Below are 85,150 nucleotides of genomic sequence, written 5' to 3'. Positions count from 1 at the left end.
GCGCGGCGGCCGGCGGCGGGGGGGGGGGGGGTCTTCTGGGGTCTTGTGTCCCGGGGGGGCGCGGGCCCCCCCCGCGGCGGGGGCCCGGGGGGCGGGGGGCCCCCCGCCTTCGGCGGCTGTGGGGGAGGGCGGCGTGGCTCAGTACCAGCCGTTGGCCTGCCAGAAGTTCCAGGCGCCGACCGGGCTGCCGTAGCGGGAGTTCATGTAGTCCAGACCCCACTTGATCTGGGTCTTGGCGTTGGTCTTCCAGTCGGAGCCGGCCGAGGCCATCTTGGAGCCGGGCAGGGCCTGGACGAGGCCGTAGGCACCGGAGGAGGCGTTGGTGGCGTCGACGTCCCAGCCGCTCTCGTGCTTCACGATGTTGGCGAAGGCGTTGTACTGAGCCGTGTTCGGGATCATCTTGTGCGCGATCGCCTGGGCCTGGGAGGCCGAGGCCACGGACGACGTCGCGGCCTGGGCGGGCGCGGCGGACAGCGCCATGCCGGCGGTGGCGGCGGCCACGGCGACGACGGTCAGGGCCTTCTTCGGGGAAGCGATGCGACGGATGACGGAGACGGACACGGAGAACCTTTTTCTTCGGGGACAGAGTCGGTCGCCGCATGCCGGAGTCACGCGGTGCGTGGCCGCGCCGCGTGGTGTGCGGTGGGTGGCTGCATGCGTCGGCGCCGAGGCCCGTGGGCTCGTCGGCACCGTGCGACGTCATCCAGAGAAGCAGGGTCGAGGGCCGTCCGCAAAGACCCCCTTTGCTAGTTGTGGTCGTATTCGGGGTGAAGGTCCCTTGTGTGACCTGGCTCTCAATGTGCAGGTCGGAGCCCCTAATGGCATGCGCATGGCGGCCGATTTATCCGACTAGGGTAGTTAGTAGGTGATGTGGGTCATGTGGGGCGGTTCACCGGTCAACGGCTTCCCGGGCCCCCTTCGTCGGCCCCTTCACCGGCCCCAGCGTCGGCCCCTGCGTCGGCCCCTGCGTCGGTCAGGTCCCGGACGGGCCGACCACGGCTACATAGGTCACCGGGTCGCTCCCCGTCACCGCCTCCGCCCGGCCCAGCTTCACCAGTCGTCGCAGATGCGCTTCCGCCTCCGAGACCGCGATGTTCCTCGACCCGTAGGGGATCTGCTCCCAGGGGCGGTTCCACTCCATCCGCTCCGCGAGCTGCCAGGGGGTGAGGGGGGTGGCGAGGAGGGTGAGCAGGCCGGTGAGGCGGTCCTCGTGGTGGGTGAGCAGCTCCCCGACCCGGGAGGGCGCGTCGGTGAAGCTGTACTGGTGGGCCGGGAGGATCTCGGCGGGGGCGAGGCGGCCCACGCGTTCTAGGGAGTCGAGGTAGTCGCCGAGCGGGTCGGTGACGGTGGCGTCGTCGGGGTCCTCGTACAGGCCGATGTGCGGGGTGATCTCCGGGAGCAGATGGTCGCCGGAGAACAGGCGGCCGTGGCCCGGCAGCTGGGCGGGATGCTCCTCCTCCAGGTGGAGGCAGACATGGCCGGGGGTGTGGCCCGGCGTCCAGATCGCGCGCAGCCGGCGGCCGGGGAGATCGAGGAACTCGCCGGGGACGATCTCGCGGTCGGGGAGGGCGGGCGCCAGGCCGGGGAGGGAGCGGCGGCGGGCGGCCGGGGGCGTGCGCAGCGGGGCGATGTGCTCCTCGGGGGCGCCGGCCGCGGTGAGCTTGTCCGCCATGTACGTGTACCAGCGTTCGGCGCGCGTCTCCCGGGTCCGCCGCACGATCGAGGCGTCCGCGGCGTGCATCGCCACCCACGCCCCGGACGCCTCCCGCACCTTGCCGGACAGGCCGTGGTGGTCGGGGTGGTGGTGGGTGACGACGACTCCGTGCAGGGCGTCGACCGAGGTGCCGCAGGCGATCAGCCCCGAGGCCAGGGCGTCCCAGGACGCCGGGTCGTCCCAGCCGGTGTCGATCAGCACGGGCCCGCGGTCGGTGTCGACGACGTACACCAGCGTGTGGCCGAGCGGGTTGTCCGGGATCGGCACCCGGAGAGACCTGACACCGCCGCCGTGATCGAACGTAGCCGTCATCTGCCCGCCCCCTCCTGTGGCCCCGCGCCCGCACGGCCATTGCTCACTATAACTAGAACTGGTATCAGTTCTGGGGACAGCTGAGACACCGTCAGTTGATACACACCGTTAAGTGATACACCGTCAGAAATGAAGGCAGCGGACATGACTGAGCTCGTGGAGCACGGAAAGCTGGTCATCGGCGGCGAGTTGACGGACCCGCTGGGCGATGCCGTCATCGAGGTGATCTCCCCGCACACCGAGGAGGTCATCGGGCGCGTGCCGCATGCGTCGACGGCCGATGTGGACCGGGCCGTCGCCGTGGCGCGGCAGGCCTTCGAGGAGGGGCCCTGGCCGCGGCTGTCGCTCGACGAGCGGCTCGCGGTGGTCACCCGCATCAAGGACGGGATCCTCACGCGTCACGAGGAGATCGCCCGGGTGATCTCCTCGGAGAACGGCTCCCCGTACTCCTGGAGCGTCCTCGCGCAGGCCCTCGGCGCGATGATGGTGTGGGACGCGGCGATCACCGTCGCCCGGGACTTCACCTACGAGGAGCGGCGCGCCGGCGTGCTCGGGAAGATCCTCGTCCGGCGCGAGCCGGTGGGCGTGGTCGCGGCCGTCGTCCCCTGGAACGTGCCGCAGTTCGTGGCCGCCGCCAAGCTCGCGCCCGCGCTGCTCACCGGCTGCACGGTGGTGCTCAAGCCGTCCCCGGAGACGCCGCTCGACGCGTACATCCTCGCGGACATCGCGCGGGAGGCCGGGCTGCCGGAGGGCGTGCTGTCGATCCTGCCGGCGGACCGCGAGGTGAGCGAGTACCTGGTCGGGCATCCCGGCGTCGACAAGGTCGCGTTCACCGGCTCGGTCGCGGCCGGCAGGCGGGTCATGGAGGTGGCGTCGCGGAACCTGACGCGGGTGACCCTGGAACTGGGCGGCAAGTCGGCGGCGGTCGTGCTGCCGGACGCGGACATCGCCACCGCCGTCCCCGGGATCGTCTCGGCCGCCTGGATGAACAACGGACAGGCCTGCGTCGCCCAGACCCGCATCCTGCTGCCGCGCTCGCGCTACGACGAGTTCGCGGACGCCTTCGTCACCGCGGCGAGCGCCCTTGTCGTCGGCGATCCGCTGGACCCGGCCACCCAGGTCGGCCCGCTGGTGGCCGAGCGGCAGCAGCGCCGCAACCTCGACTACATCCGCATCGGGCAGGAGGAGGGCGCGAAGATCCTCACCGGCGGCGGCCGTCCGCCCGGTCTGGACCGCGGCTGGTACGTCGAGCCGACGCTCTTCGGCGACGTCGACAACTCCATGCGGATCGCCCGCGAGGAGATCTTCGGACCGGTGATCTGCCTGCTGCCCTACAGTGACGAGTCCGAGGCGCTGAAGATCGCCAACGACTCCGAGTACGGGCTCAGCGGCAGCGTCTGGACGGCCGACGTCGAGCACGGCATCGAGATCGCGCGCCAGGTCCGTACCGGGACGTACTCGGTGAACACCTTCAGCCTGGACATGCTCGGGCCGTTCGGCGGCTACAAGAACTCCGGGCTGGGGCGGGAGTTCGGGCCCGAGGGCTTCGGCGCGTACCTGGAGCACAAGATGATCCACCTGCCGGCCGGGTTCGAGGGCTGAGGCCGTCATGGGGGATCGGTGGCACGTCGAGGTGGACCGTTCCCTGTGCATCGGGTCGGCCCAGTGCATCCATTACGCGCCCGACGGCTTCCGGCTCGACACCGCACGTCAGTCCCATCCGGCCGATCCGGACACGGACGCGAACGAGCGGGTGCTGGAAGCGGCGGAGAGCTGCCCGGTGGAGGCGATCGCGATCACGCTGCTGGGGAGCGGAGAGCCGGTGTTTCCTCCGGAAGAATGAAAAATGTCGCTATTGGGTGGTTCTAATCTGCCCTGAGCGTTCTATTCTGGTAGTCGCCTACGAGGCGAATGAGGGAGTTCGACCGGAGTAGCCGACTTTGGCGAGACGCCGAGTGGTACGGGCATCCGCTGGGGCCGACGTCGACGGACGGGCAGAGGGACCGGAAGGTCGCGAGGACCGGGCCTGACGGAAACCCTCTTCGTCTCGTAGGTTCATTGCGTGTTCGCCCGGGGGGCCGTCACGTCGATCAGGCGGCAGACCGTCTCGATGTCTATGCGGACCTGGGCGATCGACGCGCGGCCCGACAGCCAGGTGATGAGCGCCGAGTGCCAGGTGTGCTCGATGACGCGGACCGCGGAGAGCTGCTCGGGGGTGGGGTCGGTCAGACCCATCGCGTCCAGGATGATCGCCGTCGTCTGCCGGGAGACCTGGTCGACCTCCGGGGAGACGCTGCGGTCGGCGAAGGTCAGGGCGCGGACCATCGCGTCCGCCAGATGCGGCTCGCGCTGCAGGGCGCGGAAGGCGCGCATCAGGGTCTCCGCGACCCGGTCCGCCGCGTTCTCGCCCGTCGGGGGCTTCTTGCGCAGCGTGCCGTGCATGTGCTCCAACTGGTCCTGCATCGTGGCGACCAGCAGATGCACCTTGGAGGGGAAGTAGCGGTAGAGCGTGCCGAGGGCGACCTGCGAGGACTCCGCGACCTCCCGCATCTGCACCGCGTCGAAACCGCCCCGGCTGGCCAGCTGCGCGCTCGCGTGCAGGATGCGGCGGCGGCGCGCCTCCTGCCGCTCGGTGAGCGGGGAGTGCGCGGGGCGCTGGGGGGTGACTTCCGCAGGCATGGGTCCCGTTTCCGTTCCGTTCCGTCGGTCGTGCATCGGTGGTGCCGTCGGTTGTTCCGTCGGTCGTTCCGTCGGTCGTGCATCGGCCGTGCCGTCGCTCGTGCCGTCGGTCGTGGCGCGAATCACCTGATCCACCGGTTACAGCACAGCTACCTGCCGGTAGATTCAGAGCCTCCCGAACGATCAAGTCTGAAACTTGTTCTAGATTAGCGTCCCGTCGTAGTCTCGCGGGACAATGCAGGCAGAAGGGGGCCCGGAGTGACCGCTGAGGCCAGTCAGGCGGGATCCCGGACGGATCTTGCCGCTGACGGCGGGCGACCGCTCGACATCGCGCTCCTCACCTATAAGGGGAACCCGTTCTGCGGGGGCCAGGGCGTCTACGTACGGCATCTGTCGCGGGAGCTCGTCCGCCTCGGTCACCGCGTCGAGGTCATCGGCTCCCAGCCCTATCCGGTGCTGGACCCGGTGTCCGACCCGGAGCACGAGGGCCGCCTCTCCCTCACCGAGCTGCCCAGCCTCGACCTCTACCGCCAGCCGGATCCTTTCCGCACCCCCAAGCGCGGCGAGTACCGCGACTGGATCGACGCCCTCGAAGTGGCGACGATGTGGACCGGCGGCTTCCCCGAACCGCTGACCTTCTCGCTGCGCGCCCGCCGTCAGCTGCGCGCCAGGAGCGGTGAGTTCGACGTCGTGCACGACAACCAGACCCTGGGCTACGGGCTGTTGGGGGATGTCGGCGCGCCGCTGGTCACCACCATCCACCACCCCATCACCGTCGACCGGCAGTTGGAGCTGGACGCCGCCGACGGTTGGCGGCGGCGGTACTCCGTGCGCCGGTGGTACGGGTTCACCGCGATGCAGAAGCGCGTGGCGCGCCGGCTGCCGTCCGTGCTCACCGTCTCCGGTACGTCCCGCCAGGAGATCATCGACCACCTCGGCGTGCGCGACGACCGCATCCACGTCGTCCATATCGGCGCGGACACCGACCTGTTCCGGCCGGATCCGGCCGTGCCGCGGCTGCCGGGCCGGATCGTGACGACGTCCAGCGCGGACGTCCCGCTCAAGGGCCTGGTCTTCCTCGTCGAGGCGCTGGCGAAGGTGCGCACCGAGCATCCGAAGGCCCACCTCGTCGTCGTCGGCAAGCGCCCGCAGGAGGGGCCGGTCGCCCAGGCCATCGAGCGGTACGGCCTCGGAGGCGCCGTCGAGTTCGTCAAGGGCATCTCCGACGCCGAACTCGTCGACCTGGTGCGCTCGGCGGAGGTCGCCTGCGTGCCGTCGCTCTACGAGGGCTTCTCGCTGCCGGCCGCCGAGGCGATGGCCACCGGCACGCCGCTGCTCGCCACGACCGGCGGGGCGATCCCCGAGGTCGCCGGGCGCGACGGAGAGACCTGCCTGGCCGTGCCGACGGGCGACGCGGGCGCGCTCGCCGTGGGCCTGAGCCGGCTCCTGGGCGACCCCGAACTGCGGGCCCGGCTCGGCGCGGCCGGCCGGGAACGGGTGCTGGAACGGTTCACCTGGGCCCGAGCCGCCGAGGGAACCGTGGCCCGCTACCGCGAGGCGATAGCCGCCAGCGCCTGTCACCGGCGGGCGGACGGCCATGACGCGCGGGCCGAGGGCCGTGATGCGCGGGCCGCCGACCGTGACGCGCGGGCGGACGGTCGTGACGCGCGGGCGTCCGCGGCCCCGGCGACGACTCCGGGCTCGGCGCCGGCGACGACCCAGGCTCCGGCCTCGGCCCAGGCTGCGGCTCCGGCGACGACTCAGGCCTCGGCCTCAGCCTTGGCTCCGCCCCCGGCCTTGGCTTCGGCTTCGGCCTCAGCGCCAGCCTCGTCCCCGGCTCCGGCCCCGGCTCCGGCCTCGGTGCCAGCCTCGTCCCGGGCCCAGGCCCCGGCTCCGGCCTCGGCTCCGGCTCCGGCCTCGGTGCCAGCCTCGTCCCAGGCCCCGGCCCCGGCCCCGGCCCCTGCCCCGGCCCAGGCCCCGGCTCCGGCCTCGGCCCCGGCTCCGGCCTCGGTGCCAGCCTCGTCCCGGGCCCAGGCCCCGGCTCCGGCCCAGGCCTCGGCTCCGGCCTCGGTGCCAGCCTCGTCCCAGGCGCAGGCGCAGGCGCAGGCGCAGGCGCAGGCCCAGGCCCAGGCCCCGGCTCCGGCCTCGGCTCCGGCTTCAACCTCGGCCTCAGCCTCGTCCCAGGCCCAGGCCCAGGCCCAGGCCCCGCCCCCGGCCCCCACCCAGGCCCCGCCCCCGCCCCCGGCCCCCACCCAGGCCCCGCCCCCGGCCCCGGCCCCGGCCCCGGCCCCGGCCTCGGCTTCGGCCTTGGCCTCAGCCTCGGCGCCGGGTTCTCGAGTTGCCGGTCCTGGTGTCGGCGTCGGTGTTGACGTTGTGACCGAAGTATCCGATCGCGAAAGCAGGGCCTCGTGCTGACCGTCGACTTCTCCCGGTTCCCGCTCGCCCCGGGCGACCGAGTCCTGGACCTCGGCTGTGGTGCCGGTCGGCACGCCTTCGAGTGCTATCGGCGGGGCGCGCAGGTCGTGGCCCTGGACCAGAACGCGGAGGAAATCCGCGAGGTCGCCAAGTGGTTCGCGGCGATGAAGGAGGCCGGTGAGGCCCCGGAGGGCGCCACCGCCACGGCGATGGAGGGCGACGCCCTCGCGCTGCCCTTCCCCGACGAGTCCTTCGACGTCGTCATCATCTCCGAGGTCATGGAGCACATCCCGGACGACAAGGGCGTCCTCGCGGAGATGGTGCGGGTGCTCAAGCCTGGCGGCCGCATCGCGATCACCGTCCCGCGCTACGGGCCCGAGAAGGTCTGCTGGAGCCTCTCCGACGCCTACCACGAGGTCGAGGGCGGCCACATCCGCATCTACAGGGCCGACGAACTCCTCGCGAAAATCAAGGAAGCCGGGCTGCGGCCCTACGGCACCCATCACGCCCACGCGCTGCACTCGCCGTACTGGTGGCTGAAGTGCGCGTTCGGCGTGGACAACGACAAGGCGTTGCCGGTGCGGGCGTACCACAAGCTGCTGGTCTGGGACATCATGAAGAAACCGCTGGCCACCCGGGTCGCCGAACAGGCGCTGAACCCGCTGATCGGCAAGAGCTTCGTGGCCTACGCGACCAAGCCGCATCTTCCGCACGTCGCGCGCTCCCCGCGCGCCCCGCACCTTCCGACGCAGTCCGAGGCGGCCGCCAAGTGACCACCCCCCGGACAGAACACCTGGTCCTGCCCGGGGTCCTCACCGCCGAGCAGGCCGCCGCGACCGTCGCGGGCATCCTCGCCGTGCAGCGCGAGGACGGCGCGATCCCGTGGTTCCGGGGTCACCACCTCGACCCGTGGGACCACACCGAGGCCGCCATGGCGCTGGACGCGGCCGGCGAGCACGAGGCCGCCGACCGCGCCTACACCTGGCTGGCCCGGCACCAGAACGACGACGGATCCTGGTTCGCCGCCTACGCCGACGGGGACTTCGACGACGTCACCGACCGCGGCCGCGAGACGAACTTCGTCGCCTACATAGCCGTCGGCGTCTGGCACCACTACCTCTCCACCGGCGACGACACCTTCCTCGACCGCATGTGGCCGGCCGTCTACGCGGCGATCGAGTACGTGCTGCGGCTCCAGCAGCCGGGCGGCCAGATCGGCTGGCGGCGCGACGACGACGGCACGCCGACCGCCGACGCGCTGCTCACCGGCTCCTCCTCCATCCACCAGGCGCTGCGCTGCGCGCTGGCCATCGCCGAGCAGCGCGAAGAGGCGCAGCCGGACTGGGAGTTGGCGGCGGGCGCGCTGCGGCACGCCATACGACGGCATCCGGAGCGGTTCCTCGACAAGGACCGCTACTCGATGGACTGGTACTACCCGGTGCTGGGCGGCGCGTTGACCGGCGCCGAGGCCAAGTCCCGTATCGAGGCGGACTGGGCGCGGTTCGTGGTGCCCGGTCTCGGCGTGCGGTGCGTCGTCCCCAACGCGTGGGTGACGGGCGGCGAGTCGGCGGAACTCGCCCTCGCGCTCTGGGCGATGGGCGAGTCCGACCGGGCGCTGGAGATCCTTCAGGCGATCCAGCATCTGCGGGACGCGGAGTCGGGGCTGTACTGGACCGGGTTCGTGTTCGATGACGAGGCGATCTGGCCCCGTGAACTCACCACCTGGACCGCGGGCTCGCTGCTGCTCGCCGTCGCGGCCCTCGGCGGCCATGAGGCCACCTGCGCGGTGTTCGGCGGGGAGCAACTCCCCTCCGGGCTGGAGGCGGACTGCTGCGCCTGAGCGGACCGGCTGTGCCCGAGGGCGATCGCTCGGCGGCTGCTCAGTGGCGGTGGACGCGGCCGGCGATCGCGTGGCCCACGAACAGGTAGACGACGGCGGCCAGGCCGTACCCCGCCACCACCCTCGCCCACGCCTTGTCGAACGTGAACAGGTCGTAGGACCAGCCCGCGAGCCAGCGGGCCGTGTCGTGGACGAACTGCACGAAGTCGTTGCCGCGGTTGGCGTCGAGCAGGTACATCACGATCCACAGGCCCAGGATGAGGGCCATCACGTCTGCGACGACGGCGATGACCGTTCCGGCCTGGTTGGCGCCGTTGCGATATCGAGGGGACATGGTGTTCGGGTTGCCGTTCGCACCCGTATGAAACCTGGCCCGCGTGAAACCCGGTCCCTACGCGGTGAGTTCCGCCAGCACCCGCAGGGTGTGCGGGTCGGGCGCCACGACCAGGAGGTCCGTCACCGGGCCCTTGCGCCACAACTCCAGCCGCTCCGCGATGCGTTCGCGCGGGCCGACGAGCGAGATCTCGTCGGCGAACGCGTCCGGGACGGCGAGGACGGCCTCCTCGCGCCGCCCGGCCAGGAACAGCTCCTGGATGTGCCGGGCCTCCGTCTCGTAGCCCATGCGCGCCATCAGGTCGGCGTGGAAGTTGCGGGTGGCGTGGCCCATGCCGCCGATGTAGAAGCCGAGCATGACCTTCACGGGCAGCAGGCCCTCGGCGAGGTCGTCGCAGACCCGCGCCTGCGCCATGGGAGCCACCCGGAAGCCCTCGGGCAGCTCGGCCACCGCCGGGCCGTACGCGTCCGGCCGGTTCGGCGACCAGTACAGCGGCAGCCAGCCGTCGGCGATGCGGATCGTCTGGGCCACGTTCTTCGGCCCCTCCGCGCCCAGCAGCACCGGCAGATCGGGACGCAGGGGGTGGGTGATCGACTTGAGCGGCCGGCCGAGGCCTGTCGCGTCCGGCCCGCGGTAGGGGTGCGCGTGGAACCGTCCGGCCACCTCCACCGGCGCCTCGCGCCGCAGCACCTGCCGGACGACGTCCACGTACTCCCGGGTCGCGGTCAGCGGCGACTTCGGGAACGGGCGGCCGTACCAGCCCTCGACGACCTGGGGACCCGACAGGCCCAGCCCCAGCATCATGCGGCCGCCGGAGAGATGGTCCAGGGTCAGGGCGTGCATCGCGGTCGTGGTGGGGGAGCGGGCCGCCATCTGGGCGACCGCCGTGCCCAGTCGGATCGTCGACGTCCGGGCGGCGATCCAGGTCAGGGCGGTGAAGGCGTCCGAGCCCCAGGCCTCCGCCGTCCACACGGAGTCATAGCCGAGCCGTTCCGCCTCGCGTGCCAGCTCCACATGGTCGGGGGAGGGGCCGCGGCCCCAGTAGCCGAGCGCCAGACCGAGCCGCATGGCAGCCTCCTGACGGTTCGTCAGCTCGCGGATGTGGGCTGCGACTGTACGACAACGGCTCCCCGCCCGGAAGGGCGGGGAGCCGTTGTCGTGTATGCCGTTGCTGAGGGGTGCTGAGTGCTGCGGGGTGCGACTCAGCCGCGCTGGATGCCGGAGGTGTCCCGCAGAACGCCGCGACGGCCGTCCTGCGTCTGGGCGACCAGACCCTGGCCGCCCTGCTCGACCGCGAGATACCAGGTGCCCGGCGCCAGTTCGGCGATGGGCAGCGGCGCGCCGTCCTCCGCGTACAGCGGACGCGGCACCGGCACCGCGAACCAGAACGGCGAGAAGTCCCCGGCCGGCGGCTGCGCCGGAGCCGGCTGAGCGCCGCCGAACGACTGCGGGCCCGGCTGACCGGGCTGGCCCTGCTGCGGCGGAGCACCGAACGCCGACGGCTGCGGCGCACCCGGGTAGCCGTAACCGGCGGGCGGCTGCGCGCCGTACGGCTGGGGCGTCGGCGGCTTCGGCGCCGGGATGAGCCCGGCCTGGAGCGCGGGGACCAGCGGGGTGGCGATCGCGCCGCCGGCCATCACCAGCGTGGCGATCAGCGCGAGGATCAGACCGGTGCCGGCGGACGGGGCGTTGGAGTTGTCGCCGCCGAAGTTGTCCAGGCCGCCCACCGGGTCGATGACGTTGCCCAGAGCGCTCCACGCGGCGAAGACCACGAAGGCCACGCCGAACGGGCCGAGGTCCAGACCCGCGACCTTGCGGGGCTGCGGCAGCGCGCGGGCCACGACGATGAGCGCGGCGCCGATGAGACCTGCCAGGACGACGCTGAGCAGGACCGGTCCGCTCGACCAGAGGCTGGGGATGTCGAGACTGTCGGCGACGCCGTCGTACGAGTAGTTGTCCAGGAACGACGCGATGAACAGCAATACCGCTGCTCCGATCACCACGCCGTCGCCTCGAGTGAGGGAGCGGATATTCACTTCAGGTCCTTCGTCAGTCGTCTCGTCGTCGGTACACGCATGTACGCATACACGTAGCGGTTGGAGGCGTCGCTGTCACCATGTCGCCGTAAGGCCCCTGTGTGAAGCGCGGGGGTGGCCCCTCATCGTAGGGACGACACTATCGTCCGCACGATTGAGCTGTCCGCCCGGATCAGTTCGCTGATCACTACCCGCGCAGGAAACTCACGATTCCCTCAGAGATCCCCCGTGCCGCCTGCTGCCGCCAGGCGCTGCTGGTCAGCAGTGCCGCGTCCTTGGTATCGCGCATGTTGCCGCACTCGATGAACACCTTGGGAACCGTTGACAGATTGAGACCGCCCAGGTCCTCACGCGTGACGAGACCGGTTCCCTCCCCGACGTAGTCGGACGGCGAAGTGCCCGTCGTGCGGGCGAAGTCGCTCGCGATCAGCTTTCCGAGATCCTTCGACGGGGCGACGATCGCCCGGTTGTCGGCGATGCCCTCGTGCACCGCGCCCGGCAGGATCACATGGAAGCCGCGCTGCCCGGCCCCGGCGCCGTCCGCGTGGATCGAGACGACCGCGTCGGCGTGCGCCGCGTTCCCGATCCGGGCCCGCTCGTCGACACACGGGCCGAACGGCCGGTCCGCATCCTGCGTCAGCTTCACTGTGGCGCCCTGCTGTTGCAGCAGCGCGCGCAGCCGGTGGGCCACGTCCAGCGTGAACTTGGCCTCGCTGTAACCGGAGTTCGTCGACGTACCCGTCGTGTCGCACTCCTTCCGGTTGGTGCCGATGTCCACCTTGCGGTTGATCTCGGCGGTGTGCTCGAAGTTGGTCGGGTTGTGCCCGGGGTCGATGACGACGACCTTGCCCGCGAGGGAGGCGGCGGTTTCGCTCGGCGACGCGGTGAGCGTGCCCGGCTTCTCGTTGCCGCCGGCCGGGGTGGGGTCCAGGACGCCGGAGCCCGCCGAGGCGCCCGACCCCGCCCCGGCCACCCGGTCCGTTCCGCCGCCCCCGTCGCTCCCGCCGTTCCCGGTCCCGCCGAGCGTCTCGAACGCCAGCCAGCCCAGCAGCGCCCCGGGCACGAGCACGGCGAGCGCCACGGTCAGCGGGCGGCGCAGCCGCGAGCGGCGCGGCGGCGGGCCGAAGGGATCGGAAGCGCCGAAGGGATCACCGGGACCGGGGTTCGAGCCTGTGTACGACACACCCGCCACCCTAACCGGCACCTCTAACGCGTCACCTCCGCCGACTCGTACTCGGTGCCTTGTGGGGCCAGACAGGCGAACCAGGCGTACGGGGAGCCGTCGGCCGTGCGGAGGGCCGGGCCGGTCTCGCCGTTGCCGACCGCGTTCGAAGGAGCCCTGCCGACCTCGGTCTTCGTGCCGTCCTTCCAGACGCAGGTCACCTGCCGGGCGGTCTTGGCCACATGGCCGATCACCAGCCGGTCGGGCCCTTCGGCGGCCGGGTCGACCGGAACCGCGAAGGCGTCCATCGCCTTGCCCGACAAGGTGTCGCCCGCACCTGTCAGACCGTGCAGGGTCACATGCTCCCAGGCGACGCCGTTCGCCTCGGCGCCGCGCCGCACGAAGTACGCGCTCTTGCCCACCAGGTCGGCGGCCGTGGTCGCGGCCGTCGGGAACTCGCCGTACTCCGCCATCGCGTTCATCAAGGCCTGCGCGTCCGGCACGTCGACCGGCGCCGGCCAGACGTCCAGCGTGACCTTCCACTCCTTGCCGCCGTCGGTGCCGGACCAGAGGGTGACCCTGCTCGTCGGCTGCGACGACGACGTCCCGGTGACCGCCGGCTGTGTCGCCGACGGCGTCACCCGCTCCCCGCCGCCCCCTGGCAGACCGCCCGCCGCCAGCGCGCCCGTGGAGCCGGCGACCACCAGGGCCGTGGCCGTGGCGACCGCCCAGCGGCGGGCCCTGCGGCGGCGGCCGCCGCGGATCAGCGCCTGGGTGGGGGCTATGCCGATCTCGACCTCGTCCGCGGCCTCGGCCAGCAGGACGGCGATGTCGGGCTGTGTCATGTCGTGGCTCGTCTCCCGGTCCGGGTTCATCACTTCCGCCCTCCGTACGTCACCGTGTCCGCCAGTTCCGGTATGGCGCGCAGTTTCGCGATCCCCTTGGCCGCGTTGCTCTTCACCGTGCCGACCGAACAGCCCATCGCCTCGGCCGTCTGCGTCTCGGTCAGGTCCTCCCAGTAGCGCAGCACCACCGCCTCCCGCTGCCGTGGCGGCAGCGCGGCCAGCGCCTTCAGCAGGGTGTGCCGGTCGTCGGCCCGGGCGATCAGGTCGCCGGTGTCGGCGACCTCGTGCGCCGGGCCCGAGCCGTCGTCCCTCGGCGCGAGGAGCTCCCGGAGTTTCCTGCGGTACTTGCGGGCATGCGCGTTGATCATCACGCGCCGTACATACGCCTCCGGCTCGTCGGCCGCGCCGACCCGGCGCCAGGCGACGTAGACCTGCTCCAGCGTCGACTGGACCAGGTCCTCCGCGGCGTGCTGCTCCCCCGTGAGGAGAAATGCCGTGCGCATCAGCCGTGGCCAGCGGCCGACGACGAAGGCCTGGAACTCCGAGTCCCTGCCGTCCCTGTCCTGCTTCCGATCCCGATCCCGATCCCGATCCCGATCCCCCATGGGCACTGCACCTCCTAGATGTTCAAAGGAGGCCATGAGCGGCCCGGATCGTTGCCTCAGGACGGAGAAATTCTCCGCGCCCCTCCCCGCTCGCCTCTCCGCGCCGCTTTCCCAAGAGAACCTAAAGAAATCGTTAGTACGCCGAAGCATCGGAATAGTTGCCCATGCATACAGGTTCAGGTCCCATGTAATCCCCGAACCACCGCCCCGGAGGCACCCCCTCATGACGCACACGACCGACCGGCCCACCCGCCAAGCGAGCGGAGCCGTCGTCCCGGTGCTCGCCTTCGCGGGCATCGTGGTCGCGGTGATGCAGACCCTGCTCGTCCCGGTCATCAAGGACCTGCCGCAGTTGCTGGGCACCGAGCCCAGCAACGCCACCTGGGTCCTGACCTCCACCCTGCTCTCCGGCGCCGTGGCCACCCCGATCATGGGCCGCCTCGGGGACCTGTACGGCAAGCGGCGGCTGCTGGTCCTCAGCCTCTCGGTGATGGTCGTCGGCGCGCTGGTCAGCGCGCTCACCAGCGACCTGCTCACGATGATCGTCGGCCGTACCCTCCAGGGCTTCGCCATGGGCGCGATCCCGCTCGGCATCGGCCTGATGCGGGACATGCTGCCCCGCGAGAAGCTCGGCTCGGCCATGGCCCTGATGAGCTCCTCGATCGGCGTCGGCGGCGGCCTCGCCCTGCCCGCCGCGGCCCTGATCGCCCAGCACGCCGACTGGCACGCCCTCTTCTACGGCGCCGCCGGCCTCGGCGTCCTCGCCATCGGCCTCACCCTCCTCGTCGTCCCCGAGTCCCCGGCCCGCGCCGAGGGCACCTTCGACGTGCTCGGCGCGATCGGCCTCTCCACCGGGCTCGTCCTCTTCCTTCTGCCGATCACCAAGGGCAGCGACTGGGGCTGGACCTCCGGCACCACGCTCGGCCTGTTCGCCGCCGCGGCCGTCGTCCTCCTGCTGTGGGGCGTGATGGAGCTGCGGCTGAAGGCCCCGCTGGTCGACCTGCGCACCACGGCCCGCCCCGCCGTCCTCTTCACCAACCTCGCCTCGATCATGATCGGCGTCTCGTTCTACGTCGTCTCCCTGGTGCTCCCGCAGCTGCTCCAGCTGCCGAAGTCCACCGGCTACGGACTCGGCCAGTCGATGGTCACCGCCGGTCTGCTCGTCGCACCGCTCGGCCTGACGATGATGGTCACCGCGCCCGTCTACGCCAGGCTGTCCGCGAAGTACGGCCCCAAGGTGACCCTGATCCTCGGCATGCTGATCATCGCGATCGGCTACGGCGCCGGACTCGGCCTGATGAGCGCCGCCTGGCAGAGCCTCGTCATCGCCATCGTCCTGGGCGCCGGCATCGGCCTCGCCTACTCCTCCCTCCCCGCGCTGATCGTCGGCGCGGTCCCCGCCTCGGAGACCGGCGCGGCCAACGGCCTCAACACCCTGATGCGGTCCATCGGCACCTCGGTGTCCAGCGCCGTCATCGGCATGGTGCTGGCCAACACCGCGAACGACGTCGGCGGCGTCGCCGTCCCGACCATGCACGGCTTCCGCGTCTCCTTCCTGATCGCCACGGCCGCCGTCGCGATCGGGCTCGTCCTCGCGCTCTTCCTGCCCGGCCGCCCGCGTCCGTCGACGGCCACCCAGCTGCGCGCCAGCAGCGAGGGGGACGCCGGAGCGGAGCGCGCCGAGGCAGTGCTGCGGGGCTTCCACGGCACGGTCCTGGACGCCGCAGGCGCCCCGGTCGCCCGCGCCCAGGTCACCCTGATCGACCGCCGCGGCCGTCAGGCCGGAGCCACCCTGTCGTCCCAGGACGGCGGTTACGCCCTCGCCGTCCCGGCCCGGGGCGCGTACGTCCTCGCCGCCAAGGCCACCGGCCACGGCCCGCTGGCGAGCGCCGCGACCCACGCGGGCGACGAGCGGGCGGTGGCCCTGGACCTCACCCTGCCGCCGGCCGAGGAGACCGAGGAAACCGAGGCGACCGTCTCCGCCCACTGAGGGCACGGGCGCACCTATCCTTGGCCCCGGAGTTCCGGGGCCGAGGATCGGAGGGCGACGCATGCTCGGGACGGTGTTCCGCACCGACGACGTACCTGTGGAGGGCAGGCTCGACCTCTGGCGGGACCTGCTCACCACGACCCGCTCGCCCAGCGAGATCACCAGCCCGCACGCCGCCGACTTCTGGGCCGAGTACCACCTCATGGAGCTGGGACCGGTCACCGTGTGGCCGACGTCGTACCAGCCGTCCCGATTCCGCCGCAACCAGCGGCTGGTCCGCCGGTCCGACCCCGAGCGCTACCACCTGACGCTGCTGATCCAGGGCGGACTCGCGGTCGACCACGTCGGGCGGGCCAACACCTTCGGCCCGCGCGACCTGCTCATCACCGACAGCTCACGCCCCTACGACGTCCGTCCCCACGACGTCCGTCCCCACGACGTCCGCCCACACAGCCTCCGTCCCGACAGCCTCCGCCCCGACGACGTCCGCAGCGTCCGCTCCCACGACGACCGGCAGCGGCAGGTCGTCCAGGGCGTGGGCGTGGACTTCCCCAAGACGCTGCTGTCCGTGCCGCCGCACCTGGTCCGGGACCTGCTGTGCCGACCGCTGCCCGGGCAGGACGGCGTCGGCGCCCTGCTCACCGACTTCCTCGTCGGCCTGGACCGGCAGGCCCAGCACCTCGGGCCGTCCGACGCGCCCCGCCTGGGCCGGATCGTCCTCGATCTGGTGTCGGCCTGGCTCGCCCAGCTCCTGGAGACGGAGGACGCCCTGGACCCGGAGACCCGCCACCGGGTCACCGTGGCAGGCATCCGGGCGTTCATCCGGCAGAACCTGCACGATCCGGCGCTGACCCCGACCGTGATCGCCGCCGCCCACCACATCTCGCTCAGCTATCTGCACCGCATCTTCCAGCAGCGCACCCAGGGCGACACGGTCGCCGCCTGGATCCGCGACCAGCGGTTGGCTGGCGCGAGCCGCGACCTGGCCGACCCCGCGATGCGCGCCACCCCCATCCACACCGTCGCCGCCCGCTGGGGCATGCCCCGCGCCTCCGAATTCACCCGCGCCTTCCGCACCGCGTACGGCGTCTCGCCCAGCGAGTACCGGCTCCGGGCGGCGAGCGAGCGGCAGCAGAGGCTGGAGGAGGGGTTCGAGGAGCGGCCGGGGGCGGAACAGGGGCAGGGGCAGGGATTGGGGCAGGGATTGGGGCGGTAGTCCCACCCCTCGGTCGTCGGCCCGCGGCGGCGTACGGCAGCATGGCCGCCGACACCCTCGTACGCCGACACCCTCGTACGACCATCGGAAGGCAGGCCACCATGCCCGCGGCACCCGCGCCCAAGATCCTCGCCGCGTTCAAGGCGGCGAAGGGCTTCATGCCCGTCGACGAGGGCCTCGCGCTGTACGCGGCCGCCGTCGAGGCCGGTGCGCTCGGACTGCCGTTGCTGGAGGTCGGCACCTACTGCGGGCGTTCGACGATCCTGCTCGCCGACGCGGCCCGCGCCGCCGGGGTCACCGCGCTCACGCTCGACCACCACCGGGGCAGCGAGGAGCAGCAGCCGGGCTGGGACTACCACGACCCGGAGACCGTCGACCCCGAGATCGGCCTGATGGACACGCTGCCCATCTTCCGCCGCACCCTGCACCGGGCGCGCCTGGAGGAGCACGTCGTCGCCCTGGTCGGACGCTCGCCGCAGATCGCGTCGTTCTGGAACTCGCCCCTCGGCCTCGTCTTCGTCGACGGCGGCCACACCGACGAGCACGCCGCCTCCGACTACGAGGGCTGGGCCCCGCAGGTCGCCGAGGGCGGACTCCTCGTCATCCACGACGTGTTCCCCGACCCGGTCGACGAGTTCACCGGCCAGGCCCCCTACCGCGTCTACCTGCGCGCCCTTGCCTCCGGGGCCTTCACGGAGGTCTCCGACACCGGCTCACTGCGGGTGCTGCGGCGCACGGGCAAGGGGATCTAGGCCCGGTTCGGCCGACGGCGGTAGCGGTACAGGATCCCGGCAGCGACGACCAGCGCGGCGCCGCCGGCCGTCCACACGACGGGGTGCCGGGCCGGCAGGTAGGGCGGTGCCGGCGACGCCTCCAGTGCGATGACGGCAACGTCGTTGGCGGGGGTGCGGTCGAACGGGTTGTACGTGCGGATGCTGCCCTTCGCGCCCGGGACCTGCCGGTCGATGCGGATGTGGAAGTCGATGACGGTCGTCCCGCCCTCGTGCCGTGCGTCGTAGAACGAGTCGTGGCCGATCTCGCAGACGAACGCCCCGCCGGGCTTCTCCGGCCGGTCGCACGCCCACTTCCCGGCGTCCCCCTCGAACTCGTACGGGATCGAGGTGACGGTGGTGCCCTCCGGCGGGACCACCTCGAAGCGGCCCAGCTCCTCGGAGCCCTGGATCCGGCCGGGGCCGAGGTCCTTCAACCCGAGCCGCACTTTCACCGTGTTGCCGACCCGGCCCCGCACGGCCGCGGCGACCGGACGGTAGTCGGCCTGCACGGTGGTGGTGATCCCGACCGTGCCGTGGCTGTCGTCGAAGGGCCGGCTCGCGGTCGGGACGAGCGTGAGCGGGGCGCCCGTGCCGCGCACGGTGTGGTCGGCGGGCCGCTGCGGCGCCGACGACCATGTGTAGCTCACCTCGCCGGTCAGCCGTCCGGGCGGGGTGAGCGTGTAGACCAGCGGGGCGCTGGTGCGGTAGGCGGCGCCCGCCGCGGCCTTCGTGGGGAACGTGCACCACGCCGAGGTGGGCGCGGGGCCCGCGTAGAAGCAGTTGCTGTGCCGGGGCGTGAGCGTGAGCCCGTCCGACACGTTGACCTGGAGCGCCACGCCCTTCGTCGCGGGGAACCGGGTGTTGTTGGCGAGCCTCGGGGTGAGGTTCGTGGGTCTGCCCGGCGCCAGCCCGCTGACGCCTTTCTCCGACCCGGGCGCGGACAGCGTCGGACCGCCGACGGTCATCCGGGTGGCGCCGGTGATCGGGGCCGCGTTGTCGGCGGTCGCGGTGTACGTCACCGTCCCGGCGGCGTCCGGCGGGACGCCGTCCACCCCGAGGAGGGTGAGGGGCTGGTAGCTCTCGCCGTCGCCGTTCTGCAGATCGCCGTACTCGCAGGTGTAGACCGGGCCCTCGGCCTTACACGCGCGGTTCTCCCCGAGCCGTGCGACGCCGGTCAGCCCCGACGCGTCCACGACGACCCGGACGTTGCGCGCGGGCCCGCCCTTGCTCGCCTCCACGAAGACCGGCACGACGAAGTCGTCGTTCCTGGCCTTGGCCCCCTCGTCGGCGTTGTACATGACGTACGTCGCCGCGGTCTCGAAGCGCAGCACGACCTGTCCGGAGTCGTCGGCCGCGGCGGGCGCCGAGGCCACGGCGAGGACGCCGGCGGCGAGACTCGACACCAGGGCGGCCATGTGCCGGACCACACGCTTCCGTATCGGTATGAGCATGTGCATGCGGGCACTATGCCAGCGCCGGTCCGGACGGACCCACCTTTACGGCCGTCCCTCGGATCCCTACGGCCAAGCCTCAGGCCTCTGCGGCCGACCCTCAAGGCCCCCGCGGCTCGTCCGCTACAGCCAGCCCTGTTGTCGGGCCTCCCGCATCGCCTCCATTCGGTTGCGGGTGCCTGTCTTGCCGATCGCGGAGGAGAGATAGTTGCGGACCGTGGCCTCCGCGAGGTGCAGCGCGGCGGCGATGTCGGCGACCGTCGCGCCGTCCGCCGACGCGTTCAGCGCGTCGCGTTCGCGGGCGGTGAGGGGATTCGGGCCGGCGCTCAGCGCTGCGGCGGCGAGGGCCGGGTCCACGACCGTCTCGCCGGTGAGCACCCGGCGGATCGCCGCCGCGAGCTCCTCCACCGGGCCGTCCTTGACCAGGAAGCCCGCTGCCCCGGCCTCCATGGCCCGGCGCAGATAACCGGGCCGGCCGAACGTGGTGAGGATCAGCACCCGGCAGTCGGGCACCTGATCACGCAGCTCGGCGGCGGCCTCCAGGCCGCTCATGCCGGGGAGTTCGATGTCGAGGAGCGCGACGTCCGGGCGGTGGAGGAGGGCCGCGTCCACGATCGCGTCGCCCCGGCCCACCTGCGCGACCACTTCGAGGTCGGCCTCCAGCCCCAGCAGCAGAGCCAGCGCCCCGCGCATCATGCCCTGGTCCTCGGCGAGCAGCACTCTGACGGACTTGGCGGGACGGTGGTCGCGGGGCATCTCGGTCACGGGGCAAGGCTATGCGCGGTGGCCGCGGACGGCGCTCTCTCGACCCCGCCGCCACTCTCGCCCCTGTCGCCGTTCTCTCTGTTGTCGCCCCTGTCGCTGCCGTACCCGCTGGCGTCCGCGGTCGTCGGCAGTTGCGCGGTGACCGTGAAGCCGCTGTGTGGTTCCGGGCCCGCCGTCAGGGAGCCGCCCGCCGTCGCGAGGCGTTCACGCAGGCCGGTCAGGCCGGTGCCGCCGCCTTGCGCGCAGCGGTCGCCGCCGCCGGTGCCGGCACCTGGGCCCGTGCCCGTGCCGTTGTCCGTCACCGTCAGCCGGACCTGCTCCGGCTCGCCGGACACGGTGATCCGACACCGGGTCGCCCTGCTGTGCCGGACGACGTTGGTGACCGCCTCGCGCACCACCCAGCCCAGCAGCGCCGCCGTCTGCGGCTGCGGCGGCGGGCCCGACCTGCTCACCGACGGTTCCACGCCCGCCGCCGTCAGGGCCGAGCGGGCCCGGTCCAGCTCGGTGGCCAGGCTGCCCTCGCGGTAGCCGGTGACCGCCTCCCGTATCTCGGTCAGCGCCTGTCGGCCCACCGCCTCGATGTCCGTAACCTGGGTGAGAGCCGCGTCCATGTCACGCGGCGCCAGCCGTCTGGCCGCCTCCGACTTCACCACGATCACCGACAGGGTGTGGCCGAGCAGGTCGTGCAGATCGCGGGAGAAGCGCAGCCGCTCCTCCTCCACCGCGCGGCGGGCCAGTTCCTCGCGGGCGGCGCGCAGCTCCCGCACGGCCTCGGAGAGGGACAGGATCGCGGCCGTCACCATCGTCGAGATCCACGTGGCGTAGGCGATGGTGAGACCGCCCCAGCCGTCGTGGACGCAGGACACCGCGCCCGCCAGGACGGCGACGGCGGTCCCCAGAATGCGCAGCTGCGGGCCGCGCAGGACCGCGCCCGTCGCAAGGCCGAGCAGCGGGAAGAAGAGCAGCCAGTTGCCGCCGTAGCCGAGGGCGAGTCCGCAGGTCACGAGGCCCATCAGGACGAGGGCCACCCGCGTCGAGGTCGCCTCGCGGGCCACCTTCACGAAGGAGCGGAAGGCGATATAGACGTAGAGGGAGTTGAACGTCAGCAGGCCCAGGCCGCCGATCCACGGGTTCGGGGTGTCCCCCTGGAAGAGGTTGGAGAACGCGCCCATCCCCATCAGCAGCCACGGCAGCAGGGAGAAGCCGTTCGCCGGCGGACCGGGGTCCTCGGCGACCCCGGGGACCGCGTCGGCGTCGGCATCGGCGGTCTGCCCGTTCCTGCACCGGTCCCGCCGGGCCTTCCAGCGCCGCCGCTGTTCCCGCGCGGCGGTCCAGCGGCAGCTCACCGCAGTCCACATGGTCCTGTCCCTTCCCCCGATCCCGCTCCGGGCTCTCTGCCCGTCTTCGACGCTACGTTCCCGGGCCCGCGACCGGCAGGTCGGGATGTAACCGGTCGGGCAGTACAAATGTCATGGCCGCCCGCGACGGCGTCCGACAGCGGGTCTGACACCCCGTCAGGAGCCTTCACAACTGTGGAGCCCTCGGCTATACAGGGGACGCCGGACTGGAACGCGTTCTAGATCGGCCACCGTGACGACCTCGGTGCGGCCGATCGGTGCGGACGGCCGTGCCGAGGTCTTGCCGAGGTCTTGCCGCCGTCCCTGAAACGATCCGAACGATCCGAACGATCCGAGCGATCAGGAGTTCCATGCCCATCGACGCAGCCAAGGCGCTCGCCGCCGAGCCTCGGACCGGCGAGATCACCTGGGACCGCCGCGACGTCCAGCTGTACCACCTCGGCATCGGCGCCGGCGTCCCGGCCACCGACCCCGACGAACTGCGCTACACGCTGGAGTCCCGGCTGCACGTGCTGCCGAGCTTCGCCACCGTCGCCGGTTCCGGCTCGCCGGGCGTGATCAGCGGACTGTCCATGCCCGGCGTCGACGTCGACCTCGCCCGCGTCCTGCACGGCGGCCAGCGCCTGGAGATCCACCGCCCGCTTCCGGTGGAAGGCCGCGCCACCGCCACCGGGCGCATCGCCGGCGTGTACGACAAGGGCAAGGCCGCCGTCCTCGTCATGCGCACCGAGGTCGGCGACCAGGACGGGCCGCTGTGGACCAACGACGCCCAGATCTTCGTCCGGGGAGAGGGCGGCTGGGGCGGCGACCGGGGCCCGTCCGCCCGGCTCGACCCGCCCGTCGGCGAGCCCGACAAGGTCGTCGAGCGGGCCGTCCGCGAGGACCAGGCGCTGCTGTACCGCCTCTCCGGCGACTACAACCCGCTGCACGCCGACCCCGAGTTCGCCAAGCTCGCCGGGTTCGACCGGCCGATCCTGCACGGCCTGTGCACCTACGGCATCACGCTCAAGGCGGTCGTCGACACCCTGCTCGACGGCGATGTGACCCGGGTGCGGTCGTACACCACCCGTTTCGCCGGGGTCGTCTTCCCCGGCGAGACCCTGCGCATCCGCATGTGGCGCAGCGCCGGGGAGGGCGAGCGCGCGGGCGCGAACGCGGTACGTGTGGCGGTGAGCGCCCTCGACCGGGACGACGCGCCCGTCCTCGCCGACACGATCGTCGAACACTTTTGAACCCGTGAGCCCGTAGGCAGCTTTTGAGGGGAGCCGCACCATGCGCGCAGCCGTACTGCACGAGATCGGCCAGGACAAGCTGGAGGTCCTCGACGACGTCGAGGCGGTGGGCTTCGGCCCGGGGCGGGTCAGGATCCGGGTGCGCGCCACGGGGCTGTGCCACTCGGACCTCTCCGCGATGGGCGGGGTGCTGCCGCAGCCCGCGCCGTTCGTGCCCGGCCACGAGGGCGCGGGCGAGATCCTGGAGGTCGGCGAGGGCGTCACCAGCGTCAAGCCCGGTGACCGGGTCGTGGTCTGCTGGCTGCCCGCGTGCGGCGCCTGCCCGGCCTGCAAGCGGGGCCAGACCGAGCTGTGTCTGGCCGGGTTCATGAACGCCGGCACGCCCAACTTCCGCCGTCCGGGCGGGGATCTGTTCGGGATGGCCGGCACCGGTACCTTCGCCGAGGAGGTCGTGGTGGACGCCCGCTGCGCCGTCCCGATCCCCGACGACGTGCCCTTCGACATCGCCGCGCTGATCGGCTGCGGGGTGACCACCGGTCTGGGCGCCGCGCTCAACACCGCTGACCTGGAGGTCGGTTCGTCCGTCGCCGTGATCGGCTGCGGCGGGGTCGGCATCTCGGCGATCCAGGGCGCGCGGCTCAAGGGCGCCGGTGAGATCGTCGCCGTGGACCCGGTCGCCTCCCGTCGCGAGGCCGCCCTCAAGTTCGGTGCCACAAAGGCGGTTTCACCGGACGAGCTGGGCGAGGCGAAGCAACTCGTCACCGGGGGCGAGGGGTTCGACTACGTCTTCGAGGTCGTCGGCCGCTCCGCCACCGCCCGCACCGCCTACGAGACCACCCGGCGCGGCGGCACCCTGGTCGTCGTCGGCGCGGGCGCCCTCGACGACTTCCTCCAACTCAGCATGTTCGAGCTGTTCTTCGACGAGAAGCGCATTCTGCCCTCGATGTACGGCGGCGGGGACGTCCTGCGCTCCTACGAGCGGACCATCGCCCTGTGGCGGGCCGGCCGGATCGACCTGACCGACCTGATCACGCACCGGGTCCCGCTCGCCGAGATCAACGAGGCGCTGGACCAGATGCGTTCCGGGACCGCGCTGCGGACCTGCATAGAGATCTGACAGCAATCTGACAGCGATCTGATGGCGATCTGAGGGGCGGGGAGTTGCGGATGACACTGCCACTGGAGGGGCTGTCGGCGATCGTCACCGGCGCCGGACGCGGGCTCGGCCGGGCCGAAGCACTGGAACTGGCCCGGCTGGGCGCGGCCGTCGTCGTCAACGACTACGGGCAGCCGGGACGGGACGGCTCCGGCGAGTCCTCGGCCGGACCGGCGGAGCAGGTCGCGGCGGAGATCCGGGCGGCCGGCGGCACCGCGCTGGTCCACACCGGGGACGTCTCCGACTTCCAACAGGCCCGTGAACTCGTCGAGTTGGCCGTCGACACGTTCGGCAAGCTGGACGTCGTCGTCAACAACGCGGGCATCCTGCGCGACCGGATGGTCTTCTCCCTCACCGAGGGCGAGTGGGACGCGGTGATCCGGGTCCACCTCAAGGGGCACTTCAACACCACCCGGTTCGCCGCAGCGCACTGGCGCGAGCGCTCCAAGGCGGCGGGCGGGCCGGTCTACGGGCGGATCGTGAACACCTCCTCGGAGGCGTTCCTCGCCGGGTCCGCCGGACAGCCCAACTACGCGGCGGCGAAAGGCGGAATCGTCGGGCTGACGACCTCCAGCGCGCTGGCCCTCGCCAAGTACGGCGTCACCGTCAACGCGATCTGCCCGCGCGCCCGCACCCGGATGACCGAGGACGTCTTCGCCGGGTTCGAGCAGCCGGCTGACGGACTCGACCCGCTCGCGCCCGAGCATGTCGCCCCGCTGGTCGGCTACTTGGCCTCGCCGGCCGCCGCCCGGATCAACGGACAGCTGCTCGTGGTGCACGGCGGCATGGTCGCCGTCGTCGAACGGCCGCGCGTGCAGGCGAAGTTCGACAGCAAGGAGGACGTGTTCAGCCACGCGGAGCTGGACGCCGTCCTCGGCGCGCACTTCGCGGAGCGGCCGGCGGGGGAGACGTTCGCGGCGGCGGAGGTGCTGGGCCTGCGGAGGGGGCAGGCGTAGCGGCACGGGGGGATGCGAAGGGGCTCCGGTCGTCCACGGACGACCGGAGCCCCTTCGGTTCTTCGGTGTACCTGCGTTCCGTCAGGCAGCCACTGAATGCTGTCCTACGCGTTGTCCTCGGTCTTGCTCTCGGCCGGCTTGCGGTGCCGGCCGTGGGGGGCCGAGTCGCCGTCCTGGGACGAGATCTGGCCCCGGTGCCGGCCGTGACCGGCCGTCTCGTGGGAGTCGGCGGACAGCGGCTGCATCGTGCTTGCGTCGCTCATCGGAAGTGTTCACCCCGTCAACATGATCTTTCATACAGCCGGGCGATTTTATCCAACACACCGAGGGGCGAATCCAGGCGGCCACGCCAACCGCAGCTACTTCGTTACAAGTCTGCCGAGCGGGGCCTGCTGGAGGGGGACCGGACGGGGGGCGGCGATCGGCCGTTCCGCCGGCCCGGAGGGCTCCGCCGCCTCCTCGGAGAGCGCGGCCGCGACCGGCGCGGTCAGCAGTGCCACCGCGCACGGTTCCGTCGGCGCGGCGTACGGCAGCCGCAGCACGCCCTGCTCCGTCCACAGCCCGCTGCCCGTCAACCACCCCTCCGGGGCGGCGAGTTGATGCAGCCGGCGCTCCGCCGGGCGCCACACGCCGAGCCAGGCGCCGAAGGGGCCGTCGATCCGCAGCGCCACCGCGCAGGTCTCCGGCACGAGCAGCTGGCCCGGCTGGATCGCGAACGGCGTGAGGGTGAGGTCGGGCAGCCGCAGGGACTCCGGGAAGCGGACCGGCAGCGTGCTGCCGAGCACTCCCCAGCCCAGCCGGACCTCGCCCGGCGAGGGGGCGTCCGAGCCGATGAGCAGCAGGCCGCTGTCGGGGTCGGCGAGCAGCAGACGGTCGTCGCTGTCGGCGCTGATCTGCAGCAGGGGCGACACCTCGCCGCCGCGCTCCAGGTCCACGACGATGGCCTTGGTCCGGCCGGCGATCTCCCGGTCCAGGGCCAGCATGCGGCCCGTCCTGTCCAGCCAGACGCCGCCGGAGCAGCGGCCGGGGATCTCGGCGACGTGCTCGGGGCCGAAGCTGCCGCCCGCGACCAGCCACACGGCCGTCGTGTAGCGGCCGACGGCCAGGGCGTACGCGCGTTCGCCGCAGGGGGCCGGGGGGAGCAGGCGCAGCCGGGTGCCCCCGTCCGGGCACTCGACGCCGCCCAGCGGGAGTTCGCCCGTGCCGGGCCCGGTCGGATACAGCAGGGAGAAGACATGCCGTCCGTCGATCACCCGTCGGATCAGGACCCGGCCGTCGGCCATCGGCTGCACCTCCGTGCCGGGCTCCTCCGGCTGGTTGCCGGGCAGCGGCACGGCGTACGGCTCGGGGCCGTCCAGGGTCCAGCGCTCGGGGAACCAGGAGTCGCCGTCCCGGGCCAGGCGTGCGGCGTAGGCGCCGTTCGCCGTGATCACGCAGCCCGCGGTCGGGACGTCGGCGGTGGCGGTATTGGCGGGTGGGACGTCGGCGGGGTCGAGGATCGGGACGTCGAAGATCGGGACGTCGGCGATCGGGACGTAGGCCGGCAGGCCGTCCGCGAGCGTGCGGTCGGCGTGCGTGCGGTCCGCGAGCCCGCCGTACTCGATCACGCCGTGCTCGTGCACGGCGTCCGCGTGCGGTGTGCGCTCGGCGGTGCCCCTCTCGTCCTCGTCGGGGTCTCCGGCGGCTCCTGCGGCTCCTGCGTCTGCGGGGTCTCCGGCGTCTCCTGAGTACTCGGGGTACTCGGAGTACGCGGGGTACTCGGGGTTCCCGGAGACCTCCCCGTCCGCTGCGGTGGGCTCGATCGCACAGGTCGGCGTCGTCATCGTTCGGTCACCTCCGGCGACGAAGCTAGTTTTCGTACGCACGGACGTGGGACCGACGGGCGGTCTTCTTCCCTCGAAGGAGTGGCGCAGAAGCGATTCGCCTGAGGGGGGCGGAGGCGGTGTGCATGGGGAGCGGCGTCGGCGGCGGCAGCGGTACGGGCCCGTGGGGTGGCCAGGTAGCCTTTCACCCGTGCCCCGTCTGTCTGAAGTCATCGCCGCGCTGGAGAACCTGTGGCCCGCCGAGCGGGCCGAGTCCTGGGACGCGGTCGGCACCGTCGTGGGCGACCCTGACCTGGACGTTTCCCGGGTCCTGTTCGCCGTCGACCCCGTCCAGGAGATCGTCGAGGAGGCAGTGAAGCTCGGCGCCGGTCTGCTCGTCACGCACCATCCGCTCTATCTGCGCGGGACGACGACCGTCGCGGCGTCCGGCTTCAAGGGCCGTGTCGTGCACACGCTCATCAAGAACGACATCGCCCTGCACGTCGCCCACACCAACGCCGACACCGCCGATCCGGGCGTGAGCGACGCCCTCGCGGGCGCCCTCGACCTCCGTGTCGTAGGGCCCCTCGTGCCGGATCCGAGCGATCCCGAGGGGCGGCGCGGTCTCGGGCGCGTCTGCGAGCTGGACCACCCGCTCACCGTCCGCGAGTTCGCCGCCCGCGCCGCCGAGCGGCTGCCCGCCACCGCGCAGGGCATCCGGGTGGCGGGCGATCCGGAGGCGCTCGTGCGGACGGTCGCCGTCAGCGGCGGGTCCGGCGACAGCCTGTTCGACCACGTGCGGGCGGCCGGCGTCGACGCGTTCCTCACCTCGGACCTGCGCCACCACCCCGTCTCCGAGGCCCGCGCCCACAGTCCCCTCGCGCTGCTCGACGCGGCGCACTGGGCCACCGAGTGGCCCTGGTGCGAGCTGGCGGCCGCCCAGCTCGACGAGATCTCCGACCGGCGGGGCTGGGACCTCAGGGTCCATGTCTCCCGCACGGTCACCGACCCCTGGACGGCCCACGCGGCGTCCGACTTCAACTCCACCTCTAGCTCAATGGGAGCCCCCAACTGAACGCCGCGCCCGCCGACCAGATCCGACTCCTCGACGTCCAGGCCTTCGACGTCCGGCTCCAGCAGCTCGCGCACAAGCGGAGGTCGCTGCCCGAGCACGCGGAGATCGAGTCGCTGACCAAGGACCTCACCCAGCTGCGCGACCTGCTCGTGGCCGCGCAGACCGAGGAGAGCGACACCGCCCGCGAGCAGACCAAGGCCGAGCAGGACGTCGACCAGGTGCGCCAGCGTGCCGCCCGCGACCAGCAGCGGCTCGACTCCGGGGCCGTCACCTCCCCGAAGGACCTGGAGAACCTCCAGAAGGAGATCGTCTCCCTCGCCAAGCGCCAGGGCGACCTCGAGGACGTCGTCCTGGAGGTCATGGAGCGGCGCGAGAGCGCGCAGGAGCGGGTCGCCGAGCTGACCGAGCGGGTCGGCTCCGTCCAGGGCAGGATCGACGACGCGACCGCCCGCCGGGACGCGTCCTTCGAGGAGCTCGACGGCGAGGCCGCCACCGTGACCAAGGAGCGCGCGGTCGTGGCCGGCTCCGTCCCGGCCGACCTGCTGAAGCTCTACGAGAAGCTGCGCGAGCAGCAGGGCGGCGTCGGCGCGGCCAAGCTCTACCAGCGCACCTGCCAGGGCTGCCGCCAGGAGCTGTCGATCACCGACATCAACGACATCCGCAAGGCGCCGTCCGACACGGTCGTCCGGTGCGAGAACTGCCGTCGCATCCTGGTCCGTACGTCGGAGTCGGGCCTGTAAGAGGTCCGGTCTGTAAGGGTTCCGGTCTGTCGGTTTGACAGTCCGGTTTGTAGAGGAGCTGCGCGGTGCGGGAGTTCATCGTCGAGGCCGACGGCGGGTCGCGGGGCAACCCGGGGCCCGCGGGCTACGGCAGCGTGGTGATCGACGCGGGGACGGGGGAGACGCTCGTCGAGCGCGCCGAGTACATCGGCGTCGCCACGAACAACGTCGCCGAGTACCGGGGGCTGCTGGCGGGCCTGCGTGCCGCCCGTGAACTCGACCCGTCGGCCGCGGTGCGCGTGCGCATGGACTCCAAGCTGGTCGTCGAGCAGATGTCCGGCCGCTGGAAGATCAAGCACCCCGACATGAAGCCCCTCGCGGCGGAGGCGGCGCGGATCCTGCCGCGCGCGCAGGTCACCTACGAGTGGATCCCGCGCGAGCGGAACAAGCACGCCGACCGCCTGGCGAACGAGGCGATGGACGCGGGCAAGCGGGGCGAGCAGTGGGACGCCGAGGCGTCCCGGGCAGCGCTGACCCCCCGCGCTACGGCGTCCTCCGCGCCCTTCGTGCCCTCCGCCCCTGAGCCGTCCGGCCCACCCGGCGACGCGACCGCGGGCGCGGCGCGGGTCCGCGGGGCCTTGGCCTCGGCCCGTGTCGGCTCCGCCGTGAGCGGCGACTCGGCGACGGACGGCGACCCGGCGAAGGCGAGCGGCACCGGCCCGGCAGGCGATGGGCACGGCGGCGATGGGCCGGGCGGCGATGTGCAGGGCACCGAAGTGCAGGGCAGCGAAGTGCAAGGTGGCGAAGTGCAAGGTGGCGATGTGAAGCGCGATGCCGATCGGCGGGCCGCCCGCGCCGTTGCCGTCCCCGCGGCCTCCAGCCCCTCTGTCGGCTGGGGTGCCGCGCCTGACCTCGGGGCGCCGGCGACCTTCGTGCTGTTGCGGCACGGGGAGACCCCGCTCACCCCGCAGAAGCGGTTCTCCGGGAGCGGGGGCACCGATCCCTCCCTCTCCGACGTCGGCCGGGAGCAGGCCGAGCGGGTCGCTGCGGCGCTCGCCCGGCGGGGCACCGTCCAGCACATCCTCGCCTCCCCGCTGGCCCGGACCCGGCAGACCGCCGGCGCCGTCGCCGCCCGTCTCGGTCTGGACGTCACCGTCGACGAGGGGCTGATCGAGACGGACTTCGGGGCCTGGGAGGGGCTGACCTTCGGCGAGGTCCGCGAGCGTCACCCGGACGACCTGAACGCCTGGCTCGCCGACCCGGAGGCCGAGCCGACCGGCGGCGGTGAGAGCTTCGCGGCGACCGCCACCCGCATCGCGGCCACCCGCGACCGGCTGGTCGCGGAGTACGCGGGCCGCACGGTCCTGCTGGTCACCCACGTGACCCCGATCAAGACGTTCGTACGGCTCGCCCTGGGCGCCCCGCCCGAGTCGCTGTTCCGCATGGAGCTGTCGGCGGCCTCACTGTCGGCGGTGGCCTACTACGCGGACGGCAACGCCAGCGTCCGCCTGTTCAACGAGACGTCCCACCTGCGGCCCTGAGGGACGCGGCGGCCCGCGCGAGCTGCTCCACGCGCGACCAGTCCCGGGCCGCGAGGGCATCCGCCGGAACCATCCAACTCCCGCCCACACAGGCGACGTTGGGCAGGGCCAGGTACTCGGGCGCGTTGTCCGGGCCGATCCCGCCCGTCGGGCAGAAACGGGCCTGCGGGAGCGGTCCGGCGAGCGACCGCAGATAGGCCGTGCCGCCCGCCGCCTGCGCCGGGAAGAACTTCATCTCCCGGACCCCGCGCTCCAGCAGCGCCACGACCTCCGACGTGGTCGACACCCCGGGCAGGAACGGCAGCCCGGACGCCCGCATCGCCGTCAGCAGGACGTCCGTCCAGCCGGGGCTGACCAGGAATCGGGCCCCGGCTGCCGCACACGCCGTCACCTGCTCCGGTGCGATCACCGTCCCGGCCCCGACGACCGCCTCCGGGACCGCCCCGGAGATCTCCCGGATCACGTCGAGCGCGGCGGACGTCCGCAGCGTCACCTCGATCGCGGTCAATCCGCCCGCCACCAGCGCCCGCGCCAGCGGCACGGCGTCGACGGCGTCCTCGAGCACCACCACGGGCACGACGGGAGCCAGATCCAGTACCGAGCAGGCCGAGACATCCGGGGCAGCCGAAGGGGAGGGCAGAGGTGAGGTCATGCGCCTCATCCTGCCCCCGGGGTGCAACACGCGCAAAGGGCATTGCACATGCTGCAACGAACTGTGTGGGAGGGGACCGTCAGTGCACCTCGTCCACCAGCACATCCAGCGACCAGGCCGTCCCCGCCCGCGTCGGCGCCTGTTCCTCCACCACGTATCCGAGGTCGCGCAAGGCCTCCACCAGCTCCGCCGGGCCCTTAGGGGCGATCCCCGCCGTCAGCAGGCTCCGTACGATCCGCCCCTTCGTCGCCTTGTTGAAGTGGCTGACGACCTTCCGGGTCGGCGCGTGCAGCACCCGCACGCTCGCCGTCCGCCCCGCGACCTCGCCCTTCGGCTTCCACGCGGCCGCGTAGGCCGCCGACCGCAGGTCGAGCACGAGCCCGTCGCCGGCCACCTCGGGCAGCACGGACGCCATCGGCGCACGCCAGTGCGCGCCCAGCGCCCCCAGCCCCGGCAGCCGCACGCCCATCGAGCAGCGGTACGACGGGATCCGGTCCGTGACCCGGACAGCGCCCCACAGCCCCGAGAAGACGAGCAGCGACCTGGCCGCGCGCTTCTTCGCCGCCGCGTCGAGCGTGGCCAGGCCGAGGGCGTCGTACAGGACCCCCGTGTAGATCTCCCCGGCCGGCCGGGTGCCCGCCGTGCGCAACTCCGTGTTCTTCGCGATCTCGCCGCGCAGCCCCTCGCTCAGCCCGAGCACCTCGCGCGCCTTGTCCTCGTCGGCCGCGCACAGCTCGACCAGCTCGTCGAGGACCGCCTCGCGGGCGGCGCCGATCCCCGGCAGGGAGAGCGCCTCCGGCTTGAGCGGGGCACCACGTCCGGAGGACGCCTTGCCTTCGGAGGGCGGCAGCAGGACCAGCACGGAAAATCTCCTCGGGACTTCGGGACTTCGGGACTTCGGGACTTCGGCAGAACGTAAGGCTGTGTGGAACGTAAAACGGTGCTGCGACAGCGTACGGCGTGCCGCCGGGCCGCCCCGGTCCCACGGGTCGGCGGCGACGCGGTCAGGAGACGGGCGCGCCGAACCAGCGCTCCAGGGCCGCCTCCAGCGGGTCCTCCGGGCCGTCGGTCGTCGCCGCCCACGCCACGTATCCGTCCGGCCGCACGAGCAGCGCCGCCAGCTCCGGGCGGCCGGGGGCGACGGTCGTGCGGACGTCCACCCGGTCGCCGTAGCCCTCCGCGCGGGCCCGCAGCTTCGGGTCGCCGGCCAGGTCGAGCAGCAGGGCGCGCCCGCCGTGCAGCCGGTCGGCGAGCCGGGTGCCGTCGGCGAACTCCAGGTCGGGGGCGCTGCGGCCGACCAGGGGATGGTCGCCGGGCAGGTCGTAGTGCTGCCAGACGCCGGAGATCTTCTTGACGAGGTAGGTGGTGCCGTCGACGGTTCCCGCCAGGCCGGTCACCACCTCGCGCAGGGCGCGCGCGTGCGACTCGGTGCGCATCAGCGCGATCTGGGCCCGAGTCCACTCCAGCACCCACGCGCCGATCGGACGGCGTTCGCTCGTGTACGAGTCGAGCAGTCCCTCGGGGGCGTCCCCGCGTACCACCGCCGCGAGCTTCCAGCCGAGGTTCATCGCGTCCCCGATGCCGAGGTTGAGGCCCTGCCCGCCGAACGGCGAGTGCACATGCGCCGCGTCGCCCGCGAGGAACACCCGGCCCGCGCGATAGGTGCTCGCCTGGCGGCAGTTGTCGGTGAACCGGGTCAGCGAGCGCACCTCGCCCACCGTGACGTCCACCCCGGTCACGCGGCGCACGCTGGCCTGCAACTCCTCGGTGGTGACGGGCGTTTCACGGTCGGCGGGCGGTCCGTCGAACTCCACGGTCAGGATGCGGCCGGGCATCGGACCGTAGGCGTACGTCCCGTGCTCCGTCGTGTTCCAGCCGCCCCGCAGCCCCTCGACGCCGGTCAGGTCGGCGATCGCCTGGTAGCCGGTGATCTCCGGGGGCGTGCCCGGGAAGTCGAACCCGGCGAGCTTGCGCACGGTGCTGCGGCCGCCGTCGCATCCGACGAGCCAGCCCGCACGCACGTCCTGCGCACCGGCGAGACGCACGGTGACGCCGCTGCCGCCGCCGGCATCGTCGTCCTCGTCGGTGTCGAAGCCGGTCAGCTCGACCTGGCGGCGCACCTCCACGCCGAGCTCCCGGGCCCGCTCGCCGAGCAGCCGCTCCAGCGTCGCCTGCGGGATCAGACCGATGCCGTCGGCCGGACCGAGGTCCGCGAAGGCCGGGTCCGACTCGTCCAGCAGCGCGGCGCTGAGCATGATCCCGGCGAAGTGCCCGGCGAACCGGGGCGGAGGCACGGCCCCCGGGGCCGCAGGGGTCGTCGGGACCGCCGGGGTCGCAGGGGTCGCCGGGGTCGTCGGGACCGCCGGGGTCGCAGGGGCCGCCGGGATCGGCTCGTCGCCCCCGGACTTCCGGAACTCGTAGGACTCCCGGAACGCCCGGAACCGGCTCATCGCCGCCTCCTGCACCTCCGCGAGCGCGGGCAGCAGTCCGCGCCGGTACAGGGCGACGGCCGTCGGGGAGTTGATCCCGCCGGCCTTGATCGTCTCGTCCACCTCGGCCAGTCGCTCGACGACCAGCGTCCGCGCCCCGCCGAGCGCCAGCTCGCAGGCCAGCATCAGCCCGACCGGCCCGGCCCCGGCCACCACCACGTCATATTCCGCCATGCGATCATCCGTCATGCATTTCACTGTAGTGACTAAAAGTTTTTGCTCGCTATAGTTTTCCTCATGGCGGAGGAAAAGGAAGCGGAAGCGGAAGCGGAACCGTCCCTTCGGGAGCGCAAGAAGCGGGCGACGCGGCAACGGATCTCGAACGTGGCGACGGGCCTGTTCGTGGCGCGCGGCTTCGACGAGGTGACCGTCGCGGAGGTCGCGCGGGTGGCGGAGGTGTCCGCGATGACCGTCTTCAACTACTTCCCGCGCAAGGAGGACCTCTTCCTCGACCGCATCCCCGAGGCGGTCGAACTGTTCACGGAGGCGGTACGGCGACGCGGACCCGACGAGAGCCCGCTCGCCGCCCTCCGCGCCCTCGCGCTCCGGCTCCTGGGCCGCCGGCACCCGTTGGGCGGGCTCGACGACGACTTCGCGCACTTCTGGCGGATCGTCGTCGACTCGCCGGCCCTGCGGGCCCGGGCCCGCGAGGGGGTCGAGGAGGTGGAGGAGGCGCTGGCGCTAGCCCTCGCGGAGACCGCCCCCGAACTCCCCGACCCGCACCTGGCCGCCGCCATGACGGTCGCCGCGTACCGCGCGGTCTACGTCGCCACCGCACGCCGCATGCTGGCGGGGGAGCGGGCGGCGACGCTCGTGGACGGGCATCGGGCCCGCCTGGAGGCGGCCTTCGACGCGCTGGAGGGGGTGTTCGCGACGGGATCCTGAGGTCTGGACGGGAGCGTGATGTCCAGCGGCATGGAACCGCGACCTGAAAGCGTTGCACCCCTAGTGGCCGCCAGTGGCACGAAGGGTTCGGCGGGGAGCGGAGATATGAGGGGGACCGGCGGAGATATGAGGGGGACCGGGTCGTGAGCCGTGAACAGGCGTTGTGGACGAGAGCCCGGCTGGGCCGCTGCGGCCCGCCCCTCGACCTGCTCACCGCCCGCTTCGACAAGCACGTCTACGCCCCGCACGCCCACGAAGAGTTCACCGTCGGCGTCTGCGTCGGCGGCTCCGAGATCATCGACTACCGCGGCGAACACGTCCGCAGCGGCCCGGGTGCCATCGTCGTCCTGGCCCCGGGCGAGATGCACACCGGCGGCCCCGGCAACGACACCGACGGCTACGCCTACCGCGCGCTCTACGCCGCCGAGGGCCTGCTCGGCGACGGCACCGTCGGCCGGGGCGTCCCGCACTTCCGCGACGCCGTCTTGGACGACCCGGAACTGGCCGTCGCCCTGCGCCGCGCCCACACGGATCTGGCCGCCTGCCCCGACCCGCTGGAGGCCGAGTCCCGCTTTCCGTGGCTGCTGACGGCCCTGGCCCGTCGTCACTCCACGGCCCGCGCGGTCACCGACACGGTCCCCGGCGCCGACCACATCGCGCACACCGTGCGAGATCGGCTGGCCGACGAGCTGGCCGAGCCGCCCTCCCTGGCCGAAATGGCCGCCGACCTGGACCTGTCCCGCTACCAGCTCCTGCGGGCCTTCCGCACGACGATGGGGATACCGCCCTACGCCTGGCTGGCCCAGCACCGGGTGGCCCGCGCGCGAGGCCTGCTGGAAGCCGGACTGCGCCCGGCCGAGGTGGCGACCCTGGTCGGCTTCGCGGACCAGGCCCATCTGACCCGCTGGTTCCGCCGCGTGCTGGGCGTGACCCCGGCGGCGTACCGCAACAGCGTTCAAGACGGACGTCGCTGAAACGCCGAGCATGGCCGTATGACTGCACGCGGCTGGTTTCTGTTCTCCCTGTTGGGAGTGGTCTGGGGCATCCCCTATCTGCTGATCAAGGTGGCGGTGGAGGACCTCTCCCCGTCCCTGGTCGTGTTCACGCGCTGTGCGCTGGGCGCGCTGCTCCTGTTGCCCTTCGCGATCCGCCAGGGCGGCCTGATCCGCACCGTCCGCGCGCACTGGGCGCCCATGCTGGCCTTCGCGTGCATCGAGATCATGGGCCCCTGGTTCACGCTGACGGACGCCGAGCGGCACCTGTCGAGCTCGACCGCGGGCCTGCTGATCGCGGGCGTCCCGATCGTCGGCGTCCTGGCGGCCCGCTTCTTCGGCGACACGGAGGTACTGGGCGCCCGGCGGATCACCGGCCTGGCGCTCGGCCTGGCCGGCGTCGGCGTCCTCACCGTCCCGCACCTGACGGGAGGGGACGTGAAGTCGCTGGGCGAGGTGCTGCTGACGGTCGTCGGCTACGCCACGGCGCCCCTGATAGCCGCCCGCCGCCTCAAAGACGTCCCCACCCTCCAACTGATCACCCCCTGCCTGACCCTGACCGCTCTGGTCTACGCTCCCGCGGCGGCGGCGTCATGGCCGTCCGCACTCCCGTCGACGGAGGTCCTCGCCTCCCTCGCGGCCCTGGGCGCGATCTGCACGGCGGTCGCCTTCGTGGGCTTCCTCGAACTCATCAAGGAGATCGGCCCGACCCGGTCGACGGTCATCACGTACGTCAACCCGGCGGTGGCGGTGGCGGTAGGCGCACTCTTCCTGGACGAACGCCTCACCGCGGGCATCGTGGCCGCGTTCCTCCTGATCCTGGCGGGTTCGGTGCTGGCGACGGCGGGCGGTCCTGACAAACGCACCCGCCCGGTAACATGGTCGACACGGCAGACGAGCCGGGCGGACGGCCGCGTGGAGTCCCCTTAGGGGGCTTCCCGAGGAACGTCCGGGCTCCACAGGGCAGGGTGATGGCTAACGGCCACCCGGGGTGACCCGCGGGACAGTGCCACAGAAAACAAACCGCCGGAGACCTCGGTCCTCGGTAAGGGTGAAACGGTGGTGTAAGAGACCACCAGTGCCCAGGGCGACCTGGGCAGCTAGGTAAACCCCACCCGGAGCAAGGTCAAAAGGAAACACCCCGGTGTTTCTGCGTGGACGTCCGAGGGCTGCCCGCCCGAGTCCACGGGTAGACCGCACGAGGCCGGCGGCAACGCCGGCCCTAGATGGATGGCCGTCTCCCCGGCCGCCGCGAGGCAGCCGGGCGACAGAACCCGGCGTACAGCCCGACTCGTCTGCCAGTAGAGCTCCCTGACCAGTGAATATGCTGGTCAGGTGTCCCTTCTGTTGGTTCGGGAGGCTTGAACGGACCCCGTTCCATACTGGTTCAAACGTGGGTGCACGGCTGCGTACGTAGCCATGAGGGTAGCCATGGACTACAGGGGCGGAGGTAGGCGGCGGGCTTGACCTGCGGTTAGGCCGTTTTTGATGGCTCTTGGACGGTGTTGCGGAGCCAGATGACGATTGCGGTAACGGTCAGGGTGCCGTTGAAGACGTAGTCGCGCTTGTCGTACCGGGTGGCCACGGCGCGGAACTGCTTCCACTTGTTCACGCACCGCTCGACCGCGTTGCGGCGGCGGTACTGGGCCTTGTCGAAGGCCGGGGGCCGGCCGCCGGAGCGTCCGCGGCGCCTGCGGTGGGCCCGCTGGTCGTCAGGCTGGGCGATGGTGGCTTTGATACCGCGCCGTCGCAAGTAGGCGCGGTTGTCGCGGCTGGAGTACGCCTTGTCGCCGCGCACCCGTTCCGGCCGGCTGCGCGGGGGCCCGGATCGCGGCGCCGGATGCGTAAGCCGTCCAGCACCGGGGCGAACATCGGGCTGTCACCCCGCTGGCCGGGAGAGGTCAGCCAGTGCAGCGGGCGGGCCCGGTCGTCGGAGAGCAGATGGACCTTGCTGGTCAGCCCGCCCCGCGAGCGCCCCAACGCCTCGTGCCCATCTGCCTCCTCACGCGCCCCGCCCCCTTTTGCGGATAGCCGGCCGGAGGCTTGCGGGGCGCCCCGGCCGCGTGCTGATGCGCCCGGCAGGACGTCGAGTCGATGTTCACGGCCCACTCCCGCCGGTCCGCCCGGCGGACGAGCGCCCCGTCCGGGTCACCGGCATCCGCCTCGATCTGCAACTCCTGAAGGACGGTCTTCCCGGTGCCGTCGGCCGACCAGCGGCGATGACGTTCGTAGACGGTCTGCCAGGGGCCGTACCGTTCCGGCAGGTCAGGCCAGGGCACCCCGGTCCGGGCCCGGAACAGCACCCCGTTGATCACCCCGCGGTGATCCGCCCACTGCCCGCCCGGCCTGCCGTTGCCCGGCAGGAGCGGTTCGATCTTCCGCCACTGCGCGTCCGTGAGCTCGTGTCGCCGCACCATACGAACGTCCTGCCCGGCCGACCACGAGATCCACCCCAGCCCACCAAGAGCCATCAGAAACGGCCTAGCGGCCCCTGCCTGCGTGATCCGCGTGATTCGGCTGCGATGCTTGAGCGGCATCGGGAAGTCGCGCAAGAGTTCGACCTCCGCCATGCGAATTTCTGTCCAGAAGTAGCGGACTTGGATGTCAGCCGAGAAGGGACAGCGGTGTGGACGTGGCCGCAGCGACGAGTTTCCTTAGTTTCGCGCGAGTTTGAGGGTCCGTCGAGTAGATCACTGTGCCGATCATGCCGCGGGTCAGAAGTACCTTGTACGTGTTACGGATCAGCCGAGCGACGTCCGCGTCCGTCGTGGACTTCTTGAACGCAGGGTCCTTCGAGGCCGAGTGGTCGGCGATCCAGTGGTCGCCGCGCCACACCAGGTCCGGGCCAATGATGACCCCGCTCCAGTCGTACTCGAATCCCTGCGCCGTGTAGACGCAGCCGACCTGCCCGAAGCCTGCTGGGTCTGTGGCCCACAGTGCTGAGGGCGGAGCTCCCATGACCGACCGTTCTCCGTACACGTTCCATGGGCGTGCCCAATCGCCGATGACGACGTCAGCGGGGAGCGACTGCCCTTCAGGCACCTTCGTGGTCCACTTCCAGCAGTACCCGGCGGACATGCGGGCGCCGTAGCCTTCGGCGCGGCGTGCGTTGAGGAGGTCTTCCATTTCCTGGGGACTTTCCGCGACCAAGAGCCTCACCTTTCCGTCAGGCTCCCAAGGCACAGGCCCGTCACCCTCGATGCCCAGCAGGCGGAGCACCCAATGCAGATAGGCGTCGCTGCCGCCGCAACGGAACTGGCTGTCCAGGGCCACCACAGTGCACCGCAGCGACTTGGAATCGGCCGCTGCCTTGATCTCTTCCACCGTTCCCATCTCGCCGGGACGTACCACCTGATGCTGGTCGAGCAGGAAGACCGGGACACGGGCAGCGTCGATCAACTCGTCGATCTGTCGCTTGCCGGTACGGTGCTCGGCCCGGGTGTAACGGTTCGCAGAGGTCTCGCGGACGCGGTGTGCCTCGTCGCAGATCAGGACGTCGAGACCATTCCGCTCGGCTGTCATGAAGCTGTTGAAGTACTTGAAAAGGTCCTGGACTTCACGCTTGCGGGCGCCCGCTACCTTGCGCATGGTTTTGGTGAAGGACTGCGACCCGGTTGCGTGCAGTGCCGACACCCCACGCCGATACAGCTCGCCCAAGAGCGACAGAGCGATGACGCTCTTGCCCGTTCCGGGACCACCGGTCACGATCACGACTTCCTTGTGATCGGCCTGTTTCGCCTTGCGGACGGCTGCCAGAACGGTTTCGTATGCGACTCGTTGATCATCCAGAAGTACGAACTGCTCGCGCTCTCGTACCTCCTGCGCTGCCAGGGCGATCAGCTGCCTGGACGGCTTCACCTTGCCCGCGAGCAGGGCGTCTGCTGCAGCCGCTCCGGAGGCCGGAGCCAGTTTCGAGCGCAGGTGGTCGATGAAGGCGCCTCGTCGCTCCGCGGTGAAGAGCATGCCTCGTTCGCTCTGCTCGACCTCGTAGAGGCCGCTGATGCCGAACTCGGTCGCGTTGTGGAGGAAGACCGTGCCCGAGACCCGATCCGGGTTCTCGGCGAGTGCTCCATTGAACGCGACCAGGTAGTCGCAGTATCCGCGTACCTGCTCGATCGGATTCAGCACGGGCCGGGTGTACGCATCGACACGGCACCGCAGCGGGTCGTCATCTTCGGGCTGTGCCTGACTCCACTGCTTGAGCTCGACAACGACGTACGAAGGCTCGCTCGTCCGCGGATGCACCCCCGCGAGTATGACGTCGGCTCGTTTGCTGGTCAGCGGGAGGTCGTACTCCAGCAGCATCTCCACGTCGCCGAGGCCGGCATCATGCAGCGCGTTGGTGAGAGCGGGGATGCTGCGTTCCCAGGCCCGCGCTTCGGAGGGGCCCGGCCGGTAACCGTGGCGATGGGCGAATTGTTCGGTCATACGCAGAAACAGCGAACCGGCCAGAATTTCGGCAGCGACCGCGGTGGCGGAGTCGCGGAACAGCAAGGATGGCCCCCAGGCAGCACGAAGTCACTCGTGCGGGTGGGGGCATGTCCTTCGGACTCCGCGGATGCGGAGCGGAAGCCCGGCGGGCCGCAACGACACTCCGGTCAAGTTTACTGGCGGGGTCTCCGATATGAAGGGGGCACGGCGGCTCCCTCGGCTGTGAGCGGCCTCGTGGGAGAGCCGGGGATCTGCTGTCGGCTGATCGTGCCCGGGATGAGACGACGCAACGCGCTCTGGGTGCGGGTGTCCGGTGAGTACACCACGGTTCCGACCACCCCTCGAGTGAGCAGGACGTGGTAGGCGTTCAAGATGCACCGTTCGACGATGTCGTCGGGGGCGCCCCGAAAGGCGGGATCCTTCGAGGCCGACCGGTCCACGATGAAGCGGCCGTCACGCCACAGGAGATCGGGGCTGATGATGACCGCATTCCAGTCGTACTCGAATGTCTGGGCGGTGTAGACGCAGCCGATTTGGTCGATACCGCGACGGTCTGTCGCCCACAGGCTGGCCGACGGCGCGTCCGGCACATGGTGCTGTGGTTTGACATTCCACGGTCTGTGCCAGTCGTCGATCTGGACATCGGGTACCAGGGCGCCGTCTTTCGGATTGCTCCAGGGCCAGCAATACCCTGCGGTGATGCGCGCTGTAGCGCCCTCCAAGTGCCGTTCCTGAACGAACTCCTCCAAATCCTTCGGTGAGTCGGCCACCAGTAGCTGCATCCGGCCGTCTGGTTTCCATGCCACAGCATCCAGGTCGGTGAACCCCAGAAGCTGCTGCACCCATCCTTGATAACGCCTGCTGCCTCCCGCTCGGAAAGTCCTCTCGAGTTCCGTCACCGTGACCTCGCATCCCTGACTTTCGGCATATTCACGTAGATACGCGGCGTTTCCGACTTCGTCCGGGCGAATGGATTGGTGATCGTCGAGAAGGAAGATCGGGATCTTTGCTGCCGTGAGCAGTTCATCCACTTGAGGCCGGTCCTCCTCGCGGTTCTCCTGAGTCGTCCATCTGTCGGTGGAAGACCGGCGCATGCGATGTGCCTCGTCGCAGACGATGACTTCCTCACTGTCGGGCTCGGCGTCCTGGAAGCTGTTGAAGTAGCGGTACATCTTCAAGCCTGCTGCGCGCTTCCTGCTCACCTCGCGCTGACGAGCGGTGTTCAGAAGGGTCTCGCGCAGGGTCTCCGTGTACGCGTGTGAGCCGCTGGCCAGCACAGCGAGGATGCATTGCAGGCCGAGTTCCCGCTGCATCTCCAGCGCCACGGCGCTCTTTCCGCTTCCCGGACCGCCTCGGAAGATGAAGACGCGTTTGCGTCCCGAGTTCCCGTTCAGGACTGCACGCTCTACGTGACGGAGGATGAGGTCGAAGGCCACCTGCTGTTCGTCGAGCAGGGTCAGTCCGCCGCCTGTGACGGACCGTTGGCGTGCGATGTCGGTGACTTTTCGGAGTGGGTCCCGCTTTGCCTCGATCAGTACCCGAGCGGATTCGCCTCCCGAGCCTTGAGCGAAGCAGGAGGTGAGCATGCGGCGGAAGCGCTCAAGGTCGTCGAGGGTGTACAGGGTGCCATGTTGCGTCTCGGGCAGATCGAAGAGCGCCGAAACGTGCTCATCCCTGGCGTTGTGCAGAAACGCGGCGCCGGTGAGGCAGTCGTCATTCTCGCGGAGCGGAGGGAGATAGCGCGTCATGTACTCGCAGTAGCGCTGTATCTGCCGTACGGGATGTGGCTTGTATGTGCCGTAGCCGAGGTCGACGACGGTGGGGCACTCCGGGTGCAGGGTCGCGTGGCGTACCTGTTTGAGTTCCAGAGCGGCATAGGACGGTGTTCCTGTTCCCGGCCGTTGACCGCAGAGGACCAGATCAACCGCACTGTCGGTGTGCGGCAGACCGAACTCGACGAGTACCTGAACCTCGCCGCGACCGCACTTCAGGAGTTGGTCGATGACGACGGGAATGCTGTTGTTCCACGACGCAATGTCCCCGGGGCTTGGATCCGTTCCTTTGGCCTCACGGTGCTCGGAGATGAGCCGGTCGGTCAGTGGAAGGTTGGACGCGTCAGGCTGCGGCGAGAGTAAAAGACTGATTTCGGATGCCGAGCTGGCAAGAAGCACGGAGGGTCCCCCAGGGCACGAAGCGATTCGTGCGGGTGGGGGCGTGTCCGAAACCGGAAGCCCGTCGGGCCGCGACAACAGTGAGGAAGGGTAACCCAACGAACAACGGCGGGTCTCCCCGGGACCCGCCGCTTTCGCTCGTATCAGACGAGCAGGTGCGCCGTCGCCACCAAAGCCCTCAGCACAAGTTCGCAGACCACTCCGGTGGCGACACCGATGAGGACTTCACGGAACCAGGTGCGGCGCGGGGGCTTGTACTCGACAGGGGTCATGCTGAGCATCTCCTTGGAGGAGTCGGGATCCCGGATTTGGTGGGGAAGCCCACCGGGCGTCCGTCCTCACCGAAGAGGTGAGACCACTGTCATCCGTTCATCCCGCGACCCGCGGCTCGTACTCCCTCCGGGGAGGGGTATGCGGCGCGCCGCCACGCTATCGCACAGGTGCATGTTCATGCCGCTGAGTTGTCGCGCCGGGCAGCGATCGGAGTGGTTGTATCCGTGCAGCTTCGACGAGTCAGCGATGCCCTGACGATCGCCTGCTCGTCCAATGTGGGAGCAAGGCAAACGGATACTGCCTGTCAGAGGGGCGCGGTAAGGTCGACCAGGGATTTTGGCCCGAAAGGGCGTGAGGAGACAGTGGAGGTCGGACGGTGACGGCAGGAGACTCGCGTCCGGTGCCCAAACGCGGACCGCCACGTCCCGCGCATCAGTGGTTCCAGGACCGGCCCTCCCCGTACCCCTGGGAGCAGGACGCTCTCGACCATGTACGACGCCTGATGCCGGCCGCCGAGCCGTATCGCGCCTGGGCCACGTTCTCCTTCACCGCGCAGTCGGGCCGTATCAACGAGTGCGACCTGCTGATCGCGGTACCTGCGGGCCTCTACCTGGTCGAGATCAAGAGCCATCCGGGGCGGCTGGAGAACCACGGATCCACCTGGAACTTCCACGGCTCCGACCGCACCCGGACGATCAACAATCCGCTCCACTTCAACGATGCCAAGTCGAAGGACCTCAAGAGCAGGCTGCTGTGGGCAGCGCGCAAGCTGGGCATCCCCGAGCGCTCCGTGCCGCGCGTGGAACCGGCGATCTTCCTGTCGGCTCCGGACCTCGAGAGCCATCTCGACGACGTCCAGAAGGTCAAGGTCTACGGTCGCGACGACCGCCCCACCGGCCTCAAGCACATCTGGCAGGACTTCCTGGGGCTGCCGCCGGACCGCCCCGACCGCCGCATCACCGCCGACTTCTCCCGGAACACTCTGCCGCGACTGTTGAAGGCCATCGGCGTCCAGCAGTCCACGGCCCATCTCAGGTTCGGCGACGCCTGGAAGCTGCAGCCGCACCCCCTGGACCGTGGGCAGACCTGGGAGGACCGCCTCGCGACACGCGACGACGGACTCGTCCAGGAGGAGGGCCGCGTCCGCATCTACCTGGTCGGCCATATGGCGACCGAGGCGGCGAAGAAGTCGACCGATCGCGCGGCCCGCCGCGAGTACCAGGTCCTGCAGGGCATCACACACCGCGGCATCGTCGAGGCCGTCGAGATCCGCGAGCATCAGGGCGGACCCGCGATCCTCTTCCGCCACCGGCACACGGACCTGCGCCTCGACCAGTACCTGGCCACCTACGGTGGCAAGCTCACCCCCGAGATCCGCCTCGATCTCGTACGGCAGCTCGCCGAGGCCGTCCGCTACGCCCACAACCGCTCCCTGTACCACCGGGCCCTGGCGGCCGGTTCCGTCTACGTCTCCTTCCGGTCCGACGGGACGCGCCCCGAGCTGCGCATCACCGACTGGCAGACAGCGGCCCGCGACTTCGACAGCAACGCCACCTTCTTCCGGTCCATCGGCGGCTCGGCGCTCGACGCCGCTCTGATCGAGGACGCGGCCCGCCTCTATCTCGCTCCTGAGACCGACCAGCCGTACGCCGATCCGGCCGACCTGGACATGTTCGGGCTCGGTGCCGTCGCCTACCTGATCCTCACCGGCCAGCCTCCCGCCGCGCAGCGAAGCGCCCTGAGCGAGCGCCTGCGCACCGACTCGGGCCTGCATCTGTACGCCGTCGCCGACGGCTTCTCGGACGCGCTCGACGAGCTGGTCTTCAAGGCGACCCGCTCCGACGTGACCGAACGCCTCGGCTCCGCCGAGGAGTTCCTCGACCTGCTGGACCAGGCGGAGCGCGCCAGCGTGCTGCCCGAGGCACCCACTGCCTCTCGAACCCGCACTCGTCCACCACATCGTCAACACGCTCGGCTGGCCCGGACTGCGCCTCCTGCAGGAGGAGGCCATCGGGCCGCTGCTCGCGGGTGACGACGCGATCCTTCTGGCGCCCACTGCCGGAGGCAAGACAGAGGCCGCCTCGTTTCCGCTGTCGTCGAAGATGGTGCAGCAGAAGTGGTCGGGGACGTCCGTCATCTACGTGTGTCCGCTCAAGGCGCTGCTGAACAACCTGCTGCCCCGGCTGGAGACGTACACCGCGTGGCTCGGACGCACGGCCGCCCTCTGGCACGGGGACGTCACCTCCGGCGCGCGGAAGCGGATTCTGGCCGCGCGGCCCGACGTCCTGCTCACCACGCCGGAGTCCCTGGAGGCGATGCTGGTGAGCGCGAACGTCGATCACACGTCCTTCTTCTCCGGACTGCGTACCGTGGTCGTCGATGAGGCGCACGCCTTTGCCGGGGAGGACCGGGGGCTGGCATCTGCTCGCGGTCCTGGAGCGGCTCCAGTGCGTCGTCGGGCGTCCCGTCCAGCGCGTCGGGCTGTCCGCCACGGTCGGGAACCCTGAGGAGTTGCTGCTGTGGCTGCAGGGATCCGGAGCGGGAAGCAGCCGTCCGCGGTGGTGGCACCGCACCTGGCAGATCCGAAGCCGGAGACATCGGCAGCGGCGTCGCCGCCCCCGGCGGACATCCAGCTCGACTACGTGGGCTCCGTCGACAACGCCGCCACCATGATCGCGGCCTTGCACCACGGCGAGAAACGGCTCGTCTTCTGTGAGTCCCGCAGGATCGTCGAGGAACTGGGCGAGAAGCTGCGTGCCAACGGCGTGACCACCTTCCTCTCCCATGCCTCCCTCTCCGTCGACGAACGTCGTCGCGCGGAAGAGGCCTTCGCCGAGGCCCGCGACTGCGTCATCGTCTCCACGAGCACCCTCGAACTCGGCATCGACGTCGGGGATCTGGACCGGGTCATCCAGATCGATGCTCCGCTCACCGTCGCCTCCTTCCTGCAACGGCTGGGCCGCACCGGACACAGCCCCGGAACATCACGTAACTGCCTGTTCCTCGCGCTGGACCGCGGTGGACTCCTCGGCGCTGCGGCCCTTCTCACGCAGTGGTCGCGCGGCTGGGTGGAGCCCGTCATCCCCCCACCGGAGCCGCGGCACATCGTGGCCCAGCAGCTTCTCGCGCTGTGCCTACAGGAATCGCGGGTCGGGGACCGTCTCTGGCAGGAGTGGTGGAACGGCCTCGGCCCGTTCGGCCAGTCCGCCGAGCCGATCGTCCGGCACCAGTACGGATTCCGGTGAGTGTCCCGTCCCGGGCGGCCCTGGAGGTATGCCCAACCTCGTTCCGGAGGCTGCCACCAGCCGAGGCTGCGAGGTCCTTGCTGATGTCGGCGGAGCTGAACCGGACCACCGGTACATCGCGCCGGTTGAGTTCGGTGATCACCACGTCGACGGTGATGCCGTTCGCTTCGGTGGCCACCAGAACCCGCCTCTCCGAGAACGACGAAGCCCCCGTCCGGACCGCTGCGGCACGGGGCGCCTCCTCGCGTAGCCATCAAGGGAGCCGCGGTAACGTCCTCCCTGCACGTTTGTGCAGGTCATAGCGTTGCGGTGATTCTCCCCGGCGTGCAGCCCGACTCGTCTGCCGCTGCCTGCGGCTTTGCCGCCGAGGAGTCCCGGAGCCGGCAGGCCCCGCTGGATGTCCTAGTTGTCCCGCAGGAACGTCTGGGCCAGTTGGTCGCCCAGGGTCACCGCCGCGCTGTGGCTCTCGATGGGGGACACCTTGGAGTTCTTGAAGAGGATGTAGGTGACGCCGGAGTCGGTGCCGCCGTTCTCCGGGTCCGGGTCGATGCCGAGGGCCTTGGCCGTCGCGTACGAGGCCTCGCCGATGATTTTCGTGGGGCCGGTGTCGCCGACGACCGCGTACTCCACCTTGTTCTGGTAGATCACCGCGACGACCCCGCCGCCCTTGATGCCCGCGGAGCTGTAGTTCCAGATAGAGCTGGAGCTGGGCACGACGACGTAGGGCAGTGAGTCGGCGCGCAGCGGCTTGCCGTCCGACTGGTGGAAGGCCGTGTCGTCCTGGTACCAGGGGTCGGTGTCCTCGCTGCACTTGGAGGTGCGCTGGCCGTCGCAGTCGATGTCCATGTCGGCCTTCCAGAAGACGGCGCCGTTCTTGCCGCAGACCGGGATGGAGGCCGAGGTCTCGTCGTCGGTCTTGTACTTGCCGTTCGAGATCTGCGAGCAGGACGTCACCTTGGCGAGGAGGGCGGCCGCGCTGACCGACCCCTCCCGTAACGGGGTGGAGGCGGAGGCGTTCGCCGGGAGGACCGCGGCGGCGAGGAGGGCGGCACCGGTGGCCGCGCCGAGGGTCAGTGTCGAAGAGCGCACGGTGGGGGACCCTTCCGTCAGGTCTGTTAGGAAAGTTTCCTTACGTGAGTGCCGTACAACGTGGACCCGCCGCCCCGGTGCCGTCAACCCCCCTGTCGCGAACGGAGATTGGCCGGAAATGGTCCGATCTTATCGGTCCGGACCATTGACCCTGTTCGGTCCGGCCGGGACTCTGTTCACGCTTCGAAACTCGGTGCATGAACCTGGTGCATGCATGTGAACGATGGGCGGTCCGTTCGGGAGTATTTCGACATCCGGCCGGCCGCTCCTGACGCTCCAGGCGACCCCCACTCTCCAGGAAGGCGAGCCCGCCCATGAGCAACGTTCGGCAAACATCGGAGGACTGGGTCCTGAAGGTAGGAGAGTCATGAGGCGTCTCGGTGCCGTGCTGACGGCCGGAGCTCTCGCCGCCGTCGGTCTGCTGACGGTCTCCGCAGCCGCCCCGCCACCCGTCCGACAGCACGCGGCCGTCGCCCGTCCGGCCGCCGCCACCGACTGGTCCGTGGCCATGATCGACTCGACCACGGCCCGCTTCACACCGAGCACCATCGGCGGCTGGTCGTACCCCGTGGGCCTGTATCTCTACGGCCAGTACCTCACCTACCGGCGCACCCACGAGCCCCGGTACCTCTCCTACATCCAGGCCTACGTCGACCGCTTCGTGCACGCCGACGGAACCATCGACCAGAACTTCAACAGCCTCGACAGCATGCAGGCCGGCCGGCTGCTGGTGATCCTGCACCACGAGACCGGCCAGGACCGCTACCGCATCGCGGCCAAGAAGATCCGCGACCGGCTGAACAGCTACCCGCGCACCTCCGACGGCGGTTTCTGGCACGCCGACACCAGCAGCCGCGCCCACCAGCTCTGGTCGGACGGCGTCTACATGGTGAACCCCTTCCTCGTCGAGTACGGCAAGGAGTTCGGCGACTCGGCCTACGCCCATGACGAGGCGGCGAAGCAACTCGCTGTCTACGGCCGTCATCTCCAGGTGTCGAACGGCCTGCTGCGGCACGCCTACGACGAGTCGAAGACCGTGAGCTGGGCCGATCCGGAGACCGGGCTCGCCCCCGAGCACTGGTGCCGGGCGGTGGGCTGGTACTCGATGGCGATCGTCAACGTGCTCGACGCGCTCCCCGCCCGGCACCCCGGCCGGCACCGGCTCGTCGGCATCCTGCGGCAGTTGGCCGCCGGTCTCGAGCGGTACCAGGATCCGGCGACCGGACGCTGGTTCCAGGTGATCGACCAGGGCGGCCGGAGCGACAACTGGACCGAGACCTCCTGCTCCAGCATGTTCACCTACGCCCTCTCGCGCGGCGCCCAGCAGGGATACATCGACGCGCACTACCGGTCCGTCGCGCGGCGCGGCTACGAGGGCGTCCTCGCAAGGATCTCGGTCGGCCCCGACGGCCGCACCGACCTCACCGACATCTCCATCGGCACCAATGTCGGCGACTACGACTTCTACATCGCGCGGCCCCGGGAGACCAACGACTTCCACGGCCTCGGCGCCTTCCTGATCATGAACGAGCAGCTCAGGACGGACCAGCGCCCGGCAACAGTGAAGGGACACAAGGGACACTCATGAAACGCACCAGATCGCTCGTTCCGACAGTTCTGACTTTGGTCGCGTCGGTGATCGTCTCCGCGCTGCCGCTGCTCGGCGGCGCCCCGCCCGCCGCGGCCTCCGACAACGGTCTCTCCCTGCGCCCCGCGATGGGCTGGAGCAGCTGGAGCTTCGTGCGCCGCACGCCGACCGAGGCGAAGATCAAGGCACAGGCCGACGCCATGGTGTCGAGCGGACTCGACGACCACGGTTTCGTCTACGTCAACCTCGACGACTTCTGGCAGAAGTGCGACTCCAACGGCTTCGTCGTCGACTCCTACGGCCGTTGGACCGCCGACCCGGCCAAGTTCCCTTCCGGAATGAAGGCGCTCGCCGACTACATCCACGCCAAGGGACTGAAGTTCGGCTTCTACGTGACCCCGGGCATCGCCAAGAACGCGGTCACCGCGAACACGCCGATCGAGGGCACCTCGTACCACGCCAAGGACATCGCGGACACCTCGAAGACCGAGAAGAACTACAACTGCAAGAACATGTACTACATCGACTACGCGAAGCCGGGCGCGCAGGAGTTCGTCGACTCCTGGGCACGGCAGTTCGCCTCCTGGGGCGTCGACTACCTGAAGATCGACGGCGTGGGAAGCCAGGACATCCCCGACGTCCAGGCCTGGGACAAGGCACTGCGGGCCAGCGGCCGGCCCATCAACTTCGCGCTCTCCAACAACCTCCCGATCGCCGACGCCACCACCTGGCGTCAACTCGCCAACAGCTGGCGCACCCAGGGGGACGTGGAGTGCTACTGCGGCCCCGGCGACAACGGCAGCGGCTATCCGCTCACCGACTGGTCGCACGTCTCGGGCCGCTTCAACTCGGCGGCCTCCTGGCAGCCGTACGCCGGTCCCGGTGGCTGGAACGACCTCGACTCGCTGGAGATCGGCAACGGTGACCAGGTGGGCCTGACCGCCGACCAGCGCCGCTCGCACTTCACCCTGTGGGCGATGGCCGGGTCGCCGCTGCTCCTGGGCACCGACCTGACGAAGATCGACGCGGTCGACAAGGCGATGCTGACCAACGACCGGCTCATCGGAGTCGACCAGGACGGGGTGTCGGCCAAGCGCATCGTGAACAGCGGTGTCCAGCAGGTCTGGAGCAAGCGGGAGAGCGGTGGCGCGTATGTCGTGGCGCTCTTCAACACGGGGACGTCCGGGAACTCGACGGTCGCCGTGAACTGGTCGCAGGTCGGGTTCACCGGCTCCGGCGACGTCACGGACCTGTGGTCGGGCTCGCACAAGGGCGAGATCGCGAACTCGTACAGCGCGACCCTCCGGCCGGGGGAGACCCGCTTGATCCGCGTGAAGCCGGTGACGACATGAAACCCGGACGAACTCTCGGAAGAACTCTCGGACGATACCTCCGACGGCCCCTCCTCCACGCCCTCTCGCTGGCCCTCGCCGTGCCCCTGGTCGGCCTGAGCGCGACGGCCGCGCGTGCGGCCACCGACTACCAGGCCGAGAACGCCGCCATCTCCCAGGGCACCGTGGCCACCAACCACGCCGGGTACACGGGCACCGGCTTCGTCGACTACACCAACGTCAAGGGCTCGTATGTGGAGTTCACCGTGAGCGCGGCCGCAGCAGGCACCTCCTCGCTCACGTTCCGCTACGCCAACGGAACGGCGGTCGACCGGCCCATGGACATCTCCGTGGGCGGCACGGTCGTAGCCTCCGGCGTCTCCTTCCCGGCCACTGCCGACTGGGACACCTGGGTGACCAAGAGCGTCGACGTCCGGCTGGCCGCTGGCTCGAACAAGATCCGGGCCACCGCGACCACCGACAACGGCGGCCCCAACCTCGACCGGATCAGCGTCGGCGCGGCCCCCGACACCCAGGCCCCGAGCCGCCCCGGTCAGCCGGCCTGCTCCGCGATCACCGAGAACGGCCTCACTCTCACCTGGGGCGCCTCGACCGACAACGTGGGCGTCGCGGCGTACGACATCTACGAGCACGGCAACAAACTCACCGAGACGGACGGGAGTTCCACCTCCCGGGCCCTCACCGGGCTGAGCCCCGGCACCACTTACGACCTTACGGTCATCGGCCGGGACGCCGCCGGCAACGCCTCGCCGGCCAGCCCGGCCGTGGAGTGCACCACCGCGAAGAGCACCGACACCACCCCGCCCACCCGGCCCGGCACTCTCAAGGTCGGCGAAGTGACCGCGGACAGCGCCGAGTTGAGCTGGGGCGCCGCCGCGGACGACCGGGGTGTGGTCGCGTACGACATCCGCAGCGGCACCGCCGTCTACAAGACCGTCACCGGGACGACGGCGTCCCTGACCGGGCTCGCCTGCGACAGCCCGTACGCGCTGAACGTCGTGGCGCGGGACGCGGCGGGCAATGTGTCCGAGGCGAGCAACACCGTCGACCTGACGACGAAGGCCTGCGCGACGGACGGCGGTGTGCCCTCGTCGATCGCCACCGTCTCCAGCGGCTGGACCATTCCCTGGGGCGCCTACTGGATGCCCGACGGGCTCAGCGCCCTGGTGTCCGAACGGGACGACTTCCGGGTCTGGAAGGTGACCAAGGACGGCACGAAGACCCAGGTCGGGACGGTGCCCAACGCCGTCACCACCGATGGCGAGGGCGGTCTGATGGGTGTCGCCGTCGACCCCAAATGGGCCACCAACCACTACGTCTACTTCATGCACACGGCGTCCGAGGGCAACCGGGTCGTCCGCATGACGTACAACGGCAGTTCCCTGACCGGCTACACGGTCCTTCTCCAGGGCATCAAGAAGAACCGCTACCACAACGGCGGACGGCTGGCCTTCGGTCCCGACGGCTATCTGTACGTCTCCACCGGGGAGGCCCAGACGCCGGACCTCGCGCAGGACAAGAACTCGCTCAACGGCAAGATCCTGCGGATGACGACCGACGGCAAGGCGGCCCCCGGCAACCCGTTCGGCAACTACGTCTACAGCTACGGCCACCGCAATCCGCAGGGCCTCGCGTTCGACCGCAACGGACGGCTGTGGGAGGCGGAGTTCGGCAACAGCTCGAAGGACGAGCTGAACCTGATCAAGCCGGGCGGCAACTACGGCTGGCCGACCTGCGAGGGCACCTGCGACGTCTCCGGCATGACCAACCCGAAGAAGACCTGGAACGTCTCCGAGGCCTCACCGAGCGCGATCGCCATCGTCCGCAACGTCGTCTACATGGCGTCCCTGCGCGGCGAGCGGCTGTGGCGGATCCCGATCAACGGCGACACGGAGAACGTCGGCACGGCGACGGCGTACTACGTGGGTACCTACGGCCGTCTGCGGACGGTCGTCAAGGTTCCCGGAGCCGACCAGCTCTGGCTGTCGACCACCAACGCCGACAACAACGGAGGCGAGGCGGACGGCGCGGACAAGATCTTCCGGGTGAACATCGACTGAGTGGGCAGCCCGCGAAGGCGTTCACGCCGGCCGCGGGATGCAGATAAAAGTGCAGGTCAGAGCATGGTCACCGGGCCCATAGGGCTGATGTGCGCCACGTCTCATTGCGTGGGTTGTTACGGGGGGCGGGTGGGCGGTGTCTTGATGGCGAGGTCACAAACACGAGGAGAACATCATGAGCGGGAACGTTGAGGTAGTCGTCGTCGGCGGTGGTTACGGGGGCGTGACGGCGGCGAACCGGATGGCGCGGCGGGACGGGGTGTCGGTGACCGTGGTCAATCCGCGGTCCGAGTTCGTGTCGCGGATCCGGCTGCACCAGCTCGTGACCGGCTCCGACGACGCGATCGAGGGCTTCGACGAGGTGCTCGGCGCCAATGTGCGGCTCGTGGTGGACACCGCTACCGAGATCGACGCCCCCGGGCGCAAGGTGTCGCTGGCCGGCGGCGGCACCCTTTCCTACGACTACCTCGTCTACGCCGTGGGCAGCGGCGCCGCCGACCCCGGCGTGCCCGGAGCCGCGGAGTTCGCGCACTGGGTGTCGGACTTCGAGGGTGCGCAGCGGCTGCGGCTGGCGCTGGACACGACGTCGGCGTTGGACCCGGTCACCGTGGTCGGGTCCGGGCCGACCGGGCTGGAGACCGCCGCCGAGCTCGCCGAGGCGGGCCGCAAGGTCACCCTCATCTGTGGGCGGGTGCTTGGTCCTTCGCTGCATCCGCGGGTTCGGCGTCCGGTCGCCCGTCGGCTGGCCAAGCTCGGGGTGACCATGATCGAAGGGCCCGGCGCGCGGGTGACGCACGTCGCCGAGGACGCCGTCCAGCTGAGCGACGGGCGCTCGGTGCCCAGCGCGGTCACCATCTGGACCGCCGGATTCAAGGTGCCGGACCTCGCCGCCCGCAGCGGCCTGCGCACCGACGCCGACGGCCGGCTGATCACCGACACGACGCTGACCAGCGTGGACGACGACCGCATCATCGCCGCCGGCGACGCGGGCGTCATGCCCGACCACCCCTTCCGCATGAGCTGCCAGGCCGCCACCCAGCTCGGCCCCATCGCCGCCAACACCGTCCTGCGCCGCATCGACGGCAAGACGCCCTCCCCCGTGCGGATGTTCTTCGCCGGCCAGTGCCTCAGCCTCGGCCGCAAGGAAGGCGTCACCCAGTTCTCGTACCCCAATGACAAGGTCAACGCCGCCAGCATCAGCGGCCGCACCGGCGCCGGCGTCAAGGAGATCGCCTGCCGGTTCACCCTCAACAAGCTCCTCTCCGGTGCGCGCAAGGCCAGCTCCCGGCCCAACGCCGACCGCGTCGGGCGCGCCGCCTGACGACCGTCATCCCGTCGTCGGCCGGACCGATCGGTCCGGCCTGCGGGGACTGCGGCTCACGACACCGCCGCGTCCTTGTACTGGCCCAGGTAACGGAACCTGCCGTCGACGACCTGGAACACGAACATCGCGTCATGTGTGTAGCCGTACCCGGTCTCGAACTTGACCGTGCGGCTGACGCCCGCGTGCGCCACCTCGCGCAGTCTGCGGGCGATGGCGCCGCGCTCCGCCACCGCCGAGTCGCCCTTCGTGCAGACCTTCGCCAGGAACATCACCGCGTCGTAGGCCTCCGCCGCGTACCAGCCGGGGGCGGCGCCGAAGCGGGTGCGGTAGTCCGCGGTGAAGGCGCGGGTGGAGGGGGCGGCCGTCGGATCGATGAAGGACGCGGCGAAGACCCAGCCGGTCGCGGCGGCGCCGGCCGAGGCGAGGAACCGGGGGTCTAGTGCCTGTTCCGTCGCCATCCGGGTCCCGGTGAAGCCCGCCGACTTCAGTGCCGACGCCAGTCCCGCGGCCCGGGCCGCGTCGCCCGTGAACACGACCGCGTCCGCGTCGGCGGACAGCACCTCGGCGGCCAGCGCCGCATAGTCGATCCTGCCGGCGGCGACGCTCTTCAGCATGGCGTCCCGGCCGGCCTGCTGAAGCGCCCGCCGGGTCTGGTCGCACAGGGTCCAGGCGGAGTTGCCCTGCGCCTGGTCGGCCACGAGGAACGCCTTGCGCGCGTCGACGTGGTCGCTGAGGTAGCGGACGCAGGGCGCGGCGAGGAGGTCGTTCGTGACGCGCAGCAACGCATGGGAGGGGTACTGCAGCGTGCCGGCCGTCGTGGGCTCCGTGCTGACGCCGACCGAGACCGACAGGACGGGCAGCGTCGCCTTGGCGTAGGTGGGTTCGGCGGCGAGCAGACACGCGTCGGTCGTCGGCCCCAGTACTGCGACGACGTCCGTGTCCTTCGTCAGCTGCGCGGCCAGGGCCGTGGCACGCTTCGCGTCGCCGCCGTCGTCGTAGGTGCGCAGCTTCAGGCGGAAGGGGCGGCCGCTCTCCGCGTTGACGTGCTCCACCGCCAGCCGGGCCCCGTTGAGCTGGGCGTTCCCGTAGTCCTTCCGGGCCCCGGTCAGGTCGCCCTGGAAGGCGACGACCAGTTCGGGCCGTGGGCCTGTTCCGGACGACGACGGTGTCGTCCCGGGCTTCCGACGGGTGCTCCACCACCAGGCGCCGCCGCCACCGGCCGCCAGGACTCCGGCCGACGAGCCGAGGAGGCCGAGGCGGAGGAGCCTGCGGCGGTCTACTTCCGGCGCGGCGGGTGCCGGCGGAGTCGTCGTGACGGCCGTCAGCGTCATGGCGTCCGGCGACGCGGTGTCCGGTGACGCGGTGTCCGGGGGCAGCTCGGCCGCAGTCGGTGCGGGCACCTGCGTCGGTTCGATCGTGCCGATCGCCAGCACCGCGGCGGATCGTTCGTTGATCAGCCGGGTGACCCGCTCCGGCAGCCAACCCGACCGTTCGGGGTCGTTCCCCGTGCCTCCCTCCCCGAGGGCTGCGCGGAGTTGGGCGAGGGTGGGGCGGTGCGCCGGGTCCTTGTGCAGGCAGGAGCGCAGGAGGGGGGCCAGGGGGTCCGGGAGCGCGGTCGGGTCAGGGTCGTCGTAGACCGTGCGCAGCAGCATGCCGGCCGCCGCGCCGGTGCCGAACGGTCGTACCCCCGTCGCGGTGAACGCCAGCACGCAGCCCAGCGAGAACACGTCGCTGGGCGGGCCGATCTCCCCGCCGCGCGCCCGCGCCTGCTCGGGCGAGAGGAAGCCGGGCGAGCCGACGATCACGCCGCTGGAGGTGAGCGCGGTGGCGTCCGGGGCGCGGGCGATGCCGAAGTCGATGAGCCGGGGACCGTCCGGGGCCAGCAGGACGTTGCCCGGTTTCACATCGCGGTGGACCAGGCCGATGCCGTGCATCGCGTCGAGTGCGTCGGCCAGGCGCAGGCCCAGCGTCCGGACGGCGGGCAGCGGCAGCGGTCCGAAGCCGTCCACCGTCTCGGAGAGCGAGGGGCCCGGGACGTACGCGGTCGCCAGCCACGGGGTCTCCGCGTCCGCGTCGGCGTCCAGCAGGGGCACCACCCAGGGGCTGGCCACCCGGCGGGCGACCTCGATCTCACGGCGGAAGCGCGCCCGGAAGCCCGGCTCCTCGGCGTACGAGGCCCGGACCGCCTTGACCGCGGCGATCGCGCCGCCCGGCGCGCGGGCCAGGAAGACGACCCCCATGCCGCCGACGCCGAGTCGGCGCAGCAGCCGGTAGCGGCCGAGCCGGGACGGGTCGCCGGTGCGCAGCGGCTCCATCAGCCGGTGAGCGGCGCGGGGCCGCCGTACACGAAGTCGCCCTGCTCCACCCGCCAGAGGTAGCCGCCGCTGCCGTCGATGGCGATCTGGCCGGTTTTCTGGAAGGCGAACGGCTTGGTGATGCCCTTGTACTTCACCGCCCGCACGGCCGCCAGCAGCGCTTCCCTGGTGCGGCCCGTCGCCGGCAGCCCGGACAGCGACTTCAGCAGCATGCTTGTGACGTCGTAGGCCTCCGCCGCGTAGCGTGGCGGCGCCTCCAACCAGTGCTCGCGGTACGCGGCAGCGAACGCCTTCGCCTCCGGCTTGACGGTCGCGTCGATGACCGGGGCCACCATCACCCAGCCCTCGGCCGCGTCCTGGGCCTCGGCCAGGAACCGCCCGTCGAGCAGCGCGGGGCCGGACACACGGGCGCCCTGGAAGCCGCGCTTGCGCAGCGTCCCGGCGATCAGCGCGCCCCGGTCGTGCAGGCCGGCGAAGAACACGGAATCGGCGCCGGCGGCGAGCAGGCCGTCCACCGCGCTGCCGAAGTCGGGCCGCATCGCGCTGACCACCTCCGGCACGGACGGCTGCCCCGCGCTGGCGAGCGTGTTGCTGAGTGAACTGCCCAGTTCTGTACCGTAGTTACCGGCGGGGCGGTCGAGGACGATGCCGATCTTGCGTGAACGTGCGGTACCGGTCAGGTAGTTGCTCACGTACACGGGGAGCACCGAGTCGGGCAGGCGGGCCTGGAGGAACGAACGGAAGCCCTGGGTGGCGAGGTTGATCCCGCCGGGGGACACGCCGACGACCGGCAGGAGTCCGGCGTCGTACTTCGCGAGGGCCGTCTGCGCCGTGGCGTCGGTGGTCGTGCCGACCACGGCGAGGACCGCCGGGTCGTCCGTGAGCTCCGTCGCGAGCCGGGCCGCCGTCGCCGGATCGCCCGCGTCGTCCACGGACTTGACCTGCACGGTGAACGGGGAGTCGGCGCGCGCGTTGAACTCGGCGACCGCCAGGCGCAGTCCGCGCTCCTGCGCTCTGCCCGCATCCCGCTGCGGACCGCTGAGGTCGCCGTGCAGCGCGATGGTGTGCTCGGGGCGCCGCGACGACGCGGAGGCGGCGGGGTCGTCGCCGCCGGAGCCGCCGTCCCGGGCGACCGCCCACCAGGCCGCGCCACCGCTCGCCGCGAGCGCCACGGCTCCACCGGCGAGCAGGAGGAAACGCCGTCGGCCGGTCGATGGGGTGGCGTCCTCCGGTGCGGGTTCGAGTGCGGGTGCCGACGCCTTGTCGGGGGGCGTGTCCTGCACTTCGGACTCGGCGGGCGCGGTGCCGCTCGTGCCGTCCGGTTGTGGCGAGGCGCTGGACGACAGCTGCGTCTGCTCGATGTCCGGCAGCGCGAGCGCGGCGGCCGAGCGTTCCGCGATCAGCCGGGTGACCGGCTCGGGCAGCCACCCGGATGCCTCCGCCTCCGCCTCCGCGTCCTCAGCATCCGCATCCGCTGCCGACTCCTGTCCTAGCTCCTGTCCGAACTCCTGGGCCAGTTCCGCTGAGGTCGGCCGTTCGGCCGGGTCCTTCTTCAGGCAGCGTTCCACCACGGGGAGCAGCGTCGGCGGCACTCCGTCGAGGTCCGCCGGGTCGTGCACGGCCCGGTACAGCAGGGCGTCGACCGCTCCGCTGCCGAAGGGCGCCCGTCCGGTGGCGGCGAACGCCAGGACGCAGCCGAGGGCGAAGACGTCGCTCGCGGGACCGATGTCGTCGCCGCCGGGGCCTCCGGCCTGCTCGGGCGAGAGATAGCCGGGGGTGCCGACCACCATTCCGGTCGCGGTGAGGGCGGTGTCCTCCGGGGCCCGGGTGATGCCGAAGTCGATGAGCCGTGGGCCGTCGTGGGCGAGCAGTACGTTGCCCGGTTTGAGGTCCCGGTGGACCAGCCCGGCGCGGTGCACCTCGCTCAGCGCCTCCGCCAGCCGGGCGCCGAGGAGCCGCAGCCCGTGCTCGGTCAGCGGCCCGTGCGCGGACACGGCCTCGCCGAGCGACGGGCCGGGCACGAACGCCGTTGCCAGCCACGGCGCTTCGGCGTCCGCGTCGGCGTCCACCAGCGGCACCGCCCACGGACTGACGACCCGTCGGGCGACCTCGACCTCGCGGCGGAACCGCTCCTTGAAGCCCTGGTCCTCGGCGTACTCGGCGAGCAGGACCTTCAGCGCCACCAGGGCCCCGCCCGGCGTGCGCGCCAGGTACACCACACCCATGCCGCCGGCGCCGAGCCGCCCGAGGAGACGGTGGTCGGCGATACGGGCGGGATCGGACGAACGCAGCGGCTCCATCAGCTCTTTCCTCCGAGCTCGAACTCCACGCGGTTGAGCATCGAGACGACGCCGTCCGACATGTAGCGGGTCAACTCGGCGACGGAGTAACCCGCGGCGCCCTTCACGGACACCGCCACATTGACCGTGCCGAGCCGGAGGACGTTCCAGCGATAGGACTGCTCGCCGTCCGCACTGAGATAGGAACCGATTTCCAGGACCTCGTCGTCGGCGTAGCCGTTGCCGCCCTGACCGTACGGCGTGCCGATCGACTGGAGTCCGGCGATCTGCTCGTCGGTGCGGACCTGCTGCACGGGGCAGCGCAGCGCCTCCTCCAGCGTGGTGGCCAACTGCTCGTCTGCGTCGAGGACGGTGGCGTGCACGGTGACCGCCGCGGTCACCTTCACCTCTCCCTTGCCCTGGCCCTTGACGGCCGGCAGCACGCTGTAGCGGGACAGCGAGGCCAGGACGCCCCGGGGGAGCGACCGGCGTTGCCACCGGCACTGGTCGTCGAGGACGGCGACGGTGCCGGTGGCGCTCTCGGCCGGCTGCTGGGCGCGGAAGCCCGCGCCCCAGCCCTCCGGCCGTAGCGCGACCGCCTTCGCCAGGGCCTCGGCCTGCGCCTTCGTCCGCGGCACCGCCGCGGGATCCGCCTCGAACGGGGTCAGCGCCGTCGAACCACCACCGGACGAGGAGTCATCATCGGAGGAGGCGGAGGACGTGGGGGACGCGGAGGCCGTGGGGGAGCCGGACCGGGACGGAGTGCCGGACGCAGTGCCGGACGACGGCCCGGAGGACGCCGACGGGCTCGGCTCGGCCGTCTTGTCGCCCCCGGAGCCGCAGCCGCCGAGCAGCACGGCGACCGTGGCCGCCGCCACGGCCCGCGCCGCCCGAGCCGACTGAAGCGACCGAACCTGCCGAACCTGCCGAGCCGACTGAACCTGCCGAGCCGACTGATCCGACTGAACCTGCCGAGCCGACTGCGCCGGCCGAACTGGCTGAGCCGGCCAAACCGGTCTGGGTCTGCCCGAGTTGTCGTCCATTCCCGCCCCTCCGTCTCGGCGCCCCCGCGTCGCGTGCGGTGATCGTACAGAGGTACGTGAAAACGGGGTGAACGGTTCCAAGAACACGTGCGGTGCCGCACCGGCGAGGTCTACGACGCCGCCGCGCCGGTGTGCTCCGCTGGTCCGGTCCGTTCGTCCGGGACGTTCAGCAGGCGTCCTCGGTCAGCAGACTCGGCAGGAACCTGCCACCGGATCGGCCACCGGACCGGCTGCTGGACCGACCGCCTGAACCATCGGCGGATCTGCCACCGGGCCGGCAACCGGATCCGCCACCCGGTCCACCGCTCGCCCCGGCGCCTGTCCCGGCTCCCGCCCCGCCCGCAGGTCCGCCACCCGCGCCGGCCCCCGGGCCGGTCCCCGGTCCGCCGCCCTGTGACGGCACCCGACGCTGGGTCAGCAGTCCCAGTTCCGCGGCCTTCAGACCGGCCTCGAAGCGGGTGTTGACGCCCAAGGTCCGCAGGATCGCGGCCACATGCCGACGGTAGGTGCGGACGGAGACGTTCATCTGCCGGGCCGCCGTGTCGTCCTTCATGCCGCTGCCGAGCATGCGCAGCACCTGCGTCTGTGCCTCGTCCAGCCGTACCGGGCGGGCGCCGCGCCGGGGCTGCATCAGCTCCGCGGCGTGCTCCCACAGGGTCTGCTGGAACTGGTACAGCGCGTCGGTGGCCTCGCGGCGGACGACGACGATCTGCGGACGGCCGTCCTGACCGGCCGCGGTCTCCACCAGGGCGACCTCCCTGGCCAGCAGCGCCAGGTTGGGCAGCGAGCCCGACGAGACGCGGATCTGGGTGCCCTCGGCGGTGAGCCTGGCCAGGAGGGAGTGGGTCTCCGGCCCCGGCAGGTCGGCCTGGGACAGCAGCAGCCGCAGCCCGTGACTGCGCCCGAGGGTCTGCCCGCAGGCGAACCGGGCGAGGTCCGAATCGGGCCGGTTGATCGCCTCGGCGGCGAAACGGCCCGTCAGGTGCACACTTCGGCGCGGAATCGGAAGCTCCGAGAGTGTCTGGCGCAATACCTCGCACGCCAGGGCCGGTGCGCAGATGCTGATCAATTGTGTTGTGGTCTGGCCGGTCAACGCGCGTTGACCGGCATGCGCTTGCTCATGCCAGCGAACCGCCTGCATGACATTCCCCCCGTCGTGGTCGCCCTTGGTCCGGCGGGCGGCCGTTTGGTTGTCATGTGATCGATTGCGATGTTTGTCGCCGTCAGATCGGGCGTGAGCGTAGCGTGTTCGACCGGCGAATATCAGGTGGTGAGGCTCATGGCGAGGCTCACACCGTGACAGGTGTGACTCAAGGTGGTCGTGCGCTTTGGGGTGTCGCCCGGATTCTGTTCCAATTACTCAGAAGATGCAGTCCCGTTCCAGTCCATCTTAACTGTACCGGAGTCGTGGGACGACGTAGAAATACAGCCCAAGATATGGCCTTTCTCGAGGGAACAGGATAGGTGCGAGGGGCACTTGTTTATGGGTGGATTATTTGCTGCCGCGGGAAGAGAAAGCATTGGGTGCACCGAGCGCCCGCTTTTCCCTCCCGGGTCGGGGAGTGAAAGGCGGGCGCGGGGTCTCCGCTCTCCGGGCGGGGCCGGGCGGGGCCGGGCAGGGCCGGGCGGGGGCGACCGGGCCTGCCGGGCCTGCCGGGGCTAGGCGGGCTCCGCCTTTTGGTGCAGCACCGCGCCGACATGCGCCCCGTTCGACACGTTGACCACGACGTCCCCGACCGTCTCCGGGATGGCCCGGACGCTCGCCCCCGCGAACCCGTTGGCACCGGTGAACACACCCCAGACCGGCCGGAACGGCCGCAGCTCGCCGTCGCCGTCGGGGAGTTGTTCCAGTTCGGCGCGGACTCGGCGCTGCAGGACGAACGGCCCGTCGAGCGCGGCCGTGAGCTGCTCGCGCCAGCGCTGCGGGGTGACCTCGTCGGCCCAGCCCAGCACCACGCCCCGGCCGCCCGACAGGGACGTCGGCTTGAGCACCAGCTCCCGCTGGTGAGCGATGGCGTGTTCCAGCAGGTCGACGCGCTCGCCGTGCTCCAGCGTGACCGTGCCGGGGCGGACCATCCGGGTCCACGGCAGGATGCGGTCCATGCTCGCCAGCTCCGCGGGGCTGAACAGGTCGCGGTTGCGCTCGTCCGAGAGCATCGCCAGGGCGCCCTTGCTGGCGTACGCCGAGGTGTCCATCGCCGTGAAGATCGCGACCTCGCCGCGGTTCGCCGCCGCGAAGACCGTCTCGGCGAGCGCGCGCACCTCGGGGTTCTCCAGGTCCCGGATGAGGAACGTCCGCACCACGATGTCCACGGGCTTCCCGCCGAGCCAGACCCGGTCGTCGCGGACCTCCAGCTGTCCGAGGTGGCAGGGTTCGGCCAAAAGGCCGAATTCACGCCATCGTTCGCAGAGGGCCGTCATATACCGGACCTCGTCCGCGAAACAGCCCGGCTGCTCGGTCAGTGCGACCACCGGACGGTCGTCCGCGTTGAAACCGCTTTCCGTGAGGACGTTGTTCACCTGCTCGCGCAGTGAGTCCACGAAACCCAGTCCGTGACGCTCGGCGAACTCCGCGAGTGCCGGGTGCGCGAGCAGTTCGCGGCAGACGTCGACGTTTTCCGCGCCGCCGATCGTGCTGCCCATATTCAGTTCCAAAAGCTTGAATCCGGAACTGTCGCAGATCATGTCCGCGCGGGACTGACGCGTCATCGTGGCGCCCCTTCCCAGCAGTACTGCGGACACCTGTTCGTCGTTCAGGCCCACCGCGCGGGCGAACGCGGCGAAATCGCCGTCGAAAAGGCGGTCGGGGAGACCGGACAACGCGGTCAGCAGGTTGTCCAGGTCGTCGGTGAGCTGAGCGAGTTCGGCGCCGCCGAGGAACATCGGACGCGCGAGCCACTTGCCCTTGCCGCCGGGCTTGTCGCTGTTGAGAATCTTGTTCTCGGGCAGCGCTCCCAGCAGTTCGCTCGACTTCGGATTGCTTTTCTCCAGCTTGCTCAGGTACTCGGCGGTGAGGGAGACGCGATCCACGGAAACCTCTCTTCTGGTCGGTGGGCGATGCTTCTGTCGCAGGTGTCCCTGTCGGAGGTGTTCGTGTCGGGTGTTCCGGTCGGAGGTGTTCCGGTCGGCGGTCAGGCCGCGGTGACCGGCTTGCTCGGGGCGGGGCGCGGGTAGCGGACGACGTCGTCGGGCAGCGAACGCTCCACGCGCATCATCAGCACCCCGCCCAGCAGCGCGGCCGCCGCCAGCAGCAGCCATGGCAGCCGGCCGTCGACGGTGAGGAGGGAGGTCAGCAGGCTGGGCGTGAGGGCGTAGGCCAGGGTCCAGGACAGCTGGAAGGCGGCCATGTAGCGGCCGCGCATCTCCGGCGGGGCGGCCGCCTGGGACAGCGCGCCCGAGGCCGGACTGTGCACCAGCTCGCCGGCGGTCATCACGAGCACGCACACGATCACCCCGGTCAGCGCCAGCGAGACGTGCTCCGGGCGGAACGTGCCGAGCGCGGCCTGCCCCAGGAAGGCGACCACGAACATCGCCGCCCCGCCGGCCGCGGCCCGGCTGCGGGTGCTGAACCTGGTCCGCACCAGCGCGCCGACCGGAACGCCGAGGGTGGCGCAGATGACCGTGTTGACGAGGAACGCGGTGCCGGTCAGACCCTCGGGCATGTGCAGCCAGTCGGTGCTGTAGATGGGCAGCAGCACGGTCAGGGAGGTGTAGCCCAGCGCCACCAGGAAGTTGGCGAAGACCAGCGTCACGAAGGGCCGGTCCCGGCCGACGAGCCGGTAGGAACCGGGGTTCTCCGCCCGCGCCTTGGCGCTCACCACGGGGCTCGGCGGGGTCCGCAGCGCGAGCAGCGCGGCCAGGAAGAAGCTGCCCGCGTTGACGAAGGCCGCGATGACATAGCCGGTGTCGCCGCCCACCGCGATCAGGACCGACGCGATCAGGGTGCCCGCGCCGAGCCCCGCGTTGCCGAGGCTGCGCTGCAGCGCCTGCATCCGGTCCCGGTCCGTGCCCTCGACGAGTTCGGCGATCCTCGCCTGCAGCACGGCCGGGAAGGCCCGGGTGCCGATCGCGGTCAGCAGCGCCAGCACGGCGAAGGTCGGCAGCTGTGCGGCGAGCGGGAAGCAGGCGAAGCTGGCGCCGCGCAGCAGGTACAGGAGCAGCTGCACTCTTCGGGCGCCGAACCGGTCCACGGCGACGCCGGCCACCGGCACCGCGCCGATGGCGATCAGCCCGGTGATGGTCAGCACCAGCCCGATCACCGGTAACGACAGCCCGGTGACGTGGTGGAAGAAGACCAGGCTGAACGGGACGTACAGACCGGAGCCGGTCGCGTCGATGGCAATGCCGGTGATGAGGGCCCGTTCACCCGGGAAATGGGGGCGAAGGAAAGACATGGGTCTCCAGAGGGGGCGTGTCAGGGGGCGTCCGCCGCACCGGACGTCCCGCGGGAACAGGCGTGATTCGCGGGCTTGGGACGTAGGCGTGGGTGTGGGACATGGGAGTCAGGGGGCGGGAGCGGATGCGTGGGTGAGGGCGGGCTGGTGGGGACGAGCCGCAGCACCCCGCACCGGCTCGGCCCGGGGCCGGGCTGGACGAGCGGCGGTCGGTCGAGGGCCGTGTGCCGCGGGGCGAGGGGCGTGGGCTGGGTGACGTGGGCTTCGGTCCGTGGCCGGTGGCCGGTGGCCGGTGGGCGCTGGTCGGTGGCCGGTGGCCGGTGGCCGGTGGCCGGTGGGCGCTGGTCGGTGGTCGGTGGTCGGTGGGCGTGGGCCGTGGGCTGTGGGTCGGAGTCGTGTGCCGGAGCCGTGGGCCGTGGGCTTCGGGCCGTGCGGCGGGGGCTGCGAGCTTCGGGCCGTGCGGTTGAGGCTTTGGGTGGCGGGTCGTGTGGACGAGGCTGCGGGCTGAGCGTCGGTGGCGGGCACTTCGGGCCGTGCGGCGGAGGCTGCGGCCTGCGGGGCGTGCGGTGGAGGCTGGGGCTTCGGGCTGGGCGGTGGAGGCTGGGGACTGCGGGCTGGGTGGCCGAGGCTGCGGCCTGCGAGCCGTGTTGCGGAGGCTGGGGCTTCGGGCCGGGCACCGGAGGCTGGCTGCAAGCCGTGCGGCGGAGGCTGCGGCCTGCGGGGCGTGCGGTGGAGGCTGGGGCTTCGGGCTGGGCGGTGGAGGCTGTGGACTGCGGGCCGGGTGGCCGAGGCTGCGGCCTGCGAGCCGTGTTGCGGAGGCTGGGGCTTCGGGCTGGGCGCCGGAGGCTGTGGGCTGCAAGCCGTGCGGTGGAGGCTGCGGTCTGCGCGCCGGGTGGCTGAGGCTGCGCGCTGCGGGCCGTGTTACGGAGCTGCTGGCGGTTGGTCATGGGTGGGGGACGCCATAGGACGGGGTGTTGTGGGGGTTGGGGGGCTGGGTGGTGTTGCGGAGTGGGACGTTCGGGTTGGGGAGCAGGGTGGCGTCGAGGGGGGCGCTGTCGGCGATCAGGCGGCGGCCCTGGACCATGTCGCGGGGGCGGTCGACGGTCAGGATGGCCTCCAGCCGGTCCCCGTCCAGCCAGAGGGCCGTCCAGCCGGCGCCGTCGGCGGAGGAGCGGAACACCATCCGGTCCGGCGCCGAGTGATGACCCGCGTACTGCACCGTCCGTCCGAACTGCTGCGACCAGAAGTACGGCGCCGGGTCGTAGACGGCGTCCCCGCCGAGCAGTGCGGCGGCCGCCACCTTGGGGGCGTTGAGCGCCGAGTCCCAGTGCTCGACCAGCAGCCGACGCCCGTAGCGGTGCGACCACCAGGCCGCGCAGTCGCCCACCGCCACCACCTCGGGCCGGGCCGTCCGCATCGAGCCGTCGACGACCACCCCGCGTTCCACGGCCAGCCCGGACCCGGCCAGCCAGCCGATCTCCGGCCGGACGCCGACCCCGACGACGACCGTGTCGGCCGGCACGAACCGGCCGTCGGCCAGCGTCACTCCGCCGTGGTCCACCGACGCGACCCGCACGCCGCAGTGCAGCTCGACGCCCGCCTCCGCGTACCAGGCGGCCGTCAGCGCGCCGATCTCCGGGCCGACCACCTCGGCGAGCGGGGTGTCCGCGGACTCCAGCACCGTCACCCGGCAGCCCTTCGCGGCCGCCACGGTCGCCACCTCGGCGCCGATCCAGCCGGCCCCGACGACCACGACCCGCGCGCCCTCGTGCAGCGCGGCCCGGACCACCCGCGCGTCGTCCAGGCTGCGGACGACGTGCTGCGGGCCCTCGCCGGGCAACCGGACCGGCGTCGCCCCCGTCGCGATCACCAGCGCGTCGAACTCCAGGGCGCCGGTCGCCGTCCGGACGACGCCGCCGGGCCGGCTGTCGTGCAGCCGCAGCCCCTCGGCCCGCATCCCGAGCCGCAGCCGGCAGCCGAGCCGGGCCCAGTCGGCGGGCAGGGTCGGGTCGTCGGCGTCGCCCGCGAGGACCTCTTTCGTCAACGGCGGCCGGTCGTACGGCTCGTGGGGCTCGGCCCCGAGCAGGGTCAGCTCGCCCTCGTACCCCTGGGCCCGCAGCGCCTCCACGGCGCTCAGGCCCGCGAGCCCGCCGCCGACCACGATCACATGCCTCATCGGCCGGCCGCCCTCTTGTCGTCCTCCGCGCAGCGCTCGGACAGGTCCTCGTCCTGCGTCAGGCCCTCGGCCGCGGCGATCGACCGCGCCAGCGCCGTCTTCAGCGGGACGCCGAGCTGCCGCGCCGCGTCGGCCACGTCCTCGTACTCCGGCTGGACGTTGACGACGTGCCCCCGCAGCCGGGCGATCTTGACCCGGACCGGGACGCCGTCCACGTCGGCCTTCCTCGTCTCGCGCGCCAACTCGCGCTTGCTCACCGGGTGTTCGCGGGTGCCGATGGTGGACGTCTCGCGGACCATCGACTCCCGTACGGCCGGGAGGGACGCCGGTGCGCACAGGACGGAGAGCGTGTGGGCGGGCCGTCCCTTCTTCATCAGGATGGGAGTGAGCCAGGCGTCGGACGCCCCCAGCGCCAGCAAGCGGGCCAGGACCTGGGGCCAGAGCCGTGGGTCGAGGTCGTCGACGTTCGCCTCGACGACCACGGCCTCGGTCGGCGGCTCCGCCTCGGCCGGCGATTCCTGCGGGACGGTGCCCAGGACCACCCGCACCACGTTCGCCACGTCGGGAAGGTCGCGGGTGCCGGCCCCGACCCCGGTGCCGCGTACGTGCAGCCGGGGCATTCCGCCCCAGGCCGAGCAGAGCGAGAGGACGAGCGCCGCGCCGGTCGGGGTGCACATCTCGTAGGGGAATTGGCCGGATTCGGCCGGTGCGCCGTGGTCGGCCAGCAGCCGCAGTACGGCCGGGGCGGGCACCGACAGTTCGCCGTGCGCGGCCCGGGTGCGGCCGTTGCCCAGCACGAGCGGGGTCGCCGTCGCCGTGGCGACGCCCAGGTCGTGGAAAGCCGCGCACACGCCGACGACGTCGGCTATCGCGTCGAGCGCGCCCACCTCGTGGAAGTGGACCTCCTCGGCGGCCACCCCGTGCACCGCGGCCTCGGCCCGCGCGAGCGACGCGAAGACGGACTGCGCCCGGTCCCGTACGGGTGCGGGGAGCGAGGCCTGCGCCAGCAGCGCGCGGATCGACCGCCAGGTGCGGTGCGGTGGGTCCGCGACGGTGTCGACGTGCGCCTTCGTGGCCGCGAGGCCGCAGCGGCGGACGCGCTCCACCCGGAGCCGGACACTGCCGGGCGCGACGGCCTCGACGGCGTCGCGGACCACCGTCAGCGACGCTCCGGCGTCGAGCAGCGCGCCCAGGAGCATGTCCCCGGCGGCGCCCGCCGAACAGTCGAACCAGGCGTGCGTCGGCGCGCTCATGTAGCCGCCCCGACCGGCAGACCGGAGTCCGCGCATGCCGTTCGCCTCGCGCGGCGGTCGCGGCGGGTGATCCGCGCCGCCGCGACCGCCGCGCCGAAGCCGTTGTCGATGTTGCACACCAGCACGCCGGGACCGCAGGAGTTGAGCATGGTGAGCAGGGGTGCGACGCCGCCGAAGGAAGCGCCGTAGCCGACGCTGGTCGGCACCGCGAGCACGGGGCTGCCGACCAGCCCGGCCACCACGCTCGGCAGCGCGCCGTCCATGCCGGCGACGACGATCAGGCAGTCCGCGTCGTCGAGTTCGTCCCGTACGGCGAGGAGTCGGTGCAGGCCGGCCACGCCGACGTCCCGCACGACGGCCGTCGCACAGCCGAACTCGGCTGCCACGAAGGCCGCTTCCCGGGCCACCGGCTCGTCCGACGTGCCCGCCGAGACGACCAGCACGCGGCCCTCGCGCTCCGGTGTCTCGCCGCCCACGGCGGCGCACCGGGCCTCCCGGTCGACGCGCGCGGCCGGGAACGCGGCGGCGACCGCGTCCAGGGAGGCGTCGGGCAGCCGGGTCGCCAGGACGGAACGGTCGCCCGGCTGCCGGGCCAGCTCGGTCAGCAGGGCGACCGTCTGCCCGGCCGTCTTCCCGGCCCCGTAGACCACTTCGGGGTCGCCCGTGCGCAGGGCGCGGTGCGTGTCCAGACGGGCGAACCCGAGATCCTTGACGCCGCTTCCGCCGGCGCCGTCCGCGAGCGGGCCCCGCACGAGGGTGCGCAGGGCCTCCTCGGCGGTCTCCGTGCCCGCGGACACGCGCTGCAACAGGGCGCGGACTTCGTCACGATCCATGGCTGGGCAGCTCCCCGGGTCCGTTGGTGTCGTTGTCGTGGGTTTCATTCAGGGAGCCCGAGCGGAATCCGCGCGGGTCCACCTCGACGGAGGCGAACCCGGTCCGCCGGACCGCGTCCAGGGCCTCCGGGCAGGCCGCGACCTCGGGGACGGCCGACCGGTCGACATGGATCAGCGCGCTGTCGCCGAGGTCGCGCACGCGCAGGTCGTAGCTGTCGATCCCGGTGCGGCGCAGCGCCTCGCGCAGTGCCTGCTCGGCGGCGTCGACCCGGGCCAGGCGCTCCCGGGTGATGGTCAGGCCGTAGGCGACCCGGCTGGACAGACAGGGCGAGGCGGGTTTGTCCCAGGTCGGCAGGGACCAGGCCCGGCCGGCCGCCCGGACCTGGGACTTGGTCAGGCCGGCGTCGGCCAGCGGGGTGACGGCGCCGTGGCCGGCGGCGGCCTGGATGCCGGGCCGGAACCGGTCGGCCAGGTCGTCGGCGTTGGTGCCGGTCGCGACATGGGCGAGGCCGCGCGCGGCGGCCAGCGCCAGCAGCCGCCGGACCAGTTCGTCCTTGCAGAACCAGCAGCGGGCCCGGGAGTTCTCGCGATACCCGGCGCTCTCCAGCTCGTGGGTGGCCACGAAGACGTGCTCCGCGCCGAGCTGCCGTGTGATGTCGCGGACGGCGCTCCGCTCCCGCTGCGACAGGCTCGCGGAGTCGCCCGTGGCGGCGAGCACCCGCCCAGGCCCGAGCGCCCGCACTGCCGCGGACAGCAGCAACGAGGAGTCCACCCCACCGGAAAACGCCACGACAACCGACCCCAACTCGACAAGCCGCCCCCGCAACACCTCAAGCCGAGCCCCAAGCCCGCCACCCCCGCCAAGCGGGTCGGGCGAACTCGCCTGCGGTTCGGCAGCGCCCTGAGGGGGCGCGGGGAACTGCGCGACCGGCCACGACGGCGCCGCATCCGGACGACGGCACATCGCGGCACTTCCAGCGGAGCGTGCAGCGAAGAGCTCCTGGCCTGGGGCGGGCTCCTCGCCGGGGGCAGGTTCCACGCTAGGCGGGTGGGGCGAAGTCGGCGGCGGTGCGGCAGCGCCCTGAAGGGGCGCGGGGAACTGCGCGACCGGCCACGACGGCGCCGCAGCCGAACGACGGCCCATTGCGGCACGTTCAACGGAGCGCGGTGGGAAGAGCTCCTGGCCCGGGGCGGGCACCTCGCTGGGGGCGGGCACCTCGCCCGGGGGAAGCACCCCGCCGGGGGCGAGCCCCTCGTGCCGGGGCGTCGGGCCGGCCGTGGGTGCTGATGTGGTGGAGGTCGGTGGCATCGGGGTCACTCGATTCCGAGGGCGGACATCATGGGGCGCAACTTCGCGCAGGTCTCCGCGTACTCGGCCTCGGGGTCGGAGTCGGCGACCAGGCCGCAGCCCGCGTAGAGGGAGGCGGAGGGACCGTCGAGCAGGGCGGAGCGGATGGCGACCGCGAACTGGCCCTGGCCGGCGGTGTCGGCCCAGCCGACCACGCCCGCGTACCAGCTGCGGTCGAGGCCCTCGTGGTCGGCGAGCCAGCGCAGCGCCTCCTCGCGGGGATGGCCGCCGAGGGCCGGCGTCGGATGAAGCCGCTCGACGAAGTCGAGGATGCCCGCCGTCGAGTCCCGGGCCAGCTCGCCGCGGACCTTCGTCGACAGATGCTGGACGTTGGCGAGCCTGACCACGCGGGGCGGGGTCTCGGCCGTGACGTCGGCGCAGGACGCGCCCAGCGCGGCGCGGAGCATCCGGACGACGACGTCGTGCTCGTGCCGGATCTTGGCGCTGTCGACCAACTCGCGTTCCAGGACCGCGTCCTGCTCCGGAGTCGTCCCGCGAGGAACCGTGCCGGCCAGGCCCAGCGCTTGGACCGTGCGGTCGGCGACCCGGACGAGGTACTCGGGCGTCGCGCCGAGGAAGGTGTACTCCTCGTGGTCGACCGCGAAGAGCGTCGTGCCGGGGTTCGCGCCGCGCAGCCGGTCCACCGCGGCCGGCACGTCGAAGGGGGCGGAGGCGGCGACCCGTACCTCACGGGCGAGCACGACCTTCTCGAACTCGCCCGCCTGCATCCGGTCGGTGGCCCGGCGGACCAGCCGCTTCCAGTCGTCGGCGGAGGGCAGTTCTGTGGTGTCGCAGGTGCGCAGAGAGGTCTCGTGCGGGCTGCGGGCGTCCGGCTCCGGGGCCAGGCACAGGTCGGCGAGGTGCAGCAGGCCGCCCGCCACCTGCTCGGGGTCGCTGTCGTGCAACAGCACCGCGTTCAGGCGGAGTTCGGCCGCGACGGGCCGGTGCTCGGCGCCGGCGGCGGGGACCGCGCTGCGGATCTGCAGCGCGGGCACCCACATCAGCGCGTCGGGCAGCCGCCCCATCTCGTAAGGGCTCTCGGGCCGGAAGGAGAAGCCGCCGATCGCCAGCGGACCGGCGCCGGACGGGAGTCCGGGCACGGCGACGCCGCCGGTGACCAGATCGCGGACGAGGCCGAGCCAGCCCGCCCGGACCGAGGCGATACGGCGCTCGCCGCGACCGCGCAGATCGCGGGCGGACCCCAGCGCGAGGACCGAGCCGCCGTCCCACGGCGACTGCCACAGGAACGAGCGCTGCGTGCTGCGCCGGGCCCGGCTCCAGACCGCGACGGGGTCGGCGAGCTCCAGCGGCCTGGCCCAGCTGGCCAGGACCGGACGGTGCAGCCGGCGGGCCTCGGCGAGCGCCCGTGCGCAGGTGGCGACCAGGCTGCCGAGGTCGGCGCGGCCGAGCCGCTCGACCGGGACCGGGACCGGCACCGTGGGCGCGGAGATCGACGGCATGCTCAGTACACCCCTTCCACCGCGGCCGGGCCGCCCTGGGCGACGAGCGGCCGCACCTCGGCCAGTCCGTCCTGCGGGTACGCCGACGTCGGCTCGACGCGGATCACGGAGTCGCGCTCCAGCGTCCACGGCAGCAGCAGGTCCCGGGAGACCAGGCTGACCCGGGCCTGGCCGCGCTCGCCGTACCCGACCGGCGTCACGCCGTCCTCGGGGTCGACGACCTGCACCCGGCTGAAGGGGTGGTACGGCACGAACACGCAGGGGTGGGCGTCCTGTTCGCCGTCGGTCCGCCGCCGGGCGCTCCTCGGGCGCTGCGGGGCGATGCCCATCATCGTGTTCCCGTACAGCCCGACCAGGGCGGCCTGCGGGAACACCTCCTCCTCGAGGACGCGCAGGGTCTCGGGGCTGACGCTGGTGCCCGCCCAGACGATCCCGCGCACCTTGCGCCGCACGAGGTCCAGCAGCCGTTCGTCGGCGGCCACGGCCTCCAGCACCGGCGGGGTCGCGAACAGCACCGACACCGGCTGGGTCGCCAGCACGTCCCGCGCCTGCGCCAGGATGTGCTGCACATAGCGGCCCGCCTCCTCCCCGCGCCCCTGCTTCACACAGGCCTTGACCCAGCGCGGGTCGAAGTCGATGAAGTGGCAGAAGGTGCGCCGCAGTTGGGCCAGCAGGCCGACCGAGCGGCCCACGATGTGCGGGCCGGTCGGGCCGAGGTGCAGCCACTGCCCCTCGCCCTCGCCGGGCACCCCGTGCGCGGCGAGGACCTCGCTCACCCAGCGCACCCCGCCGCGCCGGGACGTCGACTCCACGATGCGCTTGGGCCGTCCGGTGGTGCCGCCGCTGTCGAACACCTGGAAGTCCCAGGCGTCCTGGTTCCGGCTCGCACCGGCCGGGACGAGGGCGTCCACGGGTATGTCCCGCCATTCCTCGCTGACGTCCGGGAAGCGGGCGAGGTCCGCCCAGGTGTTCACGTCGGTCAGCGGATCGAAGTCCAGCTCCGCGGCCCGCTTCAGCCAGTAAGGGGAGCCGGTGGCCGGGGAGAAATGCCAGCGCATCGCCGCGGGAACGAATTCCGCTTCGGAGACGAGACCGGAGTCGAGACCGAAGACGCGGCCGGAGTCGAGACCGGAAGTGAGGTCGGTGGTGAACGGGTGATCGGCTGCGGAGTGCGCCATGTTCTCTCCAGAAAGGGGCGGTTCGGCCGTGGGCGGTTGCTCGGTTCAGACCTCGGCCAGGGAATGAGAATGCGAACGCGGTGTCGAAAGCGTCCGTTCCACGGCCTCCACGACCGGCTTCAACCGGCGCATGAGGGTGGTGAACTGCTCCTCGTCGAGCGCCTGTGCGCCGTCGCATTTCGCGTTCTCGGCGTCGGTGTGCACATCGATGATCAGACCGTCGGCGCCGCAGGAAGCCGCGGCCAGGGACATCGGTCCGACGAGGTGCGGATGTCCGGTGCTGTGGCTCGGGTCGACTATGACCGGCAAATGCGTGAGCCTTTTCGCCACGGCCACCGCGCCCAGATCCAGCGTGAATCGAGTGCTCCGGTCATAACTGCGAATTCCGCGCTCGCACAGCACGATGTCGCTGTTTCCCATGTGCATGATGTATTCGGCCGCGAGCAGCCATTCCTCGACCGTGGCGGACATTCCCCGCTTGAGCAGCACCGGCCGCCCGGATTCCCCGGCCGCGCGCAGCAGATCGAAGTTCTGCATGTTCCGCGTGCCGATCTGGAGCATGTCGCTCTCCTCGGCGACCACCTCCACATCGCCCGGGGTGACGACCTCCGTGACCACCGGCAGCCCGGTGCGCCGACGCTGTTCGGCGAGCAGCGCCAGGCCGGCGACGCCCAGCCCCTGGAAGCTGTACGGCGAGGTCCGGGGCTTGAACGCGCCGCCGCGCAGCACGACCGCGCCGGCCGCCACCACCGCGTCCGCCACGGCGTCCATCTGCTTCTCGCCCTCGACCGCGCAGGGGCCGGCGATCACCACGAACTCCGGCCCGCCGAACACGGCTTCGCCGGCCGGCCCGACCTTCACCAGGGTGTCCTCCTCGCGGAACACCCGACTCGTGAGGCGCTGCGCGCCGGGGACGATGACCACCCGGTCGACGCCGGGTGAATTCTCGACGGCCGCCGCGAGTTCCGGTGTGCCGCTTTCCTCGGTGATGAGGATCGTGGTATCCGCCGTCGTGGTGGTCACCGGGTCCGGACCGTGGTCCCGGATAATGTCGATGACGACTTCCAGCTGTTCGCGGGTGGCCCGCGGACGCATTGCCACGATCATGTAGCACCTTCCAGGTGGGCTGTCGTGCGGGAAATTCCACCGGTCCGCTCCTCGAATGCGAGCGGTTTCCGTTGCATGGCCCGCCGATGTGCTGGTGCGGACTCGTCCACTGAAACGACCTTCGCCGGAAGGCTAGCCATGATCGGAGGAGGGAAGCACGTGAGTGGCAGGATAATGACAAGATCATCGACTTTCATTGCCGCGCACCGACCGCCGATGCTCTGATGACCGAGCCGCCTCCGCCCAGCGGTGAGCGTCCCGCCGGTCGAGCAATGGAGCAGATCGTGAAGATGATTGATATCAGCCAGGGTTGGCACGAGGGCATGCCCTCCTATGACGCCCCCTGGTATCCGGACTTCGGAATCCGGAAGGCCATGTCTCCGGAAACCGACCCGGCCGGCGTGGGCCGGACCTTCTCGGATCTCCGGATATTCCCGCACAACGGTTCGCATGTGGAGTCGGGCTACCACTTCTACGCGGACCGCGAGAAGATCGACGAGGTCCCGCTGGAGACGTTCGTGGGCCGCGCCTGCGTCGCCGACCTCTCCGACAAGCGCGACCTCGACCCGGTGACGGGCGAGGACCTCGAGAAGGCGCTGCGCGACGTCTGGCGGCCCGGCGACCGGCTGCTGGTGCGCACCGACCACCCCAACCGCTATCTGGGCCGCGACGACTACTGGGACAAGCCGCCCTACCTCACGCTGTCCGCCGCCGAGTGGATGGTGGACAACGGCGCCCGTCTCGTCGGCATGGACTGCATCACCGAACGCCCCGACGACCGCAGCGGCCAGGTCCATCTGCGCCTGCTGGGCGCCGGCATCCCGCTGCTGGAGAACATCCAGAACCTGGACCGGATCTCCCGCCCGGTCGTCCAGCTGATGGCCCTGCCGATCAAGATCACCGGCGTCGAGGCCGCCCCCGTCCGCGCCGTCGTCTTCGAGGGCTGGCCGGTCTGATCTCCCGTCCGACGGTTCCAGGACCCCCATCGGACGGAGCGTCAGATGGGGGTCCTGGTGGAGGAGTTGTTGTCATGAGAGCCCTGCCGGTCGCCGGGGAAGCCGGCCCCACGCCCGTCGCCCTCGCCGCAGTCGGTCCGGCCGCCGTCGATCCGACCGCAGTCGGCCCCGCCACTGCTGCCGCTACTGCTACTGCTACTGCTGCCGCTGCCGCCGCGGCGGTCGACAGCGCGGTGGAAGAAGTGCTGGACCTGCTCGGCGACCCGCTGCGGGACGTCGGCAAGGGCGACCGCGTCGTCGTCAAGCCCAACATGTTCCAGCGCAAACCGGGCTTCCGCACCAGCCCCGAGCTGCTGCTCGCGCTGGCCCGCAGGGCGTCCGCGCGCGGCGCCGAGGTCTTCGTCGCCGAACGCACCCACGTGCTCAAGGAGATCCTCGACGGCCATCCCCTCCACCGCTACGCGCAGATCGTCAGCTTCGACGACCGGCCGCTGCGCATCGTGCAGATACCGGGCGCCACCTCGCTGCGCGTGCCGATCGCCGTCCCCGACCTCGTCGTGGACTGCGACTACTTCATCGGCGCCCCCCAACTGCGCACCCACTCCAGCGTGGTCCTCACCAACGCCATGAAGAACCTGGTCGGCCTGCTCCCCGGCTTCACCACGCGCATCGTGCACATGGCCGGGGTCGAGGAGGCCCTCGTCGACCTCAACCTGCTGCGCCCGCAACACCTCGTGGTCTGTGACGCCCTCACCGTCATCGAGGGCAACTACCCGATGGCGGGCGAGGTCCGCGAGGTCGGTCTGGTCGCGGCCTCGCGCAACGCCGTCGCCCTCGACGTCACGATGGCCGCCGTCGCCGGCGTCGAGCCCTGGGAACTGGCCTACCTCCGGGACTCCCACCGGCGCGGCATGGGCCCGGCCGACCTCGACGGCGTCGAGGTCAGGGGAGCCCGGGTCGAGGACGTCGCGTTCACGCTCCGGCGCGCCCCCGTCGACCTGACGCCCCCGCGCGAGGGCATCCATGTGCACGCCGACACCGCCTGCGACGACTGCCGCCGCTGGCTGGCCGCCGCCATGAACCTGCTGCACGACGAACTCATGCACCACCCGGGCGAGTTGACGATCGTCTCCGGACCCGTGGCCCGGCTGCCCGAGCTGCGCGGCACGGTCGTCCTGGTCGGCAACGCCCTGTACGAGCACCGAGAGGCCGGCGTGTTCCTGGAGGGCTGCCCGCCGCGGGCGATCCAGACCGCCGGACTGCGCTACGCGATGGGCCGTCCCGTCACGGAGCAGGAGCGCACCCAGTTCCGCGTGCCGTCCCGGGACGCGGACCACACCGGACGGGCGTCCTGGCCCGCACCCGAGGAGCTGGTCTGACATGCCGTCGTCCCCCTGCCCGACCTCCCTGCCCTCGATACCCGTGCTGCGCGGCGGCGAGCGGCGCACCTCGCGGGACACCCGTGTGCTGCACGGCGTGGACGGCGCCCCGCTCGCCACCGTCCACGAGGCCCCCGCCCTGGTCACCCGGCTCACCGCCCGCGCCATGCGCGAGGCGCCCCGCACGCCCCGCGAGGAGCGGCTGACCGTCCTCGCCGCGGCGGGGCGGCTGTTCGCCGAGGCCACCCTCGCCGGCCAGAGCCCCGAGGAGTACTGCCGGGCGCAGGCCCTCGCCTCCGGCGTCCCCGTCCGCGTGGCCCGCCGCACCCTCGCCCGGGTGCGGGGCGACGCCGCGCTGCTCGGCGAGGTCGTCGGCCGCCAGGCCCCCGTCGGCACCGGCCGCACCGCCCGCTGGGCCCGCCGCGGCCGGGTCCTCGGCGTGGTCGCGCCGAGCAACCACCCCGGCACCCACGGCGCATGGCTGCAGGCCCTCGCCCTGGGCTACCGGGTCGCCGTACGGCCCGGCGCCCGCGACCCGTTCACCCCGCTGCGGCTGGTCGAGGCGCTGCTCGCGGCCGGACTGCATCCCGACTGGATCAGCCTGCTGCCCGGCGCGCACGACACCGCCGACGCCCTGGTCGGCGCGGCCGACCTGGCCCTCGTCTACGGCAGCGAGTCCACCGTGGCCCGCCACCGCGGCAACGACCGCGTCCTGGTCCGCGGCCCCGGCCGCAGCAAGATCCTCCTGGACGGCCCCGTGGACGACGAGACCCTGGACCACCTCGTGACGGAGATCGCCTCCGACGGCGGCGTGCGCTGCACCAACACCACCGCGGTCCTCACCTCCGGCGACCCCAGGGCGCTCGCCGAGGCGCTGGCCGAACGGCTGGCCCGGCTGCCCGCACACCCCGTCACCGACGACGCGGCGGTCCTGCCGGTCCGCCCCCTGAAGGAGGCGCGGGCCCTGCGCGACACCCTCGACCGGGCCGCACAGGGCGCGAGGGACCTCAGCGCCCGCCACCACGCGGGCGAGCCGCTGGCCGTCCTCGACGAGCACGCGGCCGCCCTGCGGCCCGCCGTGCTGTGCGTGGACGCCTGGGACCACCCCGGCCTGCGCACCGAACTGCCCTTCCCCTGCGTCTGGGTGGCGCCCTGGCGGCCGTCCGACGGAGTGGCCCCGCTCGCCGACTCACTCGCGCTGACCCTCCTCACCGACGACGCCGAACTCGTCGGCGAGGCCCTGGACACGCCCGGCATCCGCACCGTCCTGCACGGCCGCGTCCGCGACTGGTGGACCGACCCCCACCTGCCGCACGACGGCTACCTCGGCCAGTTCCTCAAGGAAGCCCGCGGATTCGCCGCGCCCTGACCCCGGCCCGAGCCGGCCGCCCCACCCATCGCCCCTGACATCTTTCGAGGTGAGTCACGTGTCTGCCGCCTGCCCCGACATCCCGATCGTGGTGCTGCCCGAGAACAACCTCGTCCGGGCCCGCACCCGTCCCCCCGCCGCCGTGGAGAGCGCGCTGAAGGAGGCGACCGCCGCGCTCACGCGCCTGCACGGCGCACTGCTCCACCCCAAGGGCGCGGGCGAAGCCCTCGCCGCCGCGCAGGACGAAGCGGTCGACCAGTGCGGCCGGCTCGCCGTCGAGGCCGCCGTCCCGCCGCTGAAGGCCGTCGACTCCCTCCCGCCGATCGTCCCCAACCACGCCTACTTCGGCGTCCGGACGGCGCCGATCGACGACGCCCGGCTCGTCTCCGAGGTGACGACGATCATCGCGCGGACCCTCGTCGACCTGCGCGAAGCCCGTCTCGACCTGAACGACCGAGCCGCCGAGGTCCGCGCCATGCGCCACCTCCTGGAGGGCCTGGCCCCCGACGACGGCGCGCCCGCCCCGCAGCAGGGCGCGCGGGCGATGCCGTACGTGCCGGGCAAGGACGAGCTGACCCGGTGGATCGTCACCCACCACTTCTACTTCGTCCTCAACCTCGCGGCGGCCGACGCGGTCTCCCGCGCGATCACCGCCCTCTCGAACGGCGACCGCGACGGCGACCGCCCAGCCGCGACCGCCGCACTGCGCGAAGCCGTCGTGTACGTACGCGGGTTCACCGCCGCGATGATGCACTCCGGCGACATGTCGGCGCCCTGCTACGACGCCGAGGTCCGGCCCACCATGGCGCCCCCCGCCGTGCCGGTCGCGCTCACCGGCCGCACCCAGCCCGAGCACCGCGCCTACCGCAAGGCGATGCGAGCCCTCGTCCGGGCCTGCCCCGAACCCTTCGCCGAACTCGCCGCCGCAAACTCCGAGTTGGCCCGCGCCCGGGACGCCCTGCTGGAGGCCGACCTGCTCGACATCGAGCGGCACGTCATCGTCACCGCCGCGCTGGTCGGCGACGACTCCTCGATCGTCCAGGACCACGACTCCGCCGAGAGCGCGATCGCCACGCTGCGCACCATGCGGCACACCCGGGCCGAGACCTACCGCGACCTGATGCGGTTCGGCGACCCGGTGAGGCCGTCTTGAGCACGGTCGTCATCGTCGACGCATACGCGAGCGCACGCTGTCTCGCCCCGCTGTTCCGCGCCCGGGGCGTCCCTTGCGTCCATGTGCAGAGCACGCCCGAGATCCCCGAGGCGTACGCGGCGAGCTACCGGCCGGCCGACTTCACCGCCCACCTCGTCCACCGCGGGGACGTCTCCGACACCGTCGCCGCCGTCGCCGAGCACGCCCCCGTCGCCCTCCTCGCGGGCGTGGAACGCGCGGTCCTGCTCGCCGACGCGATCGGCGAGAAGCTCGGCCTGCCCGCCAACGGCACCCTGCTGAGCCGGGCCCGCCGGGACAAGCACCTGATGATCGAGACGGTCCGGGCGGCCGGCGTCCCGGCCGTCGACCAGATCCTCGCCCGCGACCTCGACACCCTCCTCGACTGGTACGCCCGCAGCGGCGGCGGCCGAGCCGTCCTCAAGCCGGTCAGCAGCGCGGGCAGCGACGGCGTCCACTTCTGCAACGACGCCGACCAGGTCCGCGCCGCCTACCACGCACTGATCGGCACCGACAGCGCCCTCGGCCAGCGCAACCACGACGTGCTCGCCCAGGAGTACCTCGTCGGCAGCGAGTACATCGTGAACACCGTCAGCCGGGACGGCCGTCACCACGTCTGCGACGTCTGGAAGATGCACCACCTCGGCGCCAACGGCGTCCAGGACCTGCCCGCCGGCGCCGAACTGCTCCCGGCGTGCGGCCCCGAACAGGACCCGCTGATCGAGCACACCCTCCGGGTCCTCGACGCCCTCGGCATCCGCAACGGCCCCGCCCACACCGAGCTGAAACTCACCCCGCACGGCCCCCGGCTGGTCGAGACCGGCGCCCGCGTCTGCGGTGCCGACGTGCACGTGCCCACCGCGGCCGCCCTCGGCGAGAGCCAACTCGACTGGACGGTCGACGCCTGCGTCGACCCCGAACGGTTCCTCGCCCGCTGCGCGACCCCCTACGAGGTGCTCCGGCACGCCCGCATCGTCAACATGGTCTCGCCCGCCGCCGGCACCCTCGCCGGCTACCCGAAGCTGCCCGAACTCCGCGCCCTGGAAAGCTTCCACGACGTCCTGTACCGGGTGCGCCCCGGCGCCGCGATCGCCCGCTCCGTCGACGACTGGACGTTCCCGCTGCGCGTCTACCTGCTCCACGAGACCGCCAGCACCGTGGCCCGCGACGCGCTGACGGTGCGTTGGCTGGACGGCCCGGGCTTCTACGACATCCGCCTCCCGGAAGGAGACGTCCGTTGACCGCGGACCGCACCATGCTGCTCATCGGCGGCACGGACACCCACATCGAGCGGGCCGCCGCACTCGGCCTGCGCCTCGTCCTGTTCCAGCACCCGGAGAAGATCAACTCCTTCCAGACCGGGCTGGTGGACGCCCTTCTCGTGCTCGACTACACCGAGTGGGACACGGTCCGCCCGCTGGCCGAGGCCGCCCGCGAGGTCTGGGGCTTCGACACCGTCGTCTCCCTCACCGAGGGCGGTCTGGACACCGCCGCCCGCCTCACCGACCTGTTCGGCTTCGCCGGCACCTCCTACGAGGTCAGCAGGCGGCTGCGGGACAAGTGGACGATGCGCGAGCACCTCGCCGCCCGGGGCAGCCGGCTCACCGTCCCCAGCGAACGGGTCGGCGACCGCGCCTCGCTCGACGCCTTCGGCGATCGCGTCGGCTACCCGTTCATCGTCAAACCGACCGACACCACCGCCGGCTTCGGCCTCGTCCGGGTCGACGGCCCCGCCCAACTGCCCGTCGTCTGGGAGCGGTTGGAGGCCCTGCGCGGCACCCGCACCGACCGCGTCACGACGCTGTTCACGGTCACCGAGTTCCTGATGGAGGCCTACGCGGACGGCCCCGAGTTCAGCGTCGAGGCGTTCAGCTTCGCCGGCCGCCATGTCGCCGTCGCCGTCACCGAGAAACTCGTCGACGAGACGCACTTCGCCGAACTCGGCCACGCCCTGCCGGCCCGCGTCCCACCCGGCGACCGGGCCGAGATCGTCGCCGCCGCGACCGAGTTCCTCACGGTCGTGGGCCTCACCGACGGCCCGAGCCACACCGAGATCCGGCTCGGCAGCCGCGGCCCGGTGGTGATCGAGTCCCACAACCGGGTCGGCGGCGACTACATCGGCGAGCTGGTCCGGGCTGCCTACGGCATCGACCTCGCCGCGCTGGGCGTCGGCTGGCCGGTACGCATGGTCGACGAACTCCCCGACGACCCGCAGCCGTTGGCGGCCTCCTGCGTCCGCTTCGTGGTGCGCGACCCCGGCACGGTGACGGAGGTGAAGGGCGTCGACGAGGTCGCGGCCCGCCCCGAGGTCCTCACCGCGCGGGTCTCCGTCCGCCCGGGGGACACCGTCCGCCCGCTGCGCGACAACTGGGACCGGCTCGGCTTCGTCGCCGTCCGGGCCGCCGACACCGACACGGCCGTCCGCCTGTGCGAGCGCCTGGCGACCGACGACATCCGCATCGAGACCACCCCCTGAATCCCTCACCGGAAGGAGCATCGGTGTTCCGCTCCGTGCTCGACGCGATCGCCGGCTACCGGCCGAGCAGCCCCGTACGCTCGCCCGACGGCCGCTCCTACCCGCTCGCCGCCAACGAGTCCGCCGACGAGCCGCTGCCCGCAGTGGTCCGGGCGATCGCCGAGGCGGCAAGGACCGTGAACCGCTACCCCGACAACAGCTGCGCCGAGCTGATCGCCGGGATATCCGGCGCCTTCGGCCTGCCCGAGGACGGCATCGCCGTCGGCTGCGGCTCGGTCGCCGTCACCCAGATGCTGCTGGCGGCCGTCGCGGAGCCCGGCGCCGAAGTGCTGTACGCCCGGCGGTCCTTCGAGGCCTACCCGCTGCTGACCGGCTTCACCGGCGCGACGGCCGTGGAGGTCCCGCTCAAGGACGGCGTCCACGACCTCGACGCGATGGCCGACGCCCTCACCGACCGCACCCGACTGGTCTTCGTCTGCAACCCGAACAACCCGACCGGCACCGTCGTCGGACGGGCCGCCCTGGACGCCTTCCTCGACCGCGTCCCCGCCGACTGCCTGGTCGTGCTCGACGAGGCCTACCGCGAGTACGTGCGCGACCCGGACACCCCCGACGGCCTGACCCTGCTCGCCGGACGGCCGAACCTCGTCGTCCTGCGCACCCTCTCCAAGGCGTACGGTCTGGCCGGCCTGCGCGTCGGCTTCGCGGCCGGACGCCCCGAGGTGATCGCGGCCGTCCGCAAGGCCTACCTGCCCTTCAGCGTGAACGGCGTCGCCCAGGCCGCGGCCGTGGCCGCCCTGCGCGCGAAGGACGAGCTGCTGGCCCGGGTGGAGGACACGGTGAAGGAACGCGACCGGGTGCGCGCGATGCTGACAGCCCGGGGCTGGACGGTCCCGGTCAGCGAGGCCAACTTCCTGTGGCTGCCCCTCGGCGCCCGCTCCGTCCCCCTCGCCGAACACCTCGCCCCGGCGGGCGTGGCGGTCCGTCCCTACGCGGACGACGGCGTACGCCTGTCGATCGGCTCGCCCGAGGAGAACGACGCATTCCTGACGGCCACCACCGACTTCTCACCGATCTGAGCGGATCGGGCGAAGTCATCGGGCGGTCCGGCAGCGCCCTTCAGGGGCGCGAGGAACCGCGCGCCCAGCCACGACGGCGCCGCAGCAGAACGACGGCACATCGCAGCGCCTCCAGCGGGCGGTTCGGCAGCGCCCTGAAGGGGCGCGGGGAACTGCGCGCCCAGCCACGACGGCGCCGCGGCGCAACGACGACGGATCGCGGCACCTCCAGCGGGCGGTTCGGCAGCGCCCTGAAGGGGCGCGGGGAACTGCGCGCCCGGCCACGACGGCGCCGCGGCGCAACGACGACGGATCGCGGCACCTCCAGCGGAGCGCCTAGCGCCTAGCGCCTGGCGGCTAGTCGAACAGCACCTCCTGTTCGCCCTCCTCCCGCCTGCGCAGCCGCCGGCTGCGCAGCCCCACGACCACCGCCGTGACCGCCGCCGTCACGCCGAGCGCCGCCGGGACCATCCAGCCGCGGTCGACCCGGTGGCCGAGGGCGTGGTCGAGGGAGAGCCGGCCGGGGCCGGCGATCGCGAGGCCCGCGGCGGACAGGCCCAGCGAGGCCGCGTGCTCGTAGCCGCCGCTGGCCGCGAAGAACCCGTTCGGGGCGTGCACCGAGGACGCGCCGGCCATCGCGCCGGCCGCCGCCGCGCCCGCCGCCGGAGTCGCCAGGCCCAGCGCCAGCAGCAGGCCTCCGCCGGCCTCCGCCAGCCCCGACGCCGTCGCACTGGCCTTGCCGGGCTCGTAGCCGATCGACTCCATGTACTGGCCGCTGTTCTCCAGGCCGGGCCCGCCGAACCAGCCGAACAGCTTCTGCGTGCCGTGTGCCGCCAGCACTCCGCCGGTGCCCAGCCGGAGCAGCAGCAGTCCGACATCGCGTCGGTCGTAACAGGTCACGGTGACTCCCTGAGCAGAGACGGCGGAAACACGGCACCACACCCCCACGGGTCTCCACCGTCGCACCGTCCACACCCGACCGGCCCGTCCTGGACGCCGTTCGGGTGGCGGGGCCCGGGCGGCGATGTGAGTCTGGCCAGCATGACGATTCAGACCGCCAAACTCAGCGATCCGGCCGTCCGGGCCTTCGTCACCGCCGTCAACGCCCATGACCGCGAGGCCTTCCTGGCGCTCCTCGCGCCCGGCGCGACCATGGCGGACGACGGCTCCGACCGCGACCTCGACGAGTGGATCGACCGGGAGATCTTCTCCTCGCACGGCCACATGGACGTCGACAACGAGTCCCGCGGCGGACGCGCCCTGGTCGCCCGGTACAGCAATGACACCTGGGGCGAGATGCGCACCAGGTGGAGCTTCACGGTCGAGGACGACGGCCGCATCTCCCGCTTCGAGACCGGCCAGGCGTAGGCGACAGGCGACGACGAAAGGGGCCGCGCACCGCCGGGGGCAGGCGGTGCACGGCCCTTCGCGGACGCCCTCGGCTCACCAGGAGGAGCGGGCGACCGCCTGTTCCGTCAGCGTGATCTGGCCGGCCTTGATCGTGGCCAGGCGCGGGGAGCGGCGGGCGATCGACGAGTCGTGGGTGACCATGATGAACGTCAGCCCGTACTCGTGCCACAGACCTTCCAGCAGGGCCATGATCTCGTCGCGCATGCCCTCGTCGAGGTTGCCGGTGGGCTCGTCCGCGAGCAGCACCTTCGGCTTCTTGACCAGCGCGCGGGCGATCGCGACGCGCTGCTGCTGGCCGCCGGACAGCTCGGACGGCGCATGCTTCAGCCGCTCGCCGAGACCGACCGAGCGCAGCGCCTCCGCCGCCCGCTCGCGCCGCTCCGCCGCCTTCACGCCGAGCGGGACGAGCGCCGTCTCGACGTTCTCCTGTGCGGTCAGCGTCGGGATGAGGTTGAACGACTGGAAGATGATGCCGATCTTTTCGGCGCGCAGCCGGGTCAGCTTGGCCTCGCTGATGCGCGCGAGGTCGACGCCGTCCAGCTCGACGCTGCCCTCGGTGGGCCGGTCGAGGCCGCCGATCATCTGCAGCAGCGTGGACTTGCCGCCGCCGGTGGGGCCCTGGATGACGAGCTGGTCGCCGTCCGCGATCGTGAGGTCGACGCCGCGCAGCGCCTCGACCGTCTCCTTGCCCCGCGTATAGCGCTTGGTGACGCCGGTGAGGTTGTACATGGATGCTCCGGGTTTTTCGTCAGGCGTGAGGTGGGTGAGGGCGGGTCAGGAGACGCTGCGCAGGGCGTCCGCCGGGCGCATCCGGGAGGCGCGCCAGCCGCCCATCGCGCCGGCGATCAGACCGCCGGCGACCGCGAGGCCCACCGCGAGCGCGATCGTGGTGAGGGAGACGGGGGCCGACAGGGCGATCTCCATCGTGTTCGACGCGGACTGTCCGCCCGGACCGCCGCCCCCGCCTGGGCCGCCGCCCATGCCGCCTCCGCCGCCACCGCCGCCGGTGTTGCCGAGCTCCGCCGTCAGCTTCGGGCTGATCGCGGTGACCGCGTACGCGGCCGCCAGGCCGATGCCGATGCCGAGGGCGCCGCCGAGCAGACCGTTGACCATGGACTCGCCGACGACCTGCCGGGTGACCCGGCGGCTCGGCCAGCCGAGCGCCTTGAGGGTGCCGAACTCACGCACCCGGCGGGACACGGCCGAGGAGGTGAGCAGCGCGGCCACCAGGAACGCGGCGACGAGCACCGCGATCGACAGCCACTTGCCGACGCTGGTCGCCAGGTTGGAGGCGGTGGACAGGGAGCCGGAGACCGTCTCGGCCAGGTCGGCGGAGGTGGTGACCGTCGTACCGGAGATGTTCTTCGTGATCGTCGCCTTGACGGTGTCGATCTGCTTCGAGTCGGTCGCCTTGACGTAGATCGTGGTGACCTGGTTCGCCGCGTCGGCGAGGGTCTGCGCCTGCTTCAGCGGCAGGTAGACGTCCGTGGTGGACTCGCTGCTGTCGGGCGTGGCGATCCCGATGATCTTGTAGCTGATGCTGGAGATCTTCAGCGTCGAGCCGACCTTGTACGAGTTCTCCTTGGCGTACGCCGCGCTGACGACCGCGACCTTGCCGTCGGTCTGCGCCGAGGTGAAGGTCACCCCCGAGGTGATCTTCGAGGTCGCGAGCGGGCCGAGGTCCTGGTTGGTGACGTCGACGCCGGCCACCGAGTACGAGTTGACGTCGAACGAGGCGCCGCCGCCCTGCACCTGGGGCGCCGCGGTGGAGCCGCCGCCGTTGCCGCCGCCCGGGCCGCCGCCCTGACCGCTGCCGCTGTTGCCGGTCGTGCTCTCCGCCTTGCCCTGGGTGAAGGAGCCGTCGACCTTGGTGACGTTCAGGGTGAGGGCGCCGACCGCGGCCGACACGCCCTTCTGCCCGGCGACCTTCGTCACCAGCGTGGCCGCGAGGGCCTGACCTCCCTGCGTCATCACCCGGTCGGAGCTCTGCTCCGTGTCCTCGTCGTCCTCGCCCCTGGCGTCGAACTCGAATCTGCCGCCGCCGCCCGCGGAGGCGTTGTCCGTGGGCGCCGTGCGGGCCTTGGTGACGGTCATGTCGGTGCCGAGCCCGTACAGCGACTGCAGAACCTTGTCCTGAGCCTGTGTCATACCGGCCGACACCGAGTTCACGGTGATGACCAGAGCGATTCCGAGCGCCAGACCCAGTGCGATGACCAGGGCCGCCTTCTTGCGCCGGCCCAGTTCGCGCTTGAGATAGATGCCAAACATCCCGTTCCTCGAAGGTTCTTGGCGCCCGCTGTGGGCGCTGCCACAAACTAGGGAGGAACCTTTGAGTCGCCCTGAGTAAAGGATGTGTAAGGACTGAGAATGCGGAGTGCCGGATCAAAATTCCCTGAGACAGCTGATTCCTAGGCTGCGGAGGGCGTTTTCCCAGGTGGCAGGGGTTGAGTGGCCGGTTCGGCAGTAATGCCGGAAGCGATGTCGGAAGGGGTGTCGGAAGGGATGCCGGAAGGGATGTAGGCGGCGATTTCCTGTTTCGCTGAACTCCCTTGTACGGTCCCGCAGTGCACGCATTCTCGCGCCTCTCAGCCCGCCCGACCCGGCGCTCCTTGCTGGCCATCGCGGCCACCACCCCCCTCGCCGCCGGCGCCCTCGCCGCGGCCCCGGACGCCGCCGCGTCCGACGTGGCGGTCGGCGGCGCGCGGCTCGTGGCCGACGGCGTCCAGGTGAACGGGGGCGCCGCGCTGCCGAAGAAGCTCACCGCCCGGGCTTGGGTGCTCGCCGACCAGGACAGCGGGGAGGTGCTCGCCTCCTACCGTGCGCATCTGCGCGTCGCGCCCGCCTCCACGCTGAAGATGCTGTTCGCGGACACCCTGCTGGGCAGCTTCGAGCGCACCGAGCGCTACACCGTGACCGACGCCGACCTGGCCGGCATCCCGTCCGGCTCCTCCCTCGTCGGCGTCAAGGCGGGCGTCACCTACACCGTCGAGCAGTTGTGGCAGGGCGTGTTCCTGCGCTCGGGCAACGACGCCGTGCAGGTGCTCGCCCGGATGAACGGCGGGGTCGCGAAGACGGTCGCCCAGATGCAGGCCAGGGCGGTCGACCTCCAGGCGCTGGACACCCGCGTCGTCAGCCCCGACGGCTATGACCACGAGGGCCAGTCGTCCTCCGCCTACGACCTCGCGCTGTTCGCCCGGCACGGTCTGAAGAACGCCGACTTCCGCGCCTACTGCGGCACGAAGACCGCCCGCTTCCCGGCCGGGGGCACGAAGACCTTCGCGATCGAGAACACCGACCGGCTGCTGACGGGCACCTACGGGGTGACGCCGTACCCGGGCATGATCGGCGTGAAGAACGGCTACACCAGCAACGCCGGCAACACCTTCACGGGTGCCGCGACCCGCGCCGGCCGCACGCT

The 85,150-nt window shown here is 71.7% G+C and carries 67 protein-coding genes, 1 other RNA gene and 3 pseudogenes (1 of these 71 running past the window's edge); 33 read left to right on the top strand and 38 right to left on the bottom strand.

Annotated elements, in window-relative coordinates; translation table 11 throughout:
- Positions 1-138 precede the first annotated feature (138 nt).
- Both ACWCPF_RS17945 and ACWCPF_RS17940 read right to left on the bottom strand, forming a co-directional pair.
- Positions 139-561 (bottom strand): aggregation-promoting factor C-terminal-like domain-containing protein, encoded by a 423-nt coding sequence (locus ACWCPF_RS17945; RefSeq protein ID WP_451045972.1) that lies wholly within the window; start codon positions 559-561, stop codon positions 139-141.
- Positions 562-973: 412 nt separating this feature from the next.
- Positions 974-2,026, bottom strand: a complete 1,053-nt coding sequence (locus ACWCPF_RS17940) for an MBL fold metallo-hydrolase (RefSeq protein WP_451045971.1) — start codon at positions 2,024-2,026, stop codon at positions 974-976.
- Between the two features lie 144 nt (positions 2,027-2,170).
- Here ACWCPF_RS17940 and ACWCPF_RS17935 point away from each other — a divergent pair, with 144 nt between their 5' ends.
- Together ACWCPF_RS17935 and ACWCPF_RS17930 are read left to right on the top strand one after the other, a co-directional pair.
- Positions 2,171-3,628: an aldehyde dehydrogenase gene (locus ACWCPF_RS17935; RefSeq protein ID WP_451045970.1), complete on the top strand. Its 1,458-nt coding sequence runs from the start codon at positions 2,171-2,173 to the stop codon at positions 3,626-3,628.
- Positions 3,629-3,635: 7 nt separating this feature from the next.
- Complete coding sequence (locus ACWCPF_RS17930; protein ID WP_451045969.1) at positions 3,636-3,869, top strand: ferredoxin; 234 nt, start codon at positions 3,636-3,638, stop codon at positions 3,867-3,869.
- A gap of 212 nt (positions 3,870-4,081) precedes the next feature.
- Here the strand turns inward: ACWCPF_RS17930 and ACWCPF_RS17925 are convergent, their stop codons facing one another.
- On the bottom strand, positions 4,082-4,705 hold the full coding sequence (locus ACWCPF_RS17925; RefSeq protein ID WP_451045968.1) for a TetR family transcriptional regulator: 624 nt from the start codon (positions 4,703-4,705) through the stop codon (positions 4,082-4,084).
- 258 nt (positions 4,706-4,963) lie between these two features.
- On the opposite strand from ACWCPF_RS17925, the gene ACWCPF_RS17920 reads away from it, so the two are divergent.
- From ACWCPF_RS17920 to ACWCPF_RS17910, 3 genes are read left to right on the top strand one after another with little or no spacing between them, the layout of a single operon-like run.
- Positions 4,964-7,120 carry a glycosyltransferase family 4 protein gene (locus ACWCPF_RS17920; protein WP_451045967.1) on the top strand — a complete coding sequence of 719 codons (2,157 nt, stop codon included), beginning with the start codon at positions 4,964-4,966 and terminating at the stop codon, positions 7,118-7,120.
- Positions 7,114-7,893, top strand: a complete 780-nt coding sequence (locus tag ACWCPF_RS17915; RefSeq protein WP_451045966.1) for a methyltransferase domain-containing protein — start codon at positions 7,114-7,116, stop codon at positions 7,891-7,893. The genes ACWCPF_RS17920 and ACWCPF_RS17915 overlap by 7 nt, the downstream gene beginning before the upstream one ends.
- Positions 7,890-8,960 (top strand): prenyltransferase, encoded by a 1,071-nt coding sequence (locus ACWCPF_RS17910; RefSeq protein ID WP_451045965.1) that lies wholly within the window; start codon positions 7,890-7,892, stop codon positions 8,958-8,960. Before ACWCPF_RS17915 ends, ACWCPF_RS17910 begins: the two co-directional genes overlap by 4 nt.
- 40 nt (positions 8,961-9,000) lie before the next feature.
- On the opposite strand, the gene ACWCPF_RS17905 is transcribed toward ACWCPF_RS17910, so the two are convergent.
- From ACWCPF_RS17905 to ACWCPF_RS17880, 6 genes are all read right to left on the bottom strand, one after another.
- On the bottom strand, positions 9,001-9,294 hold the full coding sequence (locus ACWCPF_RS17905) for a hypothetical protein (protein WP_451045964.1): 294 nt from the start codon (positions 9,292-9,294) through the stop codon (positions 9,001-9,003).
- A gap of 57 nt (positions 9,295-9,351) precedes the next feature.
- Positions 9,352-10,362: an LLM class F420-dependent oxidoreductase gene (locus ACWCPF_RS17900; protein WP_451045963.1), complete on the bottom strand. Its 1,011-nt coding sequence runs from the start codon at positions 10,360-10,362 to the stop codon at positions 9,352-9,354.
- A 134-nt stretch (positions 10,363-10,496) separates the two neighbouring features.
- Positions 10,497-11,330: a hypothetical protein gene (locus ACWCPF_RS17895; RefSeq protein ID WP_451045962.1), complete on the bottom strand. Its 834-nt coding sequence runs from the start codon at positions 11,328-11,330 to the stop codon at positions 10,497-10,499.
- A 187-nt stretch (positions 11,331-11,517) separates the two neighbouring features.
- A complete protein-coding gene (locus ACWCPF_RS17890; RefSeq protein ID WP_451045961.1) occupies positions 11,518-12,513 on the bottom strand; it encodes an N-acetylmuramoyl-L-alanine amidase in 996 nt (331 codons plus the stop codon).
- 23 nt (positions 12,514-12,536) lie between these two features.
- A complete protein-coding gene (locus ACWCPF_RS17885; protein ID WP_451045960.1) occupies positions 12,537-13,337 on the bottom strand; it encodes a hypothetical protein in 801 nt (266 codons plus the stop codon).
- 29 nt (positions 13,338-13,366) lie between these two features.
- Positions 13,367-13,942 (bottom strand): SigE family RNA polymerase sigma factor, encoded by a 576-nt coding sequence (locus ACWCPF_RS17880; protein WP_451045959.1) that lies wholly within the window; start codon positions 13,940-13,942, stop codon positions 13,367-13,369.
- 223 nt (positions 13,943-14,165) lie between these two features.
- Here ACWCPF_RS17880 and ACWCPF_RS17875 point away from each other — a divergent pair, with 223 nt between their 5' ends.
- The 3 genes from ACWCPF_RS17875 (at position 14,166) to ACWCPF_RS17865 (ending at position 17,900) form a co-directional block, all read left to right on the top strand.
- A complete protein-coding gene (locus tag ACWCPF_RS17875; protein WP_451045958.1) occupies positions 14,166-15,932 on the top strand; it encodes an MFS transporter in 1,767 nt (588 codons plus the stop codon).
- A gap of 61 nt (positions 15,933-15,993) precedes the next feature.
- Complete coding sequence (locus ACWCPF_RS17870; protein WP_451045957.1) at positions 15,994-17,148, top strand: AraC family transcriptional regulator; 1,155 nt, start codon at positions 15,994-15,996, stop codon at positions 17,146-17,148.
- Between the two features lie 101 nt (positions 17,149-17,249).
- A complete protein-coding gene (locus tag ACWCPF_RS17865; protein WP_451045956.1) occupies positions 17,250-17,900 on the top strand; it encodes a class I SAM-dependent methyltransferase in 651 nt (216 codons plus the stop codon).
- Here ACWCPF_RS17865 and ACWCPF_RS17860 read toward each other — a convergent pair.
- The 3 genes from ACWCPF_RS17860 to ACWCPF_RS17850 all read right to left on the bottom strand — a co-directional run bounded on the left by ACWCPF_RS17860 (position 17,897) and on the right by ACWCPF_RS17850 (position 21,495).
- Entirely contained in the window at positions 17,897-19,378 is a 1,482-nt protein-coding gene (locus ACWCPF_RS17860; RefSeq protein WP_451045955.1) for a hypothetical protein, read from the bottom strand. The two genes, ACWCPF_RS17865 and ACWCPF_RS17860, sit on opposite strands and share 4 nt — an antisense overlap.
- A gap of 117 nt (positions 19,379-19,495) precedes the next feature.
- Entirely contained in the window at positions 19,496-20,128 is a 633-nt protein-coding gene (locus tag ACWCPF_RS17855) for a response regulator (RefSeq protein ID WP_451045985.1), read from the bottom strand.
- A 5-nt stretch (positions 20,129-20,133) separates the two neighbouring features.
- Positions 20,134-21,495: a sensor histidine kinase gene (locus ACWCPF_RS17850; RefSeq protein WP_451045954.1), complete on the bottom strand. Its 1,362-nt coding sequence runs from the start codon at positions 21,493-21,495 to the stop codon at positions 20,134-20,136.
- A gap of 350 nt (positions 21,496-21,845) precedes the next feature.
- Between ACWCPF_RS17850 and ACWCPF_RS17845 the strand changes: the two genes are divergently transcribed.
- Genes ACWCPF_RS17845 through ACWCPF_RS17835 form a run of 3 tightly spaced genes read left to right on the top strand, consistent with a single transcriptional unit; the run spans position 21,846 to position 24,839 of the window.
- Positions 21,846-22,727, top strand: coding sequence for a MaoC/PaaZ C-terminal domain-containing protein (locus tag ACWCPF_RS17845; protein ID WP_451045953.1), 882 nt, complete (start codon positions 21,846-21,848; stop codon positions 22,725-22,727).
- A 40-nt stretch (positions 22,728-22,767) separates the two neighbouring features.
- Complete coding sequence (locus tag ACWCPF_RS17840; protein WP_451045952.1) at positions 22,768-23,844, top strand: Zn-dependent alcohol dehydrogenase; 1,077 nt, start codon at positions 22,768-22,770, stop codon at positions 23,842-23,844.
- 50 nt (positions 23,845-23,894) lie between these two features.
- Positions 23,895-24,839, top strand: coding sequence for a 3-oxoacyl-ACP reductase (locus ACWCPF_RS17835; protein WP_451045951.1), 945 nt, complete (start codon positions 23,895-23,897; stop codon positions 24,837-24,839).
- A gap of 104 nt (positions 24,840-24,943) precedes the next feature.
- On the opposite strand, the gene ACWCPF_RS17830 is transcribed toward ACWCPF_RS17835, so the two are convergent.
- Together ACWCPF_RS17830 and ACWCPF_RS17825 are read right to left on the bottom strand one after the other, a co-directional pair.
- Positions 24,944-25,102, bottom strand: coding sequence for a hypothetical protein (locus tag ACWCPF_RS17830; RefSeq protein ID WP_451045950.1), 159 nt, complete (start codon positions 25,100-25,102; stop codon positions 24,944-24,946).
- A gap of 96 nt (positions 25,103-25,198) precedes the next feature.
- On the bottom strand, positions 25,199-26,338 hold the full coding sequence (locus ACWCPF_RS17825; protein WP_451045984.1) for a hypothetical protein: 1,140 nt from the start codon (positions 26,336-26,338) through the stop codon (positions 25,199-25,201).
- Positions 26,339-26,852: 514 nt separating this feature from the next.
- Between ACWCPF_RS17825 and ACWCPF_RS17820 the strand changes: the two genes are divergently transcribed.
- The 3 genes from ACWCPF_RS17820 (at position 26,853) to ACWCPF_RS17810 (ending at position 29,976) form a co-directional block, all read left to right on the top strand.
- Positions 26,853-27,716: a Nif3-like dinuclear metal center hexameric protein gene (locus ACWCPF_RS17820; protein ID WP_451045949.1), complete on the top strand. Its 864-nt coding sequence runs from the start codon at positions 26,853-26,855 to the stop codon at positions 27,714-27,716.
- Complete coding sequence (locus tag ACWCPF_RS17815; protein WP_451045983.1) at positions 27,713-28,456, top strand: zinc ribbon domain-containing protein; 744 nt, start codon at positions 27,713-27,715, stop codon at positions 28,454-28,456. The genes ACWCPF_RS17820 and ACWCPF_RS17815 overlap by 4 nt, the downstream gene beginning before the upstream one ends.
- Before the next feature lie 65 nt (positions 28,457-28,521).
- Complete coding sequence (locus ACWCPF_RS17810) at positions 28,522-29,976, top strand: bifunctional RNase H/acid phosphatase (RefSeq protein ID WP_451045948.1); 1,455 nt, start codon at positions 28,522-28,524, stop codon at positions 29,974-29,976.
- Here the strand turns inward: ACWCPF_RS17810 and eda are convergent.
- The 3 genes from eda to ACWCPF_RS17795 form a co-directional block, all read right to left on the bottom strand.
- Complete coding sequence (gene eda / locus ACWCPF_RS17805) at positions 29,948-30,628, bottom strand: bifunctional 4-hydroxy-2-oxoglutarate aldolase/2-dehydro-3-deoxy-phosphogluconate aldolase (protein WP_451045947.1); 681 nt, start codon at positions 30,626-30,628, stop codon at positions 29,948-29,950. The two genes, ACWCPF_RS17810 and eda, sit on opposite strands and share 29 nt — an antisense overlap.
- 79 nt (positions 30,629-30,707) lie before the next feature.
- On the bottom strand, positions 30,708-31,490 hold the full coding sequence (gene yaaA, locus ACWCPF_RS17800; protein ID WP_451045946.1) for a peroxide stress protein YaaA: 783 nt from the start codon (positions 31,488-31,490) through the stop codon (positions 30,708-30,710).
- Between the two features lie 142 nt (positions 31,491-31,632).
- Positions 31,633-33,306, bottom strand: coding sequence for an FAD-dependent monooxygenase (locus tag ACWCPF_RS17795; protein ID WP_451045945.1), 1,674 nt, complete (start codon positions 33,304-33,306; stop codon positions 31,633-31,635).
- 48 nt (positions 33,307-33,354) lie between these two features.
- Here ACWCPF_RS17795 and ACWCPF_RS17790 point away from each other — a divergent pair, with 48 nt between their 5' ends.
- From ACWCPF_RS17790 to rnpB, 4 genes and pseudogenes are all read left to right on the top strand, one after another.
- The gene (locus ACWCPF_RS17790) at positions 33,355-34,002 is read left to right on the top strand and encodes a TetR/AcrR family transcriptional regulator (RefSeq protein WP_451045944.1); all 648 of its coding nucleotides are present in this window, start codon (positions 33,355-33,357) and stop codon (positions 34,000-34,002) included.
- Positions 34,003-34,145: 143 nt separating this feature from the next.
- On the top strand, positions 34,146-34,976 hold the full coding sequence (locus tag ACWCPF_RS17785; protein ID WP_451045943.1) for an AraC family ligand binding domain-containing protein: 831 nt from the start codon (positions 34,146-34,148) through the stop codon (positions 34,974-34,976).
- A gap of 18 nt (positions 34,977-34,994) precedes the next feature.
- Positions 34,995-35,774, top strand: a pseudogene (locus ACWCPF_RS17780) (DMT family transporter); the annotation flags it as partial.
- A 115-nt stretch (positions 35,775-35,889) separates the two neighbouring features.
- Positions 35,890-36,292: RNase P RNA component class A (gene rnpB, locus ACWCPF_RS17775), an RNA gene on the top strand.
- A 176-nt stretch (positions 36,293-36,468) separates the two neighbouring features.
- Here the strand turns inward: rnpB and ACWCPF_RS17770 are convergent.
- From ACWCPF_RS17770 to ACWCPF_RS17755, 4 genes and pseudogenes are all read right to left on the bottom strand, one after another.
- Positions 36,469-37,408 (bottom strand): annotated as a pseudogene (locus ACWCPF_RS17770) (IS5 family transposase).
- A 190-nt stretch (positions 37,409-37,598) separates the two neighbouring features.
- Complete coding sequence (locus tag ACWCPF_RS17765) at positions 37,599-39,488, bottom strand: DNA/RNA helicase domain-containing protein (protein ID WP_451045942.1); 1,890 nt, start codon at positions 39,486-39,488, stop codon at positions 37,599-37,601.
- Positions 39,489-39,598: 110 nt separating this feature from the next.
- Positions 39,599-41,596, bottom strand: coding sequence for a DNA/RNA helicase domain-containing protein (locus ACWCPF_RS17760; protein WP_451045941.1), 1,998 nt, complete (start codon positions 41,594-41,596; stop codon positions 39,599-39,601).
- Positions 41,597-41,739: 143 nt separating this feature from the next.
- Positions 41,740-41,868: a DUF6408 family protein gene (locus ACWCPF_RS17755; RefSeq protein ID WP_451045940.1), complete on the bottom strand. Its 129-nt coding sequence runs from the start codon at positions 41,866-41,868 to the stop codon at positions 41,740-41,742.
- Between the two features lie 401 nt (positions 41,869-42,269).
- Between ACWCPF_RS17755 and ACWCPF_RS17750 the strand changes: the two genes are divergently transcribed.
- The gene (locus tag ACWCPF_RS17750; protein WP_451045939.1) at positions 42,270-43,901 is read left to right on the top strand and encodes a protein kinase domain-containing protein; all 1,632 of its coding nucleotides are present in this window, start codon (positions 42,270-42,272) and stop codon (positions 43,899-43,901) included.
- A pseudogene (locus ACWCPF_RS17745) lies at positions 43,798-45,096 on the top strand (DEAD/DEAH box helicase); the annotation flags it as partial. The gene ACWCPF_RS17750 and the pseudogene ACWCPF_RS17745, both read left to right, overlap by 104 nt.
- A 420-nt stretch (positions 45,097-45,516) precedes the next feature.
- Here the strand turns inward: ACWCPF_RS17745 and ACWCPF_RS17740 are convergent.
- Positions 45,517-46,203, bottom strand: a complete 687-nt coding sequence (locus ACWCPF_RS17740) for a glycoside hydrolase family 75 protein (protein ID WP_451045938.1) — start codon at positions 46,201-46,203, stop codon at positions 45,517-45,519.
- 367 nt (positions 46,204-46,570) lie between these two features.
- Here ACWCPF_RS17740 and ACWCPF_RS17735 point away from each other — a divergent pair, with 367 nt between their 5' ends.
- From ACWCPF_RS17735 to ACWCPF_RS17720, 4 genes are all read left to right on the top strand, one after another.
- Positions 46,571-47,791: a glycoside hydrolase family 88/105 protein gene (locus tag ACWCPF_RS17735; RefSeq protein ID WP_451045937.1), complete on the top strand. Its 1,221-nt coding sequence runs from the start codon at positions 46,571-46,573 to the stop codon at positions 47,789-47,791.
- A gap of 35 nt (positions 47,792-47,826) precedes the next feature.
- Positions 47,827-49,143 carry a glycoside hydrolase family 27 protein gene (locus tag ACWCPF_RS17730; protein WP_451045936.1) on the top strand — a complete coding sequence of 439 codons (1,317 nt, stop codon included), beginning with the start codon at positions 47,827-47,829 and terminating at the stop codon, positions 49,141-49,143.
- A complete protein-coding gene (locus tag ACWCPF_RS17725; protein WP_451045935.1) occupies positions 49,140-51,203 on the top strand; it encodes a PQQ-dependent sugar dehydrogenase in 2,064 nt (687 codons plus the stop codon). The genes ACWCPF_RS17730 and ACWCPF_RS17725 overlap by 4 nt, the downstream gene beginning before the upstream one ends.
- A gap of 175 nt (positions 51,204-51,378) precedes the next feature.
- The gene (locus ACWCPF_RS17720; protein WP_451045934.1) at positions 51,379-52,524 is read left to right on the top strand and encodes an NAD(P)/FAD-dependent oxidoreductase; all 1,146 of its coding nucleotides are present in this window, start codon (positions 51,379-51,381) and stop codon (positions 52,522-52,524) included.
- Between the two features lie 56 nt (positions 52,525-52,580).
- Here the strand turns inward: ACWCPF_RS17720 and ACWCPF_RS17715 are convergent, their stop codons facing one another.
- The 13 genes from ACWCPF_RS17715 to aroF form a co-directional block, all read right to left on the bottom strand.
- Complete coding sequence (locus tag ACWCPF_RS17715) at positions 52,581-54,842, bottom strand: bifunctional serine/threonine-protein kinase/ABC transporter substrate-binding protein (protein WP_451045933.1); 2,262 nt, start codon at positions 54,840-54,842, stop codon at positions 52,581-52,583.
- Positions 54,842-57,142 carry a bifunctional serine/threonine-protein kinase/ABC transporter substrate-binding protein gene (locus ACWCPF_RS17710; RefSeq protein ID WP_451045932.1) on the bottom strand — a complete coding sequence of 767 codons (2,301 nt, stop codon included), beginning with the start codon at positions 57,140-57,142 and terminating at the stop codon, positions 54,842-54,844. The genes ACWCPF_RS17715 and ACWCPF_RS17710 overlap by 1 nt, the downstream gene beginning before the upstream one ends.
- Positions 57,142-57,999 (bottom strand): hypothetical protein, encoded by an 858-nt coding sequence (locus ACWCPF_RS17705; RefSeq protein WP_451045931.1) that lies wholly within the window; start codon positions 57,997-57,999, stop codon positions 57,142-57,144. The genes ACWCPF_RS17710 and ACWCPF_RS17705 overlap by 1 nt, the downstream gene beginning before the upstream one ends.
- 331 nt (positions 58,000-58,330) lie before the next feature.
- A complete protein-coding gene (locus tag ACWCPF_RS17700) occupies positions 58,331-59,152 on the bottom strand; it encodes a response regulator transcription factor (protein WP_451045930.1) in 822 nt (273 codons plus the stop codon).
- A gap of 671 nt (positions 59,153-59,823) precedes the next feature.
- Positions 59,824-61,194 carry a hypothetical protein gene (locus ACWCPF_RS17695; RefSeq protein WP_451045929.1) on the bottom strand — a complete coding sequence of 457 codons (1,371 nt, stop codon included), beginning with the start codon at positions 61,192-61,194 and terminating at the stop codon, positions 59,824-59,826.
- A 101-nt stretch (positions 61,195-61,295) separates the two neighbouring features.
- On the bottom strand, positions 61,296-62,558 hold the full coding sequence (locus ACWCPF_RS17690; protein ID WP_451045928.1) for an MFS transporter: 1,263 nt from the start codon (positions 62,556-62,558) through the stop codon (positions 61,296-61,298).
- Between the two features lie 943 nt (positions 62,559-63,501).
- Positions 63,502-64,734: an NAD(P)/FAD-dependent oxidoreductase gene (locus ACWCPF_RS17685; protein WP_451045927.1), complete on the bottom strand. Its 1,233-nt coding sequence runs from the start codon at positions 64,732-64,734 to the stop codon at positions 63,502-63,504.
- Positions 64,731-65,987 carry a nickel pincer cofactor biosynthesis protein LarC gene (gene larC, locus ACWCPF_RS17680; protein WP_451045926.1) on the bottom strand — a complete coding sequence of 419 codons (1,257 nt, stop codon included), beginning with the start codon at positions 65,985-65,987 and terminating at the stop codon, positions 64,731-64,733. The genes ACWCPF_RS17685 and larC overlap by 4 nt, the downstream gene beginning before the upstream one ends.
- On the bottom strand, positions 65,984-66,820 hold the full coding sequence (gene larB, locus ACWCPF_RS17675) for a nickel pincer cofactor biosynthesis protein LarB (protein ID WP_451045925.1): 837 nt from the start codon (positions 66,818-66,820) through the stop codon (positions 65,984-65,986). Before larB ends, larC begins: the two co-directional genes overlap by 4 nt.
- Entirely contained in the window at positions 66,810-67,649 is an 840-nt protein-coding gene (gene larE / locus ACWCPF_RS17670; protein ID WP_451045924.1) for an ATP-dependent sacrificial sulfur transferase LarE, read from the bottom strand. The genes larB and larE overlap by 11 nt, the downstream gene beginning before the upstream one ends.
- A gap of 485 nt (positions 67,650-68,134) precedes the next feature.
- Entirely contained in the window at positions 68,135-69,628 is a 1,494-nt protein-coding gene (locus tag ACWCPF_RS17665; protein ID WP_451045923.1) for an isochorismate synthase, read from the bottom strand.
- A gap of 2 nt (positions 69,629-69,630) precedes the next feature.
- Complete coding sequence (locus tag ACWCPF_RS17660) at positions 69,631-70,806, bottom strand: phenazine biosynthesis protein (protein WP_451045922.1); 1,176 nt, start codon at positions 70,804-70,806, stop codon at positions 69,631-69,633.
- A gap of 45 nt (positions 70,807-70,851) precedes the next feature.
- Entirely contained in the window at positions 70,852-71,913 is a 1,062-nt protein-coding gene (gene aroF / locus ACWCPF_RS17655; RefSeq protein ID WP_451045921.1) for a 3-deoxy-7-phosphoheptulonate synthase, read from the bottom strand.
- 290 nt (positions 71,914-72,203) lie between these two features.
- Here aroF and ACWCPF_RS17650 point away from each other — a divergent pair, with 290 nt between their 5' ends.
- From ACWCPF_RS17650 to hisC, 7 genes are all read left to right on the top strand, one after another.
- Positions 72,204-72,869: a cyclase family protein gene (locus ACWCPF_RS17650; RefSeq protein WP_451045982.1), complete on the top strand. Its 666-nt coding sequence runs from the start codon at positions 72,204-72,206 to the stop codon at positions 72,867-72,869.
- A 74-nt stretch (positions 72,870-72,943) separates the two neighbouring features.
- Positions 72,944-74,248 carry a DUF362 domain-containing protein gene (locus ACWCPF_RS17645; protein ID WP_451045920.1) on the top strand — a complete coding sequence of 435 codons (1,305 nt, stop codon included), beginning with the start codon at positions 72,944-72,946 and terminating at the stop codon, positions 74,246-74,248.
- A gap of 1 nt (position 74,249) precedes the next feature.
- Positions 74,250-75,617 (top strand): aldehyde dehydrogenase family protein, encoded by a 1,368-nt coding sequence (locus ACWCPF_RS17640; RefSeq protein WP_451045919.1) that lies wholly within the window; start codon positions 74,250-74,252, stop codon positions 75,615-75,617.
- A gap of 58 nt (positions 75,618-75,675) precedes the next feature.
- Positions 75,676-76,770, top strand: a complete 1,095-nt coding sequence (locus tag ACWCPF_RS17635; RefSeq protein ID WP_451045918.1) for a hypothetical protein — start codon at positions 75,676-75,678, stop codon at positions 76,768-76,770.
- Positions 76,767-78,029 (top strand): ATP-grasp domain-containing protein, encoded by a 1,263-nt coding sequence (locus tag ACWCPF_RS17630; RefSeq protein WP_451045917.1) that lies wholly within the window; start codon positions 76,767-76,769, stop codon positions 78,027-78,029. Before ACWCPF_RS17635 ends, ACWCPF_RS17630 begins: the two co-directional genes overlap by 4 nt.
- A complete protein-coding gene (locus ACWCPF_RS17625) occupies positions 78,026-79,264 on the top strand; it encodes an ATP-grasp domain-containing protein (RefSeq protein ID WP_451045916.1) in 1,239 nt (412 codons plus the stop codon). Before ACWCPF_RS17630 ends, ACWCPF_RS17625 begins: the two co-directional genes overlap by 4 nt.
- Positions 79,261-80,343, top strand: a complete 1,083-nt coding sequence (gene hisC, locus ACWCPF_RS17620; RefSeq protein WP_451045981.1) for a histidinol-phosphate transaminase — start codon at positions 79,261-79,263, stop codon at positions 80,341-80,343. The genes ACWCPF_RS17625 and hisC overlap by 4 nt, the downstream gene beginning before the upstream one ends.
- Positions 80,344-80,679: 336 nt before the next feature.
- Here hisC and ACWCPF_RS17615 read toward each other — a convergent pair whose 3' ends face one another.
- Positions 80,680-81,222, bottom strand: coding sequence for a DoxX family membrane protein (locus ACWCPF_RS17615; protein WP_451045915.1), 543 nt, complete (start codon positions 81,220-81,222; stop codon positions 80,680-80,682).
- 141 nt (positions 81,223-81,363) lie between these two features.
- Here ACWCPF_RS17615 and ACWCPF_RS17610 point away from each other — a divergent pair, with 141 nt between their 5' ends.
- The gene (locus ACWCPF_RS17610; RefSeq protein WP_451045914.1) at positions 81,364-81,690 is read left to right on the top strand and encodes a nuclear transport factor 2 family protein; all 327 of its coding nucleotides are present in this window, start codon (positions 81,364-81,366) and stop codon (positions 81,688-81,690) included.
- 75 nt (positions 81,691-81,765) lie between these two features.
- Here ACWCPF_RS17610 and ACWCPF_RS17605 read toward each other — a convergent pair whose 3' ends face one another.
- Positions 81,766-82,461 (bottom strand): ABC transporter ATP-binding protein, encoded by a 696-nt coding sequence (locus ACWCPF_RS17605; protein ID WP_451045913.1) that lies wholly within the window; start codon positions 82,459-82,461, stop codon positions 81,766-81,768.
- Positions 82,462-82,506: 45 nt separating this feature from the next.
- Positions 82,507-84,000 (bottom strand): ABC transporter permease, encoded by a 1,494-nt coding sequence (locus tag ACWCPF_RS17600; protein WP_451045912.1) that lies wholly within the window; start codon positions 83,998-84,000, stop codon positions 82,507-82,509.
- 296 nt (positions 84,001-84,296) lie between these two features.
- Here ACWCPF_RS17600 and ACWCPF_RS17595 point away from each other — a divergent pair, with 296 nt between their 5' ends.
- Positions 84,297-85,150, top strand: the 5' portion of a protein-coding gene (locus ACWCPF_RS17595) for a D-alanyl-D-alanine carboxypeptidase family protein (RefSeq protein ID WP_451045911.1). It continues 346 nt past the right edge of the window; 854 of the gene's 1,200 nt are visible here — the first part of the coding sequence; its start codon is at positions 84,297-84,299; its stop codon lies beyond the right edge, outside the window.

This window comes from Streptomyces sp. NPDC001858, assembly GCF_053594615.1.
This window is presented reverse-complemented; position numbering and strand designations above follow the sequence as displayed.

What these genes read in the sequence shown, in the direction of transcription:
- ACWCPF_RS17940 (WP_451045971.1), bottom strand. Translation starts at nt 2,026, where the DNA reads ATGACGGCTACGTTCGATCACGGCGGCGGTGTCAGGTCTCTCCGGGTG.
- ACWCPF_RS17935 (WP_451045970.1), top strand. Translation starts at nt 2,171, where the DNA reads ATGACTGAGCTCGTGGAGCACGGAAAGCTGGTCATCGGCGGCGAGTTG.
- ACWCPF_RS17930 (WP_451045969.1), top strand. Translation starts at nt 3,636, where the DNA reads ATGGGGGATCGGTGGCACGTCGAGGTGGACCGTTCCCTGTGCATCGGG.
- ACWCPF_RS17925 (WP_451045968.1), bottom strand. Translation starts at nt 4,705, where the DNA reads ATGCCTGCGGAAGTCACCCCCCAGCGCCCCGCGCACTCCCCGCTCACC.
- ACWCPF_RS17905 (WP_451045964.1), bottom strand. Translation starts at nt 9,294, where the DNA reads ATGTCCCCTCGATATCGCAACGGCGCCAACCAGGCCGGAACGGTCATC.
- ACWCPF_RS17900 (WP_451045963.1), bottom strand. Translation starts at nt 10,362, where the DNA reads ATGCGGCTCGGTCTGGCGCTCGGCTACTGGGGCCGCGGCCCCTCCCCC.
- ACWCPF_RS17885 (WP_451045960.1), bottom strand. Translation starts at nt 13,337, where the DNA reads ATGACACAGCCCGACATCGCCGTCCTGCTGGCCGAGGCCGCGGACGAG.
- ACWCPF_RS17880 (WP_451045959.1), bottom strand. Translation starts at nt 13,942, where the DNA reads ATGGGGGATCGGGATCGGGATCGGGATCGGGATCGGAAGCAGGACAGG.
- ACWCPF_RS17875 (WP_451045958.1), top strand. Translation starts at nt 14,166, where the DNA reads ATGACGCACACGACCGACCGGCCCACCCGCCAAGCGAGCGGAGCCGTC.
- ACWCPF_RS17870 (WP_451045957.1), top strand. Translation starts at nt 15,994, where the DNA reads ATGCTCGGGACGGTGTTCCGCACCGACGACGTACCTGTGGAGGGCAGG.
- ACWCPF_RS17865 (WP_451045956.1), top strand. Translation starts at nt 17,250, where the DNA reads ATGCCCGCGGCACCCGCGCCCAAGATCCTCGCCGCGTTCAAGGCGGCG.
- ACWCPF_RS17860 (WP_451045955.1), bottom strand. Translation starts at nt 19,378, where the DNA reads ATGCACATGCTCATACCGATACGGAAGCGTGTGGTCCGGCACATGGCC.
- ACWCPF_RS17855 (WP_451045985.1), bottom strand. Translation starts at nt 20,128, where the DNA reads ATGCCCCGCGACCACCGTCCCGCCAAGTCCGTCAGAGTGCTGCTCGCC.
- ACWCPF_RS17850 (WP_451045954.1), bottom strand. Translation starts at nt 21,495, where the DNA reads ATGTGGACTGCGGTGAGCTGCCGCTGGACCGCCGCGCGGGAACAGCGG.
- ACWCPF_RS17845 (WP_451045953.1), top strand. Translation starts at nt 21,846, where the DNA reads ATGCCCATCGACGCAGCCAAGGCGCTCGCCGCCGAGCCTCGGACCGGC.
- ACWCPF_RS17840 (WP_451045952.1), top strand. Translation starts at nt 22,768, where the DNA reads ATGCGCGCAGCCGTACTGCACGAGATCGGCCAGGACAAGCTGGAGGTC.
- ACWCPF_RS17835 (WP_451045951.1), top strand. Translation starts at nt 23,895, where the DNA reads ATGACACTGCCACTGGAGGGGCTGTCGGCGATCGTCACCGGCGCCGGA.
- ACWCPF_RS17830 (WP_451045950.1), bottom strand. Translation starts at nt 25,102, where the DNA reads ATGAGCGACGCAAGCACGATGCAGCCGCTGTCCGCCGACTCCCACGAG.
- eda (WP_451045947.1), bottom strand. Translation starts at nt 30,628, where the DNA reads ATGACCTCACCTCTGCCCTCCCCTTCGGCTGCCCCGGATGTCTCGGCC.
- ACWCPF_RS17795 (WP_451045945.1), bottom strand. Translation starts at nt 33,306, where the DNA reads ATGACGGATGATCGCATGGCGGAATATGACGTGGTGGTGGCCGGGGCC.
- ACWCPF_RS17790 (WP_451045944.1), top strand. Translation starts at nt 33,355, where the DNA reads ATGGCGGAGGAAAAGGAAGCGGAAGCGGAAGCGGAACCGTCCCTTCGG.
- ACWCPF_RS17755 (WP_451045940.1), bottom strand. Translation starts at nt 41,868, where the DNA reads ATGACCCCTGTCGAGTACAAGCCCCCGCGCCGCACCTGGTTCCGTGAA.
- ACWCPF_RS17735 (WP_451045937.1), top strand. Translation starts at nt 46,571, where the DNA reads ATGAGGCGTCTCGGTGCCGTGCTGACGGCCGGAGCTCTCGCCGCCGTC.
- ACWCPF_RS17725 (WP_451045935.1), top strand. Translation starts at nt 49,140, where the DNA reads ATGAAACCCGGACGAACTCTCGGAAGAACTCTCGGACGATACCTCCGA.
- ACWCPF_RS17720 (WP_451045934.1), top strand. Translation starts at nt 51,379, where the DNA reads ATGAGCGGGAACGTTGAGGTAGTCGTCGTCGGCGGTGGTTACGGGGGC.
- ACWCPF_RS17715 (WP_451045933.1), bottom strand. Translation starts at nt 54,842, where the DNA reads ATGGAGCCGCTGCGCACCGGCGACCCGTCCCGGCTCGGCCGCTACCGG.
- ACWCPF_RS17710 (WP_451045932.1), bottom strand. Translation starts at nt 57,142, where the DNA reads ATGGAGCCGCTGCGTTCGTCCGATCCCGCCCGTATCGCCGACCACCGT.
- ACWCPF_RS17690 (WP_451045928.1), bottom strand. Translation starts at nt 62,558, where the DNA reads ATGTCTTTCCTTCGCCCCCATTTCCCGGGTGAACGGGCCCTCATCACC.
- ACWCPF_RS17685 (WP_451045927.1), bottom strand. Translation starts at nt 64,734, where the DNA reads ATGAGGCATGTGATCGTGGTCGGCGGCGGGCTCGCGGGCCTGAGCGCC.
- larC (WP_451045926.1), bottom strand. Translation starts at nt 65,987, where the DNA reads ATGAGCGCGCCGACGCACGCCTGGTTCGACTGTTCGGCGGGCGCCGCC.
- larB (WP_451045925.1), bottom strand. Translation starts at nt 66,820, where the DNA reads ATGGATCGTGACGAAGTCCGCGCCCTGTTGCAGCGCGTGTCCGCGGGC.
- ACWCPF_RS17665 (WP_451045923.1), bottom strand. Translation starts at nt 69,628, where the DNA reads ATGCCGTCGATCTCCGCGCCCACGGTGCCGGTCCCGGTCCCGGTCGAG.
- ACWCPF_RS17660 (WP_451045922.1), bottom strand. Translation starts at nt 70,806, where the DNA reads ATGGCGCACTCCGCAGCCGATCACCCGTTCACCACCGACCTCACTTCC.
- aroF (WP_451045921.1), bottom strand. Translation starts at nt 71,913, where the DNA reads ATGATCGTGGCAATGCGTCCGCGGGCCACCCGCGAACAGCTGGAAGTC.
- ACWCPF_RS17650 (WP_451045982.1), top strand. Translation starts at nt 72,204, where the DNA reads ATGATTGATATCAGCCAGGGTTGGCACGAGGGCATGCCCTCCTATGAC.
- ACWCPF_RS17645 (WP_451045920.1), top strand. Translation starts at nt 72,944, where the DNA reads ATGAGAGCCCTGCCGGTCGCCGGGGAAGCCGGCCCCACGCCCGTCGCC.
- ACWCPF_RS17640 (WP_451045919.1), top strand. Translation starts at nt 74,250, where the DNA reads ATGCCGTCGTCCCCCTGCCCGACCTCCCTGCCCTCGATACCCGTGCTG.
- ACWCPF_RS17610 (WP_451045914.1), top strand. Translation starts at nt 81,364, where the DNA reads ATGACGATTCAGACCGCCAAACTCAGCGATCCGGCCGTCCGGGCCTTC.
- ACWCPF_RS17605 (WP_451045913.1), bottom strand. Translation starts at nt 82,461, where the DNA reads ATGTACAACCTCACCGGCGTCACCAAGCGCTATACGCGGGGCAAGGAG.
- ACWCPF_RS17600 (WP_451045912.1), bottom strand. Translation starts at nt 84,000, where the DNA reads ATGTTTGGCATCTATCTCAAGCGCGAACTGGGCCGGCGCAAGAAGGCG.